At 58.3% G+C, this 109,995-nt stretch carries 126 protein-coding genes and 3 tRNA genes (1 of these 129 running past the window's edge); 87 read left to right on the plus strand and 42 right to left on the minus strand.

Going from position 1 to position 109,995, the window contains the following annotated elements; translation table 11 throughout:
• Positions 1–21 precede the first annotated feature (21 nt).
• Positions 22–249, minus strand: a complete 228-nt coding sequence (locus OSJ75_RS02680) for a hypothetical protein (RefSeq protein WP_250013839.1) — start codon at positions 247–249, stop codon at positions 22–24.
• A gap of 83 nt (positions 250–332) precedes the next feature.
• Entirely contained in the window at positions 333–674 is a 342-nt protein-coding gene (locus tag OSJ75_RS22895) for a general stress protein (protein ID WP_371929486.1), read from the minus strand.
• A 301-nt stretch (positions 675–975) separates the two neighbouring features.
• Here OSJ75_RS22895 and OSJ75_RS02700 point away from each other — a divergent pair, with 301 nt between their 5' ends.
• From OSJ75_RS02700 to OSJ75_RS02710, 3 genes are read left to right on the plus strand one after another with little or no spacing between them, the layout of a single operon-like run.
• Entirely contained in the window at positions 976–1,788 is an 813-nt protein-coding gene (locus OSJ75_RS02700; protein WP_267227036.1) for an SDR family oxidoreductase, read from the plus strand.
• Between the two features lie 12 nt (positions 1,789–1,800).
• Positions 1,801–3,432 (plus strand): alpha-amylase family protein, encoded by a 1,632-nt coding sequence (locus OSJ75_RS02705; RefSeq protein ID WP_267226786.1) that lies wholly within the window; start codon positions 1,801–1,803, stop codon positions 3,430–3,432.
• Positions 3,432–4,400 (plus strand): TIGR03885 family FMN-dependent LLM class oxidoreductase, encoded by a 969-nt coding sequence (locus tag OSJ75_RS02710; RefSeq protein ID WP_267226788.1) that lies wholly within the window; start codon positions 3,432–3,434, stop codon positions 4,398–4,400. The genes OSJ75_RS02705 and OSJ75_RS02710 overlap by 1 nt, the downstream gene beginning before the upstream one ends.
• A gap of 65 nt (positions 4,401–4,465) precedes the next feature.
• Here the strand turns inward: OSJ75_RS02710 and OSJ75_RS02715 are convergent.
• A tRNA-Asn gene (locus OSJ75_RS02715) sits at positions 4,466–4,540 on the minus strand.
• 246 nt (positions 4,541–4,786) lie between these two features.
• Here OSJ75_RS02715 and OSJ75_RS02720 point away from each other — a divergent pair.
• Both OSJ75_RS02720 and OSJ75_RS02725 read left to right on the plus strand, forming a co-directional pair.
• Complete coding sequence (locus OSJ75_RS02720; RefSeq protein ID WP_250014393.1) at positions 4,787–5,023, plus strand: hypothetical protein; 237 nt, start codon at positions 4,787–4,789, stop codon at positions 5,021–5,023.
• Positions 5,024–5,197: 174 nt separating this feature from the next.
• A tRNA-Cys gene (locus OSJ75_RS02725) sits at positions 5,198–5,271 on the plus strand.
• Between the two features lie 22 nt (positions 5,272–5,293).
• Here the strand turns inward: OSJ75_RS02725 and OSJ75_RS02730 are convergent.
• The 12 genes from OSJ75_RS02730 to OSJ75_RS02785 are packed head-to-tail and all read right to left on the minus strand — an operon-like array spanning position 5,294 to position 10,452.
• Positions 5,294–6,478: a site-specific integrase gene (locus tag OSJ75_RS02730; protein ID WP_267226790.1), complete on the minus strand. Its 1,185-nt coding sequence runs from the start codon at positions 6,476–6,478 to the stop codon at positions 5,294–5,296.
• Entirely contained in the window at positions 6,475–6,720 is a 246-nt protein-coding gene (locus tag OSJ75_RS02735) for a hypothetical protein (RefSeq protein ID WP_250013847.1), read from the minus strand. Before OSJ75_RS02735 ends, OSJ75_RS02730 begins: the two co-directional genes overlap by 4 nt.
• The gene (locus OSJ75_RS02740) at positions 6,713–7,141 is read right to left on the minus strand and encodes a hypothetical protein (protein ID WP_267226793.1); all 429 of its coding nucleotides are present in this window, start codon (positions 7,139–7,141) and stop codon (positions 6,713–6,715) included. Before OSJ75_RS02740 ends, OSJ75_RS02735 begins: the two co-directional genes overlap by 8 nt.
• Positions 7,138–7,536, minus strand: coding sequence for a hypothetical protein (locus OSJ75_RS02745; RefSeq protein WP_267226795.1), 399 nt, complete (start codon positions 7,534–7,536; stop codon positions 7,138–7,140). The genes OSJ75_RS02740 and OSJ75_RS02745 overlap by 4 nt, the downstream gene beginning before the upstream one ends.
• The gene (locus tag OSJ75_RS02750) at positions 7,536–7,724 is read right to left on the minus strand and encodes a hypothetical protein (protein WP_267226798.1); all 189 of its coding nucleotides are present in this window, start codon (positions 7,722–7,724) and stop codon (positions 7,536–7,538) included. Before OSJ75_RS02750 ends, OSJ75_RS02745 begins: the two co-directional genes overlap by 1 nt.
• A complete protein-coding gene (locus OSJ75_RS02755; RefSeq protein WP_267226799.1) occupies positions 7,721–8,131 on the minus strand; it encodes a recombination protein NinB in 411 nt (136 codons plus the stop codon). Before OSJ75_RS02755 ends, OSJ75_RS02750 begins: the two co-directional genes overlap by 4 nt.
• A gap of 1 nt (position 8,132) precedes the next feature.
• Complete coding sequence (gene bet / locus OSJ75_RS02760) at positions 8,133–9,143, minus strand: phage recombination protein Bet (protein WP_267226801.1); 1,011 nt, start codon at positions 9,141–9,143, stop codon at positions 8,133–8,135.
• Positions 9,143–9,661, minus strand: coding sequence for a siphovirus Gp157 family protein (locus OSJ75_RS02765; protein WP_267226802.1), 519 nt, complete (start codon positions 9,659–9,661; stop codon positions 9,143–9,145). Before OSJ75_RS02765 ends, bet begins: the two co-directional genes overlap by 1 nt.
• Positions 9,658–9,834, minus strand: coding sequence for a hypothetical protein (locus OSJ75_RS02770; protein ID WP_267226804.1), 177 nt, complete (start codon positions 9,832–9,834; stop codon positions 9,658–9,660). The genes OSJ75_RS02765 and OSJ75_RS02770 overlap by 4 nt, the downstream gene beginning before the upstream one ends.
• A complete protein-coding gene (locus tag OSJ75_RS02775; RefSeq protein WP_267226806.1) occupies positions 9,831–10,055 on the minus strand; it encodes a hypothetical protein in 225 nt (74 codons plus the stop codon). The genes OSJ75_RS02770 and OSJ75_RS02775 overlap by 4 nt, the downstream gene beginning before the upstream one ends.
• Positions 10,052–10,195 carry a hypothetical protein gene (locus tag OSJ75_RS02780; RefSeq protein ID WP_267226808.1) on the minus strand — a complete coding sequence of 48 codons (144 nt, stop codon included), beginning with the start codon at positions 10,193–10,195 and terminating at the stop codon, positions 10,052–10,054. The genes OSJ75_RS02775 and OSJ75_RS02780 overlap by 4 nt, the downstream gene beginning before the upstream one ends.
• Positions 10,195–10,452 (minus strand): hypothetical protein, encoded by a 258-nt coding sequence (locus tag OSJ75_RS02785; RefSeq protein WP_267226811.1) that lies wholly within the window; start codon positions 10,450–10,452, stop codon positions 10,195–10,197. Before OSJ75_RS02785 ends, OSJ75_RS02780 begins: the two co-directional genes overlap by 1 nt.
• Positions 10,453–10,668: 216 nt before the next feature.
• On the opposite strand from OSJ75_RS02785, the gene OSJ75_RS02790 reads away from it, so the two are divergent.
• The gene (locus tag OSJ75_RS02790) at positions 10,669–11,286 is read left to right on the plus strand and encodes an SAM-dependent methyltransferase (protein ID WP_267226813.1); all 618 of its coding nucleotides are present in this window, start codon (positions 10,669–10,671) and stop codon (positions 11,284–11,286) included.
• A gap of 2 nt (positions 11,287–11,288) precedes the next feature.
• On the opposite strand, the gene OSJ75_RS02795 is transcribed toward OSJ75_RS02790, so the two are convergent.
• From OSJ75_RS02795 to OSJ75_RS02815, 5 genes are read right to left on the minus strand one after another with little or no spacing between them, the layout of a single operon-like run.
• Complete coding sequence (locus tag OSJ75_RS02795; protein ID WP_267226815.1) at positions 11,289–11,597, minus strand: hypothetical protein; 309 nt, start codon at positions 11,595–11,597, stop codon at positions 11,289–11,291.
• A gap of 41 nt (positions 11,598–11,638) precedes the next feature.
• Entirely contained in the window at positions 11,639–11,941 is a 303-nt protein-coding gene (locus OSJ75_RS02800) for a hypothetical protein (RefSeq protein ID WP_267226817.1), read from the minus strand.
• A 7-nt stretch (positions 11,942–11,948) separates the two neighbouring features.
• Positions 11,949–12,188 carry a hypothetical protein gene (locus tag OSJ75_RS02805; RefSeq protein WP_267226819.1) on the minus strand — a complete coding sequence of 80 codons (240 nt, stop codon included), beginning with the start codon at positions 12,186–12,188 and terminating at the stop codon, positions 11,949–11,951.
• 21 nt (positions 12,189–12,209) lie between these two features.
• On the minus strand, positions 12,210–12,542 hold the full coding sequence (locus OSJ75_RS02810) for a TM2 domain-containing protein (protein ID WP_267226821.1): 333 nt from the start codon (positions 12,540–12,542) through the stop codon (positions 12,210–12,212).
• A 32-nt stretch (positions 12,543–12,574) separates the two neighbouring features.
• Positions 12,575–13,234 carry a LexA family transcriptional regulator gene (locus OSJ75_RS02815; RefSeq protein WP_267226823.1) on the minus strand — a complete coding sequence of 220 codons (660 nt, stop codon included), beginning with the start codon at positions 13,232–13,234 and terminating at the stop codon, positions 12,575–12,577.
• A gap of 84 nt (positions 13,235–13,318) precedes the next feature.
• Between OSJ75_RS02815 and OSJ75_RS02820 the strand changes: the two genes are divergently transcribed.
• Both OSJ75_RS02820 and OSJ75_RS02825 read left to right on the plus strand, forming a co-directional pair.
• The gene (locus OSJ75_RS02820; RefSeq protein WP_267226824.1) at positions 13,319–13,555 is read left to right on the plus strand and encodes a helix-turn-helix domain-containing protein; all 237 of its coding nucleotides are present in this window, start codon (positions 13,319–13,321) and stop codon (positions 13,553–13,555) included.
• On the plus strand, positions 13,552–14,394 hold the full coding sequence (locus OSJ75_RS02825; RefSeq protein WP_267226826.1) for a DUF2312 domain-containing protein: 843 nt from the start codon (positions 13,552–13,554) through the stop codon (positions 14,392–14,394). The genes OSJ75_RS02820 and OSJ75_RS02825 overlap by 4 nt, the downstream gene beginning before the upstream one ends.
• 117 nt (positions 14,395–14,511) lie before the next feature.
• On the opposite strand, the gene OSJ75_RS02830 is transcribed toward OSJ75_RS02825, so the two are convergent.
• The gene (locus OSJ75_RS02830) at positions 14,512–14,784 is read right to left on the minus strand and encodes a hypothetical protein (RefSeq protein WP_267226828.1); all 273 of its coding nucleotides are present in this window, start codon (positions 14,782–14,784) and stop codon (positions 14,512–14,514) included.
• Between the two features lie 85 nt (positions 14,785–14,869).
• Here OSJ75_RS02830 and OSJ75_RS02835 point away from each other — a divergent pair, with 85 nt between their 5' ends.
• Positions 14,870–15,244, plus strand: a complete 375-nt coding sequence (locus OSJ75_RS02835; protein WP_250013884.1) for a hypothetical protein — start codon at positions 14,870–14,872, stop codon at positions 15,242–15,244.
• Between the two features lie 3 nt (positions 15,245–15,247).
• Positions 15,248–15,472, plus strand: a complete 225-nt coding sequence (locus OSJ75_RS02840; protein ID WP_267226831.1) for a LexA family protein — start codon at positions 15,248–15,250, stop codon at positions 15,470–15,472.
• A gap of 2 nt (positions 15,473–15,474) precedes the next feature.
• Here OSJ75_RS02840 and OSJ75_RS02845 read toward each other — a convergent pair whose 3' ends face one another.
• A complete protein-coding gene (locus OSJ75_RS02845) occupies positions 15,475–16,290 on the minus strand; it encodes an HNH endonuclease (protein ID WP_267226833.1) in 816 nt (271 codons plus the stop codon).
• Positions 16,291–16,513: 223 nt separating this feature from the next.
• On the opposite strand from OSJ75_RS02845, the gene OSJ75_RS02850 reads away from it, so the two are divergent.
• The 8 genes from OSJ75_RS02850 to OSJ75_RS02885 all read left to right on the plus strand — a co-directional run bounded on the left by OSJ75_RS02850 (position 16,514) and on the right by OSJ75_RS02885 (position 20,795).
• Positions 16,514–16,768: a hypothetical protein gene (locus OSJ75_RS02850; protein ID WP_267226835.1), complete on the plus strand. Its 255-nt coding sequence runs from the start codon at positions 16,514–16,516 to the stop codon at positions 16,766–16,768.
• 199 nt (positions 16,769–16,967) lie between these two features.
• Positions 16,968–17,564, plus strand: coding sequence for a YdaU family protein (locus OSJ75_RS02855; RefSeq protein ID WP_267226836.1), 597 nt, complete (start codon positions 16,968–16,970; stop codon positions 17,562–17,564).
• Positions 17,557–17,787: a hypothetical protein gene (locus tag OSJ75_RS02860; RefSeq protein ID WP_250013900.1), complete on the plus strand. Its 231-nt coding sequence runs from the start codon at positions 17,557–17,559 to the stop codon at positions 17,785–17,787. The genes OSJ75_RS02855 and OSJ75_RS02860 overlap by 8 nt, the downstream gene beginning before the upstream one ends.
• On the plus strand, positions 17,787–18,089 hold the full coding sequence (locus tag OSJ75_RS02865; protein ID WP_267226839.1) for a LexA family protein: 303 nt from the start codon (positions 17,787–17,789) through the stop codon (positions 18,087–18,089). Before OSJ75_RS02860 ends, OSJ75_RS02865 begins: the two co-directional genes overlap by 1 nt.
• 21 nt (positions 18,090–18,110) lie before the next feature.
• On the plus strand, positions 18,111–18,692 hold the full coding sequence (nusG, locus tag OSJ75_RS02870; RefSeq protein WP_267226841.1) for a transcription termination/antitermination protein NusG: 582 nt from the start codon (positions 18,111–18,113) through the stop codon (positions 18,690–18,692).
• An 85-nt stretch (positions 18,693–18,777) separates the two neighbouring features.
• On the plus strand, positions 18,778–19,353 hold the full coding sequence (locus OSJ75_RS02875) for a YdeI/OmpD-associated family protein (RefSeq protein ID WP_267226843.1): 576 nt from the start codon (positions 18,778–18,780) through the stop codon (positions 19,351–19,353).
• A gap of 344 nt (positions 19,354–19,697) precedes the next feature.
• Positions 19,698–19,892 carry a hypothetical protein gene (locus tag OSJ75_RS02880; protein WP_267226845.1) on the plus strand — a complete coding sequence of 65 codons (195 nt, stop codon included), beginning with the start codon at positions 19,698–19,700 and terminating at the stop codon, positions 19,890–19,892.
• Positions 19,893–20,324: 432 nt separating this feature from the next.
• A complete protein-coding gene (locus OSJ75_RS02885; protein ID WP_267226848.1) occupies positions 20,325–20,795 on the plus strand; it encodes a ferritin-like domain-containing protein in 471 nt (156 codons plus the stop codon).
• Positions 20,796–21,029: 234 nt separating this feature from the next.
• Here the strand turns inward: OSJ75_RS02885 and OSJ75_RS02890 are convergent, their stop codons facing one another.
• On the minus strand, positions 21,030–21,377 hold the full coding sequence (locus tag OSJ75_RS02890; RefSeq protein ID WP_323748409.1) for a DUF3892 domain-containing protein: 348 nt from the start codon (positions 21,375–21,377) through the stop codon (positions 21,030–21,032).
• A 333-nt stretch (positions 21,378–21,710) separates the two neighbouring features.
• Here OSJ75_RS02890 and OSJ75_RS02895 point away from each other — a divergent pair, with 333 nt between their 5' ends.
• On the plus strand, positions 21,711–21,977 hold the full coding sequence (locus OSJ75_RS02895; protein WP_267226850.1) for a DUF2798 domain-containing protein: 267 nt from the start codon (positions 21,711–21,713) through the stop codon (positions 21,975–21,977).
• Here OSJ75_RS02895 and OSJ75_RS02900 read toward each other — a convergent pair.
• Positions 21,964–22,257 (minus strand): hypothetical protein, encoded by a 294-nt coding sequence (locus tag OSJ75_RS02900; RefSeq protein WP_267226852.1) that lies wholly within the window; start codon positions 22,255–22,257, stop codon positions 21,964–21,966. The two genes, OSJ75_RS02895 and OSJ75_RS02900, sit on opposite strands and share 14 nt — an antisense overlap.
• 24 nt (positions 22,258–22,281) lie before the next feature.
• Between OSJ75_RS02900 and OSJ75_RS02905 the strand changes: the two genes are divergently transcribed.
• The 26 genes from OSJ75_RS02905 (at position 22,282) to OSJ75_RS03030 (ending at position 44,066) form a co-directional block, all read left to right on the plus strand.
• Positions 22,282–22,896 (plus strand): terminase small subunit, encoded by a 615-nt coding sequence (locus OSJ75_RS02905; protein ID WP_267226854.1) that lies wholly within the window; start codon positions 22,282–22,284, stop codon positions 22,894–22,896.
• On the plus strand, positions 22,860–24,314 hold the full coding sequence (locus OSJ75_RS02910; protein ID WP_267226857.1) for a PBSX family phage terminase large subunit: 1,455 nt from the start codon (positions 22,860–22,862) through the stop codon (positions 24,312–24,314). The genes OSJ75_RS02905 and OSJ75_RS02910 overlap by 37 nt, the downstream gene beginning before the upstream one ends.
• The gene (locus OSJ75_RS02915; RefSeq protein ID WP_267226859.1) at positions 24,311–25,690 is read left to right on the plus strand and encodes an anti-CBASS protein Acb1 family protein; all 1,380 of its coding nucleotides are present in this window, start codon (positions 24,311–24,313) and stop codon (positions 25,688–25,690) included. The genes OSJ75_RS02910 and OSJ75_RS02915 overlap by 4 nt, the downstream gene beginning before the upstream one ends.
• 123 nt (positions 25,691–25,813) lie before the next feature.
• Positions 25,814–26,809, plus strand: coding sequence for a hypothetical protein (locus OSJ75_RS02920; protein WP_267226860.1), 996 nt, complete (start codon positions 25,814–25,816; stop codon positions 26,807–26,809).
• 1 nt (position 26,810) lies between these two features.
• Positions 26,811–27,260 carry a hypothetical protein gene (locus OSJ75_RS02925; protein ID WP_267226861.1) on the plus strand — a complete coding sequence of 150 codons (450 nt, stop codon included), beginning with the start codon at positions 26,811–26,813 and terminating at the stop codon, positions 27,258–27,260.
• 12 nt (positions 27,261–27,272) lie between these two features.
• Positions 27,273–28,316, plus strand: coding sequence for a major capsid protein (locus OSJ75_RS02930; RefSeq protein WP_267226862.1), 1,044 nt, complete (start codon positions 27,273–27,275; stop codon positions 28,314–28,316).
• 59 nt (positions 28,317–28,375) lie between these two features.
• A complete protein-coding gene (locus tag OSJ75_RS02935) occupies positions 28,376–28,690 on the plus strand; it encodes a hypothetical protein (RefSeq protein ID WP_267226863.1) in 315 nt (104 codons plus the stop codon).
• A 47-nt stretch (positions 28,691–28,737) separates the two neighbouring features.
• Positions 28,738–29,232 (plus strand): DnaT-like ssDNA-binding protein, encoded by a 495-nt coding sequence (locus OSJ75_RS02940; protein ID WP_267226864.1) that lies wholly within the window; start codon positions 28,738–28,740, stop codon positions 29,230–29,232.
• Positions 29,232–29,594, plus strand: a complete 363-nt coding sequence (locus tag OSJ75_RS02945) for a hypothetical protein (protein ID WP_267226865.1) — start codon at positions 29,232–29,234, stop codon at positions 29,592–29,594. The genes OSJ75_RS02940 and OSJ75_RS02945 overlap by 1 nt, the downstream gene beginning before the upstream one ends.
• Before the next feature lie 2 nt (positions 29,595–29,596).
• Positions 29,597–30,643 carry a phage minor head protein gene (locus OSJ75_RS02950; RefSeq protein WP_267226866.1) on the plus strand — a complete coding sequence of 349 codons (1,047 nt, stop codon included), beginning with the start codon at positions 29,597–29,599 and terminating at the stop codon, positions 30,641–30,643.
• A 191-nt stretch (positions 30,644–30,834) separates the two neighbouring features.
• A complete protein-coding gene (locus OSJ75_RS02955) occupies positions 30,835–31,281 on the plus strand; it encodes an HK97 gp10 family phage protein (RefSeq protein WP_267227038.1) in 447 nt (148 codons plus the stop codon).
• Between the two features lie 205 nt (positions 31,282–31,486).
• On the plus strand, positions 31,487–31,903 hold the full coding sequence (locus OSJ75_RS02960; RefSeq protein WP_267226867.1) for a phage tail terminator-like protein: 417 nt from the start codon (positions 31,487–31,489) through the stop codon (positions 31,901–31,903).
• Between the two features lie 57 nt (positions 31,904–31,960).
• The gene (locus OSJ75_RS02965) at positions 31,961–32,455 is read left to right on the plus strand and encodes a phage tail tube protein (protein ID WP_267226868.1); all 495 of its coding nucleotides are present in this window, start codon (positions 31,961–31,963) and stop codon (positions 32,453–32,455) included.
• A gap of 47 nt (positions 32,456–32,502) precedes the next feature.
• On the plus strand, positions 32,503–32,916 hold the full coding sequence (locus tag OSJ75_RS02970; RefSeq protein ID WP_267226869.1) for a hypothetical protein: 414 nt from the start codon (positions 32,503–32,505) through the stop codon (positions 32,914–32,916).
• A 47-nt stretch (positions 32,917–32,963) separates the two neighbouring features.
• Positions 32,964–33,284 (plus strand): hypothetical protein, encoded by a 321-nt coding sequence (locus OSJ75_RS02975; protein ID WP_267226870.1) that lies wholly within the window; start codon positions 32,964–32,966, stop codon positions 33,282–33,284.
• A gap of 3 nt (positions 33,285–33,287) precedes the next feature.
• A complete protein-coding gene (locus OSJ75_RS02980; RefSeq protein ID WP_267226871.1) occupies positions 33,288–35,492 on the plus strand; it encodes a phage tail length tape measure family protein in 2,205 nt (734 codons plus the stop codon).
• Positions 35,493–35,494: 2 nt separating this feature from the next.
• Complete coding sequence (locus OSJ75_RS02985; RefSeq protein ID WP_267226872.1) at positions 35,495–36,151, plus strand: hypothetical protein; 657 nt, start codon at positions 35,495–35,497, stop codon at positions 36,149–36,151.
• Between the two features lie 8 nt (positions 36,152–36,159).
• On the plus strand, positions 36,160–36,792 hold the full coding sequence (locus OSJ75_RS02990; RefSeq protein WP_267226873.1) for a hypothetical protein: 633 nt from the start codon (positions 36,160–36,162) through the stop codon (positions 36,790–36,792).
• Positions 36,793–36,801: 9 nt separating this feature from the next.
• Positions 36,802–37,221, plus strand: a complete 420-nt coding sequence (locus OSJ75_RS02995) for a DUF6950 family protein (protein ID WP_267226874.1) — start codon at positions 36,802–36,804, stop codon at positions 37,219–37,221.
• 1 nt (position 37,222) lies between these two features.
• Positions 37,223–40,285, plus strand: a complete 3,063-nt coding sequence (locus OSJ75_RS03000; protein WP_267226875.1) for a phage tail protein — start codon at positions 37,223–37,225, stop codon at positions 40,283–40,285.
• Between the two features lie 29 nt (positions 40,286–40,314).
• Positions 40,315–40,530: a hypothetical protein gene (locus tag OSJ75_RS03005; RefSeq protein WP_267226876.1), complete on the plus strand. Its 216-nt coding sequence runs from the start codon at positions 40,315–40,317 to the stop codon at positions 40,528–40,530.
• The gene (locus tag OSJ75_RS03010; protein WP_267226877.1) at positions 40,530–41,537 is read left to right on the plus strand and encodes a hypothetical protein; all 1,008 of its coding nucleotides are present in this window, start codon (positions 40,530–40,532) and stop codon (positions 41,535–41,537) included. The genes OSJ75_RS03005 and OSJ75_RS03010 overlap by 1 nt, the downstream gene beginning before the upstream one ends.
• Before the next feature lie 2 nt (positions 41,538–41,539).
• Positions 41,540–41,998 (plus strand): hypothetical protein, encoded by a 459-nt coding sequence (locus tag OSJ75_RS03015; RefSeq protein ID WP_267226878.1) that lies wholly within the window; start codon positions 41,540–41,542, stop codon positions 41,996–41,998.
• Between the two features lie 325 nt (positions 41,999–42,323).
• A complete protein-coding gene (locus tag OSJ75_RS03020) occupies positions 42,324–43,379 on the plus strand; it encodes a peptidoglycan-binding protein (protein ID WP_267226879.1) in 1,056 nt (351 codons plus the stop codon).
• On the plus strand, positions 43,376–43,684 hold the full coding sequence (locus tag OSJ75_RS03025) for a hypothetical protein (RefSeq protein ID WP_267226880.1): 309 nt from the start codon (positions 43,376–43,378) through the stop codon (positions 43,682–43,684). The genes OSJ75_RS03020 and OSJ75_RS03025 overlap by 4 nt, the downstream gene beginning before the upstream one ends.
• 70 nt (positions 43,685–43,754) lie before the next feature.
• Entirely contained in the window at positions 43,755–44,066 is a 312-nt protein-coding gene (locus tag OSJ75_RS03030) for a hypothetical protein (protein ID WP_267226881.1), read from the plus strand.
• Positions 44,067–44,460: 394 nt separating this feature from the next.
• Here the strand turns inward: OSJ75_RS03030 and OSJ75_RS03035 are convergent, their stop codons facing one another.
• Complete coding sequence (locus OSJ75_RS03035; protein WP_267226882.1) at positions 44,461–46,179, minus strand: diguanylate cyclase; 1,719 nt, start codon at positions 46,177–46,179, stop codon at positions 44,461–44,463.
• A 2,093-nt stretch (positions 46,180–48,272) separates the two neighbouring features.
• Here OSJ75_RS03035 and OSJ75_RS03040 point away from each other — a divergent pair.
• Entirely contained in the window at positions 48,273–49,322 is a 1,050-nt protein-coding gene (locus OSJ75_RS03040; protein ID WP_267226883.1) for a sensor histidine kinase, read from the plus strand.
• A 213-nt stretch (positions 49,323–49,535) separates the two neighbouring features.
• Here OSJ75_RS03040 and OSJ75_RS03045 read toward each other — a convergent pair whose 3' ends face one another.
• Positions 49,536–49,748, minus strand: a complete 213-nt coding sequence (locus OSJ75_RS03045) for a hypothetical protein (protein ID WP_267226884.1) — start codon at positions 49,746–49,748, stop codon at positions 49,536–49,538.
• Positions 49,749–49,877: 129 nt separating this feature from the next.
• Between OSJ75_RS03045 and OSJ75_RS03050 the strand changes: the two genes are divergently transcribed.
• Positions 49,878–50,048 (plus strand): hypothetical protein, encoded by a 171-nt coding sequence (locus tag OSJ75_RS03050; RefSeq protein ID WP_267226885.1) that lies wholly within the window; start codon positions 49,878–49,880, stop codon positions 50,046–50,048.
• A gap of 62 nt (positions 50,049–50,110) precedes the next feature.
• Here the strand turns inward: OSJ75_RS03050 and OSJ75_RS03055 are convergent, their stop codons facing one another.
• Both OSJ75_RS03055 and OSJ75_RS22900 read right to left on the minus strand, forming a co-directional pair.
• Positions 50,111–50,353: a hypothetical protein gene (locus tag OSJ75_RS03055; protein ID WP_267226886.1), complete on the minus strand. Its 243-nt coding sequence runs from the start codon at positions 50,351–50,353 to the stop codon at positions 50,111–50,113.
• A gap of 693 nt (positions 50,354–51,046) precedes the next feature.
• Entirely contained in the window at positions 51,047–51,364 is a 318-nt protein-coding gene (locus OSJ75_RS22900; protein WP_416362504.1) for a DUF982 domain-containing protein, read from the minus strand.
• A 568-nt stretch (positions 51,365–51,932) separates the two neighbouring features.
• Here OSJ75_RS22900 and OSJ75_RS03065 point away from each other — a divergent pair.
• Positions 51,933–52,109 (plus strand): hypothetical protein, encoded by a 177-nt coding sequence (locus OSJ75_RS03065; RefSeq protein ID WP_267226888.1) that lies wholly within the window; start codon positions 51,933–51,935, stop codon positions 52,107–52,109.
• 28 nt (positions 52,110–52,137) lie between these two features.
• On the opposite strand, the gene OSJ75_RS03070 is transcribed toward OSJ75_RS03065, so the two are convergent.
• Positions 52,138–52,389 (minus strand): hypothetical protein, encoded by a 252-nt coding sequence (locus tag OSJ75_RS03070; protein WP_267226889.1) that lies wholly within the window; start codon positions 52,387–52,389, stop codon positions 52,138–52,140.
• A gap of 181 nt (positions 52,390–52,570) precedes the next feature.
• On the opposite strand from OSJ75_RS03070, the gene OSJ75_RS03075 reads away from it, so the two are divergent.
• The 4 genes from OSJ75_RS03075 (at position 52,571) to OSJ75_RS03090 (ending at position 56,770) form a co-directional block, all read left to right on the plus strand.
• Entirely contained in the window at positions 52,571–54,280 is a 1,710-nt protein-coding gene (locus OSJ75_RS03075) for a phosphoethanolamine transferase (protein WP_267226890.1), read from the plus strand.
• A complete protein-coding gene (locus OSJ75_RS03080) occupies positions 54,277–54,651 on the plus strand; it encodes a diacylglycerol kinase (RefSeq protein WP_267226891.1) in 375 nt (124 codons plus the stop codon). The genes OSJ75_RS03075 and OSJ75_RS03080 overlap by 4 nt, the downstream gene beginning before the upstream one ends.
• Positions 54,652–54,773: 122 nt before the next feature.
• Positions 54,774–55,436: a response regulator transcription factor gene (locus OSJ75_RS03085; protein ID WP_267226892.1), complete on the plus strand. Its 663-nt coding sequence runs from the start codon at positions 54,774–54,776 to the stop codon at positions 55,434–55,436.
• Positions 55,433–56,770, plus strand: a complete 1,338-nt coding sequence (locus OSJ75_RS03090) for an ATP-binding protein (RefSeq protein ID WP_267226893.1) — start codon at positions 55,433–55,435, stop codon at positions 56,768–56,770. The genes OSJ75_RS03085 and OSJ75_RS03090 overlap by 4 nt, the downstream gene beginning before the upstream one ends.
• An 8-nt stretch (positions 56,771–56,778) precedes the next feature.
• On the opposite strand, the gene OSJ75_RS03095 is transcribed toward OSJ75_RS03090, so the two are convergent.
• The 3 genes from OSJ75_RS03095 to OSJ75_RS03105 all read right to left on the minus strand — a co-directional run bounded on the left by OSJ75_RS03095 (position 56,779) and on the right by OSJ75_RS03105 (position 58,047).
• Positions 56,779–57,105: a hypothetical protein gene (locus OSJ75_RS03095; RefSeq protein ID WP_267226894.1), complete on the minus strand. Its 327-nt coding sequence runs from the start codon at positions 57,103–57,105 to the stop codon at positions 56,779–56,781.
• Between the two features lies 1 nt (position 57,106).
• A complete protein-coding gene (locus OSJ75_RS03100) occupies positions 57,107–57,304 on the minus strand; it encodes a hypothetical protein (RefSeq protein WP_267226895.1) in 198 nt (65 codons plus the stop codon).
• A gap of 233 nt (positions 57,305–57,537) precedes the next feature.
• Positions 57,538–58,047, minus strand: coding sequence for a hypothetical protein (locus OSJ75_RS03105; protein ID WP_267226896.1), 510 nt, complete (start codon positions 58,045–58,047; stop codon positions 57,538–57,540).
• A 520-nt stretch (positions 58,048–58,567) separates the two neighbouring features.
• Here OSJ75_RS03105 and OSJ75_RS03110 point away from each other — a divergent pair.
• Complete coding sequence (locus OSJ75_RS03110; protein WP_250014039.1) at positions 58,568–58,825, plus strand: hypothetical protein; 258 nt, start codon at positions 58,568–58,570, stop codon at positions 58,823–58,825.
• Complete coding sequence (locus OSJ75_RS03115; RefSeq protein WP_250014041.1) at positions 58,767–59,267, plus strand: DUF2335 domain-containing protein; 501 nt, start codon at positions 58,767–58,769, stop codon at positions 59,265–59,267. Before OSJ75_RS03110 ends, OSJ75_RS03115 begins: the two co-directional genes overlap by 59 nt.
• Before the next feature lie 144 nt (positions 59,268–59,411).
• Here OSJ75_RS03115 and OSJ75_RS03120 read toward each other — a convergent pair whose 3' ends face one another.
• Complete coding sequence (locus OSJ75_RS03120) at positions 59,412–59,963, minus strand: GGDEF domain-containing protein (RefSeq protein ID WP_250014043.1); 552 nt, start codon at positions 59,961–59,963, stop codon at positions 59,412–59,414.
• A gap of 429 nt (positions 59,964–60,392) precedes the next feature.
• On the opposite strand from OSJ75_RS03120, the gene OSJ75_RS03125 reads away from it, so the two are divergent.
• The 7 genes from OSJ75_RS03125 (at position 60,393) to OSJ75_RS03155 (ending at position 69,714) form a co-directional block, all read left to right on the plus strand.
• The gene (locus OSJ75_RS03125) at positions 60,393–61,067 is read left to right on the plus strand and encodes a protein-L-isoaspartate O-methyltransferase family protein (protein WP_267226897.1); all 675 of its coding nucleotides are present in this window, start codon (positions 60,393–60,395) and stop codon (positions 61,065–61,067) included.
• Between the two features lie 139 nt (positions 61,068–61,206).
• Complete coding sequence (locus OSJ75_RS03130) at positions 61,207–62,607, plus strand: TolC family outer membrane protein (RefSeq protein ID WP_267226898.1); 1,401 nt, start codon at positions 61,207–61,209, stop codon at positions 62,605–62,607.
• 197 nt (positions 62,608–62,804) lie between these two features.
• Positions 62,805–63,677, plus strand: coding sequence for a PopZ family protein (locus OSJ75_RS22860; protein WP_323748392.1), 873 nt, complete (start codon positions 62,805–62,807; stop codon positions 63,675–63,677).
• Between the two features lie 196 nt (positions 63,678–63,873).
• The gene (locus OSJ75_RS03140; RefSeq protein WP_267226899.1) at positions 63,874–66,660 is read left to right on the plus strand and encodes a valine--tRNA ligase; all 2,787 of its coding nucleotides are present in this window, start codon (positions 63,874–63,876) and stop codon (positions 66,658–66,660) included.
• Positions 66,661–67,033: 373 nt separating this feature from the next.
• Entirely contained in the window at positions 67,034–68,326 is a 1,293-nt protein-coding gene (locus tag OSJ75_RS03145; protein WP_250014053.1) for an OmpP1/FadL family transporter, read from the plus strand.
• Positions 68,327–68,578: 252 nt separating this feature from the next.
• Complete coding sequence (locus OSJ75_RS03150; protein WP_267226900.1) at positions 68,579–68,926, plus strand: hypothetical protein; 348 nt, start codon at positions 68,579–68,581, stop codon at positions 68,924–68,926.
• Positions 68,920–69,714 (plus strand): tetratricopeptide repeat protein, encoded by a 795-nt coding sequence (locus OSJ75_RS03155; protein ID WP_250014057.1) that lies wholly within the window; start codon positions 68,920–68,922, stop codon positions 69,712–69,714. Before OSJ75_RS03150 ends, OSJ75_RS03155 begins: the two co-directional genes overlap by 7 nt.
• Positions 69,715–69,728: 14 nt before the next feature.
• Here OSJ75_RS03155 and xth read toward each other — a convergent pair whose 3' ends face one another.
• Both xth and erpA read right to left on the minus strand, forming a co-directional pair.
• Positions 69,729–70,508: an exodeoxyribonuclease III gene (gene xth / locus OSJ75_RS03160; RefSeq protein ID WP_250014059.1), complete on the minus strand. Its 780-nt coding sequence runs from the start codon at positions 70,506–70,508 to the stop codon at positions 69,729–69,731.
• 118 nt (positions 70,509–70,626) lie between these two features.
• On the minus strand, positions 70,627–70,962 hold the full coding sequence (gene erpA, locus OSJ75_RS03165) for an iron-sulfur cluster insertion protein ErpA (RefSeq protein ID WP_250014061.1): 336 nt from the start codon (positions 70,960–70,962) through the stop codon (positions 70,627–70,629).
• A 172-nt stretch (positions 70,963–71,134) separates the two neighbouring features.
• On the opposite strand from erpA, the gene OSJ75_RS03170 reads away from it, so the two are divergent.
• The 13 genes from OSJ75_RS03170 (at position 71,135) to OSJ75_RS03230 (ending at position 85,578) form a co-directional block, all read left to right on the plus strand.
• Positions 71,135–72,337, plus strand: a complete 1,203-nt coding sequence (locus tag OSJ75_RS03170; RefSeq protein WP_267226901.1) for a deoxyguanosinetriphosphate triphosphohydrolase — start codon at positions 71,135–71,137, stop codon at positions 72,335–72,337.
• A 64-nt stretch (positions 72,338–72,401) separates the two neighbouring features.
• Positions 72,402–74,159 (plus strand): arginine--tRNA ligase, encoded by a 1,758-nt coding sequence (argS, locus tag OSJ75_RS03175; protein ID WP_267226902.1) that lies wholly within the window; start codon positions 72,402–72,404, stop codon positions 74,157–74,159.
• Positions 74,160–74,258: 99 nt separating this feature from the next.
• Entirely contained in the window at positions 74,259–76,733 is a 2,475-nt protein-coding gene (locus OSJ75_RS03180) for an SPOR domain-containing protein (protein WP_267226903.1), read from the plus strand.
• Positions 76,734–76,862: 129 nt separating this feature from the next.
• Positions 76,863–77,882, plus strand: a complete 1,020-nt coding sequence (gene nagZ, locus OSJ75_RS03185) for a beta-N-acetylhexosaminidase (protein ID WP_250014066.1) — start codon at positions 76,863–76,865, stop codon at positions 77,880–77,882.
• Positions 77,883–77,950: 68 nt separating this feature from the next.
• A complete protein-coding gene (locus tag OSJ75_RS03190) occupies positions 77,951–78,748 on the plus strand; it encodes a segregation and condensation protein A (RefSeq protein ID WP_267226904.1) in 798 nt (265 codons plus the stop codon).
• Positions 78,741–79,454: an SMC-Scp complex subunit ScpB gene (gene scpB / locus OSJ75_RS03195; RefSeq protein WP_267226905.1), complete on the plus strand. Its 714-nt coding sequence runs from the start codon at positions 78,741–78,743 to the stop codon at positions 79,452–79,454. The genes OSJ75_RS03190 and scpB overlap by 8 nt, the downstream gene beginning before the upstream one ends.
• A 183-nt stretch (positions 79,455–79,637) precedes the next feature.
• Positions 79,638–79,865, plus strand: a complete 228-nt coding sequence (locus OSJ75_RS03200) for a twin-arginine translocase TatA/TatE family subunit (RefSeq protein ID WP_250014069.1) — start codon at positions 79,638–79,640, stop codon at positions 79,863–79,865.
• Positions 79,866–79,929: 64 nt separating this feature from the next.
• Complete coding sequence (gene tatB / locus OSJ75_RS03205) at positions 79,930–80,580, plus strand: Sec-independent protein translocase protein TatB (protein ID WP_267226906.1); 651 nt, start codon at positions 79,930–79,932, stop codon at positions 80,578–80,580.
• Complete coding sequence (gene tatC, locus OSJ75_RS03210) at positions 80,577–81,395, plus strand: twin-arginine translocase subunit TatC (RefSeq protein WP_250014071.1); 819 nt, start codon at positions 80,577–80,579, stop codon at positions 81,393–81,395. The genes tatB and tatC overlap by 4 nt, the downstream gene beginning before the upstream one ends.
• A gap of 69 nt (positions 81,396–81,464) precedes the next feature.
• Positions 81,465–82,748, plus strand: coding sequence for a serine--tRNA ligase (serS, locus tag OSJ75_RS03215; RefSeq protein WP_267226907.1), 1,284 nt, complete (start codon positions 81,465–81,467; stop codon positions 82,746–82,748).
• 15 nt (positions 82,749–82,763) lie between these two features.
• Positions 82,764–83,522 (plus strand): 5'/3'-nucleotidase SurE, encoded by a 759-nt coding sequence (surE, locus tag OSJ75_RS03220; RefSeq protein ID WP_267226908.1) that lies wholly within the window; start codon positions 82,764–82,766, stop codon positions 83,520–83,522.
• Positions 83,519–84,172: a protein-L-isoaspartate(D-aspartate) O-methyltransferase gene (locus OSJ75_RS03225; RefSeq protein WP_250014074.1), complete on the plus strand. Its 654-nt coding sequence runs from the start codon at positions 83,519–83,521 to the stop codon at positions 84,170–84,172. Before surE ends, OSJ75_RS03225 begins: the two co-directional genes overlap by 4 nt.
• Before the next feature lie 173 nt (positions 84,173–84,345).
• A complete protein-coding gene (locus tag OSJ75_RS03230) occupies positions 84,346–85,578 on the plus strand; it encodes a peptidoglycan DD-metalloendopeptidase family protein (protein ID WP_416362505.1) in 1,233 nt (410 codons plus the stop codon).
• 70 nt (positions 85,579–85,648) lie between these two features.
• On the opposite strand, the gene OSJ75_RS03235 is transcribed toward OSJ75_RS03230, so the two are convergent.
• A complete protein-coding gene (locus OSJ75_RS03235; RefSeq protein ID WP_267226910.1) occupies positions 85,649–86,512 on the minus strand; it encodes an ATP-binding protein in 864 nt (287 codons plus the stop codon).
• A 155-nt stretch (positions 86,513–86,667) separates the two neighbouring features.
• Between OSJ75_RS03235 and yajC the strand changes: the two genes are divergently transcribed.
• The 4 genes from yajC to OSJ75_RS03255 all read left to right on the plus strand — a co-directional run bounded on the left by yajC (position 86,668) and on the right by OSJ75_RS03255 (position 90,631).
• Complete coding sequence (gene yajC / locus OSJ75_RS03240; RefSeq protein WP_250014077.1) at positions 86,668–87,009, plus strand: preprotein translocase subunit YajC; 342 nt, start codon at positions 86,668–86,670, stop codon at positions 87,007–87,009.
• A 57-nt stretch (positions 87,010–87,066) separates the two neighbouring features.
• The gene (gene secD, locus OSJ75_RS03245; RefSeq protein WP_267226911.1) at positions 87,067–89,334 is read left to right on the plus strand and encodes a protein translocase subunit SecD; all 2,268 of its coding nucleotides are present in this window, start codon (positions 87,067–87,069) and stop codon (positions 89,332–89,334) included.
• Entirely contained in the window at positions 89,335–89,724 is a 390-nt protein-coding gene (locus tag OSJ75_RS03250) for an Mth938-like domain-containing protein (RefSeq protein ID WP_267226912.1), read from the plus strand.
• Between the two features lie 70 nt (positions 89,725–89,794).
• Positions 89,795–90,631, plus strand: a complete 837-nt coding sequence (locus OSJ75_RS03255) for a phytoene/squalene synthase family protein (RefSeq protein ID WP_267226913.1) — start codon at positions 89,795–89,797, stop codon at positions 90,629–90,631.
• 30 nt (positions 90,632–90,661) lie between these two features.
• On the opposite strand, the gene parE is transcribed toward OSJ75_RS03255, so the two are convergent.
• Positions 90,662–92,749 carry a DNA topoisomerase IV subunit B gene (gene parE, locus OSJ75_RS03260; protein ID WP_267226914.1) on the minus strand — a complete coding sequence of 696 codons (2,088 nt, stop codon included), beginning with the start codon at positions 92,747–92,749 and terminating at the stop codon, positions 90,662–90,664.
• A gap of 130 nt (positions 92,750–92,879) precedes the next feature.
• Positions 92,880–93,254: a helix-turn-helix domain-containing protein gene (locus tag OSJ75_RS03265; protein ID WP_250014083.1), complete on the minus strand. Its 375-nt coding sequence runs from the start codon at positions 93,252–93,254 to the stop codon at positions 92,880–92,882.
• Between the two features lie 150 nt (positions 93,255–93,404).
• Between OSJ75_RS03265 and OSJ75_RS03270 the strand changes: the two genes are divergently transcribed.
• Both OSJ75_RS03270 and OSJ75_RS03275 read left to right on the plus strand, forming a co-directional pair.
• On the plus strand, positions 93,405–94,373 hold the full coding sequence (locus OSJ75_RS03270) for a DMT family transporter (RefSeq protein ID WP_416362514.1): 969 nt from the start codon (positions 93,405–93,407) through the stop codon (positions 94,371–94,373).
• Positions 94,374–94,418: 45 nt separating this feature from the next.
• Complete coding sequence (locus tag OSJ75_RS03275; protein ID WP_267226916.1) at positions 94,419–96,431, plus strand: acetyl-CoA carboxylase biotin carboxylase subunit; 2,013 nt, start codon at positions 94,419–94,421, stop codon at positions 96,429–96,431.
• Positions 96,432–97,513: 1,082 nt separating this feature from the next.
• Here OSJ75_RS03275 and lipB read toward each other — a convergent pair.
• Positions 97,514–98,245 (minus strand): lipoyl(octanoyl) transferase LipB, encoded by a 732-nt coding sequence (lipB, locus tag OSJ75_RS03280; RefSeq protein ID WP_267226917.1) that lies wholly within the window; start codon positions 98,243–98,245, stop codon positions 97,514–97,516.
• A 223-nt stretch (positions 98,246–98,468) separates the two neighbouring features.
• On the opposite strand from lipB, the gene OSJ75_RS03285 reads away from it, so the two are divergent.
• Positions 98,469–98,553 (plus strand) — tRNA-Leu (locus OSJ75_RS03285).
• A gap of 427 nt (positions 98,554–98,980) precedes the next feature.
• Entirely contained in the window at positions 98,981–99,760 is a 780-nt protein-coding gene (locus OSJ75_RS03290) for a hypothetical protein (RefSeq protein ID WP_267226918.1), read from the plus strand.
• Positions 99,761–99,978: 218 nt separating this feature from the next.
• On the opposite strand, the gene OSJ75_RS03295 is transcribed toward OSJ75_RS03290, so the two are convergent.
• The gene (locus OSJ75_RS03295; protein ID WP_267226919.1) at positions 99,979–102,204 is read right to left on the minus strand and encodes a rhamnan synthesis F family protein; all 2,226 of its coding nucleotides are present in this window, start codon (positions 102,202–102,204) and stop codon (positions 99,979–99,981) included.
• Between the two features lie 274 nt (positions 102,205–102,478).
• Here OSJ75_RS03295 and OSJ75_RS03300 point away from each other — a divergent pair, with 274 nt between their 5' ends.
• Both OSJ75_RS03300 and OSJ75_RS03305 read left to right on the plus strand, forming a co-directional pair.
• Complete coding sequence (locus OSJ75_RS03300; protein WP_250014088.1) at positions 102,479–103,195, plus strand: class I SAM-dependent methyltransferase; 717 nt, start codon at positions 102,479–102,481, stop codon at positions 103,193–103,195.
• On the plus strand, positions 103,195–103,590 hold the full coding sequence (locus tag OSJ75_RS03305) for a GtrA family protein (RefSeq protein WP_267226920.1): 396 nt from the start codon (positions 103,195–103,197) through the stop codon (positions 103,588–103,590). The genes OSJ75_RS03300 and OSJ75_RS03305 overlap by 1 nt, the downstream gene beginning before the upstream one ends.
• 16 nt (positions 103,591–103,606) lie before the next feature.
• On the opposite strand, the gene OSJ75_RS03310 is transcribed toward OSJ75_RS03305, so the two are convergent.
• A complete protein-coding gene (locus OSJ75_RS03310) occupies positions 103,607–104,449 on the minus strand; it encodes a sulfotransferase family 2 domain-containing protein (RefSeq protein ID WP_267226921.1) in 843 nt (280 codons plus the stop codon).
• Between the two features lie 126 nt (positions 104,450–104,575).
• On the opposite strand from OSJ75_RS03310, the gene OSJ75_RS03315 reads away from it, so the two are divergent.
• Genes OSJ75_RS03315 through OSJ75_RS03325 form a run of 3 tightly spaced genes read left to right on the plus strand, consistent with a single transcriptional unit; the run spans position 104,576 to position 108,588 of the window.
• The gene (locus OSJ75_RS03315; RefSeq protein ID WP_267226922.1) at positions 104,576–106,435 is read left to right on the plus strand and encodes a DUF4422 domain-containing protein; all 1,860 of its coding nucleotides are present in this window, start codon (positions 104,576–104,578) and stop codon (positions 106,433–106,435) included.
• Between the two features lie 2 nt (positions 106,436–106,437).
• Positions 106,438–107,583 carry a UDP-galactopyranose mutase gene (gene glf / locus OSJ75_RS03320; protein ID WP_323748391.1) on the plus strand — a complete coding sequence of 382 codons (1,146 nt, stop codon included), beginning with the start codon at positions 106,438–106,440 and terminating at the stop codon, positions 107,581–107,583.
• Positions 107,584–107,595: 12 nt separating this feature from the next.
• Complete coding sequence (locus OSJ75_RS03325) at positions 107,596–108,588, plus strand: NAD-dependent epimerase/dehydratase family protein (protein WP_267226923.1); 993 nt, start codon at positions 107,596–107,598, stop codon at positions 108,586–108,588.
• 75 nt (positions 108,589–108,663) lie between these two features.
• Here the strand turns inward: OSJ75_RS03325 and OSJ75_RS03330 are convergent, their stop codons facing one another.
• Positions 108,664–109,995: the 3' portion of a hypothetical protein gene (locus OSJ75_RS03330; protein WP_267226924.1), read on the minus strand. 711 nt of this gene lie beyond the right edge of the window; the window shows 1,332 of its 2,043 coding nt (coding positions 712–2,043); its start codon lies off the right edge, out of view — the gene reads right to left on this strand; it ends in the stop codon at positions 108,664–108,666.

Here is a 109,995-nt window from a genome sequence, read left to right on the forward strand (position 1 = left end):
CGTCGTAATGATCGCGTCGCCTCAGCGCGACGGCTTGTTGTGGCGGCTCTCCTGATGTTCGCCGCGCAGCCGGCTCTGGTCGTCCGGTATCCTGACGCGCGGCCCCGCATTGCCATGTTCGCTGATGTCGCGCGCGGCGTCCGACTTCCTCAGATCGGCCTTCGCGTCGAAATCCTTGTCGGCCTTGCCGGTCTCCTCGCGCTTCTCGATGATGCGGAGCTGCTGTTCATGGGTTTTCCTGCCTGCCATCGCTGCCTCCATATTACGGGCTATATAACGGGCGAACCCCGGCCAGCGGGCGAACCGCGCGGCCGGGGCTGCCGTGGAATATCCTAGCTCTGGCCTCCCTTGCGGCCGGCCTCGCGGGCACGCTCTGGATCGCTGGCGAAATTGCCGCCCTGCTGACCGCCGCGGCTGCCTTCCTCGGCGCGATGCTGGCCGGAGACCGTGCCGCCCTTGTGGCCTGCCTGGCTCGCCCGCTCGCGGTCATGGGCGAAATTGCCGCCGGACTGCTGGCCGCCCTTGTGGCCCGCTTCGCTGGCGCGCTGCTGGTCATGGGCGAAATTGCCGCCCGAGGCCTGGCCGCCCTTGCTGGCGATCTCGCGCTGCCTGTCGTCGTCCATCGAGGCGAAGCCGCGGCCCGAACGGTCATTGTTGCGTTCATTGTCAGCTATTTTCTTCTCCTTTCACGTTCCTTTTCAGGGTTGCTCGGGGCCTATTCCCCGATGCCTGACCAACCCGCCAATCGGGCGCATGTTCCTCAAAAAAACCGGGCGTTCTGGCGGAACATTCGGCGTTTGAACGAATTAGGAATGAGTGATTACGCCCGCTCCGGCGGGGCGAAACATTCCTGCGGCCACGCTGGAACACCTTCCGCGGACCTGCGGCCGAACCTGAACAACCAATTGAGCGAGGCACCCCATGACCGAGCAGTTCAACTATCCGAAACCGCCTTTCGACACGCCCCAGCAACCGATGCCGGGGACAGTGGCGCGCATGAATCCCCTGCCTGACCATGGCGAGAATTCCTACAAGGGGTCCGGCAGGCTCGAGGGCAGGAAGGCCGTTATCACCGGCGCCGATAGCGGTATCGGCCGCGCGGTGGCGATCGCCTATGCGCGCGAAGGCGCGGATGTCCTCATTTCCTATCTGGAAGAGGATGACGACGCCAATGAAACGCGCGAACAGGTGGAGGCGGCGGGGCGCAAGGCCGTGCTGGTGCGCGGCGACGTGCAGAATGCCAGTCACTGCCGCGAGATCATCGAGACGGCGGTGCGCGAGCTCGGCGGGATCGACATCCTCGTCAACAATGCAGCGCATCAGGCCAGTTTCAAGAGCCTCGAGGAAATCCCCGACGAGGAATGGGATCTCACCTTCCGCGTCAATATCCACGCCATGTTCTACCTGACGAAGGCGGCGGCGAAACACATGAAGCCGGGCAGTGCGATCATCAATACCGCTTCGGTCAATGCCGACAATCCCAATCCGTCACTGCTGGCCTATGCGACCACCAAGGGCGCCATCCAGAATTTCACCGCGGGCCTGGCGCAGATGCTGGCGGAAAAGGGGATCAGGGCCAATGCCGTTGCGCCCGGACCGATCTGGACGCCGCTCATTCCATCGACCCTGCCGGCCGAGAGCGTGCGCAATTTCGGCAGCCAGGTGCCGATGAAGCGCCCGGGCCAGCCGGCCGAGCTCGCGACCGCCTATGTGATGCTGGCCGATCCGCTGTCGAGCTATGTTTCCGGGACGATGATTGCCGTTACCGGCGGCAAGCCGATCATCTAGCCGGGCCGCCGCATGACCGCACCCTGGTTCAAGGATGCCATATTCTACGGGATCGACGTGGAGCGTTTCGCCGATGGCAATGGCGATGGCATCGGCGATTTCGTCGGCCTGACGCAGCGCCTCGGCTATCTGCGCGACCTTGGCGTGACCTGCATCTGGCTGCTGCCGTTCTTCGGTTCGCCCGACCGCGACAATGGCTATGACGTCAGCGATTTCATGGCGGTCAATCCGAAAGTCGGCACGCGCGACGACTTTCTCGCCTTCCTGCACAAGGCCGGCGAGCACGGCATACGCGTCATCATCGATCTCGTGGTCAATCACACATCCGACCAGCATCCCTGGTTCCAGGCCGCGCGGCGCGACGAGAAATCCCGCTACCGCGATTATTATGTCTGGAGCGGCGATCCGCCGCCCATAGCGCCCGGGACGGTGAGCATATTTCCGGGTGAGGAGAGCACCGTCTGGACCTATGACGAGGTGGCGCGGGCCTACTACTTCCACAAGTTCTATTCGTTCCAGCCGGAGCTCAACATCGCCAATCCCGAGGTGCGCGAGGAAATATTGCGCATCGTCGATTATTGGCTTTCCTTCGGCGTCAGCGGTTTCCGGCTCGATGCCGCGCCGCTGATCATCGGCGACAATGGCCTGCGGCAGGCCAATCCCAAGGACCCGCACGGCGTGCTGCGCGATCTCGCCGCCTATATCGAAAGCCGGCGGCCGGGCGCGCTGCTCCTCGGCGAAGTCAACATGCCGCTGGAGGAGACGAAGAAATATTTCGGCGAGGGCGACCAGCTCGGCCTGCTGTTCAATTTCATGCTCGCCTGCCACGTCTTCGCGGGATTGGCGCGCGAATCCGCCGAGACGATCTATGAGGCGCTGAGCGGTCTGCCCCAGCCGCCCGAGAATCGCGGCTGGGCGAATTTCCTGCGCAATCTGGACGAGCTGGATTTCTCGCAGGTGCCGGCGGACCTGAAGGCCGACGTCTTCGCGAAGTTCGCGCCAAGGCAGGACATGCAGGTCTATGGCCGCGGCGTCCGCAGGCGGCTCGCGCCCATGCTTGGCGGCGATGCGCGCCGCGTCGCCCTGGCATTGAGCATCATATTCTCGCTGCGCGGGCCGCCGCTGATCGTCTATGGCGACGAGATCGGTATCGGCGAGGACCTGGAGCAGGAAGGCCGCAATGCGGTGCGCATGCCGATGCAATGGTCGCCGGCGCGCAATGCGGGATTCTCGAGCGCCAATGCGAGCGCCCTGCCGCTCAAGCCGGTGTCCGAGGGGCCGTTCAGCTATAGGCGCATCAATGTCGCCGATCAGGTCGATGACCCGAAATCGCTGCTGAACGAGGTCAAGCGGCTCATTTCGGTCAGGCGGCGGAGCGAACTGATCCGGTTGGGGCGGGTGGTGCGGCTGACGGCGGACAATCCCGCCATCTTCATCAGTGGCTATGAGGATGCCGATGCGATGCTGCTGGTGGCGCATAATCTCTCGGCGAAGCCGGTAAAGGCCAGCGTCATGCTGAACCCGCTGCGGCAGCAGGAACTGACGGATATCGCCAGCGGACGGAAATATGTGGTGAAGAAGGAGCTGGCGCTGGACCTGCCGCCCCATGGCTATTGCTGGCTGAGCTCGGAGGCGCAGGTCTGATGGCATTCATCGGCTATCACGCGTCCCATGAGCAGTTCAGGCCGAGCGAACTGGTGCGGTTCGTGCGCGAAGCCGAGCAGGCGGGGTTCGCCGGCATCATGTCTTCGGACCATCTGGCGCCGTGGAGCATGCGCCAGGGCCAGTCCGGCGCGGCGTGGAGCTGGTTGGGCGCGGCCATGCAGGCGACGGCGCTGCCCTTCGGCATCATCACGGTGCCTTCCGGCTGGCGCTACCATCCGGTAATCATCGCGCAGGCAGCCGCCACACTCGCCGAAATGTTTCCCGGCCGGTTTCCATGGCTGGCTGTCGGCAGCGGCGAGGCCTTGAACGAACATGTGACCGGCGGCGCCTGGCCGCCGAAGGACGAGCGCAACAGGCGGCTCCTCGCGGCCGTGGAGGCCATCCGGGCGCTCTGGAGGGGGCAGACCGTCAGCGAGAGCGAGCCGATACGAATCGATCAGGCGCGGCTCCATACGCTGCCGCCGCAGGCGCCGCGCATGATCGCCGGCGCGCTGTCGGCCGAAACCGCCGGCTGGGCCGGGCGCTGGGCCGATGGCCTTATTACCGTCAACCAGGATCGCGCGAGCCTTGCAGGCATTATCGAAGCGTTCCGGGGGCAGGGCGGCAAGGGCCAGCTATTGCTTCAGCTGCATGTCTCGCTGGCCGAGAACGACGAGACGGCGCGGGCCAATGCCTTCGATCAGTGGCGCAGCAATGCGATCACCGCGGAAACCGCCGAGAATCTCAGATTCCCCGAGGAATTCGACAAGGCGGCGCGCAATGTGCGGCCCGAGGACATGGACAGGCATGTGCGCATATCGGCCGACCCGGCGGAACATCGCCGCTGGCTGGAGCAATATCTCGAAATGGGATTCGAGCAGATCTATGTCCACAATGTCGGTCGAAACCAGTCGGAATTCATCGAGGCCTATGGAAAATCGGTCCTGCCCGCGCTGTCGCCGCGATAGGGGGCCTGGACGGTGCTATCATACGCATCGCCGTAACTGCATGGGGGAAGGGAATATCTGATGACTGGCTCCCCGGGCCGGATTCGAACCAGCGACCAACCGGTTAACAGCCGGTTGCTCTACCGCTGAGCTACCGGGGAAAAGGCTTCTCAGTCATCAGCGATGTGGCCTATAGCAAAAGGGTTCTGCTTTTGCAAAGGACCATTTCGATTTTTTTCAGCAAATGTGCACAGGAGAACCCTGGCACGTCCGGCGGAACGACCTACATCCTTGAATTGTAGCACCAGATGACGAATTGGAAGCGAGTGACGAAAAGCAGTAAAACCGGCGGAAATGATGCCGGCGAACAACCCCATCACACGGCAGGCGCCAAGAAACGCCGGCATATACGGCTGTTCGGCCGCCACCTGCCGGTGCCGCAATCGGTGGCAATGCGTCGCACGCTGGGCGGATTGCTCGTCGCCGGCGGCACGCTGGGCTTCCTGCCGGTCCTCGGCTTCTGGATGGTGCCGCTCGGCCTGATCGTGCTGTCTCAGGATTCGGCCATCGTCCGCCGCAAGCGCCGCCAGCTCGAAGTGAAGATCGGCCGCAAATGGAAAGGCAGCCGCCCGGCCGATAAATAGGCGCGCCGACCGCATGGCATTCAGCAGCCGGACGTTAAAGCGCGGCGATGAGAATTTTGATGTTGCGGCACAAAACAAAAACGACTATTCAGAACGCCGCAAGGAGAACTATTCGGAATGAATTTCCTTCTTCTTGTCTAATATGTTGAAATCTTTATAAATTTCGACGTTTGGGGCCTCGTGGCGGAGTGGTTACGCAGAGGACTGCAAATCCTTGCACCCCGGTTCGATTCCGGGCGAGGCCTCCAATAGCAAGCCCCGCACTTTCAACTAGCTGATTTTATTGTATTTTATTTCAGGTGTGGCAGTCTGGGACGCCACCGTCTCTTCAGGGTGTGGCAGTTCGTTCCCGATTTCACCCCAATCGATCCTCAAAACAGCCTGTCGCGCGAGCTTTGATCTGCGGGCATTGCGCGTGTAGATTTTCGACGTCTTTCCGTCGGACCAGCCGAACATTCCCTCAAGCATGTGATCGGTCGCTTCATTCTCGGCCATGTTCGTCGCAAGGCCCTTTCGCACGCTGTGTGCGGTGAGATGGGGCAATCCGGCCTGAGTGAACCAGTCTGACACACGATTGCCCAGACCTTTGACCGAAAATGGCTTGCCGAACTCGGTGAGTAGATAAGCCATTCCCTTCACTGGGTGCATCGCCAGGACGGCCTCAAGGATAGGGTGAATCAGGATCGTCAGCGTCACCGGATGCCTGTTACGGTTCTTGAACACTCGAAATTCGAACGAATCGCCCCGGCGATGCTGAGGGCCGAGCTTGGCCAGGTCCGAAACGCGAACTCCGGTATACATGAGAATGGATAGGGCAAGGACGGCTTTCGATGATGTGCCGTGATGCTGGATGTATTGCCGAATCTCTTCGTCGCGAGCTGTGGCGTGGCCGTCTGTCTTCTGTCTGAACGATTGAACGAGCTTTGCAGTGTTGACCTTGACCAACGGCGCCGGCTTCGTCTTCATCCCGGCTTCGAATATCTGCCTCAACACCTTCAACCGCTCATCGGCGGCGAATGGCGTTTGTTTCTTCCTATCGCGCAGCACAGCGATGTTGTCGGCATCGAGTGCCGATATGGGCATGCCGGCGAAAATCCGCTTGTCTGTCTCGCTGATGGGCTCGATGAGCATTGCGTCGATGATTGAACGGCGCTTTGATTGGGTTGTAGGGTCAAGGCTGCTGAAAGCATCGCTCTTGAAATACGCGGCGCAGAGATAGTGAAATGTACCGGGTCGGGCAATTTGAGGCACGATCTTGTCGTCAGGCCGTGCGTCCTCGGGTAGGGCGATCCCATTGCGAATCCGCCAGTATTCTCTCGTGAATTCCTCGCTATCGGGGTTATCTGGTAGTCGCCCTAGGCGCTTCCCATTCAAACGGAAGTAATACCGCGCTTTGCCATGCCGGTTCGGGTTGTACTCGATGTATGGCAGTTCAACAGCGGCCAAATCGTTCAAGCCGATGCCCTCCAGCCTGAGACATCGACCTCCTCTTCACCATCCACCGGCCATTCTGCCATCGCAGCTTCAAGTTCGGCTATCCGCCAAAACTTCCGCGTGTGCCATCTGCGCGGGCGAGGGAGCATACCTTCCTTGACCATTTCATCAACAGTGTTCGGTGCAACGCCGATCGCAATGGCCACTTCAGCACGGCTGAGGCCGAGCCGAGGGATGTTTCTGAGGCTTTCAATCTTAGCCATCGGACTTCCCCCCATTATCCACAGGATGTCGAGGGAGCGTTTCTTTCAGGGCGGCGGAAGCGAGGTTCCGCATGTCGACGACTTTTGACGTACCGAGCTCAAAGTTGCGGCTGCGCTCCACAATCCTCTCCAACGCCTCCCTTGCTTGCTGGTATTGGACTTCCAACGCGGCGATGCGCTTCTCGGGGGCTTCGAGGCGCGTCGCATTATTGGGGCGCGGTGCGTGGATGTTCTCGTTTTTGGGGACATTATTGGGGTCAAAAGTGCAACTCTTTTCCAAGGTTTCACTGTTTGATCTTGTATCGTTCACGGATAGAATGGCGTCAGCTTCATCCAAAGTTGTAGCCATGCGCCGTTGAACGTTCGATGACTTTTCCGGATCGGCAATCTGCTCATCGATGATGAGTTGTATGTTGGTCATTGCTGGCGCTCCTGATACATACGGCGAGGCGGCAGGGATTTGGTAGGAAGAGGCTTGGTTTTCGCAACCTTGGGGAAGCCAGGCGACTTTATGATGCCTTTCGAGCGCTTCATGCCCAGGTGCTTCGCCTCGCGGCGCTTGGCCTGCGAGATGACCTTGACGTCCGCGGCGGTCTTCGGCTTGTGGCAGCAATCGTACCCGAGCAACTGACCATGCGCGGCAGTAAGCTTTCCGCTCTTATCAACCTCAAGGCCATCGGCCTTTATATGATCGATATGCCATTTCTTCATACCGAGTATCTGCCCACAGCCCTCGCAAAAGATGCCATGGACCGGATGCATGGCTCGCTTCACGATCTGCGCATAAACGGCTTTGCTGAATTCGCGCCGAGCCATCAAGAAGGCCTCCGCGAGCGCTTCACGGCACGTTCAATGATCCGCTCAATATCGGCCACCATCGCCTCGATGGCATTCTCATTTTGAGAGACTTCAAGTTTCAAGCGAAGGTGCGTCCTGTCGTAAAGCGCAGCGAGCTCGCGCGAGCGACGGACCTCGTAGGGTGCATGGAGGGGAATTGACGTCATGCTGCCCTCGCGCGGTCGTCATGGAACTCGACGCCGTATTGGGCGCCAAATGCCAGAATGATTTCGATGAGTTCGGACATTTCATCCTTGGTCAGATCCGATGAGGATGTCCCGAGGTTGACGAAACCGGAATTGTCGAGGTTCGGCACGATCCGAAAGCCGTGGCTCTTCTCGCGCTTCAAGGCGTCCAGAAACACCAGCTTCCAATCGTCCGGCGTCAACTTCACGCCGTGCCAGGCCAACTGAGTGGCCACGTCGGTCAGACTGGCCCACATCTTCGCATTCTGGTCGAGGCTGCGCTTTGGAGCCTTAAACTCAACGCGGGTGCCGGTCGGCGCCTTTTCGATCCAGTGGACGGCCTGGCGCCGGTTGAATGCGTTATCGAGAACGAGGAGAGCCCGAGACATATCAACCTGCCATGAAGTTGCGGACAGCCTCGGGCTGATCCTTGAGGGTGATGGATTTGGCCGTGTCCTTGGCGGCTTCGATCAGCTTCTTGAGCGCGAGCGCGTCGGTCGGCGCTTTTGCCCAAAATGTCCGGAGCGGATCGCGATTGGAATCTGCCCATTTCGCCACGGTCAGCGCATCGCTCTCCTTGATGAATTGCTCGGCGCGGTCATAAAACTGACCGACCGGCACATTCTCCAAGGCCCAGCCATCGCCCCAAGTGACCGTAATAGCGTCATTGCCGGCCACGAGCTTCAGTCGCGCCGCCTCACGCTCATGCTCGACCAGTTCCGAAGCGGTCAGATCGAGAACCTTCGCACGATCCATTTCGGCTTCGTCATAGAGGCCGGTGAACTGTTCCGGCCAACCGGCGCGGAGCGCCTGCATCTCTGCGCACTTGGCGATCATGAGTTTCGGCATCCGGCTCCAGTTGCCGGAGTCATCTAGAACCTCACGTTCCTTGCCGCGGGGAACTTTCTTTTTCTTGGGCTTCCCGCTGTCCTGCCAAGTTTCGCCGGTATCGACCCAATCGTATCCGCCGTCTGCTTCCATTTTGATTGGGGCGAACTCATCCCAATCAACTTGGCCTGCGACCTCGTACCAAGAGCTGCTTTTCTGGTCCTGCTTCCACAGGTAGACTGTTGCGGTCACGATACCTTTCGGGTTGGTCGGGCCTTTCAGATCGGTATCGTATTCGAAGACCGGCGGCTTGCTGGCGGGCCTATAGTCGCCGCAGCGCTGGGCAATAACGCGCTGCCCGTCACGGCTGATGATAATGGTCATCTTCCGCTTCTTGGCATCGTCTTTCGAGAAGATCATGGGAATGATCTGGCCGAGAAATGGATCTAGGCCCTTCGCACGGGCGACCTCGACGAACAGATTGAATTCATCCGCGTTGCAGTCCCTGGCAACAGTGTTCTGGATCAGTGCAAGCTGACGCGGGGTATGGGTCAATTGGGCTACAGCGTTCATTATTTTCTCCTGATGGAAAGAGAGATCGAACCGTTGTCGAGACGGGCGCCCGGAATTGCCTGGGCGTCCTCGAGCGCTTCCTTCAAAGCTTTCTTGTCGAGCTTCGGCTCGACCTTCGGGATTGACCAAAATTCAGCCGGTATCTCCGCTTCACTGTCGATGACGAGGTTTGGCTTGCGCTTCGAAAGGAAAATCGTTGCGGTCGGCAGCGTGAACTTTTCCCGCTCTGTGACGATCATCGCCCTTTCGATGGCGGCTCGAAGCCGTTCGGCACGCTGCTCGATCGACTTGCGGCGTTCGGAGAATGAGTCTTCCTTGGCCTTCAATCCGATCGAGAGAGCTTCGCACTCGTCGATCTCGCCTAGTGCGGCTTCAATGGCTTCGAGAAGCGAGGTTTCTCCCTCGATCGCGCTTTCGATAATCTCCGGATCGTCAGCGTCACCGCTTTCCTTGAGGCTCGTCAGCAAACGCTTCGCTGCCTCGGACTGCCGGCGCAAAATGTGCGACGCATCACTCATGCTGCGAGTTCCTTCGATTGTTCTTCGGTGAGATCGAGGTAGAGCCGCCGCAGTTCGGCACGCGCTCCAATGTCGGGAAGGGGACCGGCCAAGGTCTGCTCGAGGCGGGCAAGCTGTTCGGTCAACGGCAGTCGCTCGAGTACCGCCAGTTCTGTTTGAACGAACAGGTTCATTTCGCGCTGCCCTCGCCACCGCCGCCACGCCCGCCGCGGGAACCTGTAGCGCAGTCGTAATAACCGGATGCGCAGGAGCGCTCGAGATAAGCATCCACCGTGTTGCCCGTTTCAGGCGTCCAGGTGTTGAAGCCCGTCGAGCAACCGGAAAGGGCGAGGGTGCCTGTGACAACGACGACAATCAGCGCCGTGCCAAGGAGGTACTGGCGAGGTGAGGTCATTTGAAAATCCAAAAGGTTATGACTGGCCAGAAGAAGCTCAGGCCGAGAATGGTGAGAGACCAGATCAGGGCGCGCTCGGCTCTTTGAGCGCGGCGATCCTGACAAGCGGCGATGTCGTCGGTTTCGTCGAGGTAGACCATCAGGCGGCCTCAGCGGTCGCCATTGCCTCGTCGGCAACCTCGTCTGTGACATCGCGGACGGACGCCTCAATGAGGTTGATGCAAAAGACCTTGAGAACGTTGCAACTCTGATAAGCCGCGATCGCCGCTTCACGCGTCATGTGGGCGAATTCACGGTCACCGTCGATGCAGATGCTGCCGTCGCGATGCTGCCAAATGACCTGATATGTTTCGCGGTCGAGAAGCTGATTGAGGAATTTCGCTGTTGGATTGTTCATTTGCGTATATCTCCAAGCCGTAAGGTGGCTGTTGATTTATTAATATACGCATACGCATAAAAGTCAAACGCAAAATATACGCGTTTGCATAATTATTATTGTTTGCAAGTAGACCCACGCATATAACGCATAGGCTGTCGCAACAAAAAACCGCCCGGAGGCGGTATCAGAGTATTAACCATATGAGCGCCACAGTGACGTAGCAAGGAGAACACCATGCAAAACACATCACATGCCGTAATGGCCCAGCGTTACGAAGCAAATGACAGCGCTGACAACTTCCCCACACCTCCTTGGGCGACGAGGGGGCTTGTTGAACATGTGATCGGCAACCTTCCGGGCCTCAAAAATATGACGTGCCTGGAGCCTGCTTGTGGTCAAGGATATATGGCAAAGCCTTTAGCTGAATATTTTGGTTCGGTTGAAGCGTCAGACGCATATTCATATGGCTATGGCCCAGTTCGGGATTTTCTAGATTATCCGTTCGAAGCCGGATCTCACGATTGGGTTATTACGAACCCGCCGTTCCGCCTTGCTGAAGAATTCGTGCAGCGGGCTTTAATAGTCGCTCGAAAAGGCGTGGCAATGCTGGCCAGAACTGTCTTTCTTGAAAGTGTTGGTCGCTACGAAGGCATATTCAATGTCGTTCCTCCGACAAAGTTCGCTCAGTTCGCAGAGAGAGTTCCGATGGTCAAGGGAAGGCTTGATAGAAAAGCCAGCACTGCTACTGGATACGCTTGGTTCGTATGGGAGAAAGGCGAGGGGATGACTATCCCCCGCCTGATGTGGGTCCCCCCATGCCGGAAAGCATTAGAGCGGGACAGCGACTACTAGTCTTACGTTACCTGCCTGCGTCCGGCTTCGGTAATTCGTAGTCCTGCAGGAATCTCTTCAAGATATCCATCTGCTATTGCATTCCCCTCATTCTCTTTGTGCGACTTGATGTTTCTGACCCGCTGCTCCCAAACAGCTTCATGAGGTCTCGTTCCTGACTGCACGAAATCCTCTGGTGTCAGCGGAAGCCTATTCGGTATTTCGTCAATCAGTTGTCCAAAACTGGCTGAGCCATCGTCACGTTCCGATAGAATTTGCAGCACACAGGCTGATAGTTCTGCCTCCGTCGTCCTATTCAAAGCGTCTGGCATATCACCCTTCCCCATTAGCCCGGCCCAACGCCGGGTATTTTTTATTCATTCAGCTCTTGTTCTAGGCCAAGCATCAGACGCAGTCGCCTTAGGGATTGGGCCGCCTCCAACATGATCTCGGAAGTCTCATCACCGTAGCGGAACTCAATGCCGTACGCGAAGTTTGACAGCCTGACCGCCAGACTTCTCTCCTCAATCGGTGATCCAGAAAATGCTATGAGTTCTGCGCCCCATTCGATCGCTTGTGACGCTTCTAGCAGCAATTCTTTCTTTTCCTCGACCGACTTATTTGAAACGTCATTTGCGCATTCAATCAGGTCGCGATTTATTCCATCGCGTATCATTTTATGGCTATTCCATATCCGGAACTTCACCTTGCTGAAAAAGCACGGTCGGCAGTCCGTACTCTCCAACATCGGGCTGAGCATCACGCGACCAGGCAATTACGCTCTCGTGTTTCGCTGCCAAATCCCTTGCAGTGCGAAGCGCGCGATCTTCACTGTCGAATTGGGTAGGCTCGCCTGCGGGAATAAGGTCGCCTTCGTCCGATCGATCGAAAGCCATTACAACGATAAGGCGAACAGGATCCATTGCTTGTCTCCTATTACGCTTCTAGCCGCCAGAAAACGTCAGTGCCTCTTTTGTCAGCCTTTGCCGAACTTGTTCCTTCTGCTTCTGGACCATGCCGGGGATGAGAAAAGCATCTATCAAAGCCCACAGCCCAAGGAGCCCGAGTATAATCAGCCCTACGCCGGCAACAGCTGTGACAGCGCCTATAATGAATAGAATAAGCATGATGGCGCCTGATCCTGTGCGGCCAAGATAAAACCTGTGCATACCAAGCGTGCCAAGGAAAAACCAGATCACGTAAGCAGCGCCTGTTGACTTGGCATCGTTCGTAACCCGCTGCTCAATGAGCATTCTGTCTTGTGTTGTGAGTGTCATTTTCCTCCCCCGACCCGTTCAGTCGCGTCTCTTTATGCTCGCAATTTAAGTTGCCCTTGAATGCCGCCTTGTTTGCCCATCGTACTCACCATACGCCGGAGTTGGTTCCCTCGGATCGTGACGTAGATTTCGCCAACCCAATCCAATTCTTGGTTCTCAATTGGATGGTCATTCCACGATTCAAGCGTGTAACCCTGTTCGCCTCGACGAATAGTCTTGAGAAACCGGCGGCCGTCTCTGGTCCGCACGGCGGCCTCTTCTCCAAGGAAGGAATCGGTGCCTCGCTTTTGCTCGCGCCAAACAATGATCACATCGCCCTCATCGTAGCGGGGAAGCATCGACACGCCCTTCACCTGAAAGGCGATCATGTCGCCAGGCAGCGGGATTGCCAAGTGAATTTGGTCCAATCCCTCTGGTGGCGTCTGTTCAAAGTCCGGTTCGATTACAGCTCCAGCGCCAATGTAGCCCATCAGCGCTACGGTGACTTGCGCCGGTTCTGAATCGCTCTTGCCTGACCCAATAGCTGCTTCGTACAGCTCGTTGATTACGTCTCTCCGAGCGCCGGTCGGTTCGGATCCTGAAAACCATCGCGAAACGGTAGGCTGGGACACGCCCAGCCTTTCGCTTAGTTCACTTTGCTTCCAGCCATTGGCTTGAAGGATGCGGCGCAATTTCTCGTCGATAGGGATCATACCCGCACGCTATATTCGAGAACGCATACTGACAAATGCGTGTTTGTATATTTTCGGCTTGATATGTATGCGTATGCGTATATTATGCGTGACATGAACACGCTCAAACACATCCGCAAAAACATCTTCAAGATGACGCAGGCAGAGTTCGCCGCCATTGCCGGCGTAGGGCAACCCTCAGTTTCCCGATGGGAAAAGGGCGTCGCGCCTTCTTTGGATGAAATGCAAGCCATTCGGGTCGCTGCTGCTGAGCGGAAAATCAAATGGAACGATGCGTGGTTTTTCGAGCCTCCCAAGCATGTGACGGAGTGTGCAGCATGAGCGCCGAAGCCGAAATCAAACAATTCATCGATCGCATTCTGCGCCTCAAGGAAGAGCAGGACACGCTGGGCGAGGATATCCGTGAGGTTTACGCGGAGGCCAAGTGCAGGGGCTATGACAAGACCGTGCTCGGCAACGTCGTGTCTCATCTGCGGAAGGTCGAGAAGCTCGGCCGGGATACGCTCAGCGAGCGCGAAGCAATCTTCGAAATGTACCTCAGTGCCTATGAGAATGGCGGTCGGGCGCACGCGCCTGCGCGTACACGAGAAATCATTGAAGAATTTCCGGCCCAGGCGAAGCTCGTCGAGACGGTAGCTGCCGGCTTGCAGACCGAAATCGGTCGCAAGGCTCTTATCGCGGCCGTCGATATCATGATTGAGCGCGACGAGCAGATCGACCCGGAAACGGGCGAGATTACCAATTCGCCCGAAATGGCGATCGAGTGCGCGGCACCTGAAAAGGACGCCGCAGCGGACGAACGGAATGTTGAAGCTACGGTGGAGCATCGTTCGTCCGCACCAATTTCCGAGACTACTCCTGACCCGCAGCCTCCAGTGGTTGCCGACGGCCAACCAGTACCAAGCTCTTCTCCCAACAGCGTAAAAAGCGACCGGCCTGTGCCAGTCGTCGGTCAGGACCGCGAAGGCGGAACCATTGCGGGTCAAGAAGGGCAAGCCGTCAACAATTTCGAACCGCCAGCATTCCTGCAACCGAAGGCCGCGAAAACAGCGCGCGATTACCGCCCGCACTGCCGGAAGCCAGACGCATGCGGGGCTTCCGGTCTCGCCCATTGCTATTCGTGCTCCATATCGATGACAGCCTCGAGCGAGGTCGCGTGAATCATGCTGTGTCTGAATTTGTCGTATTTGCGGGAGTACCAAACTCGAGAGAGTAGTACGATCTATTGCCGAATCATCTTCCCGCAAAAGACAGCCGGTTGGTTCGGAGGATGCCTGTTACCTTTGCGACGTCAAATCCGGCTGCCTGTCCATTTCCGTATTGCTCGCCGTCGTCCCCACCTCCCACACGGCTTGAGCATAACTGACGGAGGAAGCCACGGCGTTGGCTTCCTCCGTCCTTTTTCTCGCGATCAGGGTGGACAAGACCGTCTGCGCGAGAAATCCAATTCTCTTCGTATCCCAGTCATCAGCTTCAAGATTGCAGTCTTGGCTGACGGTCTCTTTCACCTGTTTCGTGCCCTCCGTTCTGCTCAATGGCTGCTGCGTCATGCAAGCAACCTAGCCAAGGATTTCGAGCATGAAGTGCAGAGAAACAGAGCATCTCGTACACAAATTAACCCCGGAGCCTAAGGTCGTGAGTAGCGCCGATGTTGCCAGCGGTTATGTGAACCGCATGATCGAAAGAGAAAGCCGAGGATGGGGCGACATTGGCCCCGCCATGGATCGGCTGCAGTCCAGATACGGACTTTCCCGCTGGACGCTCAACCATCTCAGAACACGCAGGGCCAAGACGATTGATGCCGGAACCTTCCAGCGCATCCGCTCGGCCTATCTCGATTTTTGCGAACGCCAAATCGCAAATCTCTCACACGAACTCGAAGTCGAAAGGTCGGTGTATCCGGATGCTCATATGGAGGATTTTGAGCGCGAGGCTTCGCAGCTACTGGCGAAGGTTCGAGAAGCGAAGGAAGCAGCGCCGCGAAGAAAATATCCAGGGGGAGGGCGATAAGAAATGAACGGCTTCGGTATCACTCCACGCCAGCGCCAGTTCCTCGACGCCTTCACGGCATTCGAGAACACCAACGGCTATGCGCCTTCCTATGACGAGATGAAGGACGCGCTTGGCGTCAGGTCGAAGAGCGCCATTTCGCGCATCGTCGACGAGCTCGAACAGCGCGGCTATCTCTGCCGGCTTCCGAACAGATCGCGGTCAATCAAGTTGGCGGTGCAGCCATGAGGCTATGCACTCCCCTCAATAGACTTCATCGTCTCAGCGAGGCTCGCATTGTAAATGCTGCCATCGGCCCCGGAATGAACTCGTCTGTGGCAGTTAGGGCAGAGCGCAATTACATGCCTCGGATCGTCAGGGCCGCCATCTGTCAGACGTCGAATATGATGCGGCTCGAGATATGGCACGCCGCTAGCTCTCAGAAATGGGGCGGGGGCTCTGCACCCCTCACAGTGCCCCTTGGCTCTTGCTACGACGTAATCGCGAACGTGGCGGCTACGCTCAAAAACGCTAGAGGTGGTTTGGGTTTTGCCGGGGCTTTCGTTTGCGGCCGCCATCGCCAGAGCTCGAAGAGCTGCAAGATCGGGTTCTGCCGCGGCAGTCTTGGGAGATTCTTCTTCTACGACCTCGGCAACGTTCTCTATCGGCCTCAATTCGAAAACAATCGCATCGCGCAGATTGCCCTCGCGATCGGGCGCTTGCTCGATATGGTGAGATTCGTAGACAAGCTCGCCTTCAAAACGCAAACCGGCCTTTTCCTTTTTGAAGAGAAGAAGGCTTTTCCCGTCGGCCGAATGGTTCGCGATCGCTTTATTGCCGGCTCTCAGCGTCATGTCGCCGATTTGGCCTTCGCCGAAGTATTCGAACGCTCCGTCGGTCCGTGTCCTGTCGGAATACCCGTGTTCAAGTCCTTCCTCGCCGGTAATGATAATCACAAGGTTATGCTGTGCCGGCGTGATGATCCCGCCTTGCTGCTGGCCCCTAAAACGCGCGTGAATATCCTCTCGACGATTATAAATCTTTCCGCGCTCAAAGCCCCAGCTCATGCGCTCCCCCTTACATTTTCTACCTTGGCCCGACAGTCACATGGCGCCGATGAATTTTCAACGGGAGAGGCAGCATGATTGAGCCTCAAGACGAACCCGTTAGCCCCATCACCATAGCTCTCGGCATTTTCCTTGTTGCGGTCGCCGCGGCTTGGATCGCTGCTCCCTGGATATTCGGGAAGGGCTTCTGATGGCGCGACTTAAATCCGCAAAGGAAAAATCAATGCACGAGATGAAAATCCCACACTACGTGGAGCCGTTCCTTGCGCGCATCCGCGGCGGCGCCGTTCTGGTCAGTCAGGCGTCCCAATCGGAGGAAGCGACGGCAAAGGGCGACGGCCACCTGTACTTCACTCACCCGGACGGAAGGCCCGTTGGAACAGCTTCTGCCGTCTATTGCATCCGAGAGGGGCTCGTCGTCCCCGAGGGCGACGATCTGTTCGGCGGATCGCAGACCTACAGGGCGGCGCTACCATGACCGAGAGGCTTTCAGCGAGGGAAATGACTGAAGAGCTATCGAAGCTGCTCTACAGCAAGCTTGACTGGCTTTCACGGTTCTCAACAGGTCGAAACAAGCGCCCTGAGCACGAGCTGGATCGCGTTCGGCGCGAGCGCGATGTTCTCAGCCAGGCCGCACACGATTACCGCAGAGCGACAGAGCGGGAGAGGGGCGCAGCATGAGCGAAAGGCCATTCATGCAGCTTTATGTTTCCGATTTCATCGGCGACACGCTGCACCTTAGCACGGAACAGATAGGAGCATACATGCTGCTCCTTATGGCCATGTGGAACGCCGACGGCAGCCTGCCTGACGAAGACACGAAACTCGCTCGCGTCGTCCGCATGTCGGTCAAAAAATGGCGCTCCATCAGCGGCGATCTCTTGCCGTTCTTTGTGAAGGCGGACGGCAAAATCAGCCACAATCGTCTGACGAAAGAGCTTCAAAAAAGCGCGAGTAAAAGTCAATCGAGAGCTGCCGCCGGTGCCAAGGGTGGCGAAGCTAAAGCATTGAAAGATAAAGAACGGCACGTGGCAAATGCCAGCGTTTTGCCACAGCATCTTCCAGATACCAGAGACCATATAGAAAAACCTCCCGGTTTTTCAGGGCGCGCAGGCGCGCGAAAACCAAATGGATTTGTCCCCATCCGAAAATCGACAGACGCAGCACGTTCATTGATCCAGGAGCTCCAACAGCATGAACAATTCCGAGAAGATCGAAGCAACCAAGGCATTGACCAAGCTGTTCGGCAGTTTCCCGCAATCTCCCATGTCTGATCCTGATCTGCAGCTTCGTGCCTATCTCGATGCCGTCGAGAGCTTCGAGTGCGTCGACGTTCTGGCAGCTGTCGAGCGTTTCCGGCAGGGCGAGGTGAAAGAGGTCAACAAGGCCTATTGCCCTTCGACGGCGCAGCTTTGCGACGAGGTTCGATACCGCAAGCAGATGCGTGAGATCATGGCTCGCGCCGGCGTAAAGCCCGGGACGCTCTTGGTGCAGTGATGAATACCGAACTTCAAGAACGAGCGAAACGGATCATTGCAGCGAGCCCGGCGTTGGCTCGCGAGATCGTTCGCCAGTTCAACCCGGCGCCAAAGAAGCTGACCGATCGCCAGCAGCAGGCGCTGGACGCAGTGAAGGCATTCCAGGCCGAGCACGGCCAGTCGCCGACGTTCAAGGAAGCGGCGGAGCTTCTCGGCTGCTCGTCTACCGCGGCGTTTTACATGCTGCACCGCCTTGAGGAGCGGGGACACATCAAGATCGAGCCGCATCAGCGCCGCTCGATTACCCTCAAAGCATCTTAATCGCATCATGAAGGACAAGCCATGAAGGCGGGCATAGACAGAGATAAACGTTGGTACGTGGTCAGGACCGCCGTGAAGGCAGAGGCCAAGGCCGACGAGAACATTCGCAAGAATGGGTATGATACCTATTTGCCCAGGCAGCGCGTCGAGGTGAAGAACCACAAGACGCATACCTATTCGCTGCGAGAAAGCCCCCTCATGCCGCGCTACATGTTCGTTGGTTTTGTCAAGAAAGACTTGAATTTCTACCGCGTCACCGGCTGTGACGGAGTTGAGGCCATTCTGGGAATTGATGGCTGCCCCATACCGGTTTCCGCCAACGTCGTCGAAGATATTTTCTTGGCCGAGATCAACATGCAGTTCGATGACACGCGGGCCGCGCGCATCTATCGACAGGAAGAGGAGGCATCGGAGAAAGCTACCGCCCGCAAGCGTTTTCCCGTCGGCAGTACGATCGCTGTCTCCGACAACACCAACCCATTCGCGACGTTCGGAGGGATTGTCGAGGAAGTCACGAAGTCCGGCAAGGTCATCGCATTGATCGAGCTGTTCGGCCGCATGACAGCGGTGCAGTTTGATGGCAAACAATTGACACCTGCATAGGGTTCACACTCAATCGCTAACACGTGCTCGCGATTCGTCAGCCAGTTTGCTTCCGACACGTTCTCATTTCTGCTAACTTCAAAGCATGTCCAAGAGCGACCGGGTATCGATTGCCTTCCAGAATGCTGCAGAACTGAGCGAGTGGTTGATGAGCCATCATCAGCGCAGCGGCGAGGTTTGGGTGCAAATCTTCAAGAAGGGGTCCGGCAAGCAGTCGGTAACGTGGACAGACTGCGTGATCGAAGCACTTCGCTTTGGCTGGATTGATGGACAGAGGCTGCCGCTAGATGAGGCTTCATTTCTGCAACGCCTGACGCCTCGAAAGCAGAGGTCAAACTGGTCAGCCAAAAACCGCGAACATGCGACTAGGCTCATCGCAGAGGGGCGGATGACTCCTGCGGGCCTCGCCCATGTCGAGGCTGCAAAGGCTGATGGTCGATGGGACAGTGCCTACGAAGGATCAGCCACCATGACCATGCCGCAAGACTTCCTGAATGCTCTGGAGGCAATGCCGGCCGCTAAAGCTTTCTTCCAGACGCTGGATCGCAAGAACCTTTATGCAATCTACTATCGGCTCCACACGGCCAAGCGCCCTGAGACGCGCGCCAACAGGTTGTCGCAAATCCTTGCCAAGCTTGATCGTGGCGAGCGCTTCCACTGAAGCGGAGCCGATCATGTCCACAACGCGATGGTGGCTTGCGAGCGCCACCACGAAGTGGAGACGGTCCTCACCGTTGTCACATCTGACGAGTTGGTCGCGGCCTTGACGAAGGGCGGACAAGAAGTAGGCAAATATCCCCAGACGTAGAGAAAAAATCCCTTCCATATAGGAAGAAAATCAGCTATACGCGCATGTAGGTGATTTGCGGCTGACTGGCGGACCTTTGGAAAGGGAACACTCGCCGAGCGCATGGGAAGAGCTTCACGGCTTCCCGCCATGGAAAGCTATTCCCAAATCTGGAACTGATCGCTGTTTGAACTGTTGCTTTGAAAAGGAGCAATGGAATGACAGAGAAATCCAACAAACCCGATCCCAAGAACGACGCCAAAGCGCAGTTTACCAAGACGCAACACGGCGGCGACAATGACGGTGTTTCCAGCGCCAATCCGCGAGTTTTGTCTGGTAAGGAAGATGGTGACGCCACCTTCAAGTCAGATCGGAAAGAAAACGAGCGGGATCGGCAGGCGCCGAATAAGTAGTCTCTGCAGCGCTTTCCAGTTCGGCTACTATTTCGCTCGGCGAGGCCTGCTCTATCATCCCGCACCTCACAAGTGCGCCTGTGGCAGTCTACGGGCTGCCGTCTTCATTTCATCAAGTCATCGCCGTCGAGCCAACGTAGAACGGTCTCCATGATCATGCGGACGGCCAGATAGATCCAGAGTTTCTGCATTTCAAAACCTCATATTTTCATGAAGCGGTTATTTGCTTCATTCCATATACGGGACGTAACACTCGAATGGTTGTCGCCTCAAAGCACAGGTTTTGAACAAGCGCTGCGTCCGCGGCGACGAATTCTGCTAGCCGTAAAGGCGTTCTTCATATTCGGCTCCTGTATGTGTTCGTATCGATGAATTGGAACGATCAACAGGTTTGCGAGTTGGTTAGGTACTCAATCAAAAGGGAGTACCATCATGAAGACACTCGCGGAGCTGTTCGAACATACGCTCAAAGATGTCTATTATGCCGAGAACGCCATCGCAAAGGCGCTACCGAAAGTGTCGGCCGCTGTAAAAAATGCGGAACTCAAGAAGGCACTGGATCACCACCTTGAAGAAACAAAAGGTCAGATTAAAGCTCTGGACAAGGTGTTCAAATCGATCAACGTCAAACCGGCCGGTGAAAAATGCGATGCAACCGACGGTCTTATTAAGGAGACCGATGGTGTCGTAGCCGAAGCATCGGGCGTGGCACTTGAAGCGGGCGCACTTGCCGCTTGTCAGGCTGTAGAACACTACGAGATTGCGCGTTACGGGTCGCTTCGTGAGTGGGCAAAGGTCCTCGGAAACGAGGAAGCGCATGTTCTACTCAGTGAAATTCTCGACCAGGAAAAAGCTGCCAACAACAAGCTGACAAATCTGGCCGTCACTACCATCAACAAATAGTCTTCCAGATTTGCAGTCACCCCCCCGCACACGAAAAGTGCGCCTGCGGCAGTCTACAGGCTGCCGTTTCCATTTGGAGCTGAACAGGCGGTGGACCAAAGGCGAACCGGAGCCGGCCATGTCCGATCCAATCACCATCATCCATAAGGAACACGGCTTGATGCTTGCCACGTGGGAGGAACTTCCTAGGAAGGGATAGCCGCAACACGAGTGCTACTGCTATCCCGACTTAAGTTAAGGGCATTCAGGCAAGCTAAGAAGATTATTAGGCTGGTCACCATCTGCGGTAGTCTTAAGATATTTATTGCCGGCAGCACTTTTGGCCACTACAACTTGAACACGATCTCCAGCAGGCCTTTCAACATAGAAGGCGTATTTGCTAGTTTCGACTCCAGAAATGGCGTCTGCCAGAGACAGGACCCACCGAGTTCCGTCAGCATTCAAGCCACCCACACGTCGGATTCTCTCCCATGCGCTCTGCCGGTCGGTTTTGTTAATACAAGATATTCTCGCTGTGATTGTCAAAGTATTCCTCCCGTTTTTTACCAAGCGATAGGCGCACAACATTGTGTGCGAGTCCATGTCGTCTCTTCTAATGAAGTTGATCTATATGTTTCACCTCCTGCCATGTGAAACCATTGCGGACGTGAATGCGGTATCAACTTCGCGCCGATGCCGCGGCACCGAGTATCAAGTCATGCTGCGCCGAAAGTCGTCCACCAGAAGGGCAGCTGAACTTGTAGCTCAGCTTTTCTCTTGCAAAGACGATCTTGGCGCATGTAAAGGACACATGTGGTCAATTCGACTACCGTAAGCGTCTTACGTTAGGCAACGCATCCACTCCGGTCTCAAGCCGGCATTCCCTCATTGGGCTATGGATCGTCGCGCATGAGACCGAGCACTTACGGATATACCATGAACTACAATCAGAATTCATCCACTCGCCGGAAGCTGCCGGCGAGATACAGCTCGATCATCACACCGTTCATTCTCTCGGTGTTGATGACCTTCGTTGTGTCATTCGTTGCAACGGTGAGGAACCTCGGCATGCATGCTGATTTGCCTTACCACTGGGTTACAGCATGGGCATTCTCGTGGGTTGTTGCCTTTCCTACGCTCTTGCTGGTTCTTCCAGTTGTGCGGCGCATCGTGAGCAGTATTTGCGAGTCTACATCTCGCTGATTCCGTTCCGGGTCGGTCTTTGCCGCCCCGGATCATTTACCTCGATCGGTGGCCGAATAAGAGACCCGACGTGAGCTTTCGCCCTTTCAGCAAAATCGTTCTCCAGTTCCGATTGTGGATCAAGCGCAGCTAAGTATGTTTCAACAGCTGCAAGAATACGACGTCGGAAGTCAGAATCCGTAGCGCCTGCATGTTCAATCAATGCCCTTATCGCAATATCAATTGCTAGTTTTCGCGCACCATTATCGACTCCAAATCTGTCCGGCTTTCTGTCGTCCACAGCGATTATTCTCCAAGGTTTGTTATGCCAGTTTTAAAAAACGCACGGCACGAGACGTTCGCTCAAGAGCTTGCCAAAGGCAAGACAGCGGACGAAGCCTACAGGATCGCAGGCTTTAAGCCGAACCGTGGGAATGCGGCCACACTAAAGCAGAAACAAAGCATTTCAAATCGGGTTGCTGAGCTTCTGGAGTGGGAACAGACGGTGGAGCGTAAAGCCACCGAGAAGGCCATAGATAGGCTCGCCATTACCAAGGAGCGCGTCCTGGCGGAGCTCGCCAAGATTGGTTTTGCCGACATTCGCAAGGCCATCAAATGGCAGGGCAGCCTCGTTACGGAAGAAGACAACCCCGATGGCGGTGATGTCCTCGTAATCAAGAACGTCGTCACGAACAATGTGCAGCTGGTCTCCAGCGACGATATCGATGACGACACCGCGGCAGCCATTGCCGAAATCAGCCAGAATTCGACAGGCGGAATAAAGCTGAAGCTTCACGATAAGAAGGGTGCTCTCGTCGATATCGGAAAGCATCTTGGCATGTTTGTCGAGAAGCATGAGCACTCAGGTCCCGACGGCGGCCCGATCCAAACAGAGACGAAGACATGGCGCGAGGTGCTGCGGCAAGAGACGAAGGGCTGATCGCCGCCGCAACGCTGACGAATCCAGCGCTGTTCGATTTCTGGGAGAAGGTGTTATTCGGCGAGAACGACATAGCCGTTCTTCATGGCGGGCGATCCAGTTCGAAGACCCGAGATACTGCATGTCAATTGGTGCGGCTTGTCGATCACCTACCGGTGAAGATGCGCGTCCTCTGCATCCGGCGCTTTCAGAACCGCATTCAAGAATCGGTCTACACCGAACTGAAATGGGCCATCAACCACCTTGGACTTGCCCATAGGTACGAAGTCCAGAAGACGACCATCATCCACCGGGCGACCGGATCGGAATTTATCTTCTACGGCATCGAGCGAAATCTTGAGGACATCAAGGGCACGTCAGATGTCGACATTCTGTGGGTGGAAGAAGCCGAAAAACTGACTGAGGATCAGTGGATCGTCATCGGCCCCACGATCCGTAAAGAGGACAGCTTGGCCATCCTGCTGTTCAATCCGAAGTTCGTCACCGACTATGTCTGGAAGAATTTCGTCATCAATACGCCGCCTCACTGCGTGGTGCATCAGATCAACTATACGGAAAACCCGTTTCTTTCCGAGAAGGCAAAGCGCGACATCGCAGCGATGAAATCGCGCGACCCCGAAATGTTCGAACACGTCTACGGCGGCGTTCCTCTCGGCGATAGCGAACTATCCATCTTCAAGCGCCGCTGGCTTAACGCCTGTGTTGATGCTCACCTCGTACTGGACCTCGCTCTTACCGGGCGAAACATTATCGGCTTCGACCCGGCCGACGACGGCGAGGACAAAAGCGCGACAGCCGACAAGATCGACGGCATCTTCACAGATGTTGAGGATTGGGCATCGGGCAAGGATCAGTTGGTCCAGAATGCCAAGCGCGTGTGGGCAAAGGCAAAGAATGCAGGTGCGACGGTCTCCTACGATACAATCGGTGTCGGAGCCTTCGTCGGCGGATACATTGATGAGCAGAACGAGATCAACCGCGCCAAGGTAGAACATTTTGCCTTCCATGCAGGCGGCGCGGTCATGGATCCTGACAAGCCGAGCGACGAGCAGAATGATAACAGTCCGCTCAACAAGAACGAATATCTCAATCTAAAGGCGCAAGCTTGGGCCAATACGGCGCGCAAGGCGATGCTGACCTTTAATGCGGTGACGCGAGGCCAGGCGATCAGGCCTGAGGATGTGCTGTCGTTCTCATCGGCCATGGGCACCGACAAGCTGGACGCGCTCTTCACTGAGCTGTGCGTTCCATGGTGGGTCGAGACCGAAGGCAAAAAGCGAGTTGTGCCAAAGCTCAAGCTCAAGAAGGACTTGGGCGTGAAGTCTCATAACCTCGCCGATGCAGTGATTGCGGCCGACAATGTGAATATCGAGGCCGGACCGGCCGTCGCAATGTTCTTGAGAAAGAAACACCGATGAGCGCTATCACCATGCTGGCGAACTACGCCGCCCGGCGCCTTGACGCGATGTTTCCGGGACATTTCGCAACCGCAAAGCATAATCACTACGCGGACTTTGGTTATCCGACAGACCTGAGCTTCAAGCTGCTCCACAACATGTATCTGCGCAATGGCATTGCTCATGCCGGCGTTGAGAAAACCATCCTCAAGACGTGGCAGGAATCGCCATTTCTACTCGAAAAGGAGAGGGACGGCAGCGAGGGCAAGGAAAAGGAAGAAACCAAGCTCGAGAAGGAACTTCGCCAGCGCTTTGATGATCTGCGCTTCTGGCAACATCTGGCAGAGGCCGATCGTCGGTCACTCGTGGGCGGTTATTCCGGCATCATCCTTCGCCTAGCCGACAACAAGACGTTTCAGGAGCCGGTCGACACCGTGCCAGGCGGACTACTTGGCATCGTCGAGTTGATACCGGCTTGGGAAGGCCAGTTGACGGTTTCTGAGTGGGATACCAACGAGCGGTCGGAGACCTACGGTCATCCGAAGATGTTCCAGTTCACCGAATCCGCTGTCGACAACACGCAGAAGGTGCAACGCCAGTTTTTACTCCATCCTGACCGGGTGATGGTCTGGTCCAAGGATGGCACCGTTCATTGCCGATCGATGCTCGAGCCCGGCTACAACGACCTCATGACGCTGGAGAAGATCAGCGGCGCCGGCGGCGAGGGCTTCTGGAAGAACGCAAAATCCGCGCCAGTGCTTCAGATCGACAAGGAAGCCCGCATTGAGGACATGGCAAAGGTCATGGGGGTTCCCGCTGATGAGATCGCCGACAAGATGGATGCCCAGGTAAAGGATTGGCAGGCGGGCTTTGACCAGATGCTGTTGCTTCAGGGGATTGAAGCCAAGGCACTCGGAATAACGCTGCCGTCGCCCGAGCACTTCTTCGCAATCGCGCTGCAATCCTTCGCAGCCTCGATCCCGATCCCAATGAAGATCCTTCTTGGATCGCAGACGGGCGAGCGGGCCAGCACGGAAGATGCCGAGGAATGGGCGCAGACGAACATGTCCCGCCGGAAGGGGCAAGTCATCCCGAACCTCATGAGCCTAATCAACCGGCTCGAGCGCTTCACGATCCTGCCGGAGAAAGACTGGTTTCTCGACTGGACGGATCTGACGGAAAGCTCGATCGGCGAGAAGATCGACCGCGCTGGCAAGATGGCCGACGTCAACCAGAAGATGAAGGATACGGGCGAGTTCGTGTTCACGCCCGAGGAAATCCGCGCCGCGGTGGGTTACGAGCCGCTGTCGGATGACGAGAAGTACCGGGACACAGACGATCCCGAGGACAAGGAAGGCGCTCTCACGCCTCCGGCCAAGCCCGCACCGAAGGAATAAGCAATGAAGCACGTCCGTGTGAATATCCGGTCAGTCGCCAACGCGGCTGCGGTCCGGAAGGAAAAGCGCAATGGCCGGGACGTCATCATCGTTCCAAGCGCCACGCTTCCCGATAACATCGTCATGAACGAGATCATGTATCCAGCCGACGAGATCGCCAAGAGCTTCGTCGGCCTCAATCGGACGCCGGCGCCGCTCGGTCATCCGACCGTCAACGGCAAGTTCGTCTCCGCCAGCGATCCAGAAGGCATCAACCTTGGCTGGATTGGCGCCTGGAATGAGAACGTCCGGCGCGAGAAGGGCCGCGTCTTCCTCGACAAGGTGATTGACGTCGAGATGGCCAATCGCAGCGAGGGCGGCAAGGCGGTGCTCAACGCCATTGAGAAGGGCGGGCCAATCCACACGTCCACCGGCCTCTACTGCATGATGGAAGCCGCCAATGGCGAGGTGCCCTACAAGAACATCGCTCGCGACATCGTATTCGATCACGACGCCATTCTGCTCGACGCAGAAGGCGCGGCCACCCCAGAACAGGGCGTCGGCATGCTGGTCAATGCGAAAGGTGAGCAGGAAGAAGTCGAGGTCATCAATTCCGCAATCGACGAAGCGGATCGTGATCTTGAATGGGCGCTGGACTCAGCCGTCCGAGCTCTTGAGAAGCGCCAACGTGCGCCGCTCATCGAGCGATTGAAAACCGCACTAATCGAAGCGTTCGGCTCCGAGCGGGAACCCTCTGCAAACAGAAAGGAAGCAGATATGACTGTCTCGAAAGAACAGTTTGATGAGCTTTCCGCGAAGGTGAATACCCTCTCGGAAAGCCTCGACAAGATCGGTGACACGATCGCCAACGCAGTTCAGACGGCCGTTAAGCCACTGACCGACAACCTCGAGCAGCTTCAGGCCAACCAGAGGGCCAAGGATGAAGCCGAGTTGGCTGGCCTCGTCGACGTCATCGTCAAGGCCAACATCCTCGACGAAGAGTCGGCCAAGGAACTCACCCTCAACGCAGCACGCAAGCTGGCCGAGAAGGCCAAGCCCGGCAAGGCGGCAACCATCAACGGTGCGTTCAAGCCGTCGGCCGACAAGCCTGCGTTCCAGCTTCCGGAAGGAGACAAGTAAGATGGCCCGCTACAACAAGATCTACGCTGGCCCCTATACGGAGGCCACGCCGCAGGTGCAGGAGCGGGTTTGCGCCGCTGCTGTCCTTCCCGGTACCGCACTCGTCGAATCTGGCGCGAATTTCGCCCAGGCCGGCGCTAACAGCAATCTCAAGGTTTACATCGCCCAGGACAACTACCTGTTGCTCAAGGGCGTTGACGATGCCTGGGCGGCTGGCGATCGCGTCATCGGCATGGAGATGCTCGATGAGCAGTTCTTCAATGTCCGGGTCCCGACCGGCGTCAACGTCGCCCGCGGCGCTGGCCTGACCACGAATGCCGCTGGCAAGTTCGTTCTTGCTGCCACTGGCAACCGCATCATCGCTTTCGCCGAGGAAGCATTCAACAACACCACTGGATCAGATCAGCTTGTTCGCGCTCGCGCGGCCAAGGGTAATCTGGCAGCCGCATAAGGAGAGCCCGACATGCGCTATTTTGATTCCCAGCTCGTCGCCAACTCTCGTATTCATGCGGGTTGGTGGGACGAGGTATCTGCGGACCGCGAATGGTTCCATCAGAGCGAGGATGCACTTGCCGCCGTGCGCAATGCTGCCGCCGTCCTGCCACGCGATGCTTGGCTCGACCTCGATGGCATTACGCGCCGCGTCATGCGCAACGATGAAGGTCAGGTCTACATGGCCGACCTCATGCCGCTTGCGAAGGCGGTCAACATCGGCAAGCTTGTCCACCTCAACCGCGTGTCTTCGGACGCCGGCACGGTGTTCCGCTCGATGTCCGGTCAGGTGCCGGTTTCTCTCGACAAGGTCACCTATGACTATCGGGGCGCACCGGTTCCCATCTTCTCGACCGCTTACGGCCGTGAATGGCGCGAGTGGAATACGCTGCAGTCTGAGAACTTCGACGCTCTGTCGGACGACCAGGAAGCCCATACCGCGAAAATCCGCCGTGACATGGCGCTCTATGCCCTCGACGGTGATTCCACGATCGTCGTGAGCGGGTACCAGGCGTACGGCATTCGTACTTCTCCGCTCTCCAAGGCCATCAACCTCGGAGCAGCGGCCGGTGGTGCGGACATCGACCTGACCACGGCGACCGCCGATGAGATCGATGCGTTCTTCTCGGGACCGTTCGGCGCCATGCTCGACGCGAACCTGATCACTGGCAAGGTGAACCTTTACATCTCGCCGGAGATCGCTCGCGCTTGGGACAAGGCATACTCCGCGGCGGCCGGCTTCAAGCCCGGCACCATCATGGAGTTCGTCGCCAAGAACCGGCGCATCAACAAGATCGCCGTGACGTATGAGCTTTCCGGCAATGCGTTCTTCGGTTTTGTTCCGAGCGCTGACTACATCCGCCCGTTGGTCGGTATGGCCGTCAACACAACTGCCAAGACCCGCCAGAACCCGACCGACAACTATCAGTTCCTCATCATGGGAGCGATGGGCATCGAGATCCGGGCCGACTTCAATGGAAAGTCGGGCGTGTTCTACTCGACCGACATCGATTGATCCATTGCCTCGCCTTCGGGCGGGGCTTTCCCTTTCACTCATGGCTTGAGGATGAGCACATGAAAATCAAGATCACCAAGGGCGGGATATTCGGCGCTGATGGCGAGATCGCTGTCGGCACCACATTGACCGTCAAGGAAGAGCCGACGGGCTGGGCTGGCCGTTATGAGATCATTTCCGGCTCTACGGAAGGCAAGACTGCCGTAACCGCCGCCGCTGGAACTGAGGCAAAGACTGCAGAGCAGGTCCTTGAACTCAAGGACGGCAACTTCATGTCATTCAAGTCGGAAGCGAAGAAGCTGCTCGGTGGCGATACTCCCGGCACCAAAGAAGAGATCATCGCCGCTCTCGAAGATCTGGCCACGAAGCCCTGACAACAAGCCCGGCTGGCAACGGCCGGGCCATATTTTGGAGAATACCCATGGCTGGCTATGGCACTGACCCGCAATTCGAGCAGTGGTTGAGCGAGAACGGTTATTCGCTCCCTGAGGGTGCTCCGGCGCCGGCTGTCCTGCGTCAGCGTGGCAGTCAGTATATCGACAGCCTGTATGGAGCGCGGTTCGTTGGTGAACCTGTCGATCCTTTCACACAAGAGCGCGCGTGGCCACGCAAGGGCGCGATCGTCGGCGGCGTCGCCATCCCTGAAGCCACCATTCCCAATGCTGTCATATATGCCAGCTTCTATGCCGCCTATCAGGAGGCGACCAATCCCGGCAGTTTGAGTGCCGTCGGTTCGTCAACGACCACCGTGAAGCGCGAGAAGGTCGGCGAACTCGAGGTTGAATATCAAAGCTCGTCGAGCAGCGGTTCGCTTGTCGACGGGCTTACCCCCATCATGACTGTAGTCGACGGAATGCTCGCCCCGTATCTGCGTATCGTTCCGGCTCAGTCCATTGGAATTTGGTCGATAGGCTGATGGCAAAGTTCGATTACTCCCGGCCAGTCGATACGGCACTGCGCCTAATCGACAAGTACGGCCAGGCAGGGCAGATCATCCGCGATGTTCCGGGTTCTGGACCTGAATGGGATCCGGGCGATCCGGTACCGACGCCATATCCCTGCACGCTGGCCGTGCTCAAGTTCGACAACAAGGACATCGACGGCACCCTGATCAAGGCGACCGACAAGAAGGTCTACATCGCTGCCAAGGGATTAGGCATCATTCCAATAACGACGGATCGGCTCATGATTGGAACAACGGCGCACACCATTATTCGAGTGCTGCCGCTCAATCCGGCAGGTGTCACCGTCTACTATGAAATGCAGGCGAGGGCATAAGATTGGCCAGCAACCGTAGTATCTTCGAGCAGTTGCTGGATAAATACGATCAGCGGCTTGCCGAGGCGTTTTTCCAGGGCATTGACGCAATCAAGTCAGGTATCACGCTTCGCATCGTGGCCGAGCGGCTTGAGAAGGGTGACATCGCCGGCGCTATCGATGCGATGCACCTCGAGCCGGAAGCATTCTCAGCGTTGGAGGTCGCGCTTACCGAGGCGTACAACGCCGGCGGCACTAGCCTTGTCGAGAACCTGCCGAGGATCAAGGATCCGGAAGGCAACCGCGTCATCTTCCGCTTTGGTGTCCGCAACCCGGAAGCCGAGGCAGAGCTGAGGTTTCATTCCTCGCAACTCGTCTCACGCATCGTCGAAGATCAGCGGACAGCCATCCGCCAGGCGCTGCAGGAGGGATTCTCAGCCGGCCGCAACCCGAACTCGATTGCTCTCGATGTCGTCGGACGGATCAACCGCGTTACCGGCAAGCGGGAGGGTGGAATAATCGGCCTGACGGCGCCACAGGAGCGCTTTGTGTCATCGGCGCGGGCCGAACTGCTCTCGGGCGATGCAACGCTTCTCCGGAACTACCTGTCGCGCCAGCGGCGGGATAAGCGCTTTGATCGCACCGTCGCGGCCGCCATTCGTGAGGGTAGGGCCATCCCTGCCGATGTGGTCGCCCGGATGGTGGGCAGATATTCCGACCGCCTGTTGGTGCTCAGGGGTGAGACGCTCGCAAGAACCGAGACCATGACTGCGATCGGCACGGCACGCGAGAACGCAATCCAACAGCAGATCAGTGCCGGCAAGGTTGATGCCACTGACGTGCAGAAGATTTGGCGATCGGCCGGCGACAGTCATGTCCGCCATACGCATCGGACACTGAACGGCAAGGCAGTGGGCATCGAAGAAGCATTTCAGAGCCCGTCGGGCGCAACGCTACGCTATCCCGGCGATCCTCGGGCGCCAAGCAATGAGAGAATCGGCTGCCGCTGCCACCTGGAGTACAAGATCGATTATTTCGCGTCGGTCATCCGGCGCTACAGGGCGGCGTGATCTGGAAAAAAGGCGAGCCGCCGAGCGTTGGAGACAACTCGACGGCTCTACCAAGACAACGCAAGAGCGTTGTATGGCGACAGAATATGGGCAACTGGAGTATGGCGCAAGGTAATCCAGATCGCAAATACCTCAGATTATTTAGGCTCAAACAGCGGACGTTCGCCGAAGGACTTGGAGGGGGTGGAATGATGGCGAAACTCTCCTTCAGTGCTCAGGTCGCGGCCTTCGCGGAAAAGATACCGGGAGCGGTCGAAGCCGTTTTCAAGGAATCTGTTCAAGAAGTAGTAGAGGAAATGCAAAGGCCTGTCGCACAAGGGGGGCGTCTTCGCGTAGATACGGGATTTCTACGAGCTTCCTTGATGGCGTCGACGGCTGCAATGCCTTCCATCAACTCGAGAAAATCACCGGTCGATGGCGCGAGCTACAGCTATGACGGCGGGCAGATCGAAGCGGTTATCCTCGGCGCCGACATCAATGACACCCTGTTCTTCGGCTATACCGCTGCCTATGCCGGGCATCGGGAATACGGTTCAAACGGTCAGGCACCGGATGCGTTCGTTCGCTCGGCAGCGCAGCGGTGGGATACGATTGTCGAGAACAAGGCGAGGGAGCTTAAGGCTCGCTTGGGTCTTTGACAGCGATGTTCCTGTCGCATTCCTCATCCATGGCCTTGAGCAACCCCATCTGAACCAAGGCGATAGCACGGCGCGCAGCCTTAAGGCTGGTATCGCCGCGCACGGTCTCTCCGTCCTCGCGGCCCAATGCCAGAAGGGCTGAGTGCAACCGCTCATATGCCTGTTTGTCTGAGAGCTTATCGGCCATTGCCGAAGGATTAACACGATGGCCGCGACTGTAGAAGCGACAATTGCCGAGCTGCTGTTTGCGAGGGCCGCCGCCTTGGTCCTCAATCCGGCGCTTCCGGTAGCCTATCCTGGTCGATCATTCACCGCGCCGGCCGGTCCATATCTGCGCGTAGACTTCATACCAAACCGCACGGACAATTTCGGCCTCGCCGATGATGCCACGGCCCGTCATCAGGGAATTCTGCAGGTGATGGCGATCTATCCCGTCGGCGCGGGCGTCATTAAGGCCACAGACACCGGCGGGCTGATCGCCTCGCACTTTGCCAAGGGAACGATCCTCTACGGCTCCGGCGTCAAGCTCAAGGTCTACCAGAAGCCGAGCGTCGGCGGCCCGCTTATCGAGCCGGACAGGATCAATGTGCCGGTAACAATCCTCTGGCGCAGCTTCAACTGAATTCCGGAAATCCGGTCTAACCCGCCCCGACAGGGGTTTTATGGAAAGGAAAACCCCATGGCCATTACGACAGCCACTGGCGCGAAATATTTTATCGGCGGCACGACCGCGATCGACTACACGACCGACGCAACTGCAATCGCTGATTTCGAGGCGCTGACCTGGGTCGAGGTCAAGGAAGTCGAAGATGGCGGCGAGTTCGGCGATGAATCCTCCGATGTTACCTTCCAGTCGCTTGGCGACGGCCGCGTTCGCCATCTCAAGGGCGCCCGCGATGCAGGAACGATTGCCCTCGTTGTCGGCGATGATCCGCTCGATCCGGGCCAGATTGCCATGCGCGCGGCCGAAAAGACCAAGTTCCAGTACAATTTCAAGGTCGAATACGAGGATGCTCCGAGCGCTCAATACGAGAACAGCGTCGATTATTTCCGCGGGCTGGTGATGTCCGGCCGGAAGAACGTCGGCACCGGCGACAACGTGCTTCGCCGGACCTTCAATATCGGCATCTCGACCGAAATCCTCACCGTCGATACGGCTCTCATCACTCCCTAATCCTCAACAACGGCCGGTCTTGAGCCGGCCATCTCCACGGAGCAATCATGTTTGATCTTTCCCAGTTCGATGGTCTCGCCGCCAAGCTCGAAGAAGGCTTTGATCTCGATATTCTTCACCCTGCAACGGGCGAAAAGACCGGTCTTGTTGTCAAGGTGGTGTCTTATCGATCGGAGCGCGTGAAGCGCGTCCAGCGCCGGCTTGCCAATGAGGCACTGCGCGAAGGCAAGAAGAACCCGAAGAAGATCGGCACAGTCGAGGAGATCGAGGAGCGCACCAACGAGATCGTTGCTGCGTCCATTATCGGCTGGAACCTGACGCAAGGCGGCAAGTCCGTCGAATGCACGCCGGATAACGTGCTGAAGGTCATTTCCAACCCGGATTATTTCTTCATCTCCGAGCAGGTCGATAAGGCGGCGGATGAAGACGCACATTTCGTGAAGCCCTCGCAGAAGAGCTGATCGACTTCGCAAGGGCGCATTTTACGCCGCGGCGGAAGAATGATCCGGTGCCGGTGCCGCCCGACTATACCGATTACATCTGGGATTGGTTCGTCCAGCTCCACAATTCGAGATCGATCGGCTTCAGTGCCAACCCGATCAGCTTCCTTGAGCTCGAGGCGTTCTGCCGGATCACAGGCGCCTTGATCAGCCCGTGGGAGCTGTCAGTCCTTCGCCGCATCGATCAGGCGGTACTCGGCATCATCAACAAGACCGACAAGCAGGCGCCAAGCGAGAGCCAGGCCACGACTGCTGATGTTGCGGAAGCAAAGCTTCGCATCAGAGGCGCGGTTGCAAATCGCCGCGTGGTTCAGCGCAACAAGGAATAGAACATGCCGGACATTGCTCAACTTGGCGTGGAAGCGAAGGCAAGCGGCGTCGAACAGACGGCGAGGGCGCTTGATCGGCTGACCGGCGCTGCCAAGCGTGTCGAGGCGGCAACGGACGCTATCGGCCCGACGTCGAGCAGGGCAGGCGCAATGGCATCGCAGGCCGCCCAGGCTCATGCCACGGCACTGAATGCCGAAGCTGCTGCCGCAACCCGCGCCTCCAATGCGATGAAGGCTCACGCCTCGGCTGTCAGCACTAGCGGCCGGCAATTGGTTGGGGCCAATACGAACGTCGCCAATCTCGCGGCCCAGTTTCAGGACATTGGCGTTTCGGCTGCCATGTCAATGAACCCGCTGCAGATAGCATTGCAGCAGGGAACGCAGATCAGCGCTGTTCTCGGTCCAATGGGAGCCGCAGGCGCACTCAGGAGCTTGGGCACCGCCTTCCTTTCCGTAATCTCGCCGGTCAGCCTGGTGACGATCGGATTGGTTGCGGCGGCCGCGGCCGGTCTACAGATGGTGGATTGGGCCAAGACTGGTGCGGCTGCACTTGTGGGCCTTGCCGACAGTCTGGAAGTCATTGCTCCCTACGCGATCGGTGCGGCCGCTGCCTTGGCACTGCTCTACGCCCCGACCATAATCGCCGGAGTTGTGCAGGTCATTGCGCTGCTCGGCAGAATTGCTGTAGCCGCGACCATTGCCGCTGCTGCTATGATAGCGGCTAATCCCGGTCTTGCATTCATTGTCGGCATCACCGCAGCCGTCGCGGCGGCCAATATGTTCCGAGACGAGCTCACGAAGATATTCGGAATGGATATCGTCGCTGCTGCAAAGGATGGCGTTAATTCGCTCATCGCGACCTTTGTCGGCGCCTATCGCGGCATCAAGGCGACATGGAGTGCATTGCCGGCCGCGCTCGGCGATATCGTCTATTTGACCGCCAACGCCACGATCAAAGGCGTTGAAACAATGATCAATGCCGTCATCAAGCTCATGAACGATTATATCGGCGGCGCCTACAACAGCATCTCGGGTTTCGCCAGCAAGGTGGGGGTCGATATCGGCAAGTTCGGCGGGATAGGCGAGGTTTCCTTCGGCGGTGTTGCCAATCCCTATGCGGGTCAGGCAGCCGGCGTCGATAAGGCGGTCGCGGATGCAATCAAGGCTGCGCAAGGGCAGGATTATCTCGGCGACTTCGGAGCAGCGATCGCGAATGGCGCTTCCGCTGCATCGGGCAAGTTGAAAGAGCTTGCGAAGTCTTTGACCGATGTCGATGAAAAATCAAAGAAAAAGGGGAGCAAGGGCGGCAAGACCGATGCGGAACGCTACGAGGATATCGTCAGGGGAGCCGAACGTCGCATCGCCTCGCTGAAGGCGGAACAAGCGGCTGTCGGACTGACGGAAGAAGCTGCAGCCAGGTTGCGCTATGAGCAGGATCTGCTCAACCAGGCTCAGCGGGCCGGCATCGAGCTAACGGCAGCCCAGAAGACGGAACTTGCAGGTTTGGCCGGCAGCATGGCTTCGATAGAAGCTGCCACCAGAAAGGCGCAGGATGCTCTCGATCTGGCGAAGGACGTCAGCAACGGCTTCCTCTCCGATTTGCGCAGCGGCTTGCAGAACGGCGAGGGCTTCTGGAAGTCCTTCGGAAATGCCGCTTTGAACGTGCTCAACAAGATCATCGACAAGATACAGACGGATTTCGTCGATGCGATCTTCTCTGTCGGCGGAAGCGGCAGCGGAGGCTTTCTCAGCTCATTGTTCGGCGGGCTGTTCGGTGGCGGTTTCAAGGTTACGCCAGGTGCTGGCCTGTTTGCCTCGGGCGGCTATACCGGCAACGGCGCGGCCAGCCAGGCCGCCGGCATCGTCCATGGCGGTGAGTTCGTGTTTTCCAAGAAGGCGACCGACAGGATTGGTATCGGCAACCTTGAAGCCATGCACAACCGCGCTAAAGGCTATGCCAGCGGCGGCTATGTACCGACGATGACAAGCACTCCGTCCGCCCCTGCTGCCAACAGCAATGCACCGCAAGGCATTCATGTGACGATCGGCTGGGCGCCGGGCTCCGATGGCGATCTCAAGCCGGTCATCAAGTCGATCGCGCGCCAGGAGGCAAGCTCCGTCTCTACCGCCCAGATCGACCAGTATAATCGCCATGTGCTGCCCGAGCGTGTCAATCAGATCAATGAAGACCCACGGGCGAGGGGATAGCGATGGCACTGACCTATCCCCTTTCGCTGGCTCAGTTCGCCGAGAAACTCAACATTGCATCGGTGACCTGGCAGTTGAAGGAACAACAACAGCTGACCGGCCTTGGATCGGGGGAAATCCTTGCCGCCAATATGGCACCTCCACGTGTTGAAGCGCAGGTCGATATCAACCCGATGTATCATGAGGACGCCGCCGAGGTTCAAGCGCTTATCGAAGCGCTGGACGGTGCTCTTGGTACGTTCTACCTGCACAGCCCGCAGAAGGCTTATCCTCGCATGGACCCGACAGGATCAATCCTCGGCGCGTCTAGCGTCACCATTGACAGTTTGGTGTCGAACAACAAGGAAATGCGTCTGGCGGGGCTTCCGGCCGGCTACGTTCTCTCCGGCGGCGATCTCCTGTCATTCAACTATGGCACGAACCCTGTCCGGCGGGCGCTCCATCGCATCGTCCTGCCTGTCACCGCCTCCGGTACGGGTGTGACGCCACTCTTTGAGGTTCGGCCCTATATCCGGCCAGGTGCCGGTACTGGACTTGCCGTCACGCTAATAAAGGCCGCCGCAAAAGTGAAGATGATACCGGACAGTTTCAATCCAGGCACGAATGACAGCGACGGGATAACCCGCGGCATGTCGTTCCAGGTGCGGCAAACTCTTTAAGGTCGATCATGCGTGATAATGATCCTGCTGTATCGGCCCACCTGCAGAGCCGACAGGGTGTAAACCCGCGTTCGCTCGTTTGGATCACGGCAAAGAATAGATCATCCGGTGTCGCCGAGAGCCTCGGCTTCTGGAATGGCGACGACACCGTGGACGTGACAGTCATCAGCGGCACGACAGGCTTTCCGGTGACGAGGACGTATCACGGCTGGGGCGCGCTGCTATCAATCGACCCCGTGCCTCTCGTCTCCGACCTTTCCATTCGGACAATCCAGATCGGCTTGAGCCCGATTTCCGAAGAGGTGCGCCTTGCCATCCGCCAGTACGATGCGCGCCTCGCGCCGATCGAGGTCCACCGCGGCTTTCTCGGGCCCGATAATCAGATACTGATCGCCAATCCCCGGCCTCGCTTCGTCGGCTGGGTCAATGGCGCGCCGATCGATACTCCAGCCGCGAAAGGCGAGGGCAAGGTAGCCCTTTCCGTTGTCTCCCACACGCGCGCACTGACCAAGATCAATCCGGCCAAGAGATCCGACGAGACGCAGAAGCTTCGTGGAAACGACCGCTTCCGCAAATACTCCGACGTGGCAGGCCAGTGGACGTTCTTCTGGGGCGAACACAACAAGGTCAATGGCAACTAGGAGCGCCGTATGCCCGAGCGTTATTCATTCTGGCGGCCTGCCTTGGCCGAATACATCGACGCGTCGATGCAGAAGCCGTTCCAGTGGTCGGAGCACGATTGCGCGGTCTTCGCAGCGGGTGCTGTCGAGGCAATGACTGGCGAGGATTTCGCCGCGCCGTATCGTGGCAAATACAAGACGCTCAAGGGCGGGCTCGGACTGCTCAAGCGTAAGGGCTTCGCCAACCATGCCGAGCTTGCAGCATCACTGCTCGAGGAAATCCCTATCTCTTTCGCCTCTGTCGGCGATATTGCCGCCGTGAAGGTATCGACGGGCGGATTCTATGCGCTCGGCGTCGTCAACGGCCCGCGCATCTATCTTTGCCGCCCGGACAGCCTTGGGCTTGGAACGGCCGACCTCTTGACCGCTGAAAGGGCCTTCAGGGTCTAGTATGAAGATTATCCGCATCCTTTGGCTCGCCGCATGGTTCATGCTGGCGGCGATGACCGCTGCCTTTGCCGATCCCATTTCGGGACTGGTGAGCCTGCTGGTGTCGTCGATCGGCAGTCTCGGCGCTTTCGGTCAGTTGCTTGTTGGCGCGGCGCTCAGTGTCGGCTCAACCCTGCTTCAGCGCGCAATGACGCCGAAGAACAAGCAGGAAGTTCCGGGCATCCAAGGGCAAATACAGGTCGGTGGCGACAATCCGCTGTCCTTTATCTTCGGAACCTACGCCACGGCCGGCCAGCTCGAATACGTAAACACGGCCGGCAATTCGGGGAAAACCCCGAATGCATATCTGACGCAGGTCGTCACACTTTCCGACTTGCCGGTAACCGCGATCCTTCCAAAGGTATGGATCAACGGCGAACGCTGCACCATCGACGATATTCTGGACCCTGGCGGCAGGGGAAACCAGGTTGCCGAGTATCGAACGGGCCCGAACAGCAACTATCTTTTCATGATCAGGCACCTCGGCGACCAAACCGCCGCTGATCCTTTCCTGCTGTCGCAGTTTGGCGGTGACGCCGATCGGCCTTGGACGTCCGACATGATCGGGCGCGGGTTGGCCTATGCCATCATCACTGCGCAGGTTAACCGCGAACTATTCACTGGACCGCCCCAATGCCGTTTTGAAGTCCAAGGCATCAGGCTCTACGATCCGCGATTTGACAGCACCGTCGGGGGCTCCGGTTCGCAGCGCTATGCGGATCCTGCCACTTGGCAGTTCTCGGACAATCCCGCTGTCGTGATTTACAACATTCTTCGCGGCATCTGGTACGGCACACAGTGGGTATATGGCTTGCAGGACCTGCCGGCGACGCGCTTGCCGTTGTCGAACTGGTTCGCGGCAATGAACGAGTGCGACCGGATCGTTGGTGGGCAGAAGCAGTTTCGTTGCGGCGGCGAAATCCGCACCAATCAGGAGCCGGCTGAGGTTGTCAACGAACTGCTGAAGGCCTGCAACGGCCGCATGGCGGAAATTGGCGGCATCTATAAGATCCGCGTTGGTGCGCCCACGCTGCCGGTCTACGCCTATACCGACGAGACGATATCCGTCACCGATCCGCGCAGCTTCGATCCATTCCCCGGTCTGGAAGCAACGCATAACGGCGTGCAGTATTCCTACCCGGAGCCGGAAGCCGCTTGGGAGATGAAGGACGCGCCGGTCAGGCTGCGATCTGACCTCGAGGCGCTCGACGACGGCCGCCGCCTGGTTGCCGACGTCAAGTTCAACTACGTGCCGTTTTCTGTTCAGTCCCAGCAGCTCGCCAAAGCGCTGATCGAAACGAACCGCAAGTTCCGCAAGCACAAGGCGGTGCTGCCGCCGGAAGCATACGATCTCGAGCCGCTCGATGTGATTTCGTGGACGAGCGAGAGCGAGGGCTATTCCAACAAGCTCTTCGATATCGAAAGCATGGATGACCTCGACAACGTCAACCAGGGTGTGGCGATCCGCGAGGTTGATCCGAGCGACTATGACTGGAACCCGGCAACCGATCCGCTTCCGTCGTCAGTCGGTTATCTCGGTCCAATCCGGCCGCCTGCACAGCCGATGGTGGACTTCTTCGCCGAACCGGCGGTGATCGAGGACAATGAAGGCAACCCGCGCCGACCGGCGATCAAGCTATCTTGGGATGGTGATCAACCGGACGTTATCGGCGTCGAATATGAGGTAAGGAACGGCGTTTCTCTCGAAACCCAGTATTCGAGCCGCATGGATCAGCCAAGCATCGGCGCGATCCTGATCAGCCAAGGCCTGTTGCCTAACACACTCTATGGTGTTCGGGCCCGATATATCCCCGGCAGTTCTAGGCAGACGTTGTGGTCGGGCTGGTTGCTCGTTATCACACCAGATATCCGCCTCGGGGCCGAGGACATCTATCTGCCGGGAATGGTTGATGACGTCATAGCGAGCATGGCTGGTCATCTCGAATGGCTTGCCGAGGGCGTTCACTATGCTCGGGACGAACTGGACCGCTTGAATAGCCTTGCCGCCAACGCTGCCGCTCAATCTGATCGCGATACATTCGAACTGAAGACCGAAGTAGGAAGTTCCATTGCCGAATATCGGCGTGAAATCCTCGTCGTGGCGACAGCCACAGAGGCATCTGCAATTCGGATCGAGGAACTGACGGCGCGGATTGATGACCCTGAAACGGGGCTTCAAGCTACTGCGAGCGCTGTTAGCACCCTTTCCGTCACGGTTAGCACGATTGGCGATGAAGTCACCGCCATAGGAAACTCAGTAGATTCGCTCACAGTGAGCGTCGGCAACGTCACGGCATCTGGCTTGGCTCGCACGACGGTGGAGGCAACGCAGGCAGGTGCATTCGCAACGATCGGGTGGAGTGTCGCCGCGTCCGCTGGCGGTCCGGCGTCCCAGGCCGCTCTGATCATGAGCGCTCGGACCGATGGCCTGAGTGAAATCGGGATGATCGCAGACCGGATTTATATGATGTCTGGCGGTGCCAAGCGGCGGCCATTCATCTTTCAGGGCGGCACGCTTTATCTCGATGACGTCAGGGTCAACACGCTCTCGGCCCTGTCGGCGGTGCTGGGCAATGTGGATATCAGCAATGCCATAATCGGCAATCTCATCGTCGGTACGTCCAACCTTGATTTCAGGGCTGTGACTGACAGTGCCGGAGGATCAGGTACGCTTAACCTTCCAGGTGGGCAGGGTACCGCTTGGCGGAATATATTCAGCGTCACCATCATCAATCCAAACGGCAATCCGGTGATGTTCGACATATCCTATTCCATCCGAGGATTGCCGATCGAGGGCAGTCATAATCCCCAGCTTCGCGTTATTCATCAGGCGAGCGGCGCTGTCGTCTGGCAGCGAACATTCACCTTTAACTCTGGTGATGGCGAGTTCAAAACCGATTCAAATTTCAAGATGTTCCGCGGCACGAGCGTCGGCAGCGAGACTTATATTTACCAAGTCTACAACGATAGAGATTTCGGCGTTCAGACAACAGGTTCGATGAATCTGACCTGGTGGAAGCGCTGATCAGCCAACCTTCAATCCAAAGGAAAACCATGTCTGAGAACCGTGTGCAGATCGCGCCTATGGCCGCGGTCAACGAACAACGTGCGCTTATCCAGCACTACGAGAACCGCAATCTGCTTCTCGCCAATGAGCTGCAAACACTGCGCGACCAAAACGAGCAGTTGCAGGCTCAGTTGAAAGAGGCTGGTGAAAGGATCGCTGAGCTTTCGGGCGAAGAACCCGAGACGATCGAGGAGAGCAACTGATGGCGATCAAGCCTGACTATGATGCCGGCACCGTCAGCGTGGCCGCCAATGGGACGGTTGTCACGGGAACCGGCACGCTATGGGCAATAGCCACCATAGGGCCCGGCGACACATTCAAGGTGAAGAACCTTGATGCGGTGATTGCATCCGTCGATAGCAACACGCAGATTACGCTGGCCGAGCCTTGGACAGGCGGTGCCCTAACCGACAGCGCCTATCGCATTCGGTTCCAGCCTGACGGTTCGCGCTTCACGGCCGTTTATGCGCAGATGCGAGAGTTCTTCTCCGGTGGTTCCGTGGCAGCGTTGCAGGCACTAACTGGTGCTGCGGACAAGTTGATCTATTTCACGGGCGCCGGCACGATGGCGCTTGCTGACTTCGGCGCCAATGCCCGATCAGTTCTGGCAAACGCCAAGGCTTGGCTTGCTTCTTTCGCCGGCCTTACCATGGCGGCGGATCAGCTACCCTATGGGACCGGCGCGAATACCATGGGTTTGACGCCGCTGACGGCGCAAGCCCGCTCGTTTCTTGCAGCGACGAGCGTTGCCGATCAACAATGGGCGCTCGGCATATCGGCTTTCATTCGGACTCTTCTTGATGATCCAGATGCCTCCACGGCCCAAACGACGCTTGGCATATCCGCCTTTGCAAAAACACTACTTGATGACGCCAACGCGGCGGCAGCCTTCGCGACACTCGGTGGAAGCTCGGGACCCGGATGGGTGCGATTGCCCGGTGGTCTGCTTATTCAATGGGGAACAACCCTTCAAGTTACGTCTTCCGGTGGCGGTGTACAGGTCAACCTACCCACGGCCTATTCTAATGCGAACTATAGCATCATGATGCAGCAATGGCGCAACAGTAGCTTTACACTCATCCCGCAACTATACGAGGCGGGATTTCCAACGGCGTCCGCTTTCTTCTTTCTGGTTAAACAAACGCATTTGCAAAACGCCGCGTATGCAAGTGCAACGATTCAAGTGTCATGGATTACGGTGGGGATATGACCATGGAAAACGAATTCTACGCCAAGTTCAATGAAGACGGCATCGTCGCTGGTTTCTGGCAGAGCGCCGCTTATGCCCCGCCCGCCGATGGAGAGGATCGCAACTCGATTATTCCAGCCGATGCCATCAAGATCACCGAAGCGCAGTTCGACGAGCTTTTTAACAATCCTCAAACGCGCAAATGGCAGGGCGGTCACGTCGTGCCATGCGAGCCGCCTGCGCCTGAGCCGATAATTCCCGACCGGGTTTCACGACGGCAGTTCCGATTGCAGCTCATCGATGCCGGGCTACTCGATCAGGTAGAAGGATGGATTGCCACTCAGGATATTCGAACTCAGGCCGCCTATGCCGATAGCGGGTCCTTCGTCCGCACCGATGAAATGCTGCAGCAGGGGTTCTCCGCGCTCGGCTTTACCGAACTGCAGGTCGATGAGTTCTTTACGGCGGCAGCGGCGCTCTAAAGTGTGAGCCTTCGACGCGGAGCGGTTGGCGCCGAAGGCTCGTCGCCAGCCGGAGTAGCAGTCACGGCCCGCGAGCTTGGATCATAGGGGATATTGTCGGGCCTGACGAGTGCCTGTTGGGGGTGCACCCGTCAGGCCCATAGCCGCTCGGACACTCGTTGCGGCCACGTTCAAATTACCATCAATCAGACGCCCACGAAATATTCTGTGCGGAAGTGAACAAAGCAGAGCAGGCCTGGCGGAAAATTGCTTGGGGTTACCGCCAGGCCCTAGCCGTCGATCGGACGATCGACAGCATTCAATCCAAACCCACAAAGGCTTTCTCATGAAACTGACAGCCGACATGCTGCGCCGGATCGCTTTGTCGACTCCGAACGTGAACATTCTTGCCCTGATCGTCGATGGCATCAATACACATGGCGACAGGTTCGGCCTCGATCAGCCGCACCGCCAAGCCCATTATCTCGCCAATCTGGCTCTCGAAAGCGGCGGGTTTACCCGGCAGACCGAGAACTTGAACTATACGAGCGCGCAGCGGATCTATGATGTGTTCAAGGGATCGAGCAAGAGTCCGCGCTTCAGGAGCGTGGCCGAGTGCCAGCTATACGTTCGCAACCCAGAGAAGCTTGCGAACAAGGTCTATGGTAACCGGATGGGCAATACCAAGCCCGGCGATGGATGGCTCTATCGCGGACGGACACCAAAGCAGATCACCGGAAAGTCGAACTATGCCGCGTTCACCAAATGGGTTCTCGGCATCTTTGCCGAGGCGCCGAACTTTGTGGCCGATCCTGATGCCATCACGCACAACCCCTGGAGCTTCCTGGCAACCGTTTGGTTTTGGGACGCGAACGACTGCAATCGGTATGCAGACAGGAACGATCCCGAAAATCTGCGCAGGGTGATCAATGGCGGGCTCAATGGTTATGCCGACGTCCTAGCCTATTATGATCGCGCCGCGCTCGTTCTCCTGGGCTATGGCGTGAACGAGGTTGCCAAGTTCCAGCGCGACAACGGCCTGACGGCTGACGGCATCTCGGGCCCGCTTACTCGGGCAGCGATGCACCAGGCGCTCATCAAGCTCACCGACAAACCGGCAAGGGCAAAGACCGTTCAGGCCGCTCCGGTGGTCGAGGTCGAGAAGGTGCCGGTGAAGCTCGGCAATCCCGAAAAGCCATTCTGGAAGTCCAAGGAGTTCGTTGCCACCACATTGACCGGCGGCGGGCTCACTGGCGCGGTTTCGGCTGTCGGCACGATCCCATGGCAGAACCTCATTGTTCTGCTTGTGGCGGCTTTCCTTGGGTTGATGGGCTTCCTCGCCTGGTCGCACATCCGCGATCGTCACAAACAAGACCAGAAGGCGGAGGCCATCAAATCATGATCGCCATCATTCTCAGATACTGGCAGGTCGGGGCAGGGGCGGCGCTGGGCGCGCTGCTCGCGGCCGGTCCCGTCTATCTCTACGGCGCCAGCCAGGGCCGCCAGCAAGCCGCTGTGTCTGCAGCGCTCGAAGCATCCAAAGCCTATCAGGAAAGGGCGGAAACCAATGACAAGATTCTCTTTCTCGATGCTGTTGCTCTTTGCCTTGAGCTTGGCGGGCTGCCAGACGAATGCACCTCCGAGCTGCGCGGGTTGGCAAAAGGTGCGGCTCCTACCGAAAACAGCGGTATACCTCGCAGGCAATGACATGACGGCCGGCCAGGACGTCGCTTCACACAACGCAACCGGTCGCAAGCGCGGCTGCTGGGAATGAACTATGATCAAAGGAACGCCAATGACACCCACTGAGGAAACCGGCGACCTTCGGGTCAGGGTAAATGCGCTCGAGCATGCTGATGCTGCCATCATCACGCGTCTCAACATCCTCGAGCAATGGCAACGCCAGACGGAGATCGCAGAAGCGCGATCAGATGAAAAATGGAAGAACGTGGACAAGCGGTTTGACGACCTGGACAAGAAAATCGGCGCGGTCAGCAGCATCCTTCAACGGATCATGTGGATTTTCATCACCGCAATCTTCTTAGCGCTGGCAGCCTTCATCATCAAAGGGGGGCTGAATTTGGGCTAGGAATATAGAGGCCTGCTTACCTGCTTATTCGAAATGGTGCGGTGGAACATTTGGATTGGATCATTGTTGTACGTCTAAGCCACGTCTTGACTACGGCGCTAGTGGGGAATGGAGCAATGATCAGAGTTGCGAAAATTACGCTGCTTCTACCATTGCACTGCCACGAATGTGGCGAACGCTATGATTCAATACCGTTAGAGGATAATGATCAATCGCCAGTCCATTGTCGCGAATGTGGAGCCTATATCTGCCAATGGTTGGATCTTCGAAAGCACTGCTCCCGGCACACGTCGAAACCCGACATGAGCGCATGGATTGATGGAGCGTTTCGCCGACAAACTCGATACATCGCCGTTTCGATTCGATTTCGGTTATTCGAATGACACCGTGGCAATTAAAGCGTACGAATGACGTAGCGATTCCGACCTGCAATCTTTGCTTCGTAGAGCGCCCCATCACTCAACTTCAGGAGTTGCTGTGGCAACAATCTCTCATTTGAATCGAATACCACACAACCGCAGCTGATACTTAAGTAACCTGAAGGGGATGCCTCATGGCGTATACCTAATTCCTCCACGATCGTCATGAGCCGATCAAGTAAGGGGGCAGGATCTGTCAAGTTGACTAGGATGAAAGCGAACTCCTCCCCACCGTAGCGAGCAATAAAATCGGATTTTCTGAGGATAGACTGTAACGCCCTAGCAACTTTACGAAGCGCTATATCTCCCTCAATGTGGCCATAGCGGTCATTGTAGGCTTTAAAGTGGTCGACATCGATCATACCAACACAAATGGGTTCATTCGTCTCACTTACGCGTGCGTGAAGCCGAGCAAGTTCCCCGTCCAGATGACGACGGTTGGCGATTTCAGTCAATGGATCTTCGAGGCTCTGGCGAGAAAATGCAGCTCGTTCTTCCTCAAGTGTCCGGTTCGCTCGATGCAACGCCAGTTCGGCTTCGTGAGAATCTGTAACATCGGTGACAAAGCCGACCGCTCGTGTGGGATTACCGTCCCGTTCTAACACACACGCAGCAGACCGGACCCAGCGGACGCCGCCGCTCGGATGGACGATCCTAAAAGTCATAGAATAGTCTCGGTTCGTCGCGATAAGATCGCTCGCTATTCCGTTCACTTCTGTTGCCCTGTCCACGTCTTCCGGGTGGATGAATTTCCGAAACTCGGTAATGGAACGAACCGGGTGGGCGGGGTCGCGCCCCATAATTCGATACCAAGTTTCGTCGCAGTGAAGTTTATCGCTCTGGATGTCATAGTCCCACACACCGAGACCACCGACTCGAACAGCCATCTCCAGTCGTTCCCGGCTCTCCCGCAACGCTTCCACTGCTTCGCGCTCGGCGGTTACGTCCCGTGATACGCACAGAATCGCCGTTGGCAGTCCATTGGCATCCATGACCGGCGTCAGCATGTTGTCCCAATATTTAACGTTCTGAAGGGGGATGACACTGCGACCCGCAAAGCGAGCAAAAATGCCGGCTTTAGCGGTAGAAAGGGCGCGCTCCCCATGTTCCCAAACGTCTTTGGGCAAAAGCGGTAGCCATTGCATTCCGAACGATGATTCTTCCGGAACACCTAAGGCACGACATCCGGCCCTGTTCATATATATTACGGTGCCATCTAGGGCGATCAACTTGATGCAATCTACACTGACATTCAGCATGTCAGTTTGGATCGACTCGTGTTGCCGGAGATTGATCTCACTGAGCTTGAGGTTGTGAATATCCGCGCCGATACACAGCCAGGATCCTTCCTCACCTGCTTCTCGCTTATTCAAAGGTTGCATGCTGAGAAGAAACCAGTGCACAGCTCCTCGGCCATCGAGAAGCCGGCATTCAATATTGGTCTGCGACATCGTTGTGATTGCTGATCGAATTTGCACCATGACGGCCGAGAAGTCCTCTGGGCAGATCAACCGCGGCCAGTTAACATAGTGGCTGATATCTGGAATGTTTCGGTATTCGCGCCAAGCGGAATTCAGGTACCTTAGTTCGCCTGCGCCATCTAGGATGCAAGCCGGCGTTTGCACAATTTCAACGAGGCTTTGAGCGTCGGTAATCGAGTGACGTACACCACCTGCACTTACATATTCTGTCATGTTGACGTTCTCTGTCTAAATCTCACTCGCTAATAAGAGCAAACAGGAGAGGTTGCGAGCGTTTTTTCCTCTGAAGCGAACAAATCAAATTCATGCCATGCAACTTGATGATTGAGAGCATCCGATAGGTAGTTTGCGCAGTGCGGTAATATGATCGATACTGGTACGCGCCCAGCAAGGAATTGTTTGAAGGGTTCGTCACAGAGGCCAACGAATGATTTTGCGGCGGCGCGAGCTGGTGGCGTAACACCTGAAATCATCGGTATATTGGTGATCAAGGACATGGTAGGCGCTTACAATGACGGGAGTAATGCTTGTGCATTCGAATGACGAACCAGCCAGCAACCCGTTGCTTGCCGAAGCTTGTAACGAACTAGGCTTGACCAGCGGCAACTCGCGCATCGATTGGGCGTTTCCATGGCAACATTGAAATATTTTGACAGAACCGAATCGCCCGCTGCGACTTGCACTTGCTGCATTGGTCGAGGACATCGATCCCGACCGGGTATTTTCTAGGCTTGGGGACAAATAACCTGTTCGTGCTGTTCCACTCGAAGATTGGCATGAAACTGCATGACTAGACGATGCTCAGAATTGTGGATTGACCAAGGGCAAACTCGTTTCCGTTCAGATTGAGCGCTAAGTCTGTCACTTTTTTAAGATTTCTTCGGTATAGATGGGCAGAAGAATTCTAATGAGCTGTGGGTAGTCGCACTCCACGCCAGGCCGCGGGATAGGGCGCAGCGCCAAAGTTTGTTAGAACCGCACGAGTAAACGAAAGCGCTGTCGACGCTAAACCTATTGTAATGTGTTGGCTTGCTGGTTCTCTCGCAGCCACATTATACGATCCCGCCTTCTGATAGCTTATCACGATCCGCTGGGCGCTTCGGCGCTCGCTCGTGGACGTCATCTTCAGGCGGTATCTCAATAGGCTCGAGGCCCCGCAGGGCTCTGACGCGATTCGCGGTTACGACGGAAAGATTAGTCCACATATCCTCTATTGTTTCGGCTGCCTCGACAAAATCGTTCTCTAAGTCGTCCTCTTCCATCATCTCGATGATTCTGTCGAACGTCTCAGCACCTTTCTCGACCGAACGAAAAAGACGGGTTGCTTGGTCAAGCGAGAGACCGGGCAGAGCGAGAGTCTCAGCAACATCTGCGGCAATCTTCGTAGCGAAATCCGCTTGCTCTTGTAGCGTCGCTATCCAATCGATAGATATGATTTCCTCGCAGTTTGGCTAAAGTAGAAGAGATGCTCAACATGTCACATAGATCAACTGCGCACCTGAAATCGTTCTAAAATCAATGGCAGCCAAATTTGCAACAAGGTAACTCCAAAGGCCAACCTAACAATAGTGATAAGCAGATTGTTATTGGTGGTCCCGGCTGAGTTCAAACCAGCGATCTACAGGATTCGGAATATGTTGCTTTGCTAATGGAGCTACGGGACAAATAGCCGAGACATTACCCTTTCCTTGCGATGGGTTCGCCAATGTTCGGAAACCAGTCCTATTGATCGACGACGCGTATACTCCGCCATGATTGGCTGAACCGCTCTTGGTGGCTTGCGTTCCGAAGCTAGCTAGCATTATGTACAGGCATCGGTCTAGGATTTAAGGGAGGAGAGTGGATGGATTCGTATGATAGGAATCCGGAGTTTAGCATTGTGGATAGGGTGGCAATGGCTCTCTACGAGCGGAGAGCCGGGAGGCGCGGTGGATGGGATTCAATGCCGCCTTTCGTGCAAGAAAACTATAGGAAGGACGCACGGGCGGCCATAAACGCTGTACGGAACGTCCTGCTCGAGCCAACTGATGCGATGATAGACGCCGCAAATAGGGCGAGCCCATCCACGACAGTCGTTATGCTCAGATCTGCGATCGATGCCTCGCCATTATCACCAAAGGTCATGGACATTCCCGAAAGAATTCCTTCCAGAGATGCTCCACGCTTCACTAGGATCTGAACGCCGGAACCGAGCTACTAACAAGGTGTTGCTGTTCTGATGCCATTGGCTTTATGCCGCGTACAATCAGTCACTAGATTATTGATATGGTCGCTGGCGCCAACATGATATTTCATAGAGACTGACAATGGAATGCAACAGTGCGGAGGAAGGGACATCGGCCGTTAAAGCTGAAAATGCCAGCTTAACCAGGGCGAGGCTTGCGGCCATTGTTGACAGTTCGTTCGATGCGATCGTCAGCAAGACCCTTGACGGCACCATTACCAGTTGGAACAAGGCTGCAGAACGTCTATTTGGCTATTCAGCCGAGGAAATCATCAGCAAGAATATCCGCCTGTTGATACCGCAAAATCGGCAGGATGAAGAAGATGCGATCATCGCCCGCGTGAGCAGCGGGGAACGGACAGAGACATTTGATACAGTCCGTGTCCACAAGTCAGGAAAATTAGTATCCATCTCCCTGACCGTATCGCCCATCAAGGATGACGACGGGCATATTGTCGGCGCTTCCAAAATCGCGCGCGATATCACGTCCGCCAAAGAAAGCGAACGCCAGATTCGCACGCTGCTGCGAGAAGTCAATCACCGGGTAAAGAACCAGCTGTCCGTTATACAGGCGATTGTTCGTGAGACAGCCCGACGGGCGGTTACTGTCAAAGAGTTCGAAGAGCAGTTTCTCGAACGGCTTAGATCGCTCTCGAAGTCCCATGACCTACTCGTCGCGTCTGACTGGCAAGGCGCCTATCTCGGAACATTAATCGAAGACCAAATGCGTCCTTTCGGCAACGACAGCCTTGTTCATATGTCAGGCACGTTGCTCCATCTGGCGCCGGTCGCGGTCGTGAACATCGGGATGGCCATGCATGAGCTCGCGACCAACTCGGCCAAGTATGGCGTCCTGGCCGGAGGAAAAGGCAACATCACGGTCGAATGGAATATCGCTAAAGCTGAGGTCACGCCCGAACTCCACCTCACATGGTCTGAAACCGATTTCAGTCTGGAGGAGAACGAACAGACGCGAAAGCCTGGCTTCGGAAGTGTGGTTCTGCTGCGTATTTCTCCCCAAGCACTTGATGGCGTAGCGACCTTCTCGCGAACCGATGGACGAAGAATATGGCACCTGCGTGCGCCGCTTGACCGGTGTTTGAGCGAAGGCACAGGGGAAAAGTCCTTCTAAAAGGAACAATAGGCCCGGGGGAACCAGTTGAGCTACTTCGAGCCTAGCGGAGCCGCGCCGGCAACCCGCGCTGCGATTTCTGCTAACAGCAGTTCGTCTTGGCTAAACGCACTAGTCATCGATGGCAGTCGGAATGCTGGCCCCGACTGCCGATCAGCCGTTTATGTTCCATAAGATTCCAATAGTCTGCTATCTGCGATCGGCACAGCTGGTTTAAGCCTTCCGCAGGATCTGGCCGTCCTTCATCTCGAAGACTCCATCCTGGCCGCCCTGGCGGTTGAAGTCGAGTTCAAGATCGGCCCACCGGCCGAGGATAGCGCCGCACGTACTGCACTTGATCAAGGTGCTGTCGGTGATCTTCTCTGGGATCTCCAGATAAACCGTGCCGCAGGATTTGCAGTCGAGCTTGTGATCCAACCGTTGCATTTTTGGTATCCTTGTCTCGAACCATGATACTCTCCTCGGCGACCAGAGTCCGATTTAATTTGCCCCTTGAACGCCGGGCGGAACTAAACAGTTGGTTAATCATTTGAGACCGCTAAGCCCGGTGATCAAATGACGGAAGAAGACGAGCGTACCAAAGTTGCAAGAACGCTCAGAAATGCGCGCAACAGGCAGTACCTCGGGCGCGGTCTTAGTGTGCTAAAAGCTCCCATCCCGGATGATGATCGGTTTAATGAACTACTACAGTGTTTGACTGAAGCCGAACGCAAGCAGGACGAGTAGCCAGGGCGAAGCTAGCACTATTTGCTTCTCCGCATTGCGGCTTTGGTTGGTGCGGCGGCGTTCTACTCGCCGGGTTTCTTTCTGCGGAAACGTCTCAGTTCGGTCTCTTCCGAAAGCAAAGAATTATCTTGCAATGCAAGCGCCGTGTTGTCGGCAACATCGACGATCGCTGCCAGCACTTCGTCCTTATCCCAACCCGCCTCGGTTGCCTCGGTTAAGAGAGCAACTAATTCATCTTCGATCGCTCGCTGACAATCTGAGAAACGATTGGGGTCGCTGCGGGTCCGGCGGGGCGGGAGAATCATGCTGCTACCTTCTCTTGTGGGACGACGAAAAAACCCGTTGCATTTGCAACTCTAGTATCTCTTCGGCCACAGCGTGTTTTGCCAAGCGGAATCCTATTGCGAGCGATGAATGGTTGGCGCCGCTTGGGATCCGCCGACCTGCCGCCATAGGTAGACCTAGCGACCATCTTCAGTCGCTATAACAGGAGGTTGGAGCCGCTGCGGTTCTGATTTTCTCGGAGCGTATGCCCAACCGATGGCCATGGCGCTTGCTGCCAGAATCACGAACGCAATCATGTAGGGCCACGTCGGAGTGAGATATGGCACATATTCTTCGCGATCGCGCTCTCGAAAATCACGGAAAGGCATATTATCCTCTCGGTCATTTCTGATTATTATACGAGCTGCAGCGTGCTCGCACAACGGAAGGGATTGCCCCATGATATGATTCATGGACAGGACTGATCATTCCCTTTCCCGTAGTTTTCTTACCCAGTTCTCCATGGCGAAGAAGAAAATCACGAGAACGAACACGATTGCGCCGCACGCAACGGCTGTCTTCGGCCAAGCATTAATCAAGCTAGAGACGCCGAATAAGGTAGCTATGAATATCGCGAGCAGCGTGAGTTTTCGAAGCATCATTCCAGCCTTCGGTCTTCAAATTGGGAATAATATCGCGCCGCTCTGTCCTTTGGGGGCGGCTCTTTTGGCGTTTCAAGCACTACGCGTAGGCTTCCGCTTACCCCATTTCGGCGATGGCCTTCCTCCCGCCAGTGACGGCCCGGTGGGCTGCACGTATATGTTCGCCACTTTGGCCGCCTCGATCAGCGCGAACCGCGCCACGCCCGGCGACATCTTGCCTTCATGGCTGTTGATCAGCGCTCGTTTGGCTGCATCCAGCTCTGGGCTGGCATCATCAAACGGCCAGTCCCTCAGAATGAACTCTGCCGCATCCTCCAGTGTGGTGATGACGCGCATCTTCCCCGGCTGTCGGGTCAATAGAGTGACTTCTTGAAATCCCTTGTTCGGCATGAGTCCGAGAAAGTCTCCTGCAATAACTCGTTCCACGCATCCGCAATGTGCGGATAGATTAGCGCCGCCGGTTGCGGTTTGTATAGGCGCTGGTTACGTCGATGCCTGCAAACTCCAAAGGATTCTCATGAAAACCGTTGTTTCGTTCGCGGCCGCAGCTCTTGCCGAAATTGCCGGCTGCTTCGCTGTCGGATGTTCTCATTGAATATGTGGTATCGTGCCTTGCGGGCCATGATCAGAGCAGCTGCACTTACTTAAACCGCAATGTCGTGGCAGTTGTGGTTATTACTTCATTCATTCGAAGAAATTGCTTCTCCGCAGATCGTGCGGAGAGTTTATTACGCATCAATTTGAGGAGAGACTTTATGAAAGCCACGGTAAAACGTTTGGGCTCTCTGCGTTCCGCCACCAAGGTGACGCTCGCGGGTCGGAGCACTGCGGGGACAAACCAGTTGCGCATAGCCCGCGACTTGAACCATACGCCTTCGAGCGACTGGACCAAGCTCTCAAACATCCTGCGTCGTTCGGGTGGGGGATTCTCCCATTCGAGAACGCGGCCGGAATAATGATGGCCGCACAGCACATTCAAGAGATCGACGCGGCAATAGAAGAGCTTGTTCTATCTCGACGGCAGGAGATCATTCAAATTGCTCGTAACGGTGCCAATCCTGGCGCGCTGAAGAATCTGATGGATATCCAATCAGCGATCGATACATTGATCCGCGTCAAGGAGCAGTCGGTTTGATGGGGCTGAGTCCGGCAACATCTCAAAACTAGAATTCCCCCCGCTTGCCAGCATTCCGCCGGAATCTCTTCAGTTCTGTTTCCTCGGACAGCAGCTTATTCTCTTGCATAGCCAGGGCGGTATTGTCAGCAACCTCGACGATCGCTGCGAGCACTTCATCTTCATCCCAACCGGCCAGTGAGGCCTTGGCGATAAGAGCAATCAATTCATCTTCTATGGCTAGTTGGCAGTCAGAGAAGCGGGCAGGATCCGAGCGAGAGCGTCGGGGAGGAAGAATCATAATCTTTCCTTCATTTGACCTCGCAGCGTTCGGCTCTGGTTAGTTCGCTTGGTTGAAAGATCGCGATCTTCCTAAGCTGCTGTTTCAATTTGCCATCAGGTAGCTGCCTCCGCAAGCTCTGTCGCAGTTCGACTAATCAACTGTCAGAGTTGCAGCGTTCAGCGTGCTGTCAGGAAACAAGATGACCAGTTGCAAGCGCTCGTCTCTCGCGAGCCGCCATGCAGTGTTTCCAGCAGCCGGGATATTCGTATTGTCAAGTTCTTCTTTCGTAGCCTTCCGAAACCCGTATCGACCAAGAATTGGTAGCGTGCTCCTCAGCATATTGGTCGCAGTCTTTATTATAGTCAGTGGTAATCGGACGTTCTGGACCAAAGCCGCTACCTTGATGCAGGGCCAGAATATAGCGCTGACTTTGCTGTTCGTCGGACTGACGGCAGCCTTCATCGCGCTGTTCGTCAGCTTCTCGGTCAAATATATGACCAAGCCGCTGCTGATCCTTCTGATAATGATAAGCGCGTTTGCGTCATGGTTCATGGACCAGTACGGCGTGATCATAGATGTGGAGATGCTGCAAAGCGCGATCGATACCACAAATGCCGAGGCTGGACATTTCCTTACTCCAGCTTTCCTGCTGCATCTGCTACTGCTTGGAGTATTGCCGTCGCTTGCAATTGCCTACGTCCGGATCGAGCACCGGCCTTATCTGCAAAAGGTCAAGTGGAACCTCGCCGTCATTCTCCCTGCCTTGGTCGTTTTTTTGGCCTGTACGGCCGCCTATTCAGGAACCTTTTTTTCCCTCGGGCGAGAGCATCATGAGCTGTTTGATACGCTCAATCCAATCTCGCCGGTTGCCAAGGCCGTCAAACTTGTTCTGCGTGCGAACAGCGATCAGCATATCGTGGTACATCCGCTCGGGCTGGACGCCCATGTCGTCGGCACCTCGGCCAAGCCTCGCGTCGCAGTGATTATCGCCGGCGAAACGGCACGCGCGGAGAGCTTCTCTCTCGGTGGCTATCAGAAAGAGACCAATCCCGAACTGGCCAAAGAGAACATCACCTATTTCCCGCACACCAGCAGTTGCGGTACAATCACCGAAGTCTCCATCCCATGCATGTTCTCTGTCTATCGGCGAAAGGAATATTCGCACCGAAAAGGCCTTGAGACGGAGAATCTCCTGGATGTTCTTGGCCATGCGGGGATAAAGACCGAATGGTGGGACAACAATACCGGTGACAAAGGCGTCGCCAAACGCACCGCCTACACGCCACTCTTCAAATCAGGCAACGCGACATTCTGCAATAACCAGGAGTGCCTCGACGATATCCTCCTCGCCCAGCTCGATAACTGGCTGGATGACGTAAAGAGCGATTCCGTGCTTGTGCTGCATCAGCTGGGCAGCCACGGACCAGCCTATCACCTGCGCTACACCGAGGCGTTTCGGAAATTTACGCCCGATTGCCAGACGGCCGAGTTCGGGAGATGCAGCCGTGATGAAATCATCAACGCCTATGACAATACGATTCTCTACACCGATCATTTCATCGCGACGGTCATCGAGAGACTGAAGCAACGGCAGTCCCAACTAGCGGTCTCGATGCTCTACGTGTCGGATCATGGCGAATCTACCGGCGAATATGGCCTCTATCTGCACGGCACGCCGTATATGGTGGCGCCCTCGCAGCAAACGCACGTACCGTTCCTCGCCTGGCTTGGCGATGATGAGGAAAAGCAGGTCGATAGTGCCTGCCTCGGTCGTGTGGCTGGCAATGAATATTCTCACGACAATCTCTTTCATACCGTTCTGGGCATGATGAGAGTGGAAACGAACGTCTATCAGACAGCACTCGACGTATTCGCACCATGCCGCGGCAAGAACACGAGCCAATCTTGACCGCGGCGCGAAAGGCGACAGGGCTCCGGCATCTCGTCGCGGCAGGCCTTTACAGTTTCGGTGGGGCCAAACGGCTCTTGCGGGAGAGCGCAGCGCGCCATGAGGTGATCGCCTTCGCTGCCTCTGTGCTCATGCTTTTGGCGATCGGCGCTGGCATAACCCGGTTGCTGGTACTGGTTGTGCTCTTCTTCATTCTTTTTGCCATCGAGGCCATCAATACTGCTATCGAGGAGCTGGCCGATATGATCTCGCCGGACTATTCGGTGGGTGCCCGCAATGCCAAGGACCTCGGTTCGCTTGCCGTATTCCTGGTGATCGCCGCTATCGGCATTTATCTCGCGATTGTTGCCGGTGGATTGGCCCTGTCGTGACAGATAGCACTCGCGACGGCGATAGACAGCCTTTTACCCATGTGACGACGACTGCGGGCCTTGCAAAAAAGCCGCGGACGTCCAATTGTCTCAAGCGAGGACCGCCGGTCAAGGAATGCGCCGTGAGAGTTCTGCTTGTAGAAGACGATGCCATCATAGGGGCGGCCGTTCGTGACCATGCGCAGAGTGTTCACCATGCGGTGGATTGGGTGGAAACGCTCGAAGACGCGAACGCTGCACTGCGTGCCGTTGACTATGGGCTGGTGCTGCTCGATCTGCGGTTGCCTGACGGCAGCGGCATTGAGTTCCTGATAAACCTTCGCAACAATCGCGACGCTACTCCCGTGATTGTTTTGACTGCACATGACCAGATCTCCGACAGAATAGCGGGACTCAATGCGGGGGCGGACGATTATCTGGTGAAACCATTCGACCTTGATGAATTGACAGCCAGGATGAGGGCCGTTGCGCGTCGTCACGCTGGAAATCCGGTTCCAGTAATCGAGTTGGGAACGGTCCGCGTCCATATCAGCGATCGACGCATCGTCAGCGAACAACAGGAGATCATATTGTCGGGCCGCGAATGGGCCGTTCTTGATCGTCTATTGTTGCGTCGCGGTGCGGTGGTTTCCAAGGCCCAGATTGAGGAGGCGCTTTATGCTTTTGGTGCGGAAATCGAAAGCAATACGGTCGAGGTCTATATCAGCCGTTTGCGCAAGAAACTTGGCCGTGACGTAGTGAATACGATCCGCGGCGTCGGCTATTGCGTGCAGATCAAGCAATGAGAATATCAAGTATCACACGGAAGCTGATCCTCTACCTGACGACGGCCTTGATAGGTTTCTGGCTGCTTGCTGTCTTGGCCGGCATTTATGTAATGCGCGATGAATTCAGCGAAATATTCGATGGGTCGCTACAGGAAACTGCCGAACGGTTGACGCCGTTGGTGTTGGACGATCTCACCCATGCTGATGGCCAGTTGGCGCCTCGGCAACTTCAGCCCGTCGCCACCATGCCCGAGCGCAGCTACCTGACGTATCAGGTTCGAAACGCCGTGGGTGACGTGGTGATGCACTCCCATGACATTTCGGCCGAACCTTTTCCGGCACCTCTCACACATGGCTTCTGGCAGGATGCCAAGGCTCGCTACTTCACCGTGTCTGCGGCAGACGGTTCCATCTTCATCCAGGTCGCCGACAAAATGGAACATCGCGATGAGGCGGCGAGGGAGGGGGGACTTGCACTTCTTCTACCCATTCTGATCCTTATTCCAGCGAGCATCCTAGTCGTATGGCTGGTCATCCGCCGATCGATGAGCCCGATCACGGATCTACGCGAGGCGATCGCAAGCAAAGATGGCGGCAATCTTCAGCCAATCGAACTGGCAGCGCTGCCCGACGAATTGACGCCTATTCTAGAGTCGGTAAACCGGTTGCTCGATCGCATAAGGGCGGCGATGGAAGCAGAGCGAGCGTTCACGTCCAACAGCGCTCATGAACTCCGCACTCCCTTGGCCGGAGCGCTGGCACAGACCCAGCTGCTGAAAGCAGAACTGACCGACCGGCGCAACCTGCGCCGCATCTCCGATGTGGAGGGCTCTTTACAGAAACTGATCCGCCTCGTTGAAAAACTCATGCAACTGGCGCGGGTTGATGCGCGTATCGGCCTATCGTCCAACTCGGTTGATATGGGGCAGCTGTTGAGTTTGATCGTGGAAGAGCTCCAGCGCTCCGCGCGCACAAACAAGCGCCTTCGCTACGAAAATTCGGCTGTCAGGAAGGTACATCTGAAAATAAACGAGGATGCTTTTGCCATAGCAATAAGAAACCTTATCGAGAACGCGCTGATACATGGAGATGCCGAAAAGCCGGTATATGTCGAGCTTCGCCCCGATGGCGAAATCCAGATATCCAACCACGGTCGGGTACTGGATGCCGATGAACTGGTGAGCGTTCAGAGCCGGTTCAAGCGCGGCAAGACCAGTGCGGAAGGCACTGGGCTTGGACTCTCCATCGCCTCGGAATTGATCGGTCAGATGAACGGTCGTCTTGTATTGAAGTCGCCGGCCCCACAATTGGGTGAAGGCGTACAGGCAATCATCACTTGGCCGCACAGTTGAATATCGGATCACCATCCGCGAGCCACCGGCAAACGCGAGCGCGGCCGTAGGTTGGCCTTCTTCCTATCGGCCGGCGTGATGAACTCTCCACAGAACATCTCGGCGAAAGTCTCTGCAGCCTCCTTGGTCGGAAAGCAATAGATCTCGTAGTAGGTTTTCTCCTCGTCATAATAGACCGAGAATCCGAGCGCATAAGCGCCGAGCTCGTACTTCACTTTCATCACGTTATCGACCCGCTTCCATCGCTCCGGCACGTCGTGGTTGAGCATGATCTGGAATGGGAATTGCGCATCGATCATGCTTGTGGGGAGCGCGCCGCGGCTGCGTGAGGCCATCTCAATGCCTCCCTTGCAGCAGTTTCGGCTTCCAGCCGCGCGTATAGCCATGGCCCATGGCCAGGGCGGCATACTGCAGTTCCTTGATGAGGAACTCACGGTCGGACAGCAGCGTCTCAATAGCGGAATATACATCGCCACCATGCTCGGCGATTAGCTCCTCGACCTCGTTGTCGTGTTTCAGCTCCGGTTCATTCATATTGGCTTCTCTCCTTCGAGACAAAGCCTGTCCGCCCCGTCAAAAGACAGGTTTTGTTAGCTCTTCAATTGTCGTGAAACGGCTCGCCGCTGCCGTATGTTCTATATTTGTTCTCGTTTGGCAGGAGAGTCAATATCGGAATAGCTTCAAGGACGCCGTTCAGTGCAACCGGAGCTAAGGTTGTTGATAACTATCCCATGACAGCAAGCACGCCCAATGGGCGAGATCTATCGTCAAGACGACGTTCTGTGGGCAAAGTGTTCAAAGGTGACCTGCCACGGATCACTATCCAACAAGCGCTCTTCACCGGTCCAATGAAAGCTATTTGCGGTGATTTCCGTGAACCGCCACCGCGCTTTCAGCCCGCGTGAATCCTCGCCCAGTTGAACAATGTCCTTGCCCTCTGCCCGACCGATCTGGCGCGAGTAATCCTGATTTAGCGGGTCGCTCCAGATGATGTACCAACCGCCGATCCCAGGGTCGAAGACCCGTAACGTCGTGCCATACATGGTGGAGGGGGCAGGGCGCTTGGGCCTGATCCAGATGTCCTGAATCGCACGGCCCTCCAGTACCCAGTCGAAATGGATTTCGCCCGTCGATGTCTGTGTCGTGCCGTCATGGAGATGATGAATGGTCTCCATTTCCCAGCTTCCGATTAGCCACCCATAAAGCTCCATGGCTTTCTCATTTTCACGTGCCGGACCGTCGGAACCAAGAGCGGCGAGAAGCGGTGAAATCATCATAGCCAATCCATCGTGTTAAGCGGTGTCTAAGTGAAAGCATCTCACAGTCTACCTGACAGCCTCCTGTCACCAGTGGTTTCCCATCCCTCAGAGAGGCAGCGCTTGAGCCAATATAGACATTACAGGAACGTGTGCGTGATCACGACAAGGCGCCGCTGCATGAGGTGACGGAAGAGGATTATTGAGCCGCCAAGGTGTGGCGGTGCACCTGCTAAACCATTGATATTTGGTGCGCTAATTTCCTGCCACACCTGAATGTAAGTAATTGATTTTGCTCAATTTGACTACCCCGGGCGAGGCCTCCAAAATGTTTCTTGATAGTATCAATGTAGTATGAGCGACCGCAGACCAGTACGGGAATAATGGCGATCGATTGGATCACGCGGCTTGCCTGGATTGAATATAGGAAATTATTGCTATTAAGATGCACTGATATGGGTGCGACGCTGGAAGCATGATGGCCAGTCCGCACAACAAACCTTAATTTGATTTTTACCCCATCGGGGCCTATGTAATGAGCATGGACAAACACAGCGAAAGCAAACCAATAAGAGCAGATGCCTTCAAACAAGGCTTCATGCGCGGGTTTACTGCACCGTTTTTGTTCTTCTCGCCAATAAAAGTCCGGCGCCCAACACAGTTCAATGGAAGTGTTGCCAAGGCATGGGCTGACGTCGGCAAGGCCCTTTCTTTAGCGACAAAAGAACAAGGGTCCTATATTGAGCAAAAAACCGGCAGGCAAATCCCCCGACACAAGTCAAGACGCAAAGCCGCCTGACCAGGCTTTACAAGAGCAAATCGAGCGTGAAATTGGTTCGTTGGTGCCGCAAGGCCAGCGAACTCAGATCGTAGCCAGACTGACCAGGGTCGTCAGCTCGAACGAGAATTTTTCGGGCCCCATCGCTCACCCCAAGCATTTTCGTGAGTATGAGGAAATTCTGCCCGGATCGGCGGAGCGAATAATTTCCATGGCCGAGAGCGCTCAAGCTCACAACCAGGACATGGAACGAGCAATTGTGCAAGGTTCAATTCGTACAAGCAGGGATGCCATGTACCTTGGTTACTCCGTGCTTCTTATTTTGATTTGTTCTGGCTTCTATGCTGGCCTGAATGGCAACAACATCCTCGCCGGACTGTTGCTGGGAACCGGCATCCTCGGCGGCGCTGCTACGCTGATCAGAGGCGGGTCCATCGATAGCTCAAATCCGGATAAAGCCTGATCCGTATTGCCAGTGAATGCCCGCGTTCCGCCAACTGGGCAGAAGCCGTACGCCATTATGAACATCGACCACGAGACGGGCGCACACCTGCCCGTTTCGGCCGCCTGTCTCGCCGCCGCCCATGAAATTTCCCGGATGCCGGAATCAGCTCGAACGGCGTTCCGAATAGCGCCGATAGACGCCTCTGCCGGCCTTCTTGGCGATATAGAGCGCGGCATCGCCGCACCAGAGCAGGCTTTCCGGCGTGTCGCCATCGCGCGGGGCGAGCGCCGCGCCGACGGTTACGGTGATGTCCGCCGTCTTGCCGTCGGCAAGCTGGTAGGGGTGGGAGACATAGCCGATGATGCGGTCGGCGATGCTCGCCACTTCATTGGCGGTCACCTGCAGCAGCACGATCGCGAACTCGTCGCCATCGATGCGGTAGACCACGTCGTTCTTGCGCATACATGATTGCAGCCGGTCGGCCACGAGCTTCAGTACGAGGTCGCCCTCGGCCCGGCCATGCTGCTCGTTGAATGATTTGAACCCGTCCAGGTCGATGCACAGGATGGCGAATTGCAGCCGGTCGTCGAAATCGCTGTCGGCATAGGAGCCGAAAAGACTGTCGAGATGTTCCTGAAGCGCGGCGCGGTCGGCGAGGCCCGTAAGTTCATCCTGGCTGACCGGAAAGTCGCCAAATCCTCGAGACTCGATCATCGGTTTTGAATTCCTATCGTCCACGAGAACGACTCCATTTCTCCCAGTATAGAATGACAGGAGCAGCGCTTATGTTCAATAGACATTAGCTTCTAGGGTTAAAACTATCGAATTGCTTCAAATTTGAGCAAATCTATAATGAAAATTGCATCAGGTTGAAATTATTCGCCGGATGGTCGCAGCGGCGGAAATCGGCGGCATCCTCCACTGCCGCCGCAGCACCTTCATCTGCCTGGCAGCATCGTCCTCTGCCTGCCAAGTTCTTCCTCTCCTTCATTGACGATGCGACGATTTTTTGCCACATCCTTGATGAAAGTGTGCTGCAGTCAAAATCCGGTTTGCAAGAACCTGGGGGCAATCGCCCGGCGGCAGCGTATTACCCTGTGCGGCGGTCAAGTCCGGCAGGGCGTTTAGGAAAGCTCGTAGGACATGGTACTGAACTTTGAAGATCTCCGGACCAAGATGGTCGACAATCAATTGCGCACGACCGACGTGACCGACAAGGCCGTGCTGCAGGCATTCCTCGCAGTGCCGCGCGAAAAGTTCGTACCAAGCGTGCGCGAGGCACTCGCCTATATCGATGACGACGTGATGGTCGCCACGGCGACGGCCGAAACGCCGGCGCGCTACCTGATGCAGCCATCGCCCTTCGCCAAGCTCGTCCAGCTCGCAAATGTCCAGCCCGAGGATGTCGTCCTGGATATCGGCTGCGCCACCGGCTATTCGGCGGCGGTGCTCTCCCATCTCGCCACCTCGGTCATCGCGGTGGAATGCGACACCAATCTTGCCGGGCAGGCGACCTCGCTCCTGTCCTCGCTCGGCTGTGACAATGTCGTCGTCGTCACCGGCCAGCTCGAGAACGGCTATGCCTCCGAAGCCCCCTTTGATGTAATCATAATTGAGGGTAGCGTTGACTACGTTCCTGGTCCACTATTTGAACAGTTGAAAGACGGTGGGCGTCTGGTGGTCGTTGAGGGTAGGGGAAACTCTGGCAAATCAATGGTTTACGTGAAAAACGAGGGAATCATTTCCGGTCGTCGCGCTTTCAATTCGGCAGTGAAGCCGCTGCCAGGCTTTGAGAAAAAGCCGGAATTCGAATTCTAGACCGGGTTGTACCTGAGGCATAAGTGCAACGGTCGCCTACTTTGTTTGTGGAATGGGGATCAGGCCTGTAGTCATTTCGCAACCGGACGAGTATTGAAAATTCCGTCGAACCGATTGGTTCGGTCGGCGATTAGAGAGAATGAAGGGGTTTATAGTGTTCATAGCGGGCAAGCGATTATTAACCGCAGCGCTGATGTCAGCCACGGTACTAGCCTCTACGCCTTCAATGGCTGAGACCATCTTTGGCGCCATGGCCAAAGCCTACCAGAACAATTCCACGCTCAATGCCGACCGGGCCGGCGTCAGGGTTACCGATGAAGGCGTCGCCATCGCCAAATCCGGCTACCGCCCGGTCATCAGCAGCACGGCAAGTCTGAGCGTTGCGAATACACGTTTCGACTCGGGCATCAATGGCACGAGCCGCACCGGTACGTTCGGCGTGTCGATCAACCAGATGCTGTTCGATGGTTTCACCACCAGGAACAATGTCGCCGGCGCCAAGACGCAGGTCCTTGCCGCCCGTGAAAACCTGCGCAACTCCGAGCAGAACAGACTGTTCGCGGCGGCACAGGCCTATATGGATGTCTACGTTACCCGGCAGATCGTGGCGCTGCGCCAGCGCAATATCGAAGCACTGGACGAGCAGTTGCGTGCAGCGCGCGCCCGCTTCGATGTCGGCGAGGGAACGAGGACGGACGTGGCCCAGGCCGAGGCCGGAAAGGCAACGGCCATCGCCGAGCTCAATCTGGCAAAGTCCAACGCCAAGACCGCCGAAGCGACCTATATCCAGGTTATCGGCGACAAGCCAACCAAGCTCGCAACGGCAAAACCGGCCTCCAAGAACCTGCCACGTTCCATGGATCAGGCCTATGAGATCGCTTCCAACACCCATCCGGCCATCCTTGCCACACGTTATGCGGTGGATGCCGCCGGCTACAACGTCAAGGCGGTAGAGGGCGAATTGCTGCCGCAGGTCAGCCTCACCGGGGAAATCTCCCGTGAGGATATCTGGGAGACGCCGAGCTATTCCACCTCCGCAGGAGACGATTCCGTGACGGCAAGCGCGGGTTTGAGAGTGACGGTGCCGATCTATAGCGGCGGCCGGACCTCGGCACGCGTGCGGCAGAACAAGGAAACCGTTGCGCAGCGCCGTATCGAAGTCGATGTGACGCGGGACAGCGTCCGCCAGGCCATTGCCTCGTCCTTTGCCGAGTTGGAGTCCGCAAAGGCCTCCACCATTGCGCAGCGCACTGCGGTCTCTGCCGCGCAGCTCGCGCTCAATGGCGTCATCGAGGAGCGCAAGGTCGGCCAGCGCACGACGCTGGACGTGTTGAACGCCCAGAACGATGTGATCACGGCGCAGATCCTGCTGGTTCAGGCCGAGCGCGATGCGGTCGTCAGCAGCTATGCCGCCCTGTTGGCGACGGGTCGCCTCTCGGCGAAGCAGCTTGGTCTCCAGGTCGCCGAATACAGGCCGGAAGAGCATTACGAGGCGGTCAAGGACAAGTGGGGCGGTTTGCGCACGCCGGACGGTCGCTGATAGCAGGCTGATTTTCATTATCGGGCAGGGCCGCCGGAGGCAATTCGGCGGCCTTTGCTTTTGCGCGGCGCGTCATCAAAAGTCTGTGGGTTAGTTTCAATCCCGCAATGCAGGGATTCTCAAACGACACGCCAGCCACTACACTCCATGCAGATTCGCTGCACAGCACCGAAACAAGATGTAGTAGGCATTATCTCATGGCACAATCATCCAGCCTGGCGCGTGAACCCTCGATGGAGGAGATTCTCGCCTCCATCCGCCGCATCATCGAAGAAAGCGATACGGGCAAGCCGGACGATCTGCCTCCGGTGGCTGTGAATTCCGATGCGCCGCGTTTCGCCAGAGCCGACGAGCTGGAGAGGGGCGAGGAGCCGGAGACAGAGCAGGAATTGCCGCCGCGCGAGGGTATTGCGCTGTCGAGGCCGTTTACCCAGCCGGCCGAACCGGCCGTGGAAGCCATATTGACGGACGCGGTGTTGAAGCCTGCCATCGACGACGAGGTGGTGGAGGCGGACGAACTGCCATCCGCTCCGGCACATTCGGCCCCGGCACCAGTAGCCCCGGCACCAGTGGCCAAGGCTCCGGAAGTCAAAGCTCCGGAAGTCAAAGCTCCCGAAGCCAAGGCGCCTGAAGACGAGATGCCCGAACTGGCTGAAGACGAGGCTCCCACGGCTCATCCCGTCAGCGAGGCGGTGCAGCCTCCGGCCGAGAAGGACGAGCAGCCGTCGCAGCCGGAAGCCGTCAGCAAGCCGCCTGTTCCCGAAGCGGCGCAGCAACTGGCGCCCGGCCGTCCGGAGATCGAAGACGAGCTCAATCACGCCGTATCGAGCAATCTGGGCCAGGCCCTGGAACCCATCCTTTCGGCGGCGGCGGAGCGCCAGGTGAGCGCGGCATTCGATGATCTGTCCTTTGCCGTCCGCAGCGAGCCGCGGCGTTCCTTCGACGAGATCGCACAGGACATCATGCGCCCGCTGCTGCAGGAGTGGCTGGACGACAACCTCCCGACCCTCGTGGAAAGGCTCGTGCGCGAAGAGATCGAGCGGGTCGTCCGCGGCGGCATGAAGCGCTGAACCTCGCCTGCGCCCGTGATACGGCAGGCAACGCCCGGGAACTGCCAAAGATGCCGGCCCAAGCTGTCGGCCAAAGACTGGCGCGTAGGGCGGCCGGGCAGAAACAGCCGGGCCGAATATAGTCGGCATTGACTTATCTCCGTCGTTTGGGTTTACACCAGTACAACTCCCCCTTCCGCAAATGACGGACAATTAAATGCTTGATAAGACATATGACGCCGCTGCCGTAGAGCCAGAGATCGCCAAACGCTGGGACGAGGCCGGCGCCTTCAAGGCCGGTGCGGGTTCGAAGCCGGGCGCCGATCCTTTCGCGATCGTCATACCGCCGCCGAACGTCACCGGATCGCTGCATATGGGCCATGCGCTCAACAACACGATCCAGGACATATTGGTGCGCTTCGAGCGCATGCGCGGCAAGAACGTGCTCTGGCAGCCGGGCATGGACCATGCGGGCATCGCGACGCAGATGGTCGTGGAGCGGCAGTTGATGGAACGCCAGCAGCCGGGCCGCCGGGAGATGGGCCGTGAAAAGTTCATCGAGCGCGTCTGGGAGTGGAAGGCCGAGTCCGGCGGCATCATCGCCGGGCAGCTGAAGCGCCTCGGCGCATCCTGCGATTGGTCGCGGGAGCGGTTCACCATGGATGAGGGCCTGTCGCGGGCCGTCATCGAGGTGTTCGTCACGCTCTACAAGCAGGGCCTCATCTACAAGGACAAGCGGCTCGTCAATTGGGATCCGAAGCTTCTGACCGCCATTTCCGACGTGGAAGTGGAGCAGCACGAGGTCAAGGGCAATCTTTGGCATTTCCGCTACCCGCTGGAGAATGTCGCCTTCGACCCGGAAAATCCGCACACCTATATCGTGGTGGCGACGACGCGGCCCGAAACCATGCTCGGCGACACGGGCGTTGCCGTCAATCCGGACGATGCGCGCTACCATGCGCTGGTCGACAATAATGTGGTGCTGCCGCTCGTTGGCAGGCATATACCGATCGTTGCCGACGACTATGCCGATCCGGAGGCTGGATCGGGTGCGGTCAAGATCACTCCGGCGCACGATTTCAACGATTTCGAGGTCGGCAAGCGCAACAATCTGCGCCAGATCAATATCTTCAACACGGATGCGTCGGTCTTCCTCAAGGACAATAATGATTTCCTTGAGGGGCTGGAGCAGTCGAGCAAGCTCGACCAGCTGATCCATGCGCTCGATGGCAAGGACCGCTTCGCGGCGCGCAAGCTCATCGTCGCGATGATGGAGGAAGGCGGCTATCTCGAGAAGATCGAGGACCATGTCCACTCGGTGCCGCATGGCGACCGGGGCGGCGTGCCGATCGAGCCCTACCTCACCGACCAATGGTATGTGAATGCGGCCGAACTCGCCAGGCCGGCCATTGCCAGCGTCAGGGAAGGCAGGACGAACATCATCCCGAAGAACTGGGAAAAGACCTATTTCGACTGGATGGAGAACATCCAGCCCTGGACCATCTCGCGGCAATTGTGGTGGGGACACCAGATTCCCGCCTGGTACGGGCCCGATGGCCAGGTCTTCGTCGAAAAGAGCGAAGAAGAAGCCTTGAGCGCGGCGGTGCAGCACTATCTGGCGCATGAGGGCCCGATGAAGGCGCATGTGCAGTCGCTGCTGGAAGATCTGAAGCCCGACCAGATACTGACCCGCGACGAAGACGTGCTCGACACCTGGTTCTCATCGGCGCTCTGGCCGTTCTCGACGCTCGGCTGGCCGGACAAGACGCCGGAACTCGCCACCTATTACCAGACCGACGTGCTCGTCACCGGCTTCGACCTCATCTTCTTCTGGGTCGCCCGGATGATGATGATGGGCCTGCATTTCATGAATGAGGAGCCGTTCCACACCGTCTATATGCACGCTCTCGTTCGCGACAAGAACGGCGCCAAGATGTCCAAGTCGAAGGGCAATGTCATCGATCCGCTGGAACTGATGGACGAATACGGCGCCGATGCGCTGCGCTTCACCCTGGCGATCATGGCGGCGCAGGGCCGGGATGTTAAGCTCGATACCAGCCGCATCGCCGGTTACCGCAATTTCGGCACCAAGCTGTGGAATTCGACGCGCTTCGCCGAAATGAACGGCGTCACGGGGGATCGCTCCTTCAGGCCGGAAGACGCGAAGCTGACGGTCAACCGCTGGATCCTGACCGAGCTGACCAATACGGTGCGCGAAGTCACCGATGGCATCACCTCCTATCGTTTCAACGAGGCGGCAGGCGCGGCCTATCGTTTCGTCTGGAACCAGTTCTGCGACTGGTACATCGAATTGCTGAAGCCGGTCTTCAACGGCGAGGATGCGGACGCCAAGGCGGAAGCGCAGGCATGCGCCGCCTATGTCCTCGACCAGATCTACAAGCTGCTCCATCCGTTCATGCCGTTCATGACCGAAGAGCTCTGGGCGCGGACCGCCGGCGAGGGCAACCCGCGCGAGACATTGCTGTGCCATGCGCCATGGCCGGTCCTCGATTTTGCCGATGCGGAATCCGCGGCCGAGATCAACTGGCTGATCGACCTCGTCACCGGCATACGCTCGGTGCGGGCGGAGATGAACGTGCCGGCCTCGGCCGTTGCGCCGCTCGTCGTCATCGATGCCAATGAGGCCACCAGGGCAAGGCTCGAGCGCCATGACGCTTCGATCAAATGGCGGGCGCGGGTGAAGTCGATCGAATTCGCCGACGCAGCGCCCAAGGGCTCGGCGCAATTCGTCATAGGCGAGGCAACCGCATGCCTGCCGCTTGGCGATCTCATCGATATCGAGGCCGAAATCGCCCGTCTCAACAAGGAAGCCGGGAAGATCGCCGACGAAATGGAGAAGATCGGCAAGAAGCTCGGCAATGAGAAATTCGTCGCCAATGCCAAGCCCGAAATCGTGCAGGCGGAACGCGACCGGCTGGACGAACTGGAACAGGCAGCGGACAAGATCGGCACCGCCATCCGGCGGGTGCGCGACGCGGGTTGATTCCTTTCGGCTTCGAAAGCGACATGGAATGGCGGCAAGGCCTTGAAACCGGGCTGCCGCCACCCTATTTAAGCCCGTTAATAGCCCCAATTTCGTCATTTTTGATGCTCGTTGCATTTGCGCAACATTGACGTTTTTCGGCCGAAAAACCCTGTTTTTCGCTCCTAATTCATTCTGATTAGGCCGGGAATTTCGGATTAGCTTCGAAAATTTCTACAAAATCGACGTTTTTACGTATTCGTCAATTCCGGGTGCCGCGCGGTGTCCAGACAATGCGGTTGCGCGCCTCTCGCTCTCTTGGTTACCTGTTACGTATTGGTAATAAAGACACGAAATTTTAGCGCAGGCGCATTTCGTTGGGGAGGAGAGACTTATGGCAAAAACGGTATCAACAGTCCTGGGTGGAGCACTGTTGTTGACCAGCATCGCCACTGCAGCACAGGCCGGAGGACTTGAGCGCGGGGGGTATAACTGGGATTTGCTGTTTAGCGAGGAGCGTTTCGCATCGGAAGCTGGCGTCATCTACGTCATGCCTGACCGGCGCATCAAGAATGCGCGCGATACGGACCCGACAGACGGCATGGGCGCCAATGGTGCCGGCGGCGGCGCGACGTCCGTGGACGAGACGGAAGACTACGCCATTCCGCGCTTCGGCGCCAAGGTCGGTCTCACGCCGGAATTCGACTGCCTGGCATCCTACAGCCAGCCATGGGGCGTGCATACCAAGCCGGGCAGCGGCTGGGTCGGCGCCAATGAAAACATCGAGACCAAGGTCGAAAGCCATGATTACGGCCTGACCTGCTCCTACAAGTTCGATGTCGGCAAGGGCTTCGTCCGTGCCATCGGCGGCGTGTCCTACCAGGAAGTCGAAGGCTTCAAGGAGCGTCTCGTTCTCGGCCAGGTCCTGCAGACGCCATATGCCGCCGCGGGCTTCGACGGCACCGGCGTTCTCGACCTTGAGGGCGACGGCTACGGATGGCGCATCGGCGCGTCCTACGAAATTCCTGAAATCGCCCTGCGCGCCAGCCTGATCTATAATGCCGAGGTCGATCTCGGACAGGTGAACGGCACGGTCGACGTGACGGAAGTTCCGGCCGCCTTCGCCAATCCCAAGCTGCCCTTTGCCGGCCGGGTCATCGACGTCTACGGCACGGCAACAATGCCGCAATCCGTCGAATTCAAGTTGCAGAGCGGCTTCGCCCCGAACTGGCTGGCCTATGGCTCGGTCAAATGGGTGGATTGGAGCGTGCTGGACGTGATCGCCTTCTGCCCGACCTCGAGCAAGGGCGCCGTCGCCTGCGGTCCGAGCTCGCCGGCCCGCGTGACGTCCCTCGACCTGATGTTCCGCGACGGCTGGACGGTGACCGCCGGCGTCGGCCACAAGTTCAACGACCAGTGGAGCGGTTCGGTACAGGTCAGCTGGGATCGTGGCACCTCCACGGGCCTGACGACCCAGACCGATACCTGGCTGCTGTCTTCCGGCGTGGCCTGGTCGCCCAACAAGAATGTCGAACTGCGCGTCGGCGGTGCCGTCGGCATCCTGACCTCCGGTTCGTTCGGACCGACGGAATGCGTCGGCAATCAGCCATGCGGCACCAAGGTCCGCTACGATTTCGACGATGATTTCGTCTCGGCGCTGTCGATTTCCGGCAAGGTCAAGTTCTGATCTGACGTCCAGACCCGATAATGGCGAAGCTCGGCAGAAATGCCGGGCTTTTTGCATGTCCGGGCGGGGCGGCGTTACGGCCGGTCCGGCGCTCATGGCGCTTGTGTTGATTCGGCAACAGTGTTGCAGGATGAGTCGCCCGGTGGCCGCCAGACGTCCAATTTGCCCATTTTGCGCCACAAACCCGGAGCACCTCGATTGTGCGGTAACCTTTTGACGGTATGAATGACTGGTTGACCGCTTGGGGAAATGATGGAAGCGACACTTTATTCGCATGTCTTCTTTGCTGGCCGCCGTGGGGCGTCGGGCAGCGATTCAAACAGGACCAGCGCGCGCTACCGCACGAGCGCTGCGCCGGACGGCATTCTTGCTAGCCTCATTCCTGCCGGCCTCAATCCTGCCAGCCCAACTCTTGCCAGCCCAACTCTTGCCGAAATACCGCCCAAAGATGGCTCCATTAATGTGAAAGAATTCACATTACTGCCAAAGAGCGCGATCCGTTCGCCCGTATTGGCGTTGAATTCTCCGGCCATTCGCTCGGCGCGATCCGTTGATGCGACAGCGATGGCATGGTCCCAGAAAGACGTGCTGCCATGCTGATCGCTGATCGTTTTCTTGCATCCTTTACCGGAATGGGCCTGCTGCTTGGCGCCATGACGCTGCCTTGCCACGCCTTCGATACCAAGACCGAGATGAATGAGGACTCCAGTCCTTTCGCGCTCTTCAAATTCGGCTTCTCCGCCTACAAGAACGGCCACAAGGACGAGGCGGTCAAGGCCTTGCGCTTCGCCGCTGAGAAAGGGCACCAGGGCGCCAACTGGAAGCTTGCACGCATGTATGCGGAAGGCGACGGCGTCGAGGAAGACGATTACGAAGCCTACAAGATGTTCGAGCAGGTGATCCAGGAAGGGGCCGACCAGGGCACCCAGAACGAGAGCTATGTATCGGACGCGCTGGTGGCGCTTGCCGGCTACATCAAGCGCGGCATCCCGAATTCGCCGGTGCGCTCCAATCCCATGGCTGCCCGCGACCTCTATATGCAGGCAGCGTCCAATTTCGGCGATCCGAATGCCCAGTTCGAGCTTGGCAGGATGCTGATGAAGGGCGAGGGCGGCCAGTCCAGCCCCAACCAGGCGGCGCGCTGGTTCCGTCTTTCGGCCCAGAAGGGCCATGCCGGGGCGCAGGCCATGCTTGGAAACCTGCTGTTCCAGGCCGGCAAGACCGTGCGCGGCCTCGCGATGATGACGGCGGCGCTCGAACATGCGCCCAAGCAGGATCGCACCTGGATCAGCGGCCTGCAGGAACAGGCATTCTCACTGGCCGACGAGGCCGACCGCCGCACCGCCATGGTGCTGGCGCAGGATATCGTCCGCACCGGCGACTTCTAAGGCTCGACTTCGCCTCACGCCAGCGAGATGGCGACGGGCACGTGGTCGGACGGCTTCTCCCAGCCGCGCACATGTTTTTCGACAGAGGCCGAATCCAGCATGTTGGCGGCTTCGGGCGAAAGCATGAGATGATCGATGCGGATGCCGTTGTTCTTCTGCCATGCGCCGGCCTGATAATCCCAGAACGTATAGGTGCCGCCGGCATCGGTGACGCTGCGCAGCGCATCGGTGAAGCCGAGATTCTCCAGGCGGCGGAATGACTGGCGCGTCTCCGGCTGGAACAGCGCGTCGTTCACCCAGCTTTCCGGCGTCCTGGCGTCGATCGGCTCGGGAATGACATTATAGTCGCCCGCCAGCACCAGCGGCTCCTCCAGGGCCAGCCGCTCCTCGGCCCATTTCTCCAGCCGGGCCATCCAGCGCAGCTTGTAGGGAAATTTCTCGGTGGTGATCGGATTGCCATTGGGCAGATAAAGCGAGACGACGCGCAGGACGCCCTTTTCGGTCGAGAACACCGCCTCGATGAACCGGGCATGCTCATCGGTATCTTCGCCGGGCAGGCCGCGATTGACCTCCTCCGGCGTGGATTTCGACAGGATGGCGACGCCGTTGAAGCCCTTCTGGCCGTGCGTCTCCACATGGTAGCCCAGTTCCTCGATCTCGGCGCGCGGAAAGCCCTCGTCGACCGACTTGATCTCCTGGAGGCAGACGATGTCCGGGTCCGATTCGCGCAGCCATGCCTTGAGCACGTCGATGCGCGCCTTCACGCCATTGATGTTCCAGGTGACTATCTTCATCGAGTCGGAGATCCCATTGTTCTGATGCGGGAACGATACAAGCCCGACGGATGGCGGGTCAAGGAAGGACAGGCTTCCATCAACCGACCGTGTCACAGGCGCGGATGCAGGAGGGGGATCAGATCGAGAAGCTGGTTCCGCAGCCGCAGGAAGCAGTGGCGTTCGGATTGCGGATCTGGAACGACTGGCCCATCAGGTCATCGACGAAATCGATCTCCGAGCCGCCGATATAGGGCAGGGAGATGGAATCGATCAGCACCCTGGCGCCGAGTTTCTCGATGACGATATCATCGGCATCCTGCCCGTCGACCAGATCGTACTTGTAGGAAAAGCCGGAGCATCCGCCGCCTTCGACCGAGATGCGCAGGGCGGTCTTGTCCGGTTCGGACTGCAGAATGGCAGAAATTCGCTTTGCCGCCGCGTCAGACACAGAAACATTTGCAACTTCGCTCATCGTCATCATCCCTGAAGTGCGCGGCCGCAGAGGCCATAATGATCCGCGCGCACCTTGCTAATCGTCATACAGCATAGCTAAGAATTGGGAAACCGGAAGTCAACGGCCCCCCATTCACGATATCGAGGGTCCACGACAATCGGATCCACGAATATTGGAAGGCAGCTTTCGTATGTCCATAGAGGGTTTGGGGGTTGGCTACAGGGAAAGGGCGTCCTATGCCAGCGATCCGCGCTCGAGCCGGGGTCGCCTCGTCGGCGAGATCGAGAGCCCGACGCGGACGGTCTTCCAGCGCGACCGCGACAGGATCATCCACTCCACCGCCTTTCGCCGCCTCAAGCACAAGACGCAGGTGTTCATCGCCCATGAGGACGATCATTTCCGCACCCGGCTGACCCATACGATAGAAGTGGCGCAGATCGCCCGGGCGCTGGCGCGCTCCATGTTCCTCGACGAGGATCTCGCGGAGGCGATCGCGCTCGTCCATGATTTCGGCCATACGCCCTTTGGCCATACGGGCGAGGATGCGCTCGATGCGAAGATGGCGGAATTCGGCGGCTTCGACCACAATGCGCAATCGCTGCGGATCGTGACCAAGCTGGAGCGGCGCTATGCGGAATTTGACGGGCTCAACCTCTGCTGGGAGACGCTGGAAGGGCTGGTCAAGCATAATGGACCGCTGATCGGGCCGCATGCCGCCTCCCAGCCCGTGCCCCTGGCCGTGCTCGAATATAACCGCCGCAACGATCTGGAACTCGATCGCTTTGCCTCGCTCGAAGCCCAGTGCGCCGCCATCGCCGACGATATCGCCTATAATGCGCACGATATCGATGATGGGCTGCGTTCCGGGCTGCTTTCGCTCGACAGGCTGGCGGATGTCGCCATCATCGGCGATATACTGCGCAGCGTCCGCGAAAAATACCCCGCGCTCGACGATACGCGCACGACGCACGAGATCGTCCGCCGCCAGATCACCCTGATGGTGGAGGACGTGATCCGCCAGTCGCAGGCCAATATCGCGGCGCTGAAGCCGCAGACCATCCGCGACGTGCATGAGGCGGGGCGCAAGATCGTGGATTTCTCGCCGGAAATGCGGGAGGCGGAAAAGGCCTTGAAGAAATATCTCTACGCCAATCTCTATTTCCACGAGAGCGTGGTGCGGGTGCGCAAATCCGCCGAGCGCATTGTCGCCGAACTCTTCGACGCCTATTTTGCCGATGTCGGCAACATGCCCGAGGGCTGGCGCGAGGCGCGGGAAGGCGCCAGTGAGGCGCAACGCGCACGGCATGTCGCCGACTTTCTGGCCGGCATGACCGACACCTATGCGGTGCGGGAGTATCGGAGGCTGTTTGACCGTACGCCCGAATTGGCTTAAGCGTTCGCCCAGCTATGGACCGGGTCGCCGGTCCTTCTGATAACAATCAAAGAGTACAATCGTCATGAATATCTTCGCTGACTTCGATGCGCGGATTAAGAACGCCCTGCAAGCCCTTGATTTGAAAAACTCGGAAGGTGTTGCGGTTGATCTCTCTCGCGTTGGTGTCGAGCCGCCGCGCGATGCGAGCCATGGCGATATCGCGACGAATGCCGCGATGGTGCTCTCGAAGGCAGTCGGCCAGAATCCGCGCGAACTCGCGGCGAGAATCGGCGAAGCACTGAAAAACGATCCGGATATCGGCGCCATCGAAGTGGCGGGTCCGGGCTTCATCAACCTTCGGCTGAAGGACAATTACTGGCAGCGGCAGTTGACGACGATGCTGACGGCGGGTCTCGACTACGGCCGCTCGCAGCTCGGCTACGGCCACCGGGTCAATGTCGAATATGTATCGGCCAATCCGACCGGGCCGATGCATGTCGGCCATTGCCGTGGCGCGGTCGTCGGCGATGCGCTGGCGAACCTGCTTTCCTTTGCGGGCTATGACGTCTGCAAGGAATATTACATCAACGATGCCGGCGCCCAGATCGACGTGCTGGCGCGGTCCGTCATGCTGCGCTACCGGGAAGCGCTCGGCGAACAGATCGGCGAGATCCCTTCGGGGCTCTATCCGGGCGACTATCTGGTGCCGGTGGGGCAGGAACTCGCGACCGAGTTCGGCACCAGGCTGCTGGCAATGCCGGACGAGGAGGCCCTTGCCATCGTCAAGGACAGGACCGTCGATGCGATGATGGCGATGATCCGCGACGATCTCGCTTCGCTCAACGTCCACCATGACGTGTTCTTCTCCGAGCGGGCGCTGCACGCCAACAATGCGAAGCTGATACGGTCGGCCATCAACGACCTTACGTTGAAGGGGCATGTCTACAAGGGCAAGCTGCCGCCGCCCAAGGGGCAATTGCCGGACGATTGGGAAGACCGGGAGCAGACCCTGTTCCGGTCCACGGATGTCGGCGACGATATCGACCGGCCGCTGGTCAAGTCGGACGGGCAGTTCACCTATTTCGCCGCCGACGTCGCCTATTTCAAGGACAAGTACGACCGGCATTTCGACGAGATGATCTACGTGCTCGGCGCCGACCATGGCGGCTACGTGAAGCGGCTGGAATCGCTGGCGCGGGCCGTTTCGGGCGGTACCGCGAAGCTGACGGTGCTGCTCTGCCAGTTGGTGAAGCTCTACCGGGATGGCGAGCCCGTGCGCATGTCGAAGCGGTCGGGCGAGTTCGTCACGCTGCGCGACGTCGTCGAGGAAGTCGGCCGCGATGCGGTACGGTTCATGATGCTTTACCGGAAGAACGACGCGCCGCTCGATTTCGACTTCGCCAAGGTCACGGAACATTCGAAGGACAATCCGGTCTTCTACGTGCAATACGCCTCGGCGCGTTGCCACTCGGTGTTCCGCCAGGCGGCCGAGCAACTGGGCATCGGCGAAATCGACCTGGCGGCGAGTTCCAGGCACTTCGGCCTGCTGACGGAAGAGAGCGAAATCGCCTTGATCCGCAAGCTGGCGGAGTATCCCCGGCTGGTCGAAACGGCGGCTCAACATCAGGAGCCGCACCGGGTCGCATTCTACCTCTACGACCTCGCCAGCGCCTTCCATGCGCAGTGGAACAAGGGCACCGAAAATCCGGACTTACGTTTTATTAAGGTTAACGATCCAGACTTGTCCCAAGCCAGGCTAGGGCTGGTTCAGGTTGTTTCGAAGGTTTTGGCGTCCGGTCTTGCTATCATAGGTGCGGACGCCCCGACCGAAATGCGCTGAAAGCGTTGAAAACCCTGTCAACTTTTGCCCACATTGCGCTGGTATGGCCAATGCGCGACGTCTTCGGGCGTCCACAGTTGAGAGTACAGGATAAACGCCATGGCGGACAACTACCTTCAGCGTTCTCACCGGCAGGATGATTCGCAACACGGGAATGACGATCCTTTGATGGAACTTTCCCGGATCATGATCGACCCGGCCGGAACGAGTGATGATCTCGCTCTGGATCTGGAGCGGGAATTGATGGGGGGGCTGGACGACGAAGCCCCTGCCGCTGCGGCACCCACCCATGCGGTCAGCAGTCTCCAGCAATCGCTGCAGCGGGAGTTCTCTCCCGTCCAGGCCACGCCGCCGGTTACGGCCTATGCCGAGCCTGACTATGCCGACTACGAACCCGAAGACACCTTCCCGGACGCCGAGGCAGGCGAGGGGCCGGAAGCCTCCGCACAGCAGGCAGGAGCCTCCGGCGAGCCGTCGCTCAGCCTGGAAGACGAGCTGGAAAACCTTCTGGCCGGCGCAGCGCCTCAGGTCGAGCCGACGCCGCAACCGCAAGTCACACGCAGCGCCAACGCATCCTGGGGTTACGGCTCCCGGTCGAATGTGGCGGGCCGGCCCGAACCGGCGCCGATCATCGCCCGTTCGGCCAGCCAGCAGCCCGCACAGCCTGCTGCCGCCGAGGCGCCTGTCGCCTACCAGCCGCCTCCCGCACAGCTTGCCTATTCGGAGCAGCCGGCAGAGGAGAAGCATCAGTCCACGGCCTATGCCGCTCCGTCCGCGGAGCCGGCGGAAGTCGATGCGTTCGACGCCGACGAACTTGCCGCTGCTTTCGATAATTTCGATTTCTCCGAACAGGAGACGATCGCCGAGGCCCCGGCTCCCGAGCGGCAGACGCCGGAACCATTGCAGGTTCCCGTCGCGACGCCCGTTTCGAGCGCGCCCAGCGTTCCGGAAGTGCAGGCGCTCAATCAATATGCCGATGAGCTTGATCGCGCCGTAGCGGCGGAGCCCGTGCGCTCGGCCCCGGTGGTCGAGACGGTGCCGGTCACCGAAAGCCGCGTCGACTACACCGAAGCGCTGGACCTGCCCAAGGTCGAGTACGAGGAGGATACGCCGGTCCATTATGCGGTGGACGATATTGCGAGCGAATTCACCGAAGTGTTCGGAACCCTGGAGCCCGAGCCGGCACCTGCGCCTGCGCCAGCCCCGGCAGCGCCGATAGAGGCTGCCGCGCCGGCCGAGAAGCCGAAAGACGATTATTCGGAGATATTCTCCGATGTCTTCAGCTACAATTCCGGGCAGAACCAGTCCAGTGCCACTGCCTATGCGGCGGCGGGCGCGGCGGCTGCCGGCATGGCCGCGGCGGCGAGCCAGGGCGCTCGCGCCACCTATCAGCACGGGCCCGAACACGATGCCGATTTCGGCTATGATCCGCGCCATGACGGCGTCGACATGGCGGCGGTGCCGCCAAGTGCCGCGACAAGGAAGACCGGCCGCAGCCCGCTTTTCGTGCCGGGTGTTGCCGCCGCCGTCATCCTCGTCGCCGTCGGCGGTGCGGTCGCCTATAAATGGGTGGGTTCCGGCAGCGGCGAACCGGTGGTGATCATGGCCGATACTGCGCCGACCAAGGTCAAGCCTGAAACGAACAATGCGCCTGTCGTGCCGAACCAGGACAAGGCGGTTTACGACAGGGGTGCGACGGCGACGCCCGAAGCGCCCAAGCAGGAACAGCTGGTGACCAGCAGCGAAGAGCCGGTCGATCTTGCCGCCGCCGATGACGATGCCGGCGTGCCGATCATGGAAAAGGCCGATGCGCGCATCGATCCGATCCAGCAGGACGCCGCGGAAAACCAGCCGGCCGAGCGCAACAGCGCCATTGCGCCGCGCAAGGTGCAGACTATGGTCGTTCGCCCGGATGGCACGATGGTGGCTTCGATCAACGATGACGCCGCCCCGGCCAATGCCGGCCCGGCAGCGGCACCGGCGGAGCGCCCGGCAGCGGTCGCAAGTTCGCCGGTCCAGGCCGAGAACGATGATGATGCGATCGGCGCACTGGTGGATTCTGTCCCGTCCGATGCGACGCCGGCAGCACCCGAGGCCGCAGCACCGGCAGCACCCGTGGCCACAGCACCCGCCGCACCGCGGGCCGCAGCCGCAGCCGCGCCGAAGCCTGTCCAGACCAGGAAGGTCACGCCGGAAACGACTGCGGCGGTAGCGCCGACCAACGTGCCGCTCGGTGATCGTCCGGCCGAACAGCCGCTCGACATCGTCGATCGGGTACCGCCGAAAGCCGCCGCCGCGGGCCAGCAGGTCGCATCGGTAGCGCCGGCCGCCGGAAGCTACGTGATCCAGATTGCTTCGCAGCCGACGGTCGAGGGTGCGCAGAAGTCCTACGCGTCGCTGTCGCAGAAGTTCGCAGGCGTGATCGGCGGACGCGGCGTCGATATCCGCCAGGCGGAAATCGCAGGAAAGGGCACCTATTACCGGGTCCGCATTCCTGCCGGCTCCAAGTCCGACGCGATCAACCTCTGCTCGAAATACAAGTCTGCGGGCGGCAACTGCTTCGTCACCCGGTAGACCGGCACAAATCTTGACGGGAGCCCCGCATCGCGCGGGGCTTTCGTCGTTTCAGGCGCCCGCCTGGCTGCCGCGGGCGCCATGGCGAAATCGCTTCAACAATTGGCTTCAGCCCGATAGAATCGGATCATGAGCGAATCAAAAGCATGGATTGCCGGCACGTCCGGAACAAAACTCACCCCGGACGAGATCGCGTTCTTTGCGGACGAGCGACCCTGGGGCTTCATCCTTTTCGCGCGCAATGTCAGCGAGCGGGCGCAGATCGAGGACCTTTGCGGGCATCTGCGCCATGTGGTGCGCCGGGACGATGCGCCGATCCTGATCGACCAGGAGGGAGGCCGCGTCCAGCGGCTGCGTCCTCCACTGGCTCCCGACTATCCCGCCGGCGCGGCGCTTGGCGCGCTCTACCGTTCGGACGAGGAGCTTGGCCTGCGCGCTGCCTGGCTGCTGTCGCGCCTGCATGCCTTCGACCTGTTGAAGCTCGGCATCGATGTCGATTGCCTGCCCGTGCTCGACGTGCCGGTGGAAGGCGCCAATGACGTGATCGGCGCGCGCGCCTATGCCAAGGAGCCCGCCATCGTCGCCGCCATGGGCGCTGCGGCGGCGGAGGGGCTGCTTGCGGGCGGCATGCTGCCGATCATGAAGCACATTCCGGGCCATGGCAGGGCCTTTGCCGACACGCATCACGAGCTTCCGACGGTGACGACGCCGTTCGACGATCTGGCCGAGCATGATTTCGCCCCGTTCAAGGCGCTGGCGCATCTGCCGATGGCGATGAGCGCCCATGTCATCTTTTCCGCCATCGATCCGCAGCTTCCGGCGACCACGTCGGGCAAGGTGGTCGAGGAGGTCATTCGCGGCCATATCGGTTTCGAGGGGCTTTTGATGAGCGATGATGTCTCGATGAACGCACTTTCTGGGGATTATGTCGATCGCAGCAAGGCAATCTATGCTGCGGGGCTGGACATGGTGCTTCATTGCCATGGCATCATGGACCAGATGCGGGCGGTAGCCTCCGTTGCTCCGGACCTGCAGGGCAGGACGCAGGAGCGGGCAAGGCAGGCGCTGGCCTGTCGCCGGAAGCCGGATGCTTGCATCGAAGAGGAATTGCGCGAAGAGTTCGGGCAGATGTTTGAGGCCGTGGCATAGAGCGAGAGAATTTGACAGCGGAACAGACAGGGACGACGGCAAACAAAACGGCGCGGATGGACGCGCCGATGGATGCGCTATGGGACAACGCCACCGATCGCGGTCTCAGCGAGCCGACCTTCGTCATCGACGTCAACGGCTTCGAAGGCCCGCTGGACCTGCTCCTGCACCTGGCGCGCAACCAGAAGGTCGATCTCGCCCGCATTTCCGTGGTCGCGCTGGTCGATCAATATCTGCAGTTCATCCGCCAGGCGCAGGCGCTGCGTCTCGAGCTTGCGGCCGATTATCTCGTCATGGCCGCCTGGCTTACCTACCTCAAGTCCAAGCTGCTCATCCCCAAGGCTCCCGGCGATGCCGGCGAAAGCGGCGAGGAACTGGCGGCGACGCTGCAATTCAGGCTCAAGCGCCTGGAGGCCATGCGCGATGCCGCCATGAAGCTGATCAACCGCAACCGGCTCGGGCGCGACGTTTTCGCCCGCGGCATGCCGGAAGCGGTCATCGTCGAGCAGACCAATAGCTATTCCGCCACGCTTTATGAATTGCTGACCGCCTATGCGTCGCAACGCCAGAAGCGCGCCGTATCGCAGGTGCAGATCGCGCGCCGCAGCGTGTGGTCGCTCAAGGATGCGCGGACCATTCTCATGCGCCTTGTCGGCGAATTGAAGGACTGGACGGCGCTCGACCAGTATCTGATCCAGTTCATCGTTTCGCCGGCCGAGCGCAGGACGGCCATTGCCAGTTCCTTCGCCGCCAGCCTCGAAATGGTGCGCGAGGGGCATCTGGAGATAAGGCAGACCGGCGCTTTCGAGCCACTTTACCTGCGCAACCCTCCGGAAGCGCGCGTCAAGGATGCGGTGAATGGCTGAGATGGACGAAAACAGCGTCGACGAGCAGGACCAGGAGGACTGGAACTCCCGCGTGCCCGTTTCCGAAGCCCTGCGCATGGCGGAGGCAGTCCTTTTCGCCTCGGCCGAACCCGTTTCCGAGAAGGCACTGAAGGAACGGCTGCCAAGTGGCGCCGATATTCCGGCCATTCTCGGCGAATTGCAGGAAATCTACTCCAAGCGCGGCATCAATCTGCGCCAGATCGGCGGTTCCTGGGCGTTTCGCACGGCTGCCGATCTCGCCTTCCTGATGAACCGCGAGGCAGTGCAGTTGAAGAAGCTTTCGCGCGCTGCCTTGGAAGTCCTTGCGGTCATCGCCTATCACCAGCCGGTCACGCGCGCCGAGCTCGAGGAAATCCGCGGTGTCGAGACTTCCAAGGGCACGCTCGACGTGCTGATGGAAACGGGCTGGATCAAGTTTCGCGGCCGGCGCCGCACGCCCGGGCGGCCGATCACCTATGGGACGACCATCGCGTTCCTGGACCATTTCGGCCTGCAGGAGGTGCGCGATCTGCCCGGAATCGACGAATTGCGCGGTGCGGGCCTGCTTTCGGCGCGCATGCCGACCAATTTCGCCATACCGGTTCCGGCCAATGACCCCGACGAACTGACCGAGGACGAGGACCCGCTGACGGATATCGACCTTGCCGAACTCGGCCTGCTGACGCCTCTCGATGACGGCGATTAGCGGCGCGATCTTCCCGGCAATCAGTTCGCCACATTTTCCGGCGAATATATTTTGACGCGCGCTTTTCGATTGCCACTTGCGCTGAGAACGCGTGAATGTGAAACAACAAGTGCGACTTGTGTTTGAAACGCACGAGCAAAAAGCTTAAATCAGCTCAATCGATTGGGTGAATGCGAGGAAAAAATGGGTAGTTTTTCAATTTGGCACTGGCTTATCGTGCTGGCCGTGGTGCTTCTGTTGTTTGGCCGTGGCAAGATCCCGGAATTGATGGGCGACGTTGCCAAGGGCATCAAGAATTTCAAGAACGGCATGAGCGAGGATGACACCAAGGCTGCCGACAACGCCAAGACCATCGACAATGAACCGAACCAGCCGGTGAATTCGGTCAAGGAAAAGACAACAAAGTCCTGAGCTTTTTGTCATGACCTGCATTCCGCGCGCGGCGCCCGAGCCGCGCGGCGGCTGGAGCTAATAGATGTTTGAAATCGGTTGGTCGGAAATTCTTGTAATCGCCATCGTCCTGATCGTGGTGGTTGGCCCCAAGGATCTGCCGAAGATGCTGCGGGCCTTTGGCAAGGCCACGTCCAGATTTCGCGCCACTGCCGGTGAGTTCCGCCGTCAGTTCGACGAGGCCTTGAAAGAGGCCGAGCTCGACGATGTGCGTGAAATCATCAATGACGCCAAGAGCCTCGATCCCCGCAACGACATCCGCAAGGTGTTCGATCCGGTAAGGACGATCGGCGAGGAAATCCGCTCCAGCCTCAACGATCCGGCGCCGGGGGCGAAGGACAATGTCGCCATTCCGGACCCGGGCGCTCCCGGCGCGGAGCCGAGCCAGCCTCAAGTCGCCCAGCCGGCAACGGCGGCCGGACAGGCAGCAGAGCCGGTAGCGGCCGCCGGGCAGGTACCAGAGCCGGCAACGGCGACCGGACAGGTAGCAGAGCCGGCCGCACCGGCGAAGAAGCCGGCGGCAAGGGCAACCGCCAGGGCTGCTGCAAAGACAGCCGCAAAACCCGCGCCAGCGGCAAAGGCCACGGCAAAGCCGAAAGACAAGCCGGCAGGTGCCGCTTCCACCCGGACGGCGAAGCGGCCCGCCGGGACAGGCAGTGCGAGGAAGAAACCGTGAGCCATTCCGACGACGAAATCGACAAGAGCTCGGCGCCCCTGATCGAGCACCTTATCGAACTGCGCCGCCGCCTCATCTGGGCGCTGCTGGCGTTCTTCGTGGCGTTCCTCGGTTGCTTCCACTTCGGCAAGCAATTGTTCAACCTCCTGGTCATTCCCTATCAATGGGCCGTGGGCTGGGCCGGTTTCGATCCGGCCAAGGCACAGCTCATCTATACGGCGCCGCAGGAATTCTTCTTCACGCAAGTGAAGATCGCCATGTTCGGCGGGCTGGTCATCGCATTCCCGGTGATCGCCTCGCAGGTCTACAAATTCGTGGCGCCCGGTCTCTATCGCAACGAGCGCATGGCATTCCTGCCATTCCTGATCGCATCGCCGATCCTGTTCCTGATGGGCGGCGCGCTGGTCTATTTCTTCTTCACGCCGATGGTGATGTGGTTCTTCCTGGCCATGCAGCAGCAGGGCGTGGCGGGCGAAGTGCAGATTTCGCTGCTGCCGAAAGTATCGGAATATCTCAGCCTGATCATGACACTGATCTTCGCCTTCGGCCTGGTGTTCCAGCTGCCGGTGGTGGCGACGCTGCTGGCGAGGGTCGGGCTGGTCGGCTATGAGGGCATGAAGTCCAAGCGCAAATATGCGATCGTCATCGCCTTCGTCGTCGCCGCCGTGATCACGCCGCCGGACCCGGTGAGCCAGATCGGCCTTGCGCTTCCAACGATCCTTCTCTACGAGATTTCCATCTGGATGGCGCGCCTGGTCGAGAGGAAGCGTGAGGCGACCAAAACGCAAGCCTCGCCGAGCGAACTCTCGTCCTGAAGCTCCCTTCAGTCCGCAGGGCCTCCGCGCCCATGAGTTCCAACAATTCGACTAAACGGCTTTATTCCCATGCTCGATATCAAATGGATACGTGAGAACCCGCAAGCGCTCGATGCGGCCCTGGCAAAACGCGGTGTCGCGCCGGTCTCGTCCCATTTGATCGATCTCGACGAGAAGCGCCGGCAGCACATTGCCAGGCTGCAGGAGGCGCAGGAGCGCCGCAACGCCGCCTCGAAGGAGATCGGCAAGGCCATGGCCGCCAAGGACCAGGCGACGGCCGACAGGCTGAAGGCGGAAGTGGCGGAGATCAAGCAGTTCCTGACCGGGGCCGAGGAAGAGGAGCGCCAGCTCGACCGGGCGCTGGGCGAAGCGCTTTCCGTTCTGCCGAACGTGCCGCTCGCCGACGTGCCGGTCGGCAATGACGAGAGCGGCAATGTCGAGGCGCGAAGGGTCGGCGACCTGAAGAACTTCGCCTTCGAGCCGAAGGAACATTTCGATATCGGCGAAAAGCTCGGCTATATGGATTTCGAGCGGGCGGCGAGACTGTCGGGCAGCCGCTTCACGGTGCTGAAGAGCCAGCTAGCGCGGCTGGAGCGCGCGCTCGGCCAGTTCATGCTCGACCTGCATACGAACGAACATGGCTATGTGGAGGTCAGCCCGCCGCTCCTGGTCAATGACGAAGTGCTCTACGGCACCGGCCAATTGCCGAAATTCGCCGAGGACCTGTTCAAGACCACCGATGGCCGCTACCTCATTCCGACCGCCGAGGTGCCGCTGACCAATCTCGTCCGCGAAGAGATACTCGACATCCGGGACCTGCCGCTGCGCATGACCGCGCTGACGGCGTGTTTCCGCTCGGAGGCGGGCTCGGCCGGCCGCGATACGCGCGGCATGCTGCGCCAGCACCAGTTCATGAAGGTCGAGCTTGTGTCGATAACCGATGCGGATTCCTCGCTCGCCGAGCATGAAAGAATGACCGCCTGCGCCGAAGAAGTGCTCAAGCGCCTCGATCTTTCCTTCCGCACGATGGTGCTCTGCACGGGCGATATGGGCTTCGGCGCGCAGAAGACCTATGACATCGAGGTCTGGCTGCCGGGACAGCGGGCCTACCGCGAAATTTCGAGCTGCTCCGTCTGCGGCGATTTCCAGGCGCGGCGCATGAATGCGCGCTACCGCCCCGAGGGCGAGAAGGCGACGCGCTTCGTGCACACGCTCAACGGCTCCGGCACGGCGGTCGGCCGGGCGATGATCGCGGTGATGGAAAATTACCAGAACGAGGATGGCAGCATCACCGTGCCGGCTGCGCTCGTGCCTTACATGGGCGGGTTGACGCGGATAGAACGGGCAGTTTGATCGAAGGGGAAGGGCATGCGCATACTTTTGACCAACGATGACGGGATTCATGCGGAGGGTCTGGGCGTGCTGGAGCGGGTTGCCCGCCAGCTTTCCGACGATGTCTGGGTCATCGCGCCGGAGACCGACCAGAGCGGCCTTGCGCACTCGCTGACGCTTTCCAATCCGCTTCGCCTGCGAAAGATCGACGAGCGCCATTTCGCCGTCAGCGGAACGCCGACCGATTGCGTCATCATGGGCGTCAAGCAGGTCATGCCCGAGCCGCCCGATCTCATCCTCTCCGGCGTGAATTCCGGTTCGAACACGGCAGACGACGTCACCTATTCGGGGACGGTCGCGGCCGCCATCGAAGGCACGCTGCTCGGCATAAAGTCGATCGCGCTCTCGCAGGAATACAATCTCGATGGCGGCACGCGCGTCCTGCCATGGGAGGTGGTGGAGGCCCGGGCGCCGGAGCTTCTGAAGAAGGTCCTTGGCGTCGAGCTCGACCGGGGCGTGCTGATCAACATAAATTTCCCGAGCTGCCCGATCGCGGACATTGCCGGCACCAGGATCACCGTGCAGGGGAAACTTTCGCACGGCCTTGCCATCGAGCAGCGGCATGACGGGCGCGGGCTGCCCTATTACTGGCTGAGGTATGGCCGCGGCAAGGATGAGCCGGCGGAGAACAGCGACGTCGCCGCGATCCGCAAGAACTATATTTCGGTCACGCCGCTGCAGCTGGACCTCACCGCCCATGACATGCGCGCAGTGCTGGAGGAATCCTTCGCATGAAGCCAAGTCTGTCGGAACGGGAAGGATTCGCGGCTTTCGTTTTGCGCATGCGTTCCATCGGCCTGACGGACCAGCGGCTGATCGGGGCGTTCGAGACCACGCCGCGCATGAGCTTCGTCAATGGCAGCCTCGGCAATGTGGCCTATGGCAAGGGCAGCCTGCCGATCGATTGCGGCGAGTTCATCGAGGGGATCGATCTCCAGGCGCGGCTGATCAAGGCGCTGGAGCTCGAACCGACGCACCGCGTATTGGAGATCGGCACCGGCTCCGGTTTCACCGCCGCCGTTATGTCGCGGCTGGCGGGCAGGGTGCTTTCGCTCGAGCGCTACCGCACGCTGGTGGAGGCGGCCCAGCAGCGCATCCAGGCGCTGAAGATCGAGAATTGCATCCTGAAGCAGGCCGATGGCCGGCAGGGATCGAGCCATGACGGCCCGTTCGACAGGATCATCGTCTGGGCTGCCTTCGAAACCCTGCCGAAGCCGTTCGTCGATCTTCTGTCGTCGAACGGCGTGCTGATCGCTCCGATCGGGCCGACGGATGGCACGCAGACGATTTCGCGCCTGCTCAAGGTCGGCAGCCGCTTCGAGCAGCAGGAATTGATGCCCGTGCGCTTCCTGCCGCTGGCCGAGGGAATGGCCGCCGCGCTTTGAATTGCGGCCGGTTTCGGTCATTCCCCTAAGAAGATTGGTGAATCTTTTGCAAATTTTTCCCGGTTTTAACGGTCGGGTAACATTAACGCGATCTAATGCGTCCAATATTCTTTGTGTGAGTACGGGCGGGATTTGCGATGCGTTTGAGTAGATTGGACAAAGCGTCACGGCGGTTGGCACTGAATGCCGCCATCCTTACGGTAGCTGGTCTGGCTGCTGGGTGCAGCTCCGGCGTTGCTCGGTTCTCGAGTGCGGATTTCGGCTCGGGCTATAGCGACAACCAGCGCTCGATGATGCAGGCGCAGAACACGGCGGGGCCAAGGCCCTATACGCCGCCGGTCGATTCGACCTATACGGCCTCGGTGCCGCAATCGGGCGGCGTCCAGCGCGGCAGCCTGCCGCCGGTCGGCGCAAGTTCTTCCGCGCTGCCGCCGGCATCGGCGCAGCCTTCGCGGCCGGCATTGGCGCCGGTGGCGAGTTCCGCTCCCGTTCGCCAGCAGCAGGTTGCTGCCGCTCCGATGCAGGCGGCGCCGATGGGTTCGGCTGCCGGCACCCTGCGTACGCCCGATGGCGGCGAAGCGCGGATGCCGGCAAGGGCAGCGGCCCAGGCGCCGAAGGCGGCGGCCGTGGCAGGCAGTTCCTATACGGTGCAGAGCGGCGATACGCTCCATGCGATTTCGCGCAAGACCGGCGCCAATATCGATGCGATCAAGGCGGCCAACAACATGCAGGACGGCACCGTCCGCATCGGCCAGTCGCTGACCATCCCGCCGTCGAACTCTTCGCTGGCCCAGAATGTCGCGACGAACATGAAGCCGAAGACCGCGGCCCCGGCCGCTCCGGCCGCTGCGCCGGTGAAAGTTGCCGCCGCGCCCGCAGTCGAGCAGGCGAAGCCGGCCGTCGCAACGACGGCGCAGCCGGCAGCAGCCGCAGCGCCGGCCGTGGCAGGTTCCAGCGAGGCGGCGAAGCCCTATACGCCGCCGGCCAAGGCCGCCGAAGGCACGCAGGAAGTCGCCTCCGCACCCCAGGCTGCAGCAGGTGCCAGTGCCAAGATGCGCTGGCCCGTCCGCGGCCGGGTCGTCGCCAATTACGGCAAGGGCAGCGACGGTATCGATATTTCCGTGCCGGAGGGTACGCCGATCAAGGCGGCCGAAGGCGGCGTGGTCATCTATTCCGGCGATGGCCTGAAGGAATTCGGCAATACGGTGCTGGTGCGCCATGATGACGGCCTCGTCACCGTCTATGGCAATGCGAGCAAGCTCAATGTCCAGCGCGGCCAGAAGGTCAAGCGCGGCGACGAACTCGGCCGCTCGGGCATGACCGGCAATGCGACGACGCCGAAGCTGCATTTCGAGGTCCGCAAGAACTCGACGCCCGTCGATCCATCGAAATACCTGGAGCTGTAAATCTTCCAGCCACGGCACATTCGAAAGCTCGCATCCGCAAGATGCGGGCTTTTTCGCTAGAGCCGAACCACTAGAGCTTGCGGCCGAGGCGTCCCGCCAGATCCTGCGTGAACTGCCAGGCGACGCGGCCCGACCTTGAGCCGCGCGTCGTCGCCCATTCCAGCGCCTGGGCATGGAGCTGCTGCTGGTCGAGTTCGAGGCCGAAATGCGCGGCATAGCCGTCGATCATCGACAGATAATCGTCCTGGCTGCATTTGTGGAAGCCGAGCCAGAGGCCGAAGCGATCCGAAAGCGATACTTTCTCCTCCACCGCCTCGGACGGGTTGATCGCCGTCGAACGCTCGTTCTCGATCATGTCGCGCGGCAGCAGGTGGCGGCGGTTGGACGTGGCGTAGAAGATGACATTGTCCGGCCGGCCTTCGACGCCGCCTTCCAGCGCCGCTTTCAGCGATTTGTAGGACGTGTCGTCATGGTCGAAGGAGAGGTCGTCGCAGAAGAGGATGAAACGGTGCGACGTATCCTTGATCGCGGCCATCAGCGCCGGCAGGCTGTCGATGTCCTCGCGGTGGATCTCGACGAGCTTGACCGGCAGCGCGCCGTTCTTCCTGTCTACATTCACCGAAGCATGCACGGCCTTGACCAGCGACGACTTGCCCATGCCGCGCGCGCCCCATAGCAGGACGTTATTGGCCTGGAAGCCGTCGGCAAAACGCTTGGTATTGTCGAAAAGTATGTCGCGGACCGTATCCACGCCGCGAATGAGCGAAATGTCGACGCGATTGACCTTGGCCACCGGATCGAATGCAAGCCGGGCGGGGTTCCAGACGAAACAATCGCCGGCGTCGAGATCGATGGGGCGAGGGGCGGGCGGCGCCCAGCGCTCCAGAATGGCAATCAGTCGATCCAGTTTTTCGCTCAGTACTTGTTCGGACATTCTTGGCAGCCTCTGAATTGAATTGCCCGACGTGACTATCATGTCGATCCAAAATCGAAAAGCAGTGGGGCAAGTTTTGCGCTGTTGCTTTTAGCCGCTCAAACATTGTATTGCGCAGGCATGATCATTCACAAACGATACTATCTGGAGGTTCCATGTTCGTAACTCCCGCATATGCGCAGGCAACAGGGGCCGGTGGCGCACCCGAGATGCTGATGAGCATCCTGCCCTTCATCCTGATCTTCGTGATCATGTATTTCCTGATCATCCGGCCGCAGCGCGTCCAGGCCAAGAAGAGGGAAGAGCAGCTGAAGAACATCCGCCGCGGCGACACCATCATCACCGGCGGCGGCTTCATCGCCAAGGTCACCAAGGTGCATGAAGAGACCGGCGAACTCGAAGTCGAAATCGGCGAGGGCATCAAGGCGCGCGTGTTGCGCGGAATGGTTGCCGACGTTCGCGTAAAAGGCGAACCTGTTGCCGACGCCAAGAAATAAGGCATAGTTGCGGGGCGGCCATGAGCCGCCCTTCTGATTCTTTGGGGTTCGCGACGCATGCTCTATTTCAGCCGCTGGAAAACCATACTCATCTGGTCCGTGGTTCTCGCCGGTATCATAATATCGCTCCCCAATCTGTTTTCGCAGAACCTGCTCGCGAGCCTGCCCGACTGGCTGCATGCAAGGCAGGTGCCGCTCGGGCTCGATCTCCAGGGCGGCTCGCGCCTGCGCCTGCAGGTCGACAAGGAACATCTCCCGGATACCGAGGCCACGGTTGCGGTCATCAATCGGCGCTTGGGCGAACTCGGTTATGCGAGCCCGCTGGTCGAGAGCGATCGCGGCGGGCGCGTGCTCGTCGAGGTGCCGGGCCTTTATGATTCCCAGCTTCTGAAGGATATTCTGAGCGTTGCCGGCAGGCTGAGCTTCCGGGCGGTGGATGATTCCATGCCCGTGCAGGACGCCATCGACACCGCGCCGCCGGAAGATTCGCAGATCGCCTATTCGCTTGACGATCCGCCCGTCGCCTATCTCGTCAAGAAGACGCCGCTGGTGTCGAACGAGAATTTCGTCGATGCGCAGGCCGGCATCGACACGGCGACGCAGCAGCCGGTGATCACGTTCCGCCTCGACAGTCTCGGCGCCGACAAGTTCTCGAAGTTCACGCAAGGCAGCGTCGGCAAGTCCTTCGCCATCGTGCTGGACGACCAGGTGCTTTCGGCGCCGGTCATCCGCGAGCCGATTCCCGGCAATACCGGCCAGATCGCCGGCAATTTCGATATTTCCGGCGCAAGCAATCTGGCGCTGGTCATGCGCGCCGGCGCCATGCCTGCCGCGGTGACGGTGCTGGAGGAACGGACGGTCGGCACCGATCTCGGCGCCGCCTCGGTTTACTCCGGCAAGATCGCAGCGCTGATCGGCGCAGTGCTGGTCATCGCCTTCATGGTCGTCTCCTACGGCCTGCTCGGCGTCATCGCCAGCATCGCGCTGGTGGTCAACGTCATTCTCATCCTTGCGGTGCTGACATTGTTCGGCGCGCCGCTGACGCTGGCCGGCGTCGCCGGCATCGTCCTGACGATCGGCATGGCGGTCGATTCCAACGTCCTGTTCTATGAGCGCATCCGCGAGGATCGCCGGGCCGGTTTCTCGGTCATCCAGGCGATCGATTCCGGCTTTGCAAGGGCGCTGGCGACGATCGTCGACGCCAATGTCACCACGCTCATCGCGGCGCTCGTGCTGTTCACGCTCGGCAGCGGGCCGGTGCACGGCTTCGCGCTGACGGTCACGATCGGCATCGTGACGACGCTGTTCACGACGTTCACGCTCACCCGGCTGCTCGTCTCGGTCTGGGTGCAGCGCTCGAAGCCGAAGGAAGTGCCGGCGGGCTGGGTGAAGCTCGTTCCCAACGACACCCGCATCGGCTTCATGAAGATACGCGGCCTCACGCTCGGATTCTCGGCCCTGTCGAGCATCGCCGCGGTGGCGCTGCTTGTCACTGTCGGCATGAATTTCGGCATCGACTTCAAGGGTGGCACCATGGTCGAGCTGCAATCGCAGGAAGGGGCGATCGACCTTGACGACGTCTATAGCCGCCTGGACGAACTGAATATCGGCGATGTGAAGATCGAGCGGTTCAAGTCGGACGACCGCGCGCTCATCACCGTCGGCAGCCAGGGCGGCGGCGAGGATGCGGAGCAGACCGTCGGCGTCAAGATCCGCAACGAGTTCCAGGACGAGTATAATCTGCCGAGGGTGGATGTGATCGGGCCTTCGGTGTCGAGTGAACTGTCGCAGGCCGGCATCCTCGCGGTGGTGCTGACGCTGGTGGTCATCTTCGCCTATGTCTGGTTCCGCTTCGAATGGCACTTCGCGCTCGGCGCCATATTGGCGACCATCCATGACGTGCTGCTGCTGATCGCGATCTTCATCATCTTCCGCATGGAGTTCAACCTGTGGAGCATTGCGGCGCTGCTGGCTATCGTCGGCTATTCGCTGAACGATACGGTGGTGATCTATGACCGGGTGCGCGAGAACATCCGCCGCTACAGCAGGAACACGCCGCTTTCGGTCATCCTCGATGCCTCGATCAACCAGACGCTGTCGCGCACGATACTGACCTCGGTGGCGACGTTCCTTGCGCTGGCGGTGCTGTATTTCTATGGCGGCGAGGACGTGCAGTCCTTTGCCCTGACGCTGGTGCTCGGCATCATCGTCGCCACCTATTCGTCGATATTCGTCGCGGGGCCGTTGCTGCTCCTGTTCGGCCTCAAGGGCAAGGATGCCGGCGCGTCGGCGCCGCTCGAAGCCGGCAATAGCGGGGCGGCGTAGTTGGCCAGGGGCATCGAAATCCGCGAGGCGCATTTTCCGGGGCGGGCGCCGATCGACGCCTATGGCAATGGCGGTTTCCGCTTTGCCGACATGTCGCACAAGGGTTCGATCCTCTGCCTGCCATCGGGTATCCATGGCTGGGAACCGCAATCGCCGCCGATCCTGACGGTGCAGGACCTCGCCATGGTGGTGGAGCAGGCTTCCGATATCGAGATATTGCTGGTCGGGACGGGCACCGAACTGCGCCGCCTGCCGGCCGATCTGCGCGATCTGCTGCGCCAGCACGGCATTTCCTCCGACCCGATGAGCACCGGCGCGGCCGTGCGCACCTATAATGTGCTCCTCGCCGAAGACCGGGCGGTCGCCGCCGCGCTCATCGCCGTCGACTGATCGTCCGGCCACTCAAAATCGCTCCAGCGGCGGGCTTGGCGTCGGCCAAACATCCTATATAAGTCCGCTGATGAATATTAACGAAACGCACTGCCTGCAACTGCTGCGGACCGCAGATCCGGACCGCTATCTTTCCGTGCTCTATGCGCCGGAGGAGAAGCGGGGCGCGCTTGCCGCGCTTTATGCCTTCAATACGGAAATAGCGCGCATCCGCGACCTGATCCGCGAGCCGCTGCCCGGCGAGGTGCGGCTGCAATGGTGGCGCGATCTCGTCAACGGCACCGAGCATGGCACGGCCTCGGCAAATCCCGTCGCCGCTGCGCTGCTCGAAGCGATAGAGCGTTTCGACCTGCCGCGCGATGCCTTCGACCGCTATTGCGAAGCCCGCATCTTCGATTTCTACGATGACCCCATGCCGAGCCGCAACGATCTCGAGGGCTATTGCGGCGAAACGGCGTCGGCGATGATCCAGCTCGCATCGCTTATCCTCGATGCGGGGCGGGCGAGCGAGTTCAGCACCGGCGCCGGCCATGCCGGCGTGGCGCAGGCGACGGCCGGGCTGCTGCGGCTGTTGCCGATCCATCGCAGCAGGGGGCAGGTCTATATTCCCGTCGATATCCTGTCGGCGGTCGGATGCAAGCCGGAAGAACTGATCGACGGCTCCAACCTGCCGGCGGCGCGGCGGGCCATCTCCGCCATGGTGGCGCTGGCCGAGGAGCATTTCAGCAAATACCAGGCGGCTGCCGGGCAAATGCCGGCCTCGCTGCGGCCGGCCTATCTGCCGGCGCGCCTGACGCCCGTCCACCTGCGGCAGATAAAGCGCATGGGCGAGCGAGTCATGTCCGAGGTGGCGGAACTATCGCCGCTCGCGCGGCACTGGACGATGCTGAAGGCATCGTTGGGGTAAGACGCACGATGCTGAAGGCCGGTTACGGCGTCAGATGTCGAGTTCTTCGACGAAGGCAGCGCGATCCTGGATGAAGCGGAAGCGGGCGTCCGGACGGGTTCCCATCAGGTCATCCACGGCAACCCGCGTCAGGTCGGCCCATTCCTCGTCGATCTGGACCCGCAGCAGCGTGCGCTTTCTGCGGTCCATCGTCGTTTCCTTCAATTGGTCGGCGCGCATCTCGCCGAGGCCCTTGAACCGGCCGATCTCGACCTTGCCCTTGCCGGTGAAGAGGGTGCGCAGCAATTCGTCCTTATGCGCATCGTCGCGCGCATAGGCGACCTTGCCGCCCTGCGCCAGGCGATAGAGCGGCGGCACGCCGAGGAACAGGTGGCCGTTGCGGATGAGGTCCGGCATTTCCTGGTAGAAGAAGGTGATCAGCAGCGAGGCGATGTGAGCGCCGTCGACGTCGGCATCGGTCATGATGATGATGCGATCGTAGCGCAGGTCCTCATCGCGATATTTGGAGCGGGTGCCGCAGCCGAGCGCGAGGACGAGATCGCCGATCTGCTGGTTGGCCGTCATCTTTTCGCGGCCAGCGCTCACCACATTGAGGATCTTGCCGCGCAATGGCAGCACGGCCTGCGTGGCGCGGTCGCGCGCCTGCTTGGCCGAGCCGCCGGCGCTGTCGCCCTCGACGATGAACAGTTCCGCCCCGAGCGAGCCGCTCTGGGTGCAATCGGCAAGCTTGCCCGGCAGGCGCAGCTTCTTGATCGCGGATTTGCGGTTGACTTCCTTTTCCTGGCGGCGCTTCAGCCGCTCGTCAGCCCGGTCCAGCACCCAGTCGAGAAGCTTGGAGGCCTCCTGCGGCGAGGCGGCCAGCCAATGATCGAAGGGATCGCGAATGGCGTTTTCGACGATGCGCTGCGCCTCGACGGTGGCGAGCTTGTCCTTGGTCTGGCCGACGAATTCCGGCTCGCGGATGAACACGGAGAGCATGGCGGCAGACGAAATCATCACGTCGTCGGTGGTGATGATCGACGCGCGCTTGTTGCCGGTCAGCTCCGCATAGGCCTTCAGGCCGCGGGTCAGGGCGATGCGCAGGCCGGCCTCGTGGGTGCCGCCTTCGCTGGTCGGGATCGTGTTGCAGTAGGAATTGATGAAACCATCGCCGCCGTGCCACGCGACGGCCCATTCCATCGAGCCATGGCCGGCGGATTTCTCGGTCTTGCCGGCGAAGATCTCGCGCGTGACCTGGAATTCCTTGCCGAGCGATGCCGCGAGATATTCCTTCAGCCCGCCCGGGAAATGGAACACCGCCTTGTCCGGCGTCGGGTCCTTCGGATCGAGCAGGGAAGGCGCGCAGTTCCAGCGGATTTCGACGCCGCCGAAGAGATAGGCCTTCGACCGCGCCATCTTGTAGAGCCGCGCCGGATCGAATTTGGCGCCCTGGCCGAATATCTCGGCATCGGGATGGAAGGTGATGCGCGTGCCGCGCCGGTTCTGCACTTCGCCGACTTCCTCCAGCGGGCCGAGGGCCCTGCCGCGCGAGAAGCGCTGCCTGTAGAGGCGCCGGTTGCGCGCCACCTCGACCTCGAGATGGTCGGACAGCGCATTGACCACGGAAACGCCGACGCCGTGCAGGCCGCCGGAGGTCTCGTAGACCTTGGAGTCGAACTTGCCGCCGGCATGCAGCGTCGTCATGATCACTTCGAGCGCCGACTTGTCCTTGAACTTCGGATGCGCATCCACCGGAATGCCGCGGCCATTGTCGGTGACCGAGAGATAGCCGTTCTCATCGAGCTCGATGTCGATGAAATTGGCATGGCCGGCCACGGCCTCGTCCATGGAATTGTCGATGACTTCGGCAAAGAGGTGATGCAGCGCGCGCTCGTCGGTGCCGCCAATATACATGCCGGGACGGCGGCGCACCGGCTCCAGCCCCTCGAGCACCTCGATATCGGCGGCGCTGTAGCTGCCGCCGCTCTCGGGCGCGGCGCGCGCCGGGGCCCTGGCCGGCTTTGGCGCGCTTTCCCGCGCGGCGGGCAGCGGCGGAGGCACGACGGCTTCAGGCGCCGCCGCATTGCGCTCGTGGGCGGTTTTCACAATCGCTGAGAAGAGGTCGTTATTGTCATCCATGGTATTCACGGCCGAAATTCATAGCTATCCGAATCATCCCCGATCTTGGCATGGATCAGCGGCGAAGGCGATGGGCGTTCGCCATATGTTCCGGAACCCATCGCCTGTCTAGACGATGAATCCCCATGTTTCAAGCGGCCTTGACCGCCTGGAGCAGTGTCTCCAGCCGCTCGATGCGCCGGATCATTTTATTCTGGCGCTCCTTCAGCGCCTCGACTTCCGCCCGCAATTCGGGCCTGGGGAGATTTTCCTCGTCCGGCGCCTGGCCGACGCCGTGGATGAGCCATGTCGGCGTCACGCCGAGAAAGCCCGCGAGCATCACCAGCCGGTTGGCGCGCGGCTCGGACCGATCCGCCTCCCAGGCCTGGATCGTCTTCAATGTCACGCCGATATGGCCGGCGACGGCGGCAACGCCAAGTCCTTTTGAATCACGAGCCCGCGAGAGCCGTCCACCCAGCGTGTCCGTGTCGGGTGTCTCGGTCATGATATTGGGCTGAGAGTTCATGAGATTCTCCGTTTTTCTGACTTTTTTGGGTGCTTGGGAGGGGGTGTTGCACCATTTACGGCCCCAAAAGTCAAATTTCGCCGGGCCGGCCGATCGAATGCCGGCAAGTTGCGATTGATTTTTCCAGTGGAGGAGATATGCCAGTTGCACTTGCCCAAGACGGCTCCCGGAAAGGTATCGGCGATGGAAAACACGACCGCACAGCAAGTGCGAGGGGTCTCGCTGATGGCGAGCGCCATGTTCTTTCTGCCGATGATGGACGCCATCGCCAAATGGCTCGCCACCGTGGACACGCTGCCGCCCGCCACCGTCACGCTGTCGCGCTTCGTCGTTCAATCGGCGCTGACGGCCGTGATCATCATTGCCCTGACCGGCCGGCAGAGCCTGCGCCCCGTGAAGTTCTGGGGCAACATGTTGCGCGGCGTGCTGATGGGGCTCGGCAGCCTCTCATTCTGGGCCGCCGTCAAATACATGCCGCTTGCCGATGCCATTGCCGTGTTCTTCGTCGAGCCATTGATGCTGACCGTGCTTTCGGCGCTCATCCTCAAGGAGAAGGTCGGCTGGCGCCGTTGCCTCGCGGTCTTCGTCGGCTTCGTCGGAACGCTCATCGTCATCCAGCCGAGCTGGGCGCTCTTCGGCTGGGTTTCGCTGCTGCCGCTGGCGACGGCCGCGCTCTTCGCCTTCTATCTCATCCTCAACCGCCGCTACGGCACCGCCGACACGCCGCTGATCATGCAGCTCTATTCCGGTCTCGGCGGCGCCGCCACGGTGATCGTCGCGCTGGCTGTCGGCGCCATTGCCGGTATCGACGACATGACGCTCGGCGTACCCGGCGGCAGTCTCTCCTGGGTGCTGATGTTCATGATCGGCGTCATCGCCACCGGCGGCCATCTGCTCGTCACCCAGGCTTCGCGCCTTGCGCCCGCATCGCTGCTGGCGCCGTTCCAATATCTCGAAATCGTCATGGCCGTTCTCATCGGCCTCGTGGTCTTCGGGGAGTTTCCGTCGATCTCGAAATGGTTCGGCATCGCCGTCATCGTCGGTTCGGGCATCTATCTCATATGGCGCGAAGGCAAGGTGCGCGAGGCATCCACAGCCAAGGACAGGCTTGCCGCTTGAGCTGACGCCAGGTTGGCAATAATAATCGGACCCGGAGGACCAGCATTGTTCAAGAAAATCCTGATTGCCAATCGCGGCGAAATCGCCTGCCGGGTCATCAAGTCCGCCCGCAGGATGGGCATAGCCACGGTCGCCGTCTATTCCGATGCGGATCGCGATGCGGTGCACGTCGAAATGGCCGACGAAGCCGTTCATATCGGCCCGGCGGCGGCATCCGAAAGCTATCTCGTCGCCGAGCGGATCATCGCCGCCTGCAAGGAGACCGGCGCCGAGGCGGTGCATCCGGGCTATGGCTTCCTGTCCGAACGCGCTTCCTTCTGCGAGGCGCTGGAGAATGAGGGCATCGTCTTCATCGGACCGAAGCCCAGGGCCATCATTGCGATGGGCGACAAGATCGAGTCGAAGAAATTCGCCAACGAGGCCCGGGTGAACACGGTGCCCGGCGTCCTCGACGTCATCAAGGATGCGGCGGAGGCCGAAAGGATCGCCGCCGGGATCGGCTATCCGGTGATGATCAAGGCATCGGCCGGCGGCGGCGGCAAGGGCATGCGCATCGCATGGAACGCGGCGGAAGCGCGCGACGGCTTCGACCGGGCGACATCGGAGGCGCGCAACTCCTTCGGCGACGAGCGCGTATTCATCGAGAAGTTCATCGTCGATCCGCGCCACATAGAAATCCAGGTGCTGGCCGATGCGCATGGCAATTGCATCTATCTCGGCGAGCGCGAATGTTCGGTGCAGCGGCGCAACCAGAAGGTCGTGGAGGAGGCGCCGTCGCCATTCCTCGATGCCGCGACGCGCAAGGCAATGGGCGAGCAGGCGGTGGCGCTGGCCAGGGCGGTGGAATACCAGAGCGCCGGCACGGTGGAATTCATCGTCGACAAGGACCGCAATTTCTACTTCCTCGAAATGAACACGCGGCTGCAGGTCGAGCATCCGGTGACGGAGCTGATCACCGGCGTCGATCTGGTCGAGCAGATGATCCGCATCGCCGCGGGCGAGAAGCTGGAGCTGCGCCAGGACGATGTGAAGCTGAATGGCTGGGCCGTCGAAAGCCGCCTCTATGCGGAAGATCCCTATCGCAATTTCCTTCCCTCCATCGGCCGGCTGACCCGCTACCGGCCGCCGGTCGAAGGCCCGTCCGGCAATGCCGTCATCCGCAACGATACGGGCGTGACCGAGGGGGCGGAGATCTCGATGTTCTACGACCCGATGGTGGCGAAGCTCTGCACCTGGGCGCCGACGCGGCTCGAAGCCATCGATGCCATGGCCGATGCGCTCGACAGTTTCGTCGTCGACGGGATCGAACACAACATCCCCTTCCTGGCGGCGCTGATGCAGCATCCACGCTGGCGGGAAGGGCGGCTGTCGACCGCTTTCATCGCCGAGGAGTTCCCGGAAGGCTTCAAGCCGGTGGCGCCCGCTGCGGACGAGCTGCGCCTGCTCGCCGCCATTGCGCTTGCCGGCGAGCTGGTGCGCAAGGAGCGCCTCGACCGGCTTGGCGACCGGCTGCGGCCGCATTCGGGCAATACCGGCGGCGAGTGGGAGGTGCGTATCGGCGACGATTATATCCCGGTCACCGTCGGCAACGGCAAGGCGCGGCCTCCCGTCGATCTGGAGGCCATAGTGGCCGATGGCACGGGAATGCGCATCCGCAGCGACTGGAAGCCCGGCGATGCGGTCTGGTCCGGGACCATTGGCGACAGGCGCATCAAGGCGCAGCTGCGGCCCGTTGCAAACGGCATGCGCATCGACTGGAAGGGCATGTCGGTGGTGGCCCATCCGATGCAGAAACACGTGGCGGCGCTGGAACGGCTGATGCCGGTGAAGATCCCGCCGGACACGTCGAAGCTGCTGCTCTGCCCGATGCCGGGCCTGATCGTTTCGATCAATGTCGCGGAGGGGCAGGAGGTCAAGGCGGGCGAGACGCTGGCGGTGGTCGAGGCGATGAAGATGGAGAATGTGCTCCGCGCCGACCGGGATCTGGTGGTCTCCGCCATCAATGCGCGCCAGGGTGACAGCCTCGCGGTCGATGCGGTGATCATGGAATTCGCGTGATTGGCAGGCTCCACTTGCCTCCCGCTCACCTCCTCGTGCTGAGCTCCATAAGAGACTGCATGACTGTTATTGCGCGCTTCGTGGTTCGTGGTTCGGCAGGCGCACCAGGCTCAGCATGAGGGAGGTTGGCTCAGCGTGAGGGAGGTGGGTGTTTGGCAGGGTGGCCGTTCTATGAGGTTTCAACACCTGCCAACATCTCAGAACCGCCACCCTGCAAATCTCTACTCTCCCTCATCCTGAGCTTGTCGAAGGGCGCAGCAACGTTTGTGCAGTCTCTTTTTTTGAGCGCTGCAAAAGCATCGTGCGTGCTTCGACAAGCTCAGCATGAGGGAGGTGGGGGCTCAGCGTGAGGGAGGCGGGGTGCAATCCCTTGTGCAGATGCTGGATACGGAAAACCCTCACCACGCCCGCTGATCGCGTCTGGTCATTGAAAATGGGGGGAGACGGGCGGTCTTCAGCGCGTCACTATGGTATCAGGGTCGAGGTCCGAAGACCGCCCGCGACGTCTTTGCCTGCTGTTGCTGCGCTTGTCAGACGCAACAACCCGGAAAACGAAGCGCTACCTCCGTTTCCTTCTGCAGTTTGCCGGTCGATCGGGGTTGTCACTTCCGACTATCCGGCAACGCCATCCTTCCCCAGCAATCGAAACAGCACCGGAAGCTGCTCCCCCACTGGAAAGGACCTGAACAGAATAACCCGGTTTCAAACAGGGGGGATAAGTCTGTGCAATTTATTTTGGTTGCCGGAAGAAAAAAGAGCAAAATCAGTGGCTTGCAGGGTGAAATATTTTTTGCGGCCGAAAATCCATCCCACAAAGAGGGTCGTGCGTTGCATAAATAGAGCGCGTGCTTCGACAGGCTCAGCATGAGGGAGGTTGATTTGATTGCAGAAAAGCAGGGAACCCAGGTTTGAAACCTCGCAGAACTATCCCCCTGCCAAACTCTACTCTCCCTCATCCTGAGCCTGTCGAAGGGCGCAACAACGTTTGTGCAATCTCTTTTTTGGTTGCATCAACATAGTGGGCCCTTCGACAGGCTCAGGATGAGGGGACGGGTCGGGTGGCAGGGTTGTAGTTCTGCGAGCTAGTCCGTGCTCGCCTTCTGCTCCAGCGCCCCGAAGACGGGTTCGAATGTCTGCAGCAGCGCCTGGTCGAGATCGTGCATCTCCACCGGCAGGCCGAGGTCGACAAGGCTGGTCACGCCGTGGCCGCGCACGCCGCAGGGCACGATCCCGTCGAAATGGGCGAGGTCCGGTTCGACATTGATCGATATGCCGTGGAAGCTGACCCATTTGCGCAGCCGGATGCCGATGGCGGCGATCTTGTCCTCGGCCGGCGTGCCATCGGCCAGGGGCGGGCGCTCGGGACGCGTCACCCAGACGCCGACGCGATCCTCGCGCCGCTCGCCGCGAATGTTGAAGGTCGCCAGCGTGGCGATGATCCACTGCTCCAGGCCGGTGACGAAGGCGCGGATGTCCTCCTTGCGCCGCTTCAGGTCGAGCATGACATAGACGACGCGCTGGCCGGGACCGTGATAGGTATATTCGCCGCCGCGGCCGGTGGCGTAGACCGGAAAGCGGTCGGCGGCGAGAAGATCGGCGGATTTCGCGCTCGTCCCGGCCGTATAGAGCGGCGGATGCTCGACCAGCCAGATGAGCTCCGCCGCGCTGCCTTCGCGGATCTGCGCCACGCGCTGCTCCATGAAGGCGAGCGCCTCGTCATAATCCGTCAGGCCGTCGGCAATGCGCCATTCGACGGGCGGCGAGTCCTCGGTGGGCAGGAAGGACGGCGTGAGGGAATCGCGGCTAAGTCTCATGATCTGAAGTTCTGGTCCGTGCCTGTCTCGGCTCTGCGCGAGCTCATGATGGGTCTGACGCATATGGACTTTTCCGCGGGAAAATTCCAGTGGGCTCTTGGGCCCGGTTCTGGCGGGCAGGGGATTTTGACAGGCATGTGAAAAACAATCGCGATAGGGCTTGTGTCCCTCATACCTATTTGCTACATGCGCCGTGCCGACACGGTTCGGCTTCTACCACAGTGCGGTCGTGGCGGAATTGGTAGACGCGCAGCGTTGAGGTCGCTGTGTCGCAAGACGTGGAAGTTCGAGTCTTCTCGACCGCACCAATTTGGTTTCTATAACTAATTGAAATCATTGCATAATATGGCGGCGTACGGCCGCCATATTGCATTTTACTCCGTTTATGTGCCACATTCCGCGCCACTTAATGCGCCGCATTCGGCGTCGGCTGCTTTCCGGAAACTTCCGTTCTTTCTAACCATTGGGTTCTCCCGTTTTTATTGCCCCTGCTGATGCGATAGGGGGGGCGCGGTCCAGTTGATTCGAACTGTGTTTGGCAATACGCACTAATTAGTAAAGCGTGTATAGATCGTGTGATACAAGTTTCAGCTTTTGCCGGTTTTGCCGCACATTATTGAATGCGAAAATTTGAAGGGATTGGCGATTTAAAAGGGCAATCCATCGGCCTGTCACGCCGGATGCTTAACCACTCGCCATATGCTATTCAATGACTCCGGAAGAGCGAGGAAGAGCATGTCTGCTGAATCGGAGCTATCAAAAATCCTCATGGAAATGAGCGAAATCTATGTCAAACGACAAAATGAAACTCTTTCTATTGGCTTCTATGTGCCAACAATCAAGAGGCTCGCAATGGAGGCCCAAGCGATAATCACGCGACATTTCGGGGCAGCAAACACCTTTTCCATTAATCTCATATCTGCTACCACCCTTAGCGAAAATGGCCTCCTGGGCCGATCCGTAGAGAGCGTTTTTAGTGAAGCGATTCAGGTTATCGCGGGCGCGCTAAATACTATACGACGAGAACCATTCATCGGACCAAATGCAACTGCCCGAACCAAACCGTTGTACATCGATGAAAGCCGTATAGCCGAGCTCGGATCGTTAGATTGCCCTAGTCTTGATTTTTCCCGACTTATTCAGATGTGTCGAGAGCTAAACATGGCTTATGATGCCAACAGTTTTATTTCTGTGATTTTCCTAGTTCGTGCCATCATCGATCATGTCGCACCGCTCTTTGGTGCGCCAAACCTGAAGGAAGCGGCCAACAAACTGTCATTGTCAAAGAAGCGATCTGTAATTCACCTCGATACCTCTTTGCGAAATATGGCTGACAGCTACCTGCATCTACATATCCGCCGAAATGAAATCCTGCCGACGGCTTCGGAAGTTAATTTTAGCCAAGATTTATCCGTCTTGTTGGGAGAGGTAGTAAGCATGGCAAGATCACTGCCGCCAAATTATCAGGTCGCGAAATTGACAAAACGGAATGCTAGCGGCGAGATCGTACCTTAACGTCACAGGGTTCCTTTTAACCGCGCACTTTGGGCCACATAATGCGCCACAAGAATGGTGCGTTAAACGGAAACACGTAATGTTATCAATGGTGCGGTAATAAGGATGGTGCGTCTCGACCGCACCATTTTCTCTCTCAGTTCGTATAAGCGGCTGAATTTTCAGCAGGATGCCTCGGCTTCGCGAACGAGTTCTTCGTCACTGCCATTGCTTTTGGGCTATTGCTTTTGGAACTGCGGCCAGATGTGCGCCAGAGCAGCGCGCGGATCGAAATATTCGGCGTCGATCGGCAAGTCCCGGATCTCCGTGCGGATCGGGCTCCTGCGGCCGATCATCGACTTCTCAGCCTCGTTGACACTGTCCTCCAATGCTTTGGCTATGAGTTCCGATGTCGGCAGTTCTATGCTTGAGATGAACGGAGACCGGCGCGACAGGTCCTTCCCCGTATATTTGTTCGTGATCGTCCGCAGCCCGGCATAGGCCATCTCCAGCGGCGGGTAGCTCGGATGCGGAGAGATCATCAAGGACAGGCCGACGGACGCCCGGCTCAAAAGCGACGCATATTCTTCCAACGACATTTTGCCCATGACGGCGTAATTGGGCAGCGAAGAGGCCAGGGCCGAGTCGAATGCTTCGCCGATGCAGCAGACCTTCCATTCGGCGGCCTGCATGGGGTTTCTGCGTGCCCAAAGGGTCAAACCGTCGATCCCGGATTCGAAGCAATTGCGAACCGCAGACGGGCGGGAGTAGAACAGGATGATTTTTTCGCGCAGCGCGTGGCTCAGCGCCGCGTCGACCTTGGCGTTTACCTGATAAGGAATGACCATTCGCACCGGATGGGAATATTTGCTCTCGAAATGTCCGAGCAATTCCTCGGAATTGATCAGGGCGATGGTATCCTCGCCGCGAAGATAGGTGGACTCGGCAAGAGCGTAGCGCGTGGACCAGCCATAGAAATCCGGCTCGAAGTCCTGCATCAGGTACACGACCTTCGGCGCGCTGCCAAAGAGAACCTTCTGCGTGTCGTGGAGGCGAAACGCGTTCAATGCGGTCCACCATGCGGTGGCAACGAATACATCTGTTGGCCGCATGTCCAGGCGATTTTCAGTGCGATCGGTTGCATCGAGCAAAACGCGTTGCGCCGGCTGTTCTGCTCCAAGTTTCTGCACGCTGTAGTCTTTCAGACCGTCAGTGACCGCCGATACCGGTGCGTCGGTTACGACTATCCGGAGGTCCAGGCCGGCACCATGGGCCTGGGCGATCTGATCGAATATCTTCAACGCGGTGGCGATGCCGCCGAACACGTCCTTGGGATTGACGGTCGGCAGAAGCAGATTCAATCGCGGCCTGTGGTCAAACTGCGGCGCCGCAAGCAGCCGATAGGATTCCGGGATCCGTGACGAGGTGATATCCGACGCGCTATGTTCCGAGCCCAGCAATGGGATGAAGCGCCTGCCTGCGTGAGCCACCGGCCGCTCCGCCTGCTTTGTGGTCACGCGCGCCCAGCTGAACCTTGCATGCTCCGCGAACAGGAGCAGGGATCGCTCCAGCGCGTGAGCGAGGGTACCATCGATCTGGCCTTCTTCTTTGGGGAAATCGTCGAATGTGAGGTTCAGTTCGCGAATATGCCTGATGGCCTCCGATCTTCCCCAGAACATCGATCCGGACGGAAATTCGAGGATCGTATTCGCATCTAGCGTGATTCCGGCCCTGGCTGTGATCTCCTTGGCAATGGGGAAATCATAGCCCCAGTTTATCTGCTCTTTGATCTCGTCGTGATGTTCCGCATAGACGATGCCGATATTGCCGGTCGACAGGATGCGAAGATTGGTCTCGGCAATTTCCTTGCTGCCGATCAGATTGGTAAACAGGTATTTGCGCCAGATGTTGCCCAGCCCGTCCGTATGCAATGATTTTTTCGAATGGAGGTGGAGAAAACATTCGTAACGGTCGTAGACTTCGCTGAATCCGAGATATTTAGGAGCGATATCGCGACCGCGGTTAGGCGTGACACGAACTTCCGTTTCAAGCGCGTGGATATCGAGTCCGGCGATGGCCGACAATATCGCCGCCTTCTTTTCCTCGGTGTCGGTCGTGATGAACAGTCCGAACGGTATTGGAATGTTCTTGATGTAGCTGACCATCTCGGAGGTCAGTTCAGGATAGAAGATATGAGCGATGACGGCCACTTTGCCGAATGCGATATCGCCACCGTAATCGGCAGTCGGTATCGCTATGGCGGGATTGACATCGTCGGGTATGGTCCGGGCCGCGACGGCGCCAATGGCGTTCAGCCGCCCCGGCTTTACTTCACCTTCCAGCAGATAATAGGGGATCTCCCTTGGGTCGATCTTGTGGGCGATGAACCTCAAACTATGGGCCGCGAACGACCGCGGTCCCCGGCGTCGAAGTATTTTATAGGCGCGCGATGCGTAATGTAACATGACAAAAGAACCTATCTATCGTGCTCATGGCTTGTAGACAGGCATGCACCGGGCAGTCAACCAAAGAGCCATGGACGCGCAGTGCGGGTCAGTCCCGGTACCGTGAGCTTTGTACCGATTGGCCTGCAATCGGGGCGTTTGCGATCAGCGCCGGTATTGCCATCGCCGGGCTTTCCGCTTACACGAATTGTCAATTGAACAGGTACTGTACCGAAACTGCGCGCGTGGGCATCATGCGCAGGCAGATTGATGGGCAACACTAAGGAACCGGCTGTTGAATCGCGATAAGTCCGACACGGAAAAGACAGCAAAGACGTTTGACGAATATGGTTTGAGCTACGCCGAGAGCGTAACGAAAGCAGTCGAGTTTACAGGGCTTTCGCTCGATTTTGTTACAAGGGTGAAGGGGGACTATATCGTTGATCTCGCTCGACATCATGCCGGCGACGCATCAAAGCTTTCCGCACTGGACGTTGGATGCGGAATTGGAAACTTTCACCCGTTATTGGTGCCCGCTTTCCGCAGTGTTTCGGGTGTAGACATATCCGGCGTCTCCATCGACGTAGCGCGCGCGAACAACCCGGACGTCGACTACAAGGTGTATGATGGGCAGGTGTTGCCATACGATACCGATTCATTCGACGTTGCGTTTACGGTATGTGTGATGCACCACGTGCCGCCGTCGCTTTGGCCGAACTTCGTTCGCGAAATGCAACGGGTGTTGAAGCCTGGCGGGCAAGCGCTGGTATTCGAACATAATCCCTTGAATCCTCTGACCATGCGGATCGTGAACTCGTGCCCGTTTGATGAGGACGCGGTGCTGTTGCGCCAGGGGCAAACCAAGAAGCTGTTTGAGCAGGCCTCGTTCAAGGATGTCTACAGTAGAACCATTTTGACTGTACCACCCAAGGGAGGCGTTCTGAGGGGCCTGGATCGGGCTCTGGGTGTTCTGCCGCTCGGTGCTCAGTATTATGTTTCGGCGACCAAATAATGCGTGCGATACTGGCGCTCCTCTCTCGCTTCGGCACAGTCGGAATTGCCGCTACCCTGTTGTACCTGATCGTATCTAACATCTTGATATTCCTTGGCGCAGAGCCAATCGCGGCATCCGTCTTCGCCTATATTGCCGGCATGGTCGTTTCCTTTTTCGGGCAAAGCCTCTTCACCTTTCGGGTTCAGGGGCTGAAGCTCCACCATGGTCTGCGATTTTTCGTACTGTCAGCCGTCGGGTTGTTGATGAGCTATGGCACGGTCTACGCGGCAATGGCCAATGAAATTCCACCGATGGTGGGCACTGTCGCAACCGCGCTGCTCGTTCCGGTCATCAGTTTCCTTGCAATGAGGTTTTGGGTCTTTCCGGACGGATCATCCGGTCCGACGGCCTAGATAATCGGCAGCAGCGTCAAGTCTCCACGAACGCTTTGTCGGGCTCAGGAAGCGGCGATGTCTGCTCCCCAGAAGACGAGCCATCGAAAGGCAGGTTCTCATTCGTCGGGGTGAGCGGCTCCATTATCTCGGCGTATTGATGCAGGCAACTCCGGTATAACTCCAGATCCAAGGCATTTGCCTCATAGAACCTCTCGATGAAGGTGTCGGAAATGTCTTCCCGCCCGAATTTCTTGTCACCGGGAGAGAGCTCGAGTTCGTTAACCTTGACGCTGTCGACATGTGGCTTATCGGTGAATGTCGTACGGATGACGTCCATGTAATGATCCAGGAATGGCAAAGGGCAGAGGCCGAAATAGAGCCTGTTCACCGCCGAGATCAAGGCAGCTCGATCATTCTGGACGCCACACAACCAATATGACTGTTCATTGGGTTCCAGTGTGGCCTGTCCTACGAACTGTTGAAGGCTCGCGTACTCTTCGCGGAATTCTCGGTGTTGGGGATGAATAACCGAGCGGCCGTAATTGTAGTTCGAGATCACTCGATCCAGTGGCTCGCGAACAACTGAAACGAGCATCAGCCGTTTGGTAACCAGGTCGATCTCGGAGGATACCTGATCCAACCTGATGTGTCCGGTGTTGAAAGGCCGGATCAGGCCAGATTGACATAGATCACGCCAGTCTTGACCCGCATTGTCCCAACTAAGATGGGAATGTAGCGGAAACAACTCTTTCATCACTGTAAGAAATGATGTGCCGGCGGTCTTGGGTATGTGAATGTGAAGAAGTCTAAACAATTGACTAAACTCTAGCGGACGCTCTCGCATTGTCCGCACGCGGTCCATGGCTTCAAATAGCACTCAATTTCCTTTCTGCTATAGCTCGATTTTCGCTCTACCGGCGATTTTGTTTCAGAGCAACATTGGCGTTGCGCCGCTTTCAGAAAGACGGTAAAGCCGGACCCGTCAAGACAAAAGGTGCTGTCTGTGGTTACCATCTACCTAAATTATTTCAACGCTGCCCAAATCATCGAGAACTCCGTTCTCAAGCCGATACAGGTTGGGAGGGCAATATCCTCTGTTGAGCTTCCGATGCTGGGTGACGATGAAGGGGATAACATCTCCCAAAAGAACCCGAGCTATTGCGAGTTGACCGGTATCTATTGGGCGTGGAAAAACGATCGTCGATCCGACTATATCGGTTTCTTCCACTACAGGCGTTTCCTGGACTTTGACGTCGGTCGGAAGCGATCAATGACCCCTCACGGAATAATCGAGAAGACGTTTTCTGATGGCTTTATCGAGAAATTTGCGCTGACTGAGCACCAAATCGAAGATATCGTCAAAGACTATGATGCGGTCGTTCCCGAACCCCTTGATGTGAGGTCGGTCGGATCAAAATCTGTTTGGCACCAATATGTTTCAGATCCCTTTCAGCACGTTGGTGACTTGAAGTTAGCCAGAAAGGCAGTCGAGGAACTCCATCCCGGCGATGTAAAATATTTTGACCGGGCGATGGCGGGGTACAACCTCTATCCCGGCAATATGTTCGTGTTCAAGCGGTCACTCTTCGAAGAATATTGCGAGTGGCTCTTTCCGCTACTCAAGAGCATTGAGCTGTCTGTCAACACGACCAGTTACAACGCTGCAGAGAAACGCGTGATCGGCTATCTCGCGGAGAGACTCCTTACAGCGTTTATTGTCAAGAAGCAGATGGAAGATGACGCGTTCAAGATGCGGACTTTGCGTCGGGTGTTTGTAGAGAACACCACTCCTACGCCTGTCGCGCCTCCGCCGCCGAAGACCGAGCTTCCGGTCGTTTCAGTAGCAGCCTCAACTGACGCAGCCTATCTGCCTCACATGGCAGCACTCGTCACGTCGGTGCTTTCCAACGCTTCACGCGAGCGCTTTATCGAATTCCTCGTTCTGGCAGGCGGTTTGGGCGAGGCCGACAAGAAAATGTTGCAAGGCCTGGAATCGCTGCACCCCCATTGTTCGATAACTTTTTTGGACATGTCCGGAGCGTTTCTGGAACTTCCTCTGCAATCATACTTTACGCGGTCCACATATTTCAGGCTGGCTATTCCAGAATTGTTCAAAAACCATGACAAGATCGTGTTCTTGGACACCGACATGGTTGCAAATGCCGATGTAACCGAACTGTTCGATCTCGATTTAGGCGACAATTATGTTGCTGCCGTTCGGGACCTCATTATGAGCAGTTTCGTATCAATGGGAGTTCACCCATTGGCGGAAACGGGCAGCAAGTCAGCCAAGCACTATCTGTCAGAGAACCTTGGCATGGGCGAAAAATCTGGTGACTATTTCCAGGCCGGCACCCTTGTGCTCAACCTCAAGGCTATCCGCGACGCTGGTGTCACCGATAAAATGCTTAAAGATCTCGCGGAACGCCGGTTTTGGTTCCTGGACCAGGATGTTCTGAACAAGCATCTATTTGGTCGCGTGATGTTCATCTCCCCATCCTGGAACACTGTTATCATAGACCAGCGGCACCTGTCGTATCTCAGCAAAGTCGAGAACGATGCGTACAAGAAATCTCACGACGATCCGAAAATTGTGCACTTCGCGGGTGTAGGCAAGCCCTGGATAGATTCACAGAATCCACTGAGCCATTATTATTGGAACTACCTGCGTCGGACGCCCTGGTATGAGAAGGTGCTGTTTGGGGTCCTGGATCACAAGGTGCGTCAAATTGAAGGTCAAGCGCTAGCGAACAAGAGGCGTAGCTTCCGTTGGAGAATTGCAAGCCGGGTTTGGCGATCGCTGCCCAATAGGGTAAGATTGCCGCTGTTTGCATATGCCGACCGCTTATCCGGCAGGTTATAGACATGAAACGAATACTGGTGGTTGGCGCAGGTTTTAGTGGCGCCGTAATTGCAAGACAGTTAGCCGAACAGAACTACGCGGTCGACGTTATAGAGTCGCGCGCGCATGTCGCGGGGAATTGTTATACGGAAACAGATCGGCGAACAGGAATTACAGTTCACCGCCATGGGCCACATATTTTTCACACAGATGATCAACATGTGTGGGAGTACGTCCAGAAGTTCGGTTCTTTTCAGCCCTATACCTGCCAGGTAAAAGCCACGACTGGCAACAGGGTCTACAGCCTGCCCATCAATCTACTGACCATAAACCAGTTTTTTGGACAGACATTCTCTCCTGCAGAGGCGGAGCGGTTCATCAAGTCAAAATCCGAGAACATTCCGGAAGTTGTTTCCTTTGAGGACCAGGCACTGAATTTCCTGGGGCGGGAACTGTATGAAGCCTTCTTCAAGGGCTATCCGATCAAGCAGTGGGGCATTCACCCCCGGGAACTGCCGGCATCAGTGTTGAAGCGACTTCCTGTGAGATTCGACTACAACGACAACTACTTCAATCACCGTTACCAGGGAATTCCTGAAACGGGATACACGGAGATAGTCGCGTCGATTTTACGCCATGCGAATATTTCAGTGACACTCGATCGCGCCTTCAGCCCAGGGGATAGAACGGAATACGATCACGTCTTCTATTCTGGAACGTTGGACAGTTGGTTTGGACATAAGCTCGGTCGTCTCGGCTATCGAACGCTTTCGTTTGAAGCGAGCCACCACAGCGGAGATTTTCAGGGGTGCGCAGTTATGAGTTACCCCGAAGAACAGGTGCCCTTTACCAGAATTACGGAACACAAACATTTTGCGCCATGGCAAAAGTTCGACGAAACCGTTGTGTTTCACGAGTACAGCAGCTTGAGCAAGCCAGGGGATACCCCATACTACCCGATACGACTTGTTAACGATAAAGCAATGTTGTCGGAGTACGTTGAACTGGCCAAGCGCGAAGATAACGTCACTTTTGTAGGTCGGTTGGGGACCTACAGATACCTCGACATGGACGTTACGATACGAGAGGCATTGGAATGCGCGGATCGGTTCTTGGAACTAAACAGATCGGATCGTCCAGTTCCTGCCTTCTTCCACCCGCCTCTGTGAGAATCTGGATTCATGTCTGAAAGATGCCTTCTGATCGGTGGTGCTGGATTTATTGGGAGAGCGTTAGCCGATGCTCTGGTCAGAGACGGAAAAAATGTCAGAATCTTCACGCGAAATGTTTCTCCGGATCTTCGCAGGAGCTTCAGTGGTTGGTCGACTGGCAAAGTAGAGTTGTTACAAGGTGACTTTCTAGTCACCGACGACCTGCGGCGGGCACTCGACGGGTGCGACTCGATAGTTCACCTGGTCACGACTACGCTGCCGGCAACCTCCAATGCAGACAAGGTATTGGACATAGAGACGAACTTGCTTGCTACGGTTCGCCTGTTGGAAGTGGCGAGATCGTACGGACCCAAAAGAATTGTGTTTCTTTCATCAGGTGGGACGGTCTACGGCAATCCGTTATATATTCCAATAGATGAGGTTCATCCGACGAACCCGCTATCGTCTTATGGAATAGGCAAACTTGCCATCGAGAAATATCTCAATCTCTATAGTCATCTTTACGGCTTCGATGCCGTTTCTCTCAGGCTATCCAATCCATATGGACCGGGACAGCGAGGCGATCGCCAACAAGGCGCCGTAGCCGTATTTCTGGAGCGGGCCTTGACGGGCAAGTCGATCGACATTTGGGGAGATGGAAAGGTAGTCCGTGACTATGTTTATATCGACGATGCGGTAAATGCCATTTGTACTGCTTTGCAATACAAAGGCACCCAGAATGTCTTTAACATAGGCTCGGGTGAAGGGCACGATCTGAACGAGATCATCAACGTTCTTGGAAGACTGTTGAATAGAAAATTGGCCGTATCCTACCATGACCCCCGGGCCGTGGACGTTAAAGCGAGCATACTCGATATCTCGTTAGCGCAAAAACATCTCGGCTGGACACCCAGGTTCACATTTGACGAAGGAATTGCCAGGTTCCTGCAATCGCGGGCGAAACAACTGGACTATCTTCTACCGGTGCGGCTCGCATTGGATGCCGAGCACACTGATGAATGATCGCTACCCGGCTGCTGCATTGTCTGAACGGACAGGCCTCCGCCGGCAGGATCACGAAGTCCTATAGCAGAAGCATCATCGGCGTTTTTTTTCGGTTATAAACATTCCATCGCAGGCAGCGTCGCCGGCATTGTCGATCACAAGTTCGTACCTCGCACCATGAAACACGGACGTGTCGAACTCGACCGAACTGTCATCGGTGGCTACACGGATTTGATGGCTGCTTTTGCCGTCGGAAAAAGAAACGAGGACACCGTTTGAGCCGGGGCAGGCGCCAGCGAGCTTGAAGGTCAGTACGCCTTGATAATTCCACGAAATGACGGTCGGAGATCGCGCTCCAGGGTGGGCAAAGATGATATTCGAGCGGGGTGAGTGTTCAAACTTGCCCCATACATCGCCCAGCCGCAGCTCCGAGCCCAGCAAGGCTGTCGTGATGCTCCCTTGATATTTCTCTGCCCATTCCGGGTATGAAGCGAAAAATTCTTTGAGCAACAGATCGACATCATCTTGCGAGAATGGCCTGGTTTTCTCATAGATATAAGCCTCAACACCTTCCAGGACATATGTCTGGGGGAGGCGCCTGTAGGCTTTGCCGATGCCGGTTCCATCCATGATCATTGAGGCGGGCAGGGTGATGACCAACTGTCCCGTGTCCCGATGAGTCTGGATCGGATTGGTGAGGACGACATATTTTGCCAGCAATGCGGGCGCCGAAATACCATCGATCCGATCGATTTGGGAAACCTGGGCAGCGAACGGAGCGAGCCTCTCCTTTGAGAGTGTCATGAGCATTGAATCATTCAATCGCTCGCTTGAGGCAAATATGGCATATCGAGACGAGCTGCTTTTTGTCAGGCGCAACAATTCGTTCGTCAGGGCTTGGTAAGCGTCGATATTTGCGACTTTGACCGGTGGCGCGGCAAAGGGAAGGATGTTCTTCAGGACAGATATGCCTGCCGCAGATGCAGCGAACGAGACCACGAAGACTGCGGCAATTGCCGTCCCCGCCAGCGCTGCCACAACCGACGCATATTTCCGATCAAACTGTGACCGTATGAATGCTATGCCGAACACGGCGAGATAGGTGAACCAAAACGCCACGGGCAGATAATGATGATCGGCGAATACCTGGACCGAGGTGAAGAGCCCATAGGTCAATAACAGATTCAGCCATCCGAGTATGATGAACGGTACCGCCCGTGGATTCTGCAATGCACAGCCTAAAGAGAGCAGCGACAGGCCGATTGAAAGGATGCCGAAACGCTCAAGCAGCATGCTCAGATGACGCAAGGCGGACACCTGATAGGCGCTGTTGGCCACCGTGTAATCAGTCGAGAGCGCCGTCATCATCGCATCGCGCTGAAACAGATACATCAAGAGCAGAGCGGCGGATCCTGCAATGAAGTA

Source organism: Phyllobacterium sp. 0TCS1.6A, from assembly GCF_026420825.1.
GTDB lineage: Bacteria > Pseudomonadota > Alphaproteobacteria > Rhizobiales > Rhizobiaceae > Phyllobacterium.

Bases quoted from the DNA above. Each gene is read 5' to 3' on its own strand.
- OSJ75_RS02680 (WP_250013839.1), bottom strand. From the start codon at position 249: ATGGCAGGCAGGAAAACCCATGAACAGCAGCTCCGCATCATCGAGAAG.
- OSJ75_RS02700 (WP_267227036.1), top strand. From the start codon at position 976: ATGCCGGGGACAGTGGCGCGCATGAATCCCCTGCCTGACCATGGCGAG.
- OSJ75_RS02705 (WP_267226786.1), top strand. From the start codon at position 1,801: ATGACCGCACCCTGGTTCAAGGATGCCATATTCTACGGGATCGACGTG.
- OSJ75_RS02710 (WP_267226788.1), top strand. From the start codon at position 3,432: ATGGCATTCATCGGCTATCACGCGTCCCATGAGCAGTTCAGGCCGAGC.
- OSJ75_RS02735 (WP_250013847.1), bottom strand. From the start codon at position 6,720: ATGGCTAAGATTGAAAGCCTCAGAAACATCCCTCGGCTCGGCCTCAGC.
- OSJ75_RS02740 (WP_267226793.1), bottom strand. From the start codon at position 7,141: ATGACCAACATACAACTCATCATCGATGAGCAGATTGCCGATCCGGAA.
- OSJ75_RS02745 (WP_267226795.1), bottom strand. From the start codon at position 7,536: ATGGCTCGGCGCGAATTCAGCAAAGCCGTTTATGCGCAGATCGTGAAG.
- OSJ75_RS02750 (WP_267226798.1), bottom strand. From the start codon at position 7,724: ATGACGTCAATTCCCCTCCATGCACCCTACGAGGTCCGTCGCTCGCGC.
- OSJ75_RS02755 (WP_267226799.1), bottom strand. From the start codon at position 8,131: ATGTCTCGGGCTCTCCTCGTTCTCGATAACGCATTCAACCGGCGCCAG.
- bet (WP_267226801.1), bottom strand. From the start codon at position 9,143: ATGAACGCTGTAGCCCAATTGACCCATACCCCGCGTCAGCTTGCACTG.
- OSJ75_RS02765 (WP_267226802.1), bottom strand. From the start codon at position 9,661: ATGAGTGATGCGTCGCACATTTTGCGCCGGCAGTCCGAGGCAGCGAAG.
- OSJ75_RS02770 (WP_267226804.1), bottom strand. From the start codon at position 9,834: ATGAACCTGTTCGTTCAAACAGAACTGGCGGTACTCGAGCGACTGCCG.
- OSJ75_RS02775 (WP_267226806.1), bottom strand. From the start codon at position 10,055: ATGACCTCACCTCGCCAGTACCTCCTTGGCACGGCGCTGATTGTCGTC.
- OSJ75_RS02780 (WP_267226808.1), bottom strand. From the start codon at position 10,195: ATGGTCTACCTCGACGAAACCGACGACATCGCCGCTTGTCAGGATCGC.
- OSJ75_RS02785 (WP_267226811.1), bottom strand. From the start codon at position 10,452: ATGAACAATCCAACAGCGAAATTCCTCAATCAGCTTCTCGACCGCGAA.
- OSJ75_RS02790 (WP_267226813.1), top strand. From the start codon at position 10,669: ATGCAAAACACATCACATGCCGTAATGGCCCAGCGTTACGAAGCAAAT.
- OSJ75_RS02795 (WP_267226815.1), bottom strand. From the start codon at position 11,597: ATGCCAGACGCTTTGAATAGGACGACGGAGGCAGAACTATCAGCCTGT.
- OSJ75_RS02800 (WP_267226817.1), bottom strand. From the start codon at position 11,941: ATGATACGCGATGGAATAAATCGCGACCTGATTGAATGCGCAAATGAC.
- OSJ75_RS02805 (WP_267226819.1), bottom strand. From the start codon at position 12,188: ATGGATCCTGTTCGCCTTATCGTTGTAATGGCTTTCGATCGATCGGAC.
- OSJ75_RS02810 (WP_267226821.1), bottom strand. From the start codon at position 12,542: ATGACACTCACAACACAAGACAGAATGCTCATTGAGCAGCGGGTTACG.
- OSJ75_RS02815 (WP_267226823.1), bottom strand. From the start codon at position 13,234: ATGATCCCTATCGACGAGAAATTGCGCCGCATCCTTCAAGCCAATGGC.
- OSJ75_RS02820 (WP_267226824.1), top strand. From the start codon at position 13,319: ATGCGTGACATGAACACGCTCAAACACATCCGCAAAAACATCTTCAAG.
- OSJ75_RS02825 (WP_267226826.1), top strand. From the start codon at position 13,552: ATGAGCGCCGAAGCCGAAATCAAACAATTCATCGATCGCATTCTGCGC.
- OSJ75_RS02830 (WP_267226828.1), bottom strand. From the start codon at position 14,784: ATGACGCAGCAGCCATTGAGCAGAACGGAGGGCACGAAACAGGTGAAA.
- OSJ75_RS02840 (WP_267226831.1), top strand. From the start codon at position 15,248: ATGAACGGCTTCGGTATCACTCCACGCCAGCGCCAGTTCCTCGACGCC.
- OSJ75_RS02845 (WP_267226833.1), bottom strand. From the start codon at position 16,290: ATGAGCTGGGGCTTTGAGCGCGGAAAGATTTATAATCGTCGAGAGGAT.
- OSJ75_RS02850 (WP_267226835.1), top strand. From the start codon at position 16,514: ATGCACGAGATGAAAATCCCACACTACGTGGAGCCGTTCCTTGCGCGC.
- OSJ75_RS02855 (WP_267226836.1), top strand. From the start codon at position 16,968: ATGAGCGAAAGGCCATTCATGCAGCTTTATGTTTCCGATTTCATCGGC.
- OSJ75_RS02860 (WP_250013900.1), top strand. From the start codon at position 17,557: ATGTCTGATCCTGATCTGCAGCTTCGTGCCTATCTCGATGCCGTCGAG.
- OSJ75_RS02865 (WP_267226839.1), top strand. From the start codon at position 17,787: ATGAATACCGAACTTCAAGAACGAGCGAAACGGATCATTGCAGCGAGC.
- nusG (WP_267226841.1), top strand. From the start codon at position 18,111: ATGAAGGCGGGCATAGACAGAGATAAACGTTGGTACGTGGTCAGGACC.
- OSJ75_RS02875 (WP_267226843.1), top strand. From the start codon at position 18,778: ATGTCCAAGAGCGACCGGGTATCGATTGCCTTCCAGAATGCTGCAGAA.
- OSJ75_RS02880 (WP_267226845.1), top strand. From the start codon at position 19,698: ATGACAGAGAAATCCAACAAACCCGATCCCAAGAACGACGCCAAAGCG.
- OSJ75_RS02885 (WP_267226848.1), top strand. From the start codon at position 20,325: ATGAAGACACTCGCGGAGCTGTTCGAACATACGCTCAAAGATGTCTAT.
- OSJ75_RS02890 (WP_323748409.1), bottom strand. From the start codon at position 21,377: ATGGACTCGCACACAATGTTGTGCGCCTATCGCTTGGTAAAAAACGGG.
- OSJ75_RS02895 (WP_267226850.1), top strand. From the start codon at position 21,711: ATGAACTACAATCAGAATTCATCCACTCGCCGGAAGCTGCCGGCGAGA.
- OSJ75_RS02905 (WP_267226854.1), top strand. From the start codon at position 22,282: ATGCCAGTTTTAAAAAACGCACGGCACGAGACGTTCGCTCAAGAGCTT.
- OSJ75_RS02910 (WP_267226857.1), top strand. From the start codon at position 22,860: ATGGCGCGAGGTGCTGCGGCAAGAGACGAAGGGCTGATCGCCGCCGCA.
- OSJ75_RS02915 (WP_267226859.1), top strand. From the start codon at position 24,311: ATGAGCGCTATCACCATGCTGGCGAACTACGCCGCCCGGCGCCTTGAC.
- OSJ75_RS02920 (WP_267226860.1), top strand. From the start codon at position 25,814: ATGAACGAGATCATGTATCCAGCCGACGAGATCGCCAAGAGCTTCGTC.
- OSJ75_RS02925 (WP_267226861.1), top strand. From the start codon at position 26,811: ATGGCCCGCTACAACAAGATCTACGCTGGCCCCTATACGGAGGCCACG.
- OSJ75_RS02930 (WP_267226862.1), top strand. From the start codon at position 27,273: ATGCGCTATTTTGATTCCCAGCTCGTCGCCAACTCTCGTATTCATGCG.
- OSJ75_RS02935 (WP_267226863.1), top strand. From the start codon at position 28,376: ATGAAAATCAAGATCACCAAGGGCGGGATATTCGGCGCTGATGGCGAG.
- OSJ75_RS02940 (WP_267226864.1), top strand. From the start codon at position 28,738: ATGGCTGGCTATGGCACTGACCCGCAATTCGAGCAGTGGTTGAGCGAG.
- OSJ75_RS02945 (WP_267226865.1), top strand. From the start codon at position 29,232: ATGGCAAAGTTCGATTACTCCCGGCCAGTCGATACGGCACTGCGCCTA.
- OSJ75_RS02955 (WP_267227038.1), top strand. From the start codon at position 30,835: ATGGCGAAACTCTCCTTCAGTGCTCAGGTCGCGGCCTTCGCGGAAAAG.
- OSJ75_RS02960 (WP_267226867.1), top strand. From the start codon at position 31,487: ATGGCCGCGACTGTAGAAGCGACAATTGCCGAGCTGCTGTTTGCGAGG.
- OSJ75_RS02965 (WP_267226868.1), top strand. From the start codon at position 31,961: ATGGCCATTACGACAGCCACTGGCGCGAAATATTTTATCGGCGGCACG.
- OSJ75_RS02970 (WP_267226869.1), top strand. From the start codon at position 32,503: ATGTTTGATCTTTCCCAGTTCGATGGTCTCGCCGCCAAGCTCGAAGAA.
- OSJ75_RS02980 (WP_267226871.1), top strand. From the start codon at position 33,288: ATGCCGGACATTGCTCAACTTGGCGTGGAAGCGAAGGCAAGCGGCGTC.
- OSJ75_RS02985 (WP_267226872.1), top strand. From the start codon at position 35,495: ATGGCACTGACCTATCCCCTTTCGCTGGCTCAGTTCGCCGAGAAACTC.
- OSJ75_RS02990 (WP_267226873.1), top strand. From the start codon at position 36,160: ATGCGTGATAATGATCCTGCTGTATCGGCCCACCTGCAGAGCCGACAG.
- OSJ75_RS02995 (WP_267226874.1), top strand. From the start codon at position 36,802: ATGCCCGAGCGTTATTCATTCTGGCGGCCTGCCTTGGCCGAATACATC.
- OSJ75_RS03000 (WP_267226875.1), top strand. From the start codon at position 37,223: ATGAAGATTATCCGCATCCTTTGGCTCGCCGCATGGTTCATGCTGGCG.
- OSJ75_RS03005 (WP_267226876.1), top strand. From the start codon at position 40,315: ATGTCTGAGAACCGTGTGCAGATCGCGCCTATGGCCGCGGTCAACGAA.
- OSJ75_RS03010 (WP_267226877.1), top strand. From the start codon at position 40,530: ATGGCGATCAAGCCTGACTATGATGCCGGCACCGTCAGCGTGGCCGCC.
- OSJ75_RS03015 (WP_267226878.1), top strand. From the start codon at position 41,540: ATGGAAAACGAATTCTACGCCAAGTTCAATGAAGACGGCATCGTCGCT.
- OSJ75_RS03020 (WP_267226879.1), top strand. From the start codon at position 42,324: ATGAAACTGACAGCCGACATGCTGCGCCGGATCGCTTTGTCGACTCCG.
- OSJ75_RS03025 (WP_267226880.1), top strand. From the start codon at position 43,376: ATGATCGCCATCATTCTCAGATACTGGCAGGTCGGGGCAGGGGCGGCG.
- OSJ75_RS03030 (WP_267226881.1), top strand. From the start codon at position 43,755: ATGATCAAAGGAACGCCAATGACACCCACTGAGGAAACCGGCGACCTT.
- OSJ75_RS03035 (WP_267226882.1), bottom strand. From the start codon at position 46,179: ATGACAGAATATGTAAGTGCAGGTGGTGTACGTCACTCGATTACCGAC.
- OSJ75_RS03040 (WP_267226883.1), top strand. From the start codon at position 48,273: ATGGAATGCAACAGTGCGGAGGAAGGGACATCGGCCGTTAAAGCTGAA.
- OSJ75_RS03045 (WP_267226884.1), bottom strand. From the start codon at position 49,748: ATGCAACGGTTGGATCACAAGCTCGACTGCAAATCCTGCGGCACGGTT.
- OSJ75_RS03050 (WP_267226885.1), top strand. From the start codon at position 49,878: ATGACGGAAGAAGACGAGCGTACCAAAGTTGCAAGAACGCTCAGAAAT.
- OSJ75_RS03055 (WP_267226886.1), bottom strand. From the start codon at position 50,353: ATGATTCTCCCGCCCCGCCGGACCCGCAGCGACCCCAATCGTTTCTCA.
- OSJ75_RS22900 (WP_416362504.1), bottom strand. From the start codon at position 51,364: ATGCCGAACAAGGGATTTCAAGAAGTCACTCTATTGACCCGACAGCCG.
- OSJ75_RS03065 (WP_267226888.1), top strand. From the start codon at position 51,933: ATGGCCGCACAGCACATTCAAGAGATCGACGCGGCAATAGAAGAGCTT.
- OSJ75_RS03070 (WP_267226889.1), bottom strand. From the start codon at position 52,389: ATGATTCTTCCTCCCCGACGCTCTCGCTCGGATCCTGCCCGCTTCTCT.
- OSJ75_RS03075 (WP_267226890.1), top strand. From the start codon at position 52,571: ATGACCAGTTGCAAGCGCTCGTCTCTCGCGAGCCGCCATGCAGTGTTT.
- OSJ75_RS03090 (WP_267226893.1), top strand. From the start codon at position 55,433: ATGAGAATATCAAGTATCACACGGAAGCTGATCCTCTACCTGACGACG.
- OSJ75_RS03095 (WP_267226894.1), bottom strand. From the start codon at position 57,105: ATGGCCTCACGCAGCCGCGGCGCGCTCCCCACAAGCATGATCGATGCG.
- OSJ75_RS03100 (WP_267226895.1), bottom strand. From the start codon at position 57,304: ATGAATGAACCGGAGCTGAAACACGACAACGAGGTCGAGGAGCTAATC.
- OSJ75_RS03105 (WP_267226896.1), bottom strand. From the start codon at position 58,047: ATGATGATTTCACCGCTTCTCGCCGCTCTTGGTTCCGACGGTCCGGCA.
- OSJ75_RS03110 (WP_250014039.1), top strand. From the start codon at position 58,568: ATGGACAAACACAGCGAAAGCAAACCAATAAGAGCAGATGCCTTCAAA.
- OSJ75_RS03120 (WP_250014043.1), bottom strand. From the start codon at position 59,963: ATGATCGAGTCTCGAGGATTTGGCGACTTTCCGGTCAGCCAGGATGAA.
- OSJ75_RS03125 (WP_267226897.1), top strand. From the start codon at position 60,393: ATGGTACTGAACTTTGAAGATCTCCGGACCAAGATGGTCGACAATCAA.
- OSJ75_RS03130 (WP_267226898.1), top strand. From the start codon at position 61,207: ATGAAGGGGTTTATAGTGTTCATAGCGGGCAAGCGATTATTAACCGCA.
- OSJ75_RS22860 (WP_323748392.1), top strand. From the start codon at position 62,805: ATGGCACAATCATCCAGCCTGGCGCGTGAACCCTCGATGGAGGAGATT.
- OSJ75_RS03140 (WP_267226899.1), top strand. From the start codon at position 63,874: ATGCTTGATAAGACATATGACGCCGCTGCCGTAGAGCCAGAGATCGCC.
- OSJ75_RS03145 (WP_250014053.1), top strand. From the start codon at position 67,034: ATGGCAAAAACGGTATCAACAGTCCTGGGTGGAGCACTGTTGTTGACC.
- OSJ75_RS03150 (WP_267226900.1), top strand. From the start codon at position 68,579: ATGGAAGCGACACTTTATTCGCATGTCTTCTTTGCTGGCCGCCGTGGG.
- OSJ75_RS03155 (WP_250014057.1), top strand. From the start codon at position 68,920: ATGCTGATCGCTGATCGTTTTCTTGCATCCTTTACCGGAATGGGCCTG.
- xth (WP_250014059.1), bottom strand. From the start codon at position 70,508: ATGAAGATAGTCACCTGGAACATCAATGGCGTGAAGGCGCGCATCGAC.
- erpA (WP_250014061.1), bottom strand. From the start codon at position 70,962: ATGAGCGAAGTTGCAAATGTTTCTGTGTCTGACGCGGCGGCAAAGCGA.
- OSJ75_RS03170 (WP_267226901.1), top strand. From the start codon at position 71,135: ATGTCCATAGAGGGTTTGGGGGTTGGCTACAGGGAAAGGGCGTCCTAT.
- argS (WP_267226902.1), top strand. From the start codon at position 72,402: ATGAATATCTTCGCTGACTTCGATGCGCGGATTAAGAACGCCCTGCAA.
- OSJ75_RS03180 (WP_267226903.1), top strand. From the start codon at position 74,259: ATGGCGGACAACTACCTTCAGCGTTCTCACCGGCAGGATGATTCGCAA.
- nagZ (WP_250014066.1), top strand. From the start codon at position 76,863: ATGAGCGAATCAAAAGCATGGATTGCCGGCACGTCCGGAACAAAACTC.
- OSJ75_RS03190 (WP_267226904.1), top strand. From the start codon at position 77,951: ATGGATGCGCTATGGGACAACGCCACCGATCGCGGTCTCAGCGAGCCG.
- scpB (WP_267226905.1), top strand. From the start codon at position 78,741: ATGGCTGAGATGGACGAAAACAGCGTCGACGAGCAGGACCAGGAGGAC.
- OSJ75_RS03200 (WP_250014069.1), top strand. From the start codon at position 79,638: ATGGGTAGTTTTTCAATTTGGCACTGGCTTATCGTGCTGGCCGTGGTG.
- tatB (WP_267226906.1), top strand. From the start codon at position 79,930: ATGTTTGAAATCGGTTGGTCGGAAATTCTTGTAATCGCCATCGTCCTG.
- serS (WP_267226907.1), top strand. From the start codon at position 81,465: ATGCTCGATATCAAATGGATACGTGAGAACCCGCAAGCGCTCGATGCG.
- surE (WP_267226908.1), top strand. From the start codon at position 82,764: ATGCGCATACTTTTGACCAACGATGACGGGATTCATGCGGAGGGTCTG.
- OSJ75_RS03225 (WP_250014074.1), top strand. From the start codon at position 83,519: ATGAAGCCAAGTCTGTCGGAACGGGAAGGATTCGCGGCTTTCGTTTTG.
- OSJ75_RS03235 (WP_267226910.1), bottom strand. From the start codon at position 86,512: ATGTCCGAACAAGTACTGAGCGAAAAACTGGATCGACTGATTGCCATT.
- yajC (WP_250014077.1), top strand. From the start codon at position 86,668: ATGTTCGTAACTCCCGCATATGCGCAGGCAACAGGGGCCGGTGGCGCA.
- secD (WP_267226911.1), top strand. From the start codon at position 87,067: ATGCTCTATTTCAGCCGCTGGAAAACCATACTCATCTGGTCCGTGGTT.
- OSJ75_RS03255 (WP_267226913.1), top strand. From the start codon at position 89,795: ATGAATATTAACGAAACGCACTGCCTGCAACTGCTGCGGACCGCAGAT.
- parE (WP_267226914.1), bottom strand. From the start codon at position 92,749: ATGGATGACAATAACGACCTCTTCTCAGCGATTGTGAAAACCGCCCAC.
- OSJ75_RS03265 (WP_250014083.1), bottom strand. From the start codon at position 93,254: ATGAACTCTCAGCCCAATATCATGACCGAGACACCCGACACGGACACG.
- lipB (WP_267226917.1), bottom strand. From the start codon at position 98,245: ATGAGACTTAGCCGCGATTCCCTCACGCCGTCCTTCCTGCCCACCGAG.
- OSJ75_RS03290 (WP_267226918.1), top strand. From the start codon at position 98,981: ATGTCTGCTGAATCGGAGCTATCAAAAATCCTCATGGAAATGAGCGAA.
- OSJ75_RS03295 (WP_267226919.1), bottom strand. From the start codon at position 102,204: ATGTTACATTACGCATCGCGCGCCTATAAAATACTTCGACGCCGGGGA.
- OSJ75_RS03305 (WP_267226920.1), top strand. From the start codon at position 103,195: ATGCGTGCGATACTGGCGCTCCTCTCTCGCTTCGGCACAGTCGGAATT.
- glf (WP_323748391.1), top strand. From the start codon at position 106,438: ATGAAACGAATACTGGTGGTTGGCGCAGGTTTTAGTGGCGCCGTAATT.
- OSJ75_RS03325 (WP_267226923.1), top strand. From the start codon at position 107,596: ATGTCTGAAAGATGCCTTCTGATCGGTGGTGCTGGATTTATTGGGAGA.